Source organism: Epilithonimonas hispanica, from assembly GCF_003385395.1.
GTDB classification, from domain to species: Bacteria; Bacteroidota; Bacteroidia; order Flavobacteriales; family Weeksellaceae; genus Epilithonimonas; species Epilithonimonas hispanica.
The window spans coordinates 1-112617 of sequence record NZ_QNUG01000010.1; the positions used below are offsets into that span (position 1 = coordinate 1).

Sequence of the window (112617 nt, forward strand, 5' to 3'; positions counted from 1 at the left end):
GTCTTGATACCTTTGACACAAAATGGTTCACCCTGTTTCTTGTGAATGATTTTTAAATTATAAATCTAATCTTGTATTTTTTATTTTGCAAACTAAAGGGCACAAATTATTTACTAAAAGAAATTATATTTTCAAGGCACAAAGTTTTTAACTTCGTAAAAATGAAAATCTCCATTTTTTTTGCGACTTAACACATTTTTAATAGGATTAATTTTGCGACTTTGCGATAAAAATAATTCTGTAAAAACAAGTTTAAATATTTTGAAAGCATATAATCCTCTTTGAAATTTCAGAGAGGATTTTTTTGTGAATTACTTTTAGCACAATCTTTGAATTATTCTAAAAAATTCAAGTATATGAGTGCGGTTAATGTAAAGACAATGGTATTAAAAATATTAAAATGGATAGGAATCAGCATTGCTTCTATCCTATTTCTAATGTTCATTATTCCGATACTTTTTCCAGGAACGATTTCTCAACAAGTAAAGATTTTTGCAAATAAACATCTTGCAGGAGAATTGGATTATAAGAAAACGCATTTGACTTTTTTCCGCCATTTCCCTTCTCTCACGGTTTCTGTAGACGATTTTATACTGAAAGGTTCCAAACCCTTTGAGCAAGATACATTGCTTGCTGCAAAAGATGTTTCTGTAGGAATCAACTTGAAAAATCTGATTTTTAATCAAGAAATAAAAATTGATGAGATTTATGTAAACGACGCAACAGCCAATGTTTTCGTCAATTCTAAAGGACAAGCCAATTACAATGTTTACGTTTCCAAACCGTCAGAAAAACCAAAAGATACAACAGAAGCAGGCGCATCAATCAAATTAGATTTAATCAAATTAAAAAATTGGAATATCAAATATAATGACCACTCTGCAAACGTTTTAGTCAATGCGAAAGGTCTTAATTATACAGGAAAAGGTGGATTGAGCGAAGATATTTTTGATTTAAAAACCGACCTCGAAATTGAAAAAATAGATTTTGCACTCAATCGAATTTGGTACGCACAAAAGAAATATCTGAAAGCCGATTTGATTACGAGAATCAACACCAATGCGTTGACTTTTGTCTTAAGAAAAAATGAGCTCAGAATCAATGAACTTCCTCTGAAATTCACAGGATTTGTGAGTATTTTGAAAGATGGATATAACCTTAATATCAATGCGGCTTCGGAGAAAACGACGATTAAAGATATGTTGTCCATTCTTCCTCCTCAATATTTATCTTGGGTTAAGGACACGAAAATCGAAGGAAATAGTGATTTATTTTTCAGTCTGAAGGGACGATTCAGCGAACCTAAAAATCTGAAACCTGATTTGAAAGCAAGTCTAAAAGTTAATAATGGTTTCGTCTCCAACAGCAATGCACCAGTTCCAATGAACAATCTTAATATGGATTTAAATGTCGATTTGCCTTCGCTGGATACTGAGAAACTCCTACTCGATTTGAGAACTTTGAGTTTTGATTTAGGAAAAAACAACAATTTTCGAGCTGTTGTAAAAACGCAGGGATTGAACGAAATGAAAATCAATGCGAACATCAAAGGTGCTGTTGATTTGGCAACTTTGGATTCTGCGCTTGGTTTGAAAGATATTGAACTGAAAGGTCTTATGAATACAGATATTCAGTCGAATGGGATTTTCAGTCTGGATAAAAAATTATTTCCTAAAACGAAAGGTTCTTTCAATCTGAAAAATGGCTGGCTTAAAACTAAATATTACCCAAATCCAATCAAGAATATCAATATTTTAGCGAATATTCATAATACTGATGGAACTTTCAAAAGTCTTGGCGTGAAACTCGACCCTTTCAAATTTGATTTTGAAGGTAATCCTGTTTTTGTGAATGCAGATTTACAGAACTTCGAAGATGTTCTATATAAAGTCCGAGCAAAAGGCGTCTTGAATGTCGGCAGAATTTATCAAGTTTTTGCTAAAGAAGGATTTGATGTCAGCGGTTTGATTATGGCAGATTTATCTTTGAATGGAAGACAAAGTTATGCGACAACCGGACAATACAGCAAGCTTGATAACAGAGGAAATCTCATCTTAAAAAATATCAAAGCCACAACAGAATATCTGCCGAAATCATTCTATATCAAAGAAGGAAATTTCGAGTTTGAGAACGAAAAAATGTGGTTCAGAAAATTCTATGGTAATTATGGAAAATCCGATTATTCACTCAATGGATATTTATTGAATACCATCAATTATTTCATCGAAAGAAAAGGAACATTGCACGGCAGATTTCATTTGAAATCCAATTATATTTTGGTAGATGAATTTATGGCGCTGAAAGAAGGTGATAATACAGACAAATCCCTTGCAGTAACCTATGCGAAGGAAGAACATCCGAAAAGCAGCGGCGTTGTCATTGTTCCAAAAAATCTGGATGTTTCATTGGAAGCTAATGCTAAAAAAGTAGAATTCAAAGGACTTGGATTGAACAATCTTTTAGGGTTAGCATCGGTCAGCAAAGGCGAAGTTTATTTGAAGAATACAAGTTTTGACATCATAGGAAGTAGAATGAAAATCGATGCAAGATATCAGGACGAATCACCAATCACAGCTAATTATGACGTAGCTTTGAATGTTGCAGACTTCGATGTTCAAAAAGCTTACAAAGAAATTGATATGGTGCGTGAAATGGCGACTGCTGCGAAAGATGTGAAAGGAATTGTCTCTCTGAATTACAAACTGAAAGGTGATTTTGACGGCAATATGAAACCTATCTATCCATCATTGGAAGGTGGCGGAAACGTAAATCTGAGAGACGTGGAAGTCAAAAACCTGAAAATGCTTTCGACGATTGGAGAGAATATAGGCGCCGATGCTTTTGATAATCCGGATATGAAAGGCGTGGATATCAATACAACCATCAACAATAATCTCATTCACGTGGAGCCTTTTACCTTCAAAGTATCAGTGTTGAGACCTACGATTAGCGGAACTTCGAGTTTCAATGGTTTGCTAGATTTCCGAGTGAGAGTGGGATTACCACCGGCTGGCTGGATTGGATTCCCAGTTGTGGTTACGGGAACACACGAGAAACCAAAAATCAAAATCTTCAGCAAAACCGGACAAGGTATTGTGGAAGCCTTGTATAATACCAAATCTAACAAAGTCATCCGAGAAGAAAAACGAGCCGAAAAAAAATCTCGAGCACAACAGCGAAAAGAAAAACGCGCTCAGGAAAAGAAAGCCGAGAAAGCCGAAAAGCAGATTGATAAAGATTTGAAGAAGAAATAAAATATTTTAAGTTTTTAATATAACTGATGTAATTTTTATCAAAATACCAATAATAAAAAATCCGAAGAAAATTATTCTCCGGATTTTTATGCTTATAGATAATTTTAAAATTTAAACAAAAGGTAATTTAACCACTTTCGCAGGAATATCTTTGTTTCTGATTCTGATGAAGATTTCTGAACCTATTTTGAAGTTTGGTTTATCAACGTAAGCTAATCCCAATCCTATTTTTTTCATTGGAGACATTGTTCCGGAAGTTACTTTTCCAATGACATTGCCTTCTGCGTCCACCACTTCATAATCGTGTCTTGGGATTGCTTTTTCTTGCATTTCGAAACCTACTAATTTTTTGGAAACACCTTCAGTTTTTTGATTTTGCAAGAATGCTTTGTTCACAAAATCTTTATCGAATTTCGTAATCCAGCCTAATCCAGCTTCCAGCGGAGAAGTTGCATCATCGATATCATTTCCGTAAAGACAGAATCCTTTTTCTAATCTCAAAGTATCTCTGGAAGCCAATCCACAAGGAATCAACCCAAATTCTTTCCCAGCTTCTGTCAAAGCATCCCAAAGTTGTTCTGCAAATTTGTTATCAAAATAAATTTCGAATCCACCACTTCCTGTATAACCTGTGTTAGAAATAATCACATCAGAAAAACCGGCAACAGAACCAATTGAGAAATGATAATACGGAATTGCTGATAAATCTGTATCAGTTAATTTTTGAAGAATCTCAGTAGCTTTTGGACCTTGAATTGCGATTAATGACATCTCATCAGAAGCATTCGTCATTTTTGCTCCGAATTTCTCATTGTATTTTGCAATGTGATTCCAATCTTTATCAATATTGGAAGCGTTTACAACCACAAAATATTTTTCATCCTCGATTTTGTAAACAATTAGGTCATCTACAATTCCGCCAGTTTCGTTTGGAAGGCAAGAATATTGTGCTTTTCCGTTTTCCAAAGCATCAACATTGTTGGAAGTAACAAACTGCAACAAGTCTTTTGCAGAAGCACCTTCGATGAAAAATTGTCCCATATGAGACACATCAAAAATTCCCGCTTTTTCGCGGACAGCAAAATGTTCTTCTGTAACTCCTGAATACTGAACAGGCATTTCGAATCCTGCAAACGGAACGATTTTAGCGCCTAAAGAAACGTGTTTATCGTATAAAGCGGTTTTTTTCATTTTAAAAGGAAGATTTATTTTAGTTGCGCACAAATCTAAGAATTAGTTTTGAGTTATGGATTATGAGTTTTAATTGGTTTTTTAGTAAAATATAAGAATATGCTCATCGAAATAACTACAAACAATATGTATAATTCTTTGGTACATTTCTCATCATTCATTTTATGAATTCTACCAATTGTATAAACTTTTGATTTAGCAATCTTTTTAAGTTCAGAAATGGAATTAGAATTTTCAATCTCCATAATTTGTTCTCTTTGAAAAGCCTGATTCTTTACTGGAACAATATCAATTTGATAAGTATTAATCACAAATAACCATCCCAATAAAATCATTAAGCAAATAAAAATCAATCGTCTAAGAATTTTCATAAAGTTTTTCTTCAAAAATAAATATTTTTAAAATACAAGCTGATAAATATTGGTTGAAGTCCATTAGCAATTTGGTTATCTTTGCAGTTCAACTTTAAACCTTGAACATTAAACCTTAAATCAATTATGAGCGACACTATCCTTTGTCCAAAATGCCAATCCGAATTCACTTACGAACAAGACAATCTTCAAGTTTGTTCTCAATGTTTCCACGAATGGGATCCTGCAGAAGTTTCAACGGAAGGTAAAATTTTCGATTCTCTTGGTAAAGAATTGCAAAATGGAGATTCTGTAATTGTTATCAAAGATTTGCCTGTAAAAGGTGCTCCAAAACCTGTAAAAGCAGGAACCAAAGTTAAAAATATCAGATTAAGACCAGACAGCGACCATAATATCGATTGTAAAATTGACGGTTTCGGTTCTATGGCTTTGAAATCTGAGTTTGTGAAAAAAGCCTAATCATCAGATTCTAAAATATAAAAGTCGCGAAGATTGATTCTTTGCGACTTTTTAATTTATTTATAATTCAAATATTTAAATAAAAAAAAGGAAAGTTTTGGCAGGGTAAACTTTCAAAGACTTTGATTGCGAATGCTAATTTCGGTCTTTAGGGGCAGAAAGAGAATTAACCAAAAATTTCCTATATACTTTTGTTTAGCAAAATTAGAAAATTTTTACAATTCAACAAACTGAAAATGTAGAAGTTATCCATATTTTATCAACAATTGATTTTTTGTCTTATTTTAAATTAAATCTTAGATACAATTCAACAACGACAAAAAATAATTAAACCACAAAAGTCACAAAAGAAAATCCAAAAGAGCAAATAAGCTAGGGTTTCTAAAATAAATTTCTTTTTTGAACTTTTGAAAAACTTAATCCAAAATAATAGCTTTTGTGACTTTTGTGGTTTTCAAAACAAATTTTTAAAGGTTCTAAAATCCCAAAAAGACTTTTCCTGAAATAGAATTTGGAGTATAAATCACAATTGATTTATCATTAATTTTAAGTCTGTTTCTGTAATGTGAACCTGCAAAAAGGCTTTCCAAAACAGTCGCTTCTACTCCATTTTCTGCCACTTTTATTTGATGTGGAAAATAATGTTTCTTAGAAAGATTGAATTGAGTTTTTTCTTCGTCAGAAAAAATATTGACCTCTCCCAAAAGCTTCGCAACATAATCGTTATAAGGATTTTCGTAAGTTTCTTTCGGCGAATCATTCTGAATTAATCGTCCTTGTTGAAGAACTACAATTTTATCTGCCCAAGGTAAAACTTCTTCCAGATTATGTGTTGAAATCAAAAGACTCATTTTATTTTGTCTCACATAATTGAAAAGTTTATCTCTCAATTCAAATTTGCGAGAAAAATCCAGATTACTGAAAGGTTCATCCAACAAAAGCAGCTTTGGAAGAACAGCCAAAGCTCTGGCAATTGCTACGCGTTGTTGTTGTCCTCCACTTAAGTTTTTTGGAATTACTTTAGCATATTCTGTAAGTCCAACAACATCCAATAATTCGTCAACTTTTTCTTTTTTTGATTTTAGATTGATGTTAGAAATGTATTTTCCAACGTTATCGTAAACAGTTCCGTAAGGCATCAAATCATAATTCTGAGCCACAAATTTCATCTGCGCTTCGCCAGGAACAAGATTTCCTTTTGGTCCTAAAAGTTTTTGTCCATCAAAGATAATTTCTCCATTTTGCCAATCCATCAAACCATAAATGAGACTCAACAAAGTTGATTTTCCACAACCACTTTCACCAGCTAAAGCTATGATTTGACCTTCATCTACATTCAGATTAAGATTTTGAAATAATGTTTTATCGGTCTGATAATTGAAATACAGATTCTTAACTTCTAGCAACATTTTTAAAAATAAGATTTTAAACTCGTAATAATTTTATTACTTTAGCAAAGTACGGAAAAGTAACTAATAATTTAAAATATTTGAAGTGAAATTGCACCACGATTCCATTTCTATTCTGAAAAATCTCTTGATATGAAAAAGACAACTTTAATATCCGCAATTTTATTGATTTCTGCTTCGGTTTTCATTATTTCGTGCGGAAAAGACAAACCTGTAACCAGCGAAAGTAATGAAGTTTTGACCACAACAGACGGAAAAATCTATGCTGTTGATACATTGAACAGTAAAGCAGAATGGAAAGGTTTTAAAGTTGTAAAGTCTGACAACACGAGTCATATTGGAACTTTGAAGTTTGAAAGCGGAGAAGTAACCGTGAAAGACAACAAGCTTGAAAGCGGACAATTTGTAATTGATATGACTTCTATCAAGAACGATGATTTAACAGATTCTGAAAGCAACGGAAAACTGATTGGACACTTGAAAAGTGCAGATTTCTTTGACACAGAAAAATTCCCAACTGCTTCTTTTGAAATTACTAAGATATCAGAAGCGCCTGCTGGTGGAGATTACAACACTATTATTGACGGAAATCTAACGTTGAAAGGCATTACAAAACCAGCAACTTTCAATGCTAATGTAAAATTGAAAGATGGCGAATTGAGCATCGCAACAGAACCAAAAGACATCAACAGAGATGAGTTTGGGATTGTTTTCCAAATGCCTGCCGCTGAAGGTTTGATTAAAAATGAAATCAATGTTCAGATGAAAGTTAAAGCGATTGAGAAAAAATAATCGGTTTAAGTTTAAAAATACAAAACCCTTTCAGAAATTTTGAAAGGGTTTTGTATTTTAGAAAAGTTTCATATCTATTTCTCATAAACCAAATAACCATAAGCTGGTAAATTGATATCAGAACCTTTGATTAATTCAACCTTATTCTTTGTGAAAATGTTCTTATAACTTCCCACCGAATTGTCGTCTTCTAGTTTGAAATTAACAGCATCTTTTGAAGTATTAATTAAAACCAAAACTTCGCGGGCACCATTTTTTCTAAGATAAGCCAAGATTTTGTCATTCGAAGTGGTGTTAATCCAAAAAGTTGTAACAGCTGGGTCGCCACCTCTTAATGCTGGATTTACGGATTTCAAAGCAAATAGTGTTTTGTAGAAATCTTCCAATTCATATTTTCCGTTCCAAGGAATCGGATCTTTTTCGAAAAATTCCAGACGCTTAGCTTTCATTGGTAATTCCTGGCCATTGTAAAGTAGAGGAACACCATTCCAAGTCGCCGAGAAAACAGCTAAAGCAGGTGCAAAATCTCCATATTTCTCATATTCGGTTCCGTTCCAAGAGTTTTCGTCGTGATTGCTTGTAAACCAAGCTCTCATAGAGTTATCTCCTATTTTGGAATATTGTTCCAAAAGATTTTTCAAATCAGAAAGTGGAAGATTTTTCTTATAAAAGTCTTCGGAAAGATGCATCCATTTCCAACTGTAACTTGCATCGAAAACTTTACCATAATCCGGATTTTCTAACTCATCAAATTCTCCTAAAAAGAAAAGAGGTTTCAGTTTTTCAACTTCGGGTCTTGCTTGTTGCCAGAAATCAACTTCTACCCAGCTTGCCAAGTCGCATCGGAATCCATCTATATTGGTTTCTTTTACCCAATACTTCATAGCGTCAATCATTGCAAGACGCATTTCTTTATTAGAATAATCCAGTTCGATGATATCATCCATTCCGCTGGCTTTATGGAAACTTCCGTCAGCATCCTTCAAGTAATATTCTGGATGAGATTTTGTCCAAACATGATCCCAACCTGTATGATTCGCAACCCAGTCGATAATGACTTTGAATCCCATTTTGTGAGCTTCATTTACCAAATGTTTGAAGTTTTCCAAAGTGCCAAATTCCGGATTGATGCTTGTATAATCATAAGCAGCATATTGACTTCCCAAACTTCCCTTCTTGTTGAGTTGAGCAATTGGCGTGATTGGCATAAACCAAAGTGTTTCCACACCCATTTTCTTAAGCCTAGGAAGTTCTTTTTCGAAAGCTTCAAAAGTTCCTTCTTGTGTGTATTGTCTAACGTTAACTTCGTAGATATTGGTAGTACGCTTCCAATCTTGTGGGTTTTCCATTGTATGATTCTGGGTTTTACAGGATAATAATAATGCGGCGATTGCCGGAATAAGAATCAGCTTTTTCATTGCTAAATTTTTAAAGTCTATTCTGTAAAAGTAATGAAAATAAAAAATCTTGAAAAGTATAGGCTTGTTAATGTTTGATAAAAAAGCATTACGTCTTAAGTTCTCCCACTTTTTATTAATTAATCTTATCAAAATAAAGAAACGTTGCAATTAAAAAAGAAAAAGCCCGAAAAAAAATCGGGCTTTAATATATTTTAGAAAGAATAATATTAATCTTCATCATCTTCGTCAAAAACATCGTTGTATCCTTCGTCATCATCGTTGTAATCGTCATCTTCGTCTTCAAAACTACTTTCTTTGAATTCTGAATCAAAATCTCCAAAATCATCATCCATAAAAGGTGTAGCAGAACTTTTACTTTTACCATTGCTTGAAGAGCCCGTTTTGCTTGGTGCTTTCAATGGAACATTCCCGAATCTGTAAACTGTAAGTGGATAATTAACAGCTGTTTTTTCATCTACAATTTCCAACAATTCACAGAAAAATTCCCAAAGTTCTATAAATCCATATTGGAATCTCATTTTGCTTCCAACAGCTGGGAAACCTTCTGGCAAGTAGATATCGGACATTATTTCGCCATCGCCGTCATCGCTCATATCTTCTAGAGGAACAGCATTTCCTTCATTCCACTCATCATCAGAAAAATAAAAAGAAGACAACTCTTCACCAGGAAGGTTGAAAGCACTTTTTATGCCCAGATGAAGATTCCAAAGTGTTTGTTTTTCTTTTACCTCGATGTCTCGGAAGATTGTTTCTTTGGCGTCTAGAATTACTCTAACTTTATAAACCATTTTCGTTTTACTTTAAACTTTATATTACCTTGATTAACGTTGCAAATATAAAACAAATGAAATTTCAGAAAAGTTTCTTGGAAATTTTTTTTCAAAAAAGTTTTGTTTAAATTCAGCGCATCGGTGGGTGTCTATCGATGTATAAAAGAGGGTTTATTTTTTTTGTTTTTTCTAAGAAAGGTTTTGATAATTTGAATTTAAATTTAGTTCCTGAGAGATAGACACTTTCTACAGAAATAGATTGTTTATGAGCTTCCATGATGTGTTTTACAATAGCCAGACCAAGACCAGAGCCACCTTCTTTTCTATTTCTACTAGATTCTACACGATAAAAACGTTCAAAGATTCTTGGCAGGTTTTCAGGTTTTATTCCCATTCCGTTATCTTCCACAGAGATGTGTATGCTTTTCATCCCTTCTCTTGTCGAAACAATGATTTGAGCCTCTTCTCGATTGGCATATTTTACCGCATTGGAAATAAGATTGATCAAAACTTGAGAAATCCTTTGCTTATCTGCAAAAACCAAAAGCTGAGATTGCGTGGTCTGCAGCTGCATTGTCATAGAATGTCTTTCCGCTTCCATTTCCAGAAGGTCAAAAACTTCCTGAATTAAATAATTAATATCAAAAGTCGAATACTTCAGTTCAATCTGTCCCGCTTCAAAACGGTTAATCATATCAAGATCTTTCACTATATTAAGGAGTCTTTCAACAGATTTATCGATTCTTTCAAGATATTTGTCTCGGATATTAAGATCTTCCACACCACCATCGCGCAAGGTTTCTATATAACCTTGAATAGAAAAAAGAGGCGTTTTGAGTTCGTGGGAAACGTTTCCGATATATTCTTTTCGGTAGTCTTCCATCTCTTTCATCATATCGATTTCGGCATTTTTCTGATTCATCTCGTGAACTTTTTCACCAAGTTCTTTGAAGCCAATATCTGTATCAAAATCGTGAATAATATCTTCTGGAAGAATATTGGTGATTCTCCTAATCTGATTCTTACTATAAAAACTGAATAGAAATTCTAAAACAAAATAGTTAACAATGAAAACGAACCACAATGTAAAGATTAAGAAGTAATTGAAATCTCTGGTCTTGAAGAAACTATCGCTGGAGTAGAATTCAAAAATCATTACAACGCCTCCAACCACAGCAACCAACAGAAAGGATGCTGCAACAGATAACCAATTGACTTTTATCGAATTTCTAAATTTCATTTCAAAAAAAAGATTTTCTTTATAGAAAATCTTAAACTACTAATTTATAACCTATTCCTTTGAGGGTTTGTATCGTATTGATACCCAATTTCTCCCTTAATCTTCTGATGTGAACGTCAATCGTCCTTTCGCCAACGATAACATCATTACCCCAAACTTTTTCAAGGATTTCTTCTCTTTTGAAAACTTTCTCTGTATTAGAAGCTAAAAGATATAGCAAATCGAATTCTTTCTTTGGTAACAAAAACTCTTCTTTACCTTTAGAAACCTTGAAATTATCTTTATCAATAATCAAATCTCCAATTTCTATATAATTTGAATTTTCCTGAGAATTAGCACCCATTTGTAATAATGCGGCTACTTTGGAAACAAGAACTTTGGGTTTGATTAGTTTTACAATATAATCATTAGCACCAGCTTGATAACCTGCTAGTTGTGAGAATTCTTCACTTCTTGCAGATAAGAACACAATCAGAGTTCTTTGTAATTCTTTGATTTTGCGAAGGTCCTGACAAGTTTCGATTCCGTCTTTCTCTGGCATCATTACGTCTAACAGAATAAGGTCTGGCAAGATTTCTTTTGCCTTTTCAATTCCCTCATTTCCATTTCCAGCAGTAAAGACCTGATAACCTTCTTTTTCCAAATTATAAGAGATGATTTCCAAGATGTCCTGCTCATCATCAATTAAAAGGATTTTTTTACGATTCATTTCGATTTATTAATTATCCCAAAATTAAAAAAAATTGAACTCTATATCACTAAATGTTTAAAGTTCACACAAATTTAACATTTATAAAATAAATAATTGATGTTTTGAAATGATTTTTGACAAGAATAATTCTATGTTTTAATTAGAAGTTATAGGTTTCATTTTTGAGGAAATTAAGTTAAATTTGCACCTCACTTTTCAGAATTATGGAAGAAGAAGAAAAAAAATCACTCAATTTTATAGAACAAATCATAGAAGACGATTTGGAAAACGGCTTAGGAGCGGATAAACTTAGATTCAGATTTCCGCCGGAACCAAACGGTTATCTTCACATTGGTCACACAAAAGCAATCTGTATCAACTTTGGTTTGGGGCAAAAGTATAATGCGCCTGTTAACCTTCGTTTTGATGATACCAATCCTGCAAAAGAAGAGCAGGAATTCGTTGATTCTATCAAAGCTGATATCGATTGGTTAGGTTTCAAATATGATCAGGAATTATATACTTCAGATTATTTTGAACAATTATATATTTGGGCTGTTGAATTGATTAAGCAAGGAAAAGCTTATGTAGATGAACAATCTTCCGAAGACATTACGGCACAAAGAAAGAATCCTTTTGAGCCAGGAATCGATTCACCTTTTAGAAATCGTCCTATCGAAGAAAGTCTTGAACTTTTTGAAAAAATGAAGAACGGTGAATTCGAAGAAGGAACGATGAGCTTACGTGCGAAAATCGATATGGCTTCTCCGAATATGAATATGCGTGATCCTGTGATGTACAGGATTTTGAAAAAACCGCATCACAGAACGGGCGAAAAATGGAAAATCTATCCGATGTACGATTGGGCACACGGAGAGTCTGATTATATCGAGCAAATTTCACATTCATTATGTTCATTAGAATTCGAGAATCACCGTCCACTTTACGAATGGTATCTTGACCAAGTTTATGATAACGAAAGCGTTGCGCCAAAGCAGAGAGAATTTGCAAGGATGAACGTTTCTTATATGGTAACTTCCAAAAGAAAACTTCAAAGATTGGTTCAAGAAGGTGTTACAACAGGTTGGGATGATCCAAGAATGCCAACTATTTCTGGATTGAGAAGAAAAGGTTACACGCCAGCTTCAATCAAAAACTTCATTGAAAAAGTTGGAGTTGCGAAACGTGAAAACTTAATTGATATTCAGTTGCTTGAATTCTGTGTTAGAGAAGACCTTAATAAAGTTGCAACGCGAGTAATGGCGGTTGTAAATCCGGTTAAATTAATCATCGAAAATTATCCAGAAGATAAAGAAGAATGGTTGGAAACTGAGAATAATCCTGAGGATGAAAATGCCGGAACAAGACAAGTTCCTTTCTCAAGAGAAGTTTACATCGAAAGAGAAGATTTCAAAGAGGAAGCTGATAAGAAGTTTTTCCGTCTGAAATTGGGTGGAGAAGTGCGATTGAAAGCTGGATATATTATCAAAGCTGAAAGAGTTGAGAAAGATGCTGATGGCGAAATCACAACTATTTATGCGACTTATGACGAAGATTCTAAGTCTGGAAGCGGAACTGAGGCGAGTCTAAGAAAAGTAAAAGGAACGTTACATTGGGTTTCTGCAAAACACGCTTTACCAATCGAAATCAGGACTTACGAAAGATTGTTCACGACAGAACAACCTGATGCTGAGAAAGAAGTTGATTTTATGGAATTCGTGAATCCGGAATCTTTGAATGTTTCTTACGGTTTTGCAGAACCAAGCTTAAAAGATGCCACTTTGGATGACCATTTCCAGTTCCAGAGAATCGGTTATTACAAGAAAGATAGAGACTCTTCTGATGAGACTTTGGTATTCAACAGAACAGTTACGCTTAAGGATGGTTATAAGCCTTAAAATTGTAAAAAGTAGAATGAAAAATGTACAAAATAAATTTTGATTCTTAAATAAATATTAAATTGAAAATCAGTCGTTTGGCTGATTTTTTTGTTTAGATGTAACGAAATTTATCGAGTCATTGTCTTATCCTCAAGTAAGATAAAACTATGAAAACTAAATTTTGTATTCTTCTATTAATTCTTTTTTCGATGCAGATTTTTGCTCAGAAATCGATGGCTTCTGATAGTATTTCGAGAAAGAAATTGATGGCTGTCAAAAAAGAACAGAACAATGTCCCGATGATTAATAATTTCTCACTTAGAATTTCTTATTTCTTACTTAAGGGGTATATCTAAATGTTAAAGACTACATATATCAAAAAAAGCCTAAAAACAGGCAAAAAAAGCCAAAAATCAAAAAAGACAATTCGAAATTCACCGTTATTTAACTGATATTTACCGTTATTGAACCGATATAGAATTCGATATTAATAGAGCGAAAATAGCGGTCTGATTGGCTTAATAACGATATTCATTCTATGAACCGTTATTTTAAAAATTTCAAATTATATAAATCCAGTAAAAAACCCAACGGTAACAAAAATTAAACTTTTGGATTGTTACCATTTATGCTACTATTTATGTTACCATTTTAAACGGTAACATTTTTTTTACTTTTGGTGTGGTAACAAATTAGCCTTTGTTACTATTTCTCTCAAGCTCGAAACCTCACCTTCTAAGTCTGCTAATTTGTCATAAATATCAGCAGGGTCTGGTAGCTGAAAATTAAGATGTAGCTTAATTTCCCAAACCTCTTTTATACTTTCCGGATTGATATTTTGCGTTGGATAATTCTTTCTATTATCAGACTTGCAAATAAGATTGTTGTACTTCTTTATTTTATTTATACATCTTTTAATCAAACCATCTTCAATTTCATTTGAAATAACTGCATAAATTCTGTTATCCTTTATACCAGTTATCCAGTTCTCTACAAATTGTCCAACAACGTAACCTCCTGCCAAAGTTGGAAACATAGACGTCCCCTCAATTTCAAACATTCTGAAGAGTCCGTTATTTAATCCCGGCATTCTGAATGAAGGTAATTTTTTAATGAAATTTTCATTGTTGTAACCTTCAAGATACCCTGCTTTTAGTTTATGTGGTACAAGTACAATGTTATCCACATTGTGCGAATCTACAGTAATAATAGTTGGAGTAACGTTACTGTAATCTTTTTTTGTTTCTGCTATGGTAGTATTCATAGAAAAACTTCCGCTCACAGGAGTAATAACCTTTGCATTCTTTTGCAAGCTTCCTTGACCGGTTATGTACCAATTCAAATCTAAATCTTCAAACTTGTTTGATAAGTCCTGCAAAATATCCACAGATGGTTTTGCATTTTCCTTTTTTAACCTATACAATTTTTCAGGCGAACTGTACCCGAGAGCCTTTGCAAGCTCGGGAATACCGGAAAACCCATAAAATAAGGCTATCTCTAAAGTTCGTTCAAAGAAGTTTGAATTTTTATTCAAATTTGTTTGCATAGTTCAAACTTGTTTGTATATTTGCGTATAATTATTACGCAAAAATAAGAAAATATGACAACTAGCAATGAAAAAATTGAAATAAAAGTTAGCGAAGTCGCTGCCGTTTTGGGCTGGAAGTACACTACTGCTAAGTCTATTAAGGATAGAATGTCACCAAAAATCAAGTTTCAAACTTATTTGGATTGCGAAAAAAAGCTGAGAGAAGCTAAGGAAAAGATCAATAATGAATTATCAAACTAATATAATATGAAAAAATACATCTCCGTGATTCCTTATCACAAGCACGTGGCAAGTGTTATCAAAAATTATTATCACATCATTCTATTTAGAAAGCATATTGATTTTCACTACAGAACTGATTTTAATATAAAATAAGTATGAATCAAGCAATGATATCAAATAGAGGTTTTCAATGTCCGGTAAAAGGATGTGATAAAAAACTTAATCGAAAATTTTCAGCTCAAGGTTTAACAATGCATTTTATAGCTAAACATCCCGGAGAGTTAGAAAAGAGACTAAGGCTAAAAGTAATATAAGGCAATAGGGTGTCCTGGATAATTTTTTTGTCCCGGATGTAGGGTTCAACTCCCTGCATTGCCACAAAAATCCCAAACGGTTTAAAGCGTGGTTCGATTCCACGCTGGGAACAATACAATAACAATGAATTTCAGACAGGGCGATATTATTACACGTAACACAGGAGACAAACAAACCGTTTGGGTCTCTCAGCGTTTGATAATTGATGTATGTGGGATTTCTGATTCTCATTTCAGAAAGAACAGAACCAAATACAAAGAGTCTGTTCAGAAATGTTACCATCATCATAACATTTTGCCAGACACCGGTAAAAGCTGGCGATGGGCGAAGATGGATGCAGGTTTCTATTATGATCTTGCAAGGATATCTAACAAAGCTCCACAAAACTACAGAGGCTATTTTGGTGACAGTTCCGCACTGGTTAAAAGCTATGAGGATTTTATCAATAATACTCAGATCTCGGATTTTGAAGATATGTTTAAACGTCATTTAAACCGTGTTTTCAGAACATACTTGGAGTTTTACAATGATGCTAATGAAGTACAACGCCCGGCACTTGCAAAAGCCTGTGCGGTGATTGATTTCATACTGGAGCATAAAGACAATTATCCAGGAACCAAATCCAAAATCTACAAAGATTTAGAACCTGTTTTGAAAAAGATGGATTTGCAGTACATCCCACATCATCACCTTAGACTGAAGGAAAAAATTGATGAGTTATTTGCGACTGAATCGCTGGCAATTCCTGATATCATCAAACTGCCTAGAACTGGTAACACTAATTCAATGGTGTTTGATGACCCGGAACTTGTAAGCTGGGCGATGCAGTTGAGAAATATGCCAAAGAACTACAGCAATGACTACATCATCCGAAAAATAACAGATATGTGTGAGCTGGTTGGCAAACGTACACCATCACGCAGATGGTACGGACAAAACATCTTTGAGCAAAACGGAACAAAGTTTTTAACGGCTAAAAGATACGGCTCTAGTAGGAAATCACACATTCATAAATCTTACATTCCTTTTGCTAATGCGTTATTTGCGGGCGATTGCTGGGAAATGGATGCAACTAGAGTAAACATAGTTTCTCACGAGGTTGAAGTTGTGAATGAAGAAACAGGAAAGAAAACTAAAGCAGATAAGTTTCTGATGGTAGTCGCTATCCGTGATGTTCATTCCGGTGATGTTTTAGGCTATTCTTTCAGTCATTCAGAAAACCATTTGGTTTATGCTGATGCAATGAAAATGGCGGTTCAAAAAACAGGTTATTTGCCTTACGAAATTGTTACTGACCGTTTTCCGGGACATAACACACCACAAATGGAAGATTTGTTTGCAAGAATGGAGGCTCTTGGTGTTCATATAGAGTTTGCTCACGATGCTAATAGAAAAGCAGGTGTTGAGAGATTCTTCAGAACATTGCAGCAAATCACGATGCCGGATTCGGATTATTTCTATGGAGACGGTATTCAGTCTCGCAGTTTATCTGCTTTCCGTTCACCGGAATACATTGCGCAGATCAAAAAAGAAAGCAAAAAAGCTGGATTTGATATGTACAAAGCCGTTGAGGAAAGCACATTCATTATTGAAAGTTTCCGTGATACACTTTACAGCCGATATAGCCGTAAACATAAAAATCTACAAAAGTCGCCTAGACAAATTCATAACGATAGCGAAAAACCTCACGTGATTGAAGTTTCCGAAGCTACTGTATCAATGTTGTTTGGTCTTAAAAAGACAATCCAAATCCGAAATAAAGGTCAGATTGCAACTGAGATTCTAGGCGTAAAAATGAGCTACTTCATCAGTCGAGCTTACTATGACATCATTAAAAATTATCATACAGAATCTATTGTTATGTCTTATGATATTGAGGATTTGAGTGTTGTTTTCCTTTGGGAAAAGCACGGACAACTATTGAAGTCGCTTTGTGAAGCTGAGTATTTTGTAGAACCTCAGAAATATGGTCCGAACAAAGTAATGCAACAAGTAGGCGTAGCAAAAGCACGTGAAAAAGCAATCAACGAACTGAAAGAACTGGACTATCAAGAAACCATTGGCGAAGAAAATCTGATGCTTGGCAGATACGGTAAAAAAGACGAATTGAATACGGCTGATGATTATTACAACAATAATCAAATCCCTATGAAAAAAGTATCCGGAAGCGACATACAACCGGATAATAATAAAGGCGGTGACCTAGGAAATTACCGCTCTGAATGGTAATAAAACTTAACAAAAATTTTATAGTATGACAAATCTACAAAAAAATGAGATTATCCAACTCATTGAGATGGAAAAGCCAAAGCTTGGAAGCTACACGGCAGTAGCCACAAAATGTGGTGTTAGTAAATCAACTATTTCTAACATTATTAGCGGTAAGCACGACAACATCAAGCCCAAAATGTGGCTAAGCATCGGTTATACATTGGGATATAACTCTACAGAATGGCAAACTGCTGAGACATTTGATTTTAGAAAGATTCACAGCCTTTGCAACGATGTGAAGAATGAGCATTTGTTCAGAATACTTTCTGCAAAAGCCGGAATGGGAAAAAGTACCGCTCTTGAGTTTTATGCTGATGTAAAAAACGACAGAAAGAACAAAACGCAGGAAGAAAACAACATTTTTTACATCCGTTGTAGAGAATGGTCTGGACGAAAGTTTCTTACTGAATTGTGTATTTCTCTAGGGATTGACCCCGAAAACTCTAAAACGGACGAATTAGGCGAAAAAGTATCTAAGTTTTTCATCAACAGAAGTGCTTACAACCCTATTCTAATTGTAGATGAAGCCGATAAATTAAAAGATTCTGCAATCCGTTGGTTTATCCATTTTGAGAACGAAAACAAAAACATTACAGGTTGTCTTTTGTCGGGAACTGAATACCTAGAAAAACGCATCCGAGACGGTGTGAGATTGAAAAAGCAAGGCTATGACGAAATAGAAAGCCGTTTCCGCAGAACTTATGTAAAGTTGATTGGTTCTCGTGAAGCTGATGTCAATGCTATTTGTGAAGCTAATGGAATCTTTGAAAAAACAATCCAATCAAGAATTTTTACAGAGTGCAATCCTACTCCTGTCATCATTAACAAACAAAGTGTAAAAGTTGTAACCGATATCAGAAATATACAAGGAAAAATAGCTAGAGAACTTAGAATTAAACAATCTGCATAATTATGACAACACCAGAAAAACTAGATCAGATAGTAAAATCCTTAACAGAATTAAAAAATCCGTCAATAAGCGACTTTTTGAAAGCAACAACTGAAGCAACCAAAAAGCTTGATGGTTTTTTGAAAGAAGAATATGATAAGGGCTATAAAACAGCAAAGGAAGAAATCAAAATAATTAAACAAAATTAATATGACAAACGAATTTTTTCCACCAGACGAAAAGGAATTGGAAGAAATCATCAGAGGACTCAAAGCAAGACTGGAAGATGATGCCTACCAAGAAGAATGGATTAAAATCCACGACGAGCTGATGTTTCGTCAAAAACAATTACAAGAATTAACCATTAAAAACAACGCCCTATGAAAACAGTAACAATTTATCTCAACGCAGAAAAAACCGCATTCCAAGTCGTAAAACCATCAGAAAAATTTAGTGGCGACTGGAAAGGCTTGGTACACGGTGTAACTAACGGATTTTATCACTCATTCAAAGTATTTTAATTATGACAACTATCGACATCAATCAACTATCAACAGAACAATTGGAAGCGGCTTTGGCTCAAAAAAGAGAATCAGAACGCATCACAAGAGAAAATCAGCGCAAATCTTATGAATCTTTAAAAGTAGAAACTATCGAGGATTTAGCACCAATGGCTGATGAAATATCACTGTCTTTGATGAGATTCAGAGATAAGGCTTTTAGTCAACTTGGAACGCTTTACTCATTACTGCAAGACTACAGCAAGCGTCACGCAGACGGTAAAGGAAATTTTAAAATTGAAAATAATGATTTTAAAATCCTTTTTAAAAGACAAGGAAAGGGAACTTTTGACGAAAGGTCAGAACAAGCAGAAAAGCACATTATTGATTTCCTTAACACGAGATATGACGGCGATTTGGACACTAAAGATTTGATAATGTCTTTAATGGAAAGAAAGAAAGGAGACTTAGACATTAATATGATTCAGAAGCTCTACAATATGGAAGATAGATTCAATGATGATAATTGGAGAGAAGGAATTAAGCTGCTAAAAGAATCTTACAGTTTCAACCACAGTAAAGATTACATCTCTTTTTTCAAAAAAGGTAGAAACAATCAATGGCAGGGAATCAATCTTAACTTTTCAAACATCTAAGTTATGATAGCGGTATTACTAATATCAATCAGTTTTGTTTGCTTTCTAGGCGGTGTTTGTCTCGGAGCAATTATCAACAGCAACAATCCTTACCAAAAGGATTAATCCCAAACGGTTTACTGCGTGGTTCGATTCCACGCTGGGAACAAAGAAAATTTAACAGAATATGAAAGCAATTGGAGTAAACACCTTCATCAATAAGCGTTTCGATACATTCGCTTTTGATGATGCTTGGAAGGACAGCTTCGGAGAACCCGAAAAGAACTTCAAAATGATTGTTTACGGTAGTTCCGGCAACGGTAAAACCGAGTTCAGTGTAAAGTTTGCAAAATATCTTGCTACGTTTGGAAAAGTGGCTTATTGTAGCTACGAACAGGGTATTTCTAAAAGTTTACAAGACGCCATCGTTCGTAATAATATGGAAGAAGTTTCGGGAAAAGTAATGTTTCTTTCCGGTGGTTCTCTTCCAGACCTTATTGAATACATCAGAAAAAGCGGTTCAAAAATCGTAATAATCGACAGTTTGGACTATATGAAACTGACGACCGAACAGTTTAAAGTCCTTATCAAAACTTTTCCTAAAAAAGCCTTTATCATCGTTGCCTGGAGCAAAAACGAAGCACCAAAAAGCCAATACGGAAAAGACATTGAGTTTATGTGTGACATCAAGTCTTATGTCGAAAATTTCCGCATTAAAATGCCTCGCAGTCGCTTTGGTGGAAACAAAGAATTTGTGATTTGGAACGAAGGCAAAACTGTAAAAAAGAACGCTCAACCTTCTTTATTTGACACAGAATGAAAAAGTACAGAAAAAGAATAAGAATTGAGAATGCTACAGCTTTCAAATTGGAGTATTTCGATGGAAGTGGCGAAAAGAAATACAAAGAATTTGTGACTGAAAAATCTATGGAGCAATTTCACAAAAGACAAACAGATTTTCTGTATTTGGCAATCAATAGATATGCATTTGTAAACGAAAAATGGCACAGATTCTTAAAGCTTACATCGCCTTATGTATTTGAAAGGGAATTGGAATCTATCAACAAGTTTTTCAAAGAAAATATTGAAGCTGAAAATCTTCAAAGTTTTAAAAATGAAGAAAATTAAAATCAATAAATATTTAGAATTATGGCAGCAAAACCATTAAAAAAGAAACTATTCAGAGCGCAATTTCTGATAACAAAACCTCCCAAAAGCATCCACGAAAAGATAAAAGGGATATCCAGTATTCTTTTCATAATTGCTCACAAAGAATTGGATGTGAAAATGTACATAGAAAGTAAAGTTCTAGAAGATATCAGAGCTGAAAACAATGGAGATAATTCCATTTACATCAAAACGCTCAATATCAAAGAACAAAAAATGGACGGACTTGTAGGTCTAGTCTAATCCCAAACGGTTTACTGCGTGGTTCGATTCCACGCTGGGAACAATGAACGACTTAGAGCTTTTAATAATGATTAAGAAAGCGTTTAAAAAGCATTTAAACGCTCCAAAAAATCAGCAACCATCTCTTTTGCAGTTGCTGAGTCTTATTAAGCTCATTCGTGAAATAATCATAGAAGATTATAAACTAAAACAACAAATCAATGATGACATCAGAACAACAAAAAATGCAACTCTTGACGAGATTTAAAGCTTCTGCATTAGAAGATATCTGTTGGAGTAAAAGCAACCACAGAACCGTGGATATTAATGAGCTGAGACCTGAAGAAATAGAAAAGGTTTATCTGATGTTTTTTCCACAACCCACTATAATAGAACAAATAGTTCTTGCTGAGCATAAAGAATTACTAAGAAAACATCGTTCCACCTGTCTTACAATTGCGACTAGAATAGGATTAAAAGAGCCTGATAGTTGGGATAAATTCAATAACTGGATGCTGAAAAGCAGTGTTCTGAAGAAAAGGCTGAACGATTACACGCTGGTAGAACTGCAAAGCCTAGAACGCCAACTGCGTGGTGCTGAAAGCAATTTCGAAGCTTCCGCAACCAAGCCGGGAAACAAAGCTTGGTATCACAAACACGGCTTCTCTATGCCATCCAAAAGCTGATGTGTGACAAAATTGAGTTCAAGAATGAACGTGAAGCCAACACGATTAAAAATCTAATCAAGAAAACCAGCCGGAAAAAGAGGATTCCTATCCGGTCGTACTTCTGCAAGATTTGTAAAAAATGGCATCTCACAAGTAGAAAAAACAAGTAAAAATATATATGAATGCATTAGATCAACCGATTCAAGAAGTGGCTTTCAAAATTGATAATGAAGATTTGGGAGTCCTTCTTTTTGCTCTTAATAATTGGGGGCAAAGAAATATAGCTACAAGCGTGGAGGAAAGAATGAGCGTTTTCTCGCTAAGGAAATTGCGCCAAAAAATGGAAGTTCGCCAAAGTCAAACCAAAGGTAGTTTGAAAGAATTTAAACTAAGAATAGAACCTGTTCAAGCTTACTCAATGATAAATCTGTTAAACTGGTTTATGACCTACCAAGTATCACCAGTAAGCTACGAATATAATGTTTGCAGAAAATACAGAGACGAGTTTCACGCAAAACTGTTAACGATATGAGAAGTTTTATTACAAAACATTACGAATCGGGCTTAAAAGTCACGTTTAAATATGATTTAAACGGTGTTTTAAGGTTTTTGGAATTTGATGGCGAAAACTGGAATGCTGAAAAAGTAAAATATATAATGCAAAAAATTCCAGCGGATTTAAAAACCATTCTTGCAGATTTACAAAATCAAAATTTCAAAAAAGGAAGCTGGATTTTTAGCGAGATTACTGTTGTAAGTTTTGACGCTTTTTACAACCAATACCCTAAGAAAGTAGGCAGAAAAGAAGATACTTTGAAAGCTTGGAACAAACTAAAAGAAGTTGAAAAAATGGAAGCTATTCTCTACATCCCGGAACTGATAAAACTTAAAAGTGATGGCACAGCGTTCCCTTATCCTGCAACGTATTTGAATAAAAAACTTTGGAAGTAATGATTAGAGGGAAAATTGAAATTGAAGTTTTAAAAAGTGACTCAGGTAAAATTAGAATAATTTGCGGTGGGTGTAATAGTCTAGTTCCTGATACAGCATTTGGATTGATGGCAAATCTCGAAGTAGAATTGTTAATGAGCTTAGGAATTCTCGATAAGATGAACTTTAAAGTTGGTGATAGAGTTGTAACTGAAGATAAAATATCTGGGATTATAACAAAATCTAGTCCGAATGAGATTGATGTTGAAGTAAAAATGGATGATGATGGAAAATGCTGTTTAATTAATAGAAAATATCTTAATTATGAAAATTAACGGATACGAATACACACAGGAAGAAGTTTTGGAAGCTTTGAGAGAAAAAGGTTATCTCATTCTTCCTTTCAGAACCTACGATGAAGAGCATATACACGGTAGTGGATTTATAATGAATTGGTATAACACACAATGCGCTGTAAAAGGCGATGAAACACCAAGTGATGAGAATGTTTGGCAGAATGTCGCCATCAAAGAGTTTACAAAAAGCTTTACAAAACCGAAATTAGTTTAAAAAATATTTGCACTTTCAAATTATTTTATATCTTTGAAGTGCAAAAATTACCAAAGGAGAAATCCTTTTAAAATAAATTTACAACAATATCGAACCCTCGTCACGGTGAAGGAACGGGAAACCGTCCTTAATCTTACCTTTGGTAATTTTTGCACACCTAAAACGGGGGTTCGTGTTTTAAAATTTTCGAGATGCAAAAAGAAAATTTAAAGCAAGTCATCAACTTGCAAGTTACCGATGGTTTGACGGTAGCGGTTTTTCAAAATCAAACTCACGAATTCGTAATGCCTGTTCGTGATGTAGCGTTAGGTTATGGCGTTGCTTCTGGAACAATTCGAAATCAACTGTCAAAAAATTTTGACGAATTTACTGAGGGAAGACATTATATTAAGGGTGTCGCATTTGGCGACACCCTTCCGAATATCCAGCCTCACGCTATTTATTGGACGAAAGCAGGAATTGTTCGACTTGGTTTTTTTATTAAATCAGAAAGAGCGAAAATGTTTAGAGATTGGGCAGAGACTGTGATTCTGCAAGTTTTATCTCCACAACTCCCAAAAAACCTACCCAATCCTACCAAAAGAAATCATAACCGTCTTACACAGGATAGAATGATTTCCATCTTGGCTGATATTGCAAAGATTGATGACAAATCCTTGAGACTAAGTTTAATTTCAAAATTGGGGCTATGAAAGCTACAAAGTATTTCCAAAACAGTACAGAGATGGCAGATTTTGCACGCCAATTTCGCCAAGAGAACAAGCAAAACAAATGGTTTATCCGTACATTTTTACGTTGCGATCACGTTATTAATGAAAACAGAAAAGCTATTGTTTTGGTAGATAATGAAACCATTATCCAAAGACTTATCACTTGTAAAAAATGCTTCAACGCTCAAAATTCATCAAAATGACAAACACAGAAAAAAACATCATAGAGTTCATAACAAATAACATAGGTACTGAACAACTTGCACTTATCATCAGACGATTCAAAGAACAAACCATAAGAATCGTACTGAAATCTGATGAAGACTTATATAATAAAGAATGGATTTCAGAAGGACATTTTTGGCTCACAGAACTTGCTGAAACTCTTGACCCACAATTAGAAAAAGATTCTTAAATTTACAACCGCCTCTAATGGCGGTTTTTATTTATAATTATGAAAAAAATACTATTATTTATTACAGCTCTTATACTGTTGTCCTGTTCTAATCCAATGAACAAACCTTATAATGAAGAAACTCTTCAAACAGATTTAAAAGAAATTGTTGAAAAGAAAAAGATGTCTGAAGAAGATTCAAAAACCTTTGCGGGTTGGTTAATCTTAGCCAAATTAGGAGATAAAAATCTCAAAGGGAAAACTTATCAAGAAATTCTTGACGAAGCTAAAAATTATAAAAAAGAACAGGAAGAATTAGAATTAAAAGCGAAAGCTGAAGAGAAAGCGAAAGCTGATAAAATGCAAAAAGCCGCAACGATTTCTATTTTTGAATACAATTTTGTGCCGGCAGATTCTGATAATTATGAATATCAAGATTATCATCTTTTCAAATATGCAATAAAAAATAAATCGAACAAAGAAATTAAAGCGCTTAAATTTCACTTTAAAATTTACAATGCATTAGGAGATGAGATTGGTGATGGTTATGAAATAAGTTTAACAGATGATAGAGTATCGCCAAATGCGATCTATCGTGGATATTCTATGTTTAATTCTAATTCCTATAATAGTGATGATAATAAAATATCAAATGCAAATTTCAAAGATTTAAAATTTGACATAATTACTGATAAAATAGTCTATACTGATGGTTCTGTTTTAGAATGATACTAAAAAAAACCGCTAATTTTTAGCGGTTTTTTATGTTGCTATTTGCAGTAAAAAAAAAGCATTATATTTTCGCAATATGCTTGCGCCAAAAACTAAAAAAGACCGAACTCAACAGATGTATGAAGACATCAGAGCTAAATACAGGGAGCTTTCTGATATCAAAAGCCACGGTGTACAAAAATACTCACACGATTACATCGTTATTACTATTGCTAACAAGTTTTACAAATCTCCGAAAACGATTGAGAATATTATTTTCAATCGGGTTTAAACAATGTTAAAACGCTTATTAAACAGTGTTTTTTATGTAATTATAAAATCATCTTGTTCTTCTATTTCAAAAGCTTTGATTTCGCCTTCTTCCATTTTTGCAGCGGTTTCATCTTGAACAATACATTCAAAGGTAATGCGATACAAGTTCCCGGCGTTGCCAGTATCTTCCGGTGCAAAGGCAATCTTTCTCATAGCACTGTAATTCTCGCCATTGGTGGCGTGCATCCGGGAATTGATAAAATCTAAAATACCAATAAATCTCAAAGCATCTTCCTGATTGAATGAACCTGTAAAAGTATTTGCAAACGTTTCATAAAAAAGGTAGCAATCAATTTGCAAGGTCATTTCCTGTATCTTTTCTCCTAGGTCTTTGACCTGTCCAGAACGGAAGGATAAGAATACAGCCGGCGTTGGAAATTCCAATTCTTCTTCCAGAAAATTGACCTGGTTGTGCCAAAGGTCTAGCCACCTGATAGGCGATTTGTCTTCGTAGCCAATAATAGTATTCAGTTGGCTGTATATTTCGGCTTCCTGCTCATTGAGGTCTGCTGTTAATTTCTGAGCCAGTTCTTTGTATAGATTTTGCCAGTTATCCATTATTTAAGGTTTTTAAAGTAGTTGTAAATTTCATTGATAAACATATTGTCCAGGCTGTTCATTAGTGTTTCACTATGACCAATGAATTGCCGTTTAGGTATTTTGATAATAAATTCCTCTTTTTTAGTCAAAGCCAGGAACTTCCATTTTTCAACTTCAGTTTTCTTATACATTGCCCAGAAAAATTTCTTCATTTTTGGAGTTACTTTAACTTTGATTGTTCCGCCTTCATTGTGTATCGCTCCGTAGTTGATGCCTTCACCGGCAGTTATTTCTACAGCTTTGAAATCCGCCTGGGTGATGTTGATGCTATTTTTTAAAGCTAATGATTGCTGGAGAAGTTTGTGGCTCAGCTCATCCTTTCTTTTAACCCACGGGATGAAAGACGTGTCCGTAAAACCTTGTTTAATGAATGAACCTAGAAAGAATGCACGGGCTTTTTCAGATGTGTTTTTTGGCAAATCTTTCAACACTTTTTCAGCTAACTTTCTAAAGTCCGGAACCGGGAATTCAGCATCATTATTTTGCATATTCAAATTTGTTTGTATATTTGTGGTGTACTTAAAGTTCGCGAGTAACATCAAGAATATGTCAGTACGAAAAGAGCCTACTTGTTAGGCTCTTTTTGCATTATAGTACAATCGCCGTTTTTATCGATGATATAGACTGTTTTGATTTGAGGAAATGTTTTGAATTTCTTTTCCACTTCAGCTTTAACTTCTTCCAGCTTCAGAACTGTTTTAGATAAGTTTAAAACTAAAGATTCACATTCCTGTTTAGTTGCGGATTTATAGATGTTACGCAGGTTTTTTAATTTGTCAGTGGTCGGAGCTTTACGGTCTGCAATAGTTTCATCAATAATGTATTCCGGATTTTTATGTCCTAAAAGCAATGTACTATCAAGATGCGCTCTTATTTCCACGTTTACTTTCGCATCTTTCACAATGATTTTCGCATCATCTATATTTTCCTTCAGGTCTTTTTCGTCTGCGTATGGACTTACTTTTAAATTATTAGTTCCTGTATTGTAAACTGTATTGGCAGGTGCTGAAAGTTTCGCTAATTCAAAAGCTTTTTTCCAATCATCATTATTGGTCAATGCAAAATATGGATGTGGTTTACTACCTTTTAAATCTCCTTCACTAAAAATCTGACCACTTTCTCCTACATTAATACGGAATTCTTCTGGAAACTCTTTGTCGCTTAATTTTGGAATTTTATCTAATGGTGTTGGTGTTGCGGCTGTCTGAACACCGAAACATCTACAACGCCATCCATTAGGGAAAAAATGAATTCTCCAAAATTCAGAATACAATGGTGCTACAACTCCGTGTAATAATCTATGTGCATCCCTTTCTTTTCCATCCGCTTGCGTTCTATATTCTAAGTTTGGATATAATGTAGCATTTTCCTTGTAGTAAAGCCAGTCTTTTGCGTGTTTTGCGCTTTGGTTGGCTGTTTGCCATTCTGCCTGAAGATGGTTTTTATTATACTTTGGGTTTAGTTTAAGAACTTCAGCTTCGAATTGTTTCCAAGGTTGATTTTTTTGCAGAATCTGATTGATTTCCTGTAAAACGACTGTAGATTTTGCACCGGAAAACTTATACAGATTGCGTTGCATTTGGATAACTTCAGGCGAAATATTTCCTGTTGATTTGTTAACCTTGAACCATTCTTTCCCGTAACCTTTTCCGGCTGCTGTGTTCATTTCCCCATACATCGCAGCGATATAAGCAGGGTCGATGCTCTTTGAGTCAGTTTTACCTTCATAAACATCCTTTGCTAATTGCTCCATTACTTTCATCCAACCGGCAATGTCAATGGCTTCTATTACTTGTAAGGTAGCCTCGGTGCAAAGTTCGCAACCACAATCCTGATGCTGGTAAATTGCTTCCGTTCTTCTAAGAACCGAACGCAATTTCAGAAAAGCATTTACGTCACGGCTTTTTTTTTTGAAGCTTCGGTTGGTGTGTTTTCGTTACCGGATTTAACTCCTATGATTTTTAATCCGGTAATTTGCTCGATTTGTTCCGGGTCAAAGTCAAAGTAAATGCCTAGTTTTTCGACTATTTTAAGAAGTTTATCAATTGTCATTTCGTCTTCATCATCCCATTCGAAACGGTAATCTTTCAGGAACGAATAAACTGGAGATAACTTGATTAATAGTGGAATCAGCTTTTCATTGACAACACCGGCAACTAGCAATTTGTCAGAAACAAAACGGAACTGAGCAAACTCAAACTGTACTTCTACAGAACCGACAAAACCTTTTTCGTCTGTCAGTCCTGTTCCGCCCAGGAATCGTTTTGAAATCTCATTGTCTGCTCTTTTGATAAGTCCATCAAAAGCTTCTTGACTGTTAGTAGATGTGATATTTGGAATCTCAAACTTTTCGTTTCCTCGACCAATCATAAAGTTATTCGCTTTGAAATTGGTTGCCATTTCAAAGAGTTCTAGTAAACGGTCATCGTCTTCACGGTCTGTGGTCACAAATAAAGGCGGTACACCATACTTCTCAATGAAATCCAACCAAGAACCCAATCCAAGTTTTTTCGCCAAAATAATAGGCGCAATCAAGGCGAATGTTCCGAGGTCTTTGTAGTCTTTTCCAACTTGAATGTAATAATTGGAAATCGGTCCGTTTTTGTAATCAGTTCCGGTCGGCTGTCCCGGTTCTTTTAGGATGATACCTTTTTTTGGATTGAAATTAGCTTGAGAAATCTCTGTGATCTCAGTTAGGTTTCCTTCTTCATCGGTATTGAATAATTCAATAAGCTTTGTACCTTCAAATTTGCTTTCTAAAACTAATTTGATGAAATCTTGAAACCAAAGTGTTTTGAAAAGATTTTCTGCATCCTCGTTCCGTTCTTTGGATGTTTTATGAACTAATTTGAAAGGCGATTGCTGTGTTTTAGAGATACGTGTGTCCAGGACAGAACCCAAATGATTATCAAGCTTCATATTATCATACAAAGCTTTGAGGTTTTGTTTGTCCGGATTGTCCGGGTCTGTTGCCAGCATTATAGCTGTTTTCCAGGAACCAAGGTCTTCAGCTCGCATCATCGTTGCCTGATGATTGATTACGCTGGATGGCATATTGGTATTAGGACGTTTTCCGGCAGCAATAATTTGATTGATGTCTGTGTAGGATGCATTGCCTAGAAAGAAAGCTTCAGCAACTCTGTAGATTTTATTCGTTTTTAAACGTTGTTTAAATGGCGTTTTCATTAGATGTAAAAGTCTTCGTTTTTAAGATTTCCGTACAACATTTTAGAAGCAGAACTTCCGGGACTATTTGGATCGGCTTGTTTTGGTGGTAAATCATCAAACTTGATGATTCCACGGTGCATTTTGTCTAGTTCCTTTTCAGCCCACTCTAAATCTTTATTGACATCATCAGAAACCTTTCGGGCTGCATTTCTTTTTTTGATGTCGTAACCAACCATTTTTGTAAGAATCTTTACAAGGTGTGAATGTCGAACAGGTTCTGTTTCTGAGAATATTTTTGCGACATCATAATATTTAGAGATCATTACTTTGACTTCAGATATACGATGGCTTTCCAATTCGTCTTTTGCTTCTTGAAAGTCTGCAACACTTTCATTGATTAGGCGTTCCTGTGTGTAGGATTTCAAATCTTTTTCCTGTAGATAAATCATATTCTTTCGTTTTTAGGCTTCATCCTTCCCATCATATTTTTTCCTTTTCTGACTGGTGTATATTTTTCCAGTTCTTTTGTGCAAGCTTCGTGTCCATCCGGATAATCATCGTGACAATTGTAACCAGGTTCGATGCCTTTTAGTTGAGCCAAAGCAATCTGAGTGTCGTTGTTGGATTTGATTTTTTTATTGTAATGGATACGATTGTTTTGGTAATAAGGAACTAAAGACATTATTCGGTCTATTTTTTTACCCTTGATGTTTACCTTTACTAAGTTTAACCTGACGCCTGTTTCGGTTTCAACTTCCTCAATCGTTCTTTGAACTTCATCATTCCAAAACTGAGCTTCGTACTGCCAGCGAATTTTTACAGATGCTGGTAAGGTGCTTTGAAAATTACTCATCCAACGCAACGGAGCTTTCATTTTGGTCTGTTTGCAGAACAAATCGATTATATAAAAATTGTTTTTTTGCAGACCTTCAACCGTTACGGAATTGTAATCGCTTGTAGAATTTCCAGCGTATGCGATATCCCAATGACCAATAATAGTTTCGAAGTGATCGATCCTGGGCAAGTCTGTCCAGTTTATCATTTCATCTTTAAAGACAGTCCCTTCTACGTGTGGCGTATTGTTGTATTCTGCCATTGCGGCTAAACGTCCAATATCTTCTTCAATAAACTTGAAATACATATTGTCATACTTACCTGTCCACGTTGGTACATAAGTAACCGGGTCATAAGCATTGACCTGATGAACCTTCCATTTAGGATGTAAATCCTGTAAAATGGTTTGTATCATTATCGGGGCGAAACGGTTATTAGAGTATGTGAATCTTCTGGTAGAACCGTCCATTGTTGGAATCAAATCCCGGACAATCCAATTGGCCATTTTAATCTGACGTTTTGGATTGGCGTTGATATCCTTTGTTTCCAAATCATCACAGTTGATATGTGATGGTCTTTTGTTTTTAACTCTCAAACCTCTTACGGATTGTCCCATCCCTAAAGCTTGAGCAATGAAACCGCCTTTTGTTTGAAAAAAGCCATCCTCCCAAGAACCTAAAACTTTTTGTTCTCCAAAGTCTGCCAGGATTCTAGGATTAGCTTCAAATTCTGCACGGATATCCTCTAGTAATTGATTTGCTTTGTCATTGCTGTTACCAATCAAAACAAAATAGCATTCGCCTTCACGAAGCCACAGCCAAAACGGAATAAATATGTTATTCCAAACTGATTTTGCCAAGGCTCGTCCCCATTGTGCAAATCCTCGAAATAGTTTGTTTTTTGCCACATACCAAGCCCATTCTACTTGAAAATCCGCACAAGGAGCGTCTGCATAATGTGGAAAATAGCGTTCGACCATTTTGCGTGGGTCATTCTTGCAAGCTTCAATTGCAGCAGCTCTTTGCTCCTTGGTTTCAAAAGCGAATTTAGAACCTGCACTTCTTGCAAATTCTATTTTTTGTAGATACCGGTCTAAAGCTGATTTATCCTTTTGCTTCATATAATGAATCCAAAAAATATTTTAAAGCGGTTAAAAACGAATTTAAACGCCATTTAAACGTGTTTAAGAAAGTTGAGAGGATGTATCTAATAAGTGAGCATGTTGAAAATCGAGTGTTTGCATATAGAGCTTTTCATCTTTTATTCTCATATCTCCAAAAATCTTATCCATTATCTCAATGTATTTTGTTAGAGTGACTTTGTTTTCGGCTTGGAAACTTGCAAGTGTTTTATTCCACATTGCAATACCTTGGTCAATGTAAACGGTCTGGCGTTTTAGGTTTTTCATTTCCTCCTTTAATTCCGAAACTTCAGCTTTCATTGGGTCTGTTATTTCTTTATTAGGAATCTCTCTGATGTCTTTTTCCAATGCTCGAATCTTTTCCGGAATATCCTTAACCATTTTCATGATATCAAGTCTTTCAGTCGCCAGGTCATCTACAACCTGTTGTATGCGATCTAGGCGTTCACCGGATTGATTGATATTTGCATCCCGGATTTTTTTCCAGTTTCCTTTTTTTATCCAATCGCCGACAGTATTAGGACGTACTTTTAGTTTGGAAGCAATTTCTTTTGCTTCCATATTGTCCTTTGTGTAGTAAAAAAAAGCGAGGTTTTTCTCCTGTTCCTTTGCCATTTATAGAGTTTTACTGAAGCAAAATTGCACTCAATAAAATGTCTCATAAAATCAAAAATCCAAATCAGACCGAGATTCAAACTGATTCAGTCTGATATTCATACTGATTCGGAATACTGATTTTTTCAGGAAAAAAAACAATCGAAAATTTGCCTTGTAAATCAGTAGAATGACACACGGCAAAATAGAAGCAGCTATTAGTAATGATGTACTTAATCTTAGAATCTCAGGCAGAATTTGGCAGGGAGAAGTAGCAAGTGCATTCAAATATTATATAGATAATGCTATTTCTGAAAATGTAAAAAATGCAACATTGTACATCAATTCAGAAGGCGGTTCTGTTTTCGAGGCTCAAGAAGCAATTAATGAGCTAAAAAGACTTGATTCTGTTAAAATAACTGTGGGAGCGTTAGCTGCATCTGCTGCAACAATGTTCTTGTGCTATTTCGATGCTGAGTGTTCTACATCTTCTCAATTTATGATTCATAAGCCGTCAACATACATTTCCGGCAATGAAGATAAAGTAAAAGCTGACTTAAAAGCTTTGGAAAACCTTACCAATGTTTATCGTTCTGCCTATGCCAAGGCTTTCAACTTGACAGAGCAGGAAGTAGAAGACTTATGGAAAAATGATTACTGGATGGATTCTAACGAAGCCAAAGAGAAAGGATTGGTAAAAACAATCACTACAGAAGAAATCCAAATTGATGATTCTACCATTAAAATGATGGTTGCCTGTGGATGTCCCACGATTCCAAAACCAACTTCTGAAAAGAAAAATTCAACTAAAAATAAAATGGATATCAACCAACTGAAAGCCGCATTAGGAATGCCGGCTGATGCAACCGAGGAGCAAGTTCTGGAAAAGGTTGCGGAAAACAAAAAGAAAGCAGACAATGCTGCTGCAACGGAAGCTAGTGCCAATCAGCAAAAAGAACAAGCAGCTGAAAAGGTAATTAATCAAGCCATTTTGGATAAGAAAATCACGGCTGACATGAAGGCGACCTACGTCAGTCTTCATAAACAAGATCCTGCCGGAACAGAAGCTATCCTGGCATCTATGAAAGGTGTTACACCTGCTTCTAAAGAAATCAAGGATAAACCTGATGGCGAAATGCCGGAGGCTCTAGGTCGAGAAAACTGGACAATAGATGATTATCTGGAAAAAGACCCTGCCGCATTGGACGCTTTGATTGAAAAAGACCCTGCGGCTGTTCAAAAGTTGAACGCAGTATATGCATCTAAAAACTAATTAAAAAATGCCTAAAGAAAAAAGTTCATTAGCACTAAAGAATGAGTTGGCAGTTACCGAACTCATCAAAAAGTTTCGCCACGAGAATACTTGGTTAGAAGCTGTCCCATCAAAACCACAATGGGTTGGTAATGATGTTATCAAAATTCCTATCCAAGGAACTGCGCCAAAAGTTTTGATTGATAATACTATTTATCCAATCAATTCAAGTCAGAGAGAGGATGGTTACCTTAAAATTTCGCTTCATAAATATGAAACCGAAAACACAGAAGTTACAACGGATGAGCTGTATGCTCTGCCTTACGAAAAGGTTAACGATGTTCAAGTTCAGCACCGTGAGACATTGGAAGATGTGACCGCTGAGCACGCTTTATATTCTATCACACCGCAGGAAGATTCTGCAACAACTCCAGTGTTAACTACATCGGGTCCTGATGATGGAGAAGGCAGAAAAAGGCTAATTACTAAAGATTTAAGAAAGCTTAAGAAAAAGCTTACAAAACTTGGAGTTCCTAAAAAAGGACGAGTGTTAGTTCTTTGTGCTGACCACGTTGATGATTTACTAGATCAAGACGAAACATTTAACACTAGATATCAAAACCATACTGAAGGTACAATTGCAGAAAACTATTGTGGTTTTAAAATCTATGAAAGCACCTATGCTCCAGAGTTCACGGCTGCCGGACAAAAAATAGCTTTTGATAGCTCAACAACCGGTTACGAAGCTTCTGTATGTTTCTTTGCGCCTAGCACTGCTAAGGCTCCAGGAACTGCCGAGCGTTTTGCAATCGATAAGGCAAATAACCCAACTATGCGACGTCACGAAATTGGTTTCGAAATTCATTGGGTTTGTGTTGCTGTTAAAGACGAAGGGATTGCAGCAATCAGATCAGTAGCAGTGTAAAATTAATAACAATCAAAATTCTATTCAAAAGCCATGTCGCCACTTAATTCCTTATCATTAAAAATCGCTCAAAGCCAAAACGGCGTTCAAGAAATTCCAAAAAATAGCAATGCTGGTCCTGCTGTGGAATCATATTTAAAAAGTGTTGGGCTTGGTAAAGGTTATGCTTGGTGTATGGCTTTTGTTTATTGGTCGGTAAAAGAAGCCGCAAAACAACTTAATACAACCAGTCCTTTGGTTAAAACAGCCGGAGTTCTAAGACAGTGGAATGAAGTTAATCCAAAATTGAAAGTAACAAAAAATCCTATTGTTGGAGACATTTTCATTATGGATTACGGAAAGGGTCAAGGACATACCGGATTTGTTGTGGAGGTACTTTCAAATGGAAATCTTAAAACAATTGAAGGGAATACCAACGATGAAGGAAGCAGGGAAGGTTACGAGGTTTGCTACAGAACTCGTAAGCCGTCACAAATCAAAGGATATATCAGAATACAATAATTACCATGAAAAAAATACTTTCATATTTTCTATTTTTCTTATTCGGGGCTTTGCTCTTGACATCTTGCAAGAGCAAACCTGTCCCGGCTGAAACTAAGGAAACCATCATTCAAAAAATTGAAACGGTAAAAGATACCGTTTTAGTAGTCGAAAAAGACAGTTCTTATTACAGTGCATACATTGACTGTGTGAATGGTAAACCCGTCCTGGTTCAATCTCAACAGCAGATTGATGACTATAATAGCAAAAACCCTGGACAATCTGCGAAGGAACCTAAAAGTACTGCCGGTCGGTCTGTAAAACCTCCAGCCGTCAACCTAGAAAATGGAAAACTATCCGTCAACTGTGAGAAAGAAGCCGAAAAGCTTTTCTTCAAATGGAAAGAAACTTACATGAAGGAATGGCAAATAAGCAATACACCTATTTACAGGGATAAGCCATTAACAACTTTTCAAGAAGTAAAACTCGCAATTGGCAATCTTATTATTTGGCTTTTGGGTCTTGCGGTTTTGGTGTTTGGTATTCGATTTCTAATCTCTAAAAAATTATTCTAGTGCAAAATACATTATCACTTGCAGAACTATTAGTTCTCTCATTAGTCGTTTTTAATGACGAAAAACACTCAAAGGTCAACACCGTTTATGCCGCTGAAGATGGCAATGTCTTCATCGAAGAAAACAGGGCTAAAATCCACAAAGTAAAGTATCACACTATTACGAGAACCGAGGCTGAAGCTTCTGATGGTAAAAAGTCTGTTGTCGTAGATGACCTGGATCAAGGTTTAATTGCTGAGAAAACCAAAGAGCTTCAGGAACTGGAACTTGTAAAAGCCAATTATCAAAAGATGAAATCACTGGCTTTGTTCTTTCAAATCGAAACCGAAGACCAAAAAGCAGATACTTTGATAGCTGCTTTAACAGAATACAAATCTAAAATTTCCGAGTAATGGGAAACCTGGAAGGAACTAATATTAATAAAATTGATGGCGGAAACGGAAGACTTTCCGCTACCAATGCAAGAATCTTTCTTTTAGTAAGTGCGATGGCGTTAAGTACGTCAACGCTTATTGCTAATGAATCTGTAAAATTGATTCAAACGAAAGATATTGAAGCTTTAGGCGTTAACGAAAGTTTTGATGCTAACAACAAGGTTTTAGCTCATCACCACGTGTCTGAGTTTTTCAGATTCGCTCCTGAAGGAACTGTTCATTTTTTACCAGTTGCACAAGATTCTACACACGCAGCTGTATTGTCAACAGTTTTACAAACTTTAAAACTAAACCCGGATATCAAAGGGGTTGGTTTTATCGGTTTTGAAAATCAGACATTGACATCAGTTGCAGCACTTGTAGAACCTTTGCAGAATGATCTTGTGAAAGCTGCAAAAGCTGAAGGAATTTTAATTGATTCCGTATTTGTAGAAGCTGGTTCTGCTGGTGTGTTGACTATTAACACTTATCCAGATTTAACCACAAAGTCCGCTGAAAACATTTCAGTTATTTTAGGTCAAGACCCAGCAATTGCAGCTCTTGAACAAGAATATGCTAATTATTCTGCGATTGGTTCTGCATTGGGAATGTTAGCGGTTAGAAAGGTTTCTGAAAACCTTGGTTCTACGGATATTATTAATAGACCGGAAGATAAAAAGACTGAAAAATTCTATTCTCTTACAGACACCGCTACAGGAAAATTTGTAAAAGCAAGCTTATCTACTGGAGAAAAAATTGAAAATCTTACAGATGTTCAAATCAAAGCTCTGAAAGCTAAAGGATACATTTTCGTAGGCTCATATATTGGAGCTGCCGGAATGTACTTCTCAGGTTCTGAAACTTGCACTTCTCCAACCAGTACTTATTCCACCATTGAAAACAATTCTGTTTGGAATGCTGCTGCGAGATTAATCCGTGAAGCTCTTGCGCCTTATATCAAAGGCAAAGTGAAAAAAGAACCGGAAACAGGTTACATCCGCTCAACTACTATTTCACATTGGGAAAGAGTTGCAACAAAAGCTTGTATCGAGAGATTGGAGGGCGAAAATGAGATTTCTGGCGGTTCAATTTATATTGATCCAAAACAATCTCCGAACGCTGATACGCCTATTAAAATTAGTGTTACCATCGAAGCCGATGCAATAGCTCACACATTCGATGTTGACTTAACTGTTCAATAAAATCTGAAAAATGCCAACAACAGTAAAGAATTATTTAGGAAAACTCACTGGATGGAATCAGGTAACGATGAACTTCTTAGGAAGAGATGTTGTCGGAATTGATGAAATAGATTACGGTGATAATACTGCAAAAGAAAATGCCTACGGAGCTGGAGGAATGCCCGTTGGTTGGACTGAGGGAAATTATGAACCACGATTTGCTGTGTCTTTTTATGATGAAGAAATGCAGGCAATCCAAAGAGCTTTACCTCCCGGTAAAAGAGTTCAAGACATTGAACCTTTCGATGTTGTAGTTCAATATGCACACCCACAGACAGGGATTATCGTTACTGATATTATTCATAATGTTCAACTTCTTGGAAGGGCAAAAAATCCAAAACAAAGTGAAGGGAAAATGACTAATAAATACGATTGTATTTGCAGTCATATCACTTGGGGTAAATAACTAAAATCTGAAAAATGAAATTCAATATTCCTGCTTTTTCAAGCGAACAGGTTGAAGCTGCAAAAGCTCAATACGGTGCAAAGTGTTTAAAAATCCTAGAAGTTTTCCCTGATGAAGATTCTGAAAAACCAGTGGAATTTTTAATCAAAAAACCAAGTCCTTCACTGGTCTACCTTCTATCATCAAAAGAGATGGAAAATAACATCGAAAAATCTTCAGCAGCAATGATTTCTAATTGTGTACTTGCTGGTGATGAAGACTTACTAAACAATGATGCATCTGTATTTACAGAGATTGTAGAAAAAATCGGAAGCCTTACTAAGTCTGCTCGTAGTAGCTTAAAAAAAGTCTAGAGTCATCGGTACTTGATACCGATGACAATACAAATAGCTTTAGGAAAATCAATGCTTTGATACAGGGTAAATTAGGAATTGACCCAGAAACAATCAAGGATGTAAATGATTGGATAGAGCTATATAGTAGAGCTGATTATATGTTGAAAGTTGAAAGGAAAATTCAATACTCAGCCATTAAGCAAGCTTTGGTAGAAGTTGTAAGTAAGTTGTTTAGTAAGGACTCTGATTCTGAAGACGAAGACCTCTGACCTTATCAGCCCAATTATAACCAATAGGTTTCCAAGTAAAAAAGTAATACAAGAAAGTAATACAAAGCCATAGAGACTTAAAAATCAATTTAAGTCCGTGAAAAAGAGCAAGTATTAAATCCAATAACATTTGTCAAATATAAAAATTAATGAGCACATACGAAAGTACTTGGCGATTAAAATTTGACCCTAAGTCTGTGACGAAAGGTGTAAAGGATGTTACTGAGAATCTGGATAATGCTGTAAAAAAAGGAAATGCTCTTGGCGATTGTTTTAAAAGGTTGAAAGCGATTGATTTGATGGCGATTGATAATTCAGTACAAAACATCAAGGATCGCCTTCAGGGCATTACGGATATCGCCATAAAAAACGAAAGTTCATTGGCAGAAGTATCAGCTATTACAGGTGTTGTGGGTGCTGAACTTGATAAACTCAACGATAGAGCAAAAGGTCTTAGCCGGACTTATGGAGAAGACCTTAATGAGAACTTAGATAGTTTCAAAACCATTTTGTCCAGACTTGGACCCGACTTGGGAAAAAGCGACAAAGCGATGGGAGTTCTTGGAGAAAGCGTCAACGTACTTTCTAAGGGAATGGAAGGCGATATCAAAGGCGCAACTAATGCTATTACAACTTCAATGTTGCAATTTCAAGTTGATTTGAAAAACCCTGTAAAGGCAGCTGAAGAATCACGTAGAATGATTAATGTAATGGCAGCAGGAGCAAAAGAAGGCGCTGCCGAAATTCCACAAATTGGTGAAGCTTTGGTTCAAGCTGGGGTATCTGCGAAACTCGCCAATTTAACTTTTGAAGAGACAAACGCTGCTATTCAAGCAATGGCGGGCGGTGGTAAGTATGGAAGTGAAGCGGGTGTGGCAATTCGTAACGTGATTACCAATATGTCTGCATCTACAGCTCTTAGTAAAGAAGCTGTTACAATTCTTAATGCTTATGGTGTAAGCACTAAAAAAATGGGCGATTCTACGGTAGCGTGGGCAGATCGTTTAAGATTATTAAAACCTATGCAGAATGACATCAATGCACTTACGGCAATCTTCGGGCGTGAAAATGCTGCTTCTGCTCAGATATTAATTAGAACTGCTGATGAACAGGCTGAATTAACAAAACAGATTACCGGGACGAATGTTGCCTACGAGCAGGCGGCTGTTATAATGAATACCAAAGCTGAACAGGAGAAAAGAAGAAACCAAAGATGGAATATCTTCAAACTTCGTATTGGTAATGTAACAAAGGAGTTTCAACCATACATCAATATGACGGCTTCTGCGATAAGCATTACAGCTAATATGAAAAATGCTTATGATGGTCTTGTGATTGTTTTGAATGGATTGAAAACCGTTCTCGGTCTTGATATTTTGATGAAGCGTATCAATTCATTTGCGACTAAGCGACTTACAAAAGATCAAGTCAATTTAGCGATTACAACCAATTCTTTGAGGTTTTCGATGCTTTGGGCTTCCTTGACAACTTTCGGTTTTGCTGGTGCAATGCAGACATTGCGAGCTTCAGTTAACAGTGTTTCAATCGCGATAATGAAAATACCTGTAGTGGGTTGGATTATCGCATTGGTTGTGGCTCTAGGGGCTTTGTTTGCTTATTTCTGGAATACGTCCGGGAAATTCCGGGGATTCTTTTATGGAATTTGGGAAGTTGTAAAACTTGTTTTTGGAGGCATTTGGACAGTTATAAAAATGCATGTCAATTTTATAATATCAATATTTCAGTTTCTATGGCAGAAAATCAAAGACATTTTTAACTGGATTGTAAAAGTGGTTGGGGAGTCTTGGAACTGGGTGGCTAATAAATTTCAGTGGGCTTGGAATTTTATCAAAACAAAAGCTGAAGGAATCTGGAATACTTTAAAAAACGTGTTTGGAAACATCAAAGCATTCTTTCAGGAGACTTTCGGCGCTGCTTGGGATGTTGTTTCTGGTATTTTCGATAAAATTTGGAATAAAATCAAAGGTTTTTTAAAGTTTTTAGAACCTATGAAAAAAGCATTGGGCGGTTTTTGGGATTCCATAAAAGGAGCATTTAATAAAGGAAATGCAAAAGGACAGAAAGCTTTTGCCGATGAGAAAAATGCGGAAAATTTTGAAAAAGCTAAAAAAGAAGGTCGATTGGTTCAAGATTTTGACGGTAACTGGGTTACGCCTGCAACCAAAGAAAGACATAGAAAGCAAAGAGAAAAAAACTTAATCAATCCAACAGATTCTATCGGTGTTGATAATTATTTACCAAAAGATTTTAGCTCGACAAAAGATAAAAGTTCTAAAAATGAAAAGTCTGGAAATTCAAAAGAAGACTTAGGTATGAACGGCGAAAAAGGTGGTAATAAAACAATAAATATGACTATTAATATTACTAACCACTTCTCAGCTGCGAAACAACAAGCCGGTAAAGTTGCGGATGAAATCGCAAGTAAAATTAATGATCGTCTAAGGGATGGTATGGTAGCTATAGATTAATTATGAAGGATTTTTTACTAGACGATAATAATGATCTTAAAATTATCAACGGCGATTTTGACATCGGAGAAAGCGAAATGCAAGAAGTGGGTTTGATCCTTCAATCAACACAAGGCGAATGGAAAGAAAATCCGCTTTTGGGTCCGAATCTATTTCGATTCATAAAAGCGAAAACCAACAAAGCAGAAATAGAGCGTGAAGTCTCATTACATCTAGGAATGGATAATAAGGATTTCAAGACGCTAAAAACTAAAATTGAAACAATTGTAAACCGTGGATAGTCATTTATTAGGAGGTCTCGACAATAGAGCTGTTTTAGGACAGCTGTTTAGAACTGCATTTGGTGTTGCTCCAATTTACATTGTTGAGCCGCTAGGAAAAACAAAAGAGATTAAAATTGAAGGCTTCAATCCATCTGTAAAAGATGAGTTTATCAATGAAGATCAAGTTTTAAAAAGTGTTTACGGAACTCCGATTATTTTCCCTATTCAGTTCCGTGGCGGTGACTATACTGTTTACGATTGGTATGGAAAGCCAAAGATGAAACGCTACGATGATCTTTGGCTTCCTGCTACAACAATGGTTGATTTTAGTCGTGCAAAAAACGTGATTAAAACAAATGTTTTAGGAGCAAACGGAACAATCAAGGAGATATTTGGCTTCGATGATTGGAATATCAGAATCAGAATGCTTTGTCTCAACGATAATAGATTTAAAGCTCGTGAATATGCAGATATGTTGCAGGATTGGTTTGAGATTGCTGGCGGTGTTAATGTTTTTGGTTCTATTTTCTCGAAAAAAGAAATCTACAACATTGTAGTAGAAGATTTTGATATTAAATCGGTAACCGGTTCACCAGATGTAATTCCTATTGAGATGAGTGCTGTAAGTAACGAACCTGTTGAGATATTTTTAAATAAGCAATAAGATGGATTGGATAATGAACGCTAAAGTGGTTTTTCTAGCTACTGAAAACCGTCCAGAATTTTCAATCAGAAGAATATCTGAAGTATCAATTGAAAGCTCGTGGAAAACGATTTGTGATACTGCTGAATTAGTTCTTCCAAGGAATGTGAAGGACTTTGATAGTAAAAAAGTAAAAGATGTTTTCCGGCGTGGCGACAAAGTGGAAATCTATCTATGCTACGGAATGGATGAAGATTTAAAGTTGGAATTTACAGGATACATTACAAAAGTTTCTGCGGAATATCCAATCAGAATAGCATTAGAAGATGAGATGTGGAAATTGAAACAAACACCAATCAATTTTGCAGCAACAAATATTAAGCTGGATGTTTTTATAAAAAAGTTTGTTAAAAACTATCCTGTTGATATTGATGTAGATGTGAGTTTAGGAGCTGTAAGGTTTAGTAAGGTGACTTTTGGAGAAGTGTTGAAAAAACTACAGGATGATTTCAGTATTTATTCATTTATCAGGAACGGAACATTGACAATTGCCAAACCTTATTCTGATGTTACAGAAGATGTTCCGGCTTTTGATCTTGAGAGAGATTGTGTAAGTAATGATTTGAACTATCTCAGCAAGGATGAAAGGCTAGTTAAGATTATCGGTCAGTCGATGCAAACATTGGCAAAAGCTGTTAAGAAAAGAGAGAAAGATAAAAAATTAAAATTTGAGTTTGGAGATGCGGATGCAACCAGTACAATCAACTGGACTTTTTCAGTAACGAGTTTGAAAGATTTGGAACGAGAAGTAAAGCGGATGTATCACGATTGGAAAAAAGAAGGTTGGGACGGCAGTTTTACAACATTTGGATTTCCTTTTTTACAACACGGACAAAAGGTAAAATTAACATCGTCATTGTACGAAGATCGTTCGGGAATCTATTATATAGATGGATTGAAAAAAACTTTTAACATTGATGGGTTTCGTCAAGTTCCGGAACTCGGACCAGCATTTATAAGATGAGTTTAGATAAGTTAAAACAGACAATAAACGAACTGATAAAAGGAAATATTCCGATTCAGACAGTTTGGGTTACAGTTTCGGAAGTCGATTGGGAGGAAAGGACAATGACCGCCGTAGGCATTGATGATGAAGTTGAGTTTTTTGATGTTTTGCTTGGTCTTGGTTCGGTTGATTTGAAGCCTAAAATTGGAAGTGATTGTTTAATCGGAATAATTGAGAATCAATCTACATCATCTTTCATTTTAACAGCAAATGAGCTGGAAGAAATTGATGTTGTTGTTGAAGAATGTCAACTTAATATTAATAAAGGATTTCTTCTAAAAAAAGAAAATGAAACACTCGCAAAATTGATGTCCGATTTATTGAAAGAAATTCAAAAAATGAAATTCACAACCAATACAGGAAGCACAATTTTGCTGGTCAATAAACCACAGTTTTTGGAAATTGAAAACCGTTTTAAAGACTTTTTAAAAACCGATTAAAACTGATTAAATGCCAACATCAAAAGAAAGATTAAAAAGTAAAATCATCGAGGTAATGGACGAATGTGGACTGGAAGACAACAGTCCGGAAGATTCTAAAATAAAATTTGCCGAGGCTATTGCCGAAGCTGTGATTTTCGAAATTAAAAATATGACCATCACGGCAACCGCACCAAACGGAGCTGTAACAATAATTAAAATTGAGTAATGTTTAAAGAACTATTAGAACCGCACATCAGCTCGTTGATAGCTGGATTAATCACTGGCTTTGTCGGTTGGTTTTTCGGAAGAAAAAAAGCAACGGCAGAAGTTGAGACGAATCAAATTGAAAACGCTGAAAAGCTTTTGGACTATTATCGAAAAATGGTAGATGATTTGGGTTTGCGCTTGGAAAATTCAATCATCCGATTTAATGCGGCGGAAAATACAATTCGTGAATTGGAAGAGAAAATCGACCGATTAACACACGAGTTAGGAAAATACAAGCAATTAAACGGAAAGGTTGAGTAATGGCAACAGCAATAGTTCTACATAACCAATCACTATTAGATTTCGCCATCCAGCACACAGGAAGCGCACAGAATGCTTTCGAAATTGCAATGGCAAACAATATGAGCTTGACAGACCAGCTGACCGCTGGAGCAGAGCTTACTGTTCCCGGAACTGTGGCGATGGATTTAGATATTAAAAATTATTATTCGTCGAAAGCAATTCAGCCGGCAACGGATGTCACAGTATCATCTGATGATGAACAAGAACAGGAAGGAATCTCAATTTGGGGAATTAACAACGATTTTATAGTACAATAAAATGGCAAGAAGTGTAGACGTAATATATGCAGATTTGTTAGCAAAAAAAGAAGCTGACGAGAATCTTAATGCGCTTAGCTCAACATCTAAAGTAGCAATATGGCGACTTTGGTTGTGGATTTTTGCCTATGGTTCTTTTATTTTAGAAACAATCTTCGACACGCACAAAGCTGAGGTTTCAGAAGCTCTCACACAGCTTAAACCTCACACGTTGCGCTGGTATCGCAACAAAGTTTTGCAGTTCCAATTTTGTTTTGACCTCATTGAAGATTCTGACGTTTTTGATAACGGTTCTGCGACCGATGAAGAAATTGAAGCTTCGAAAATCATCAAATATTCAGCGGTCACAGAATCTACAACAGAAAGCCGATTGATTGTGAAGATTGCGACAGAAGATGCTAACGGTGTTTTGGCACCGATTCCCGATGAGGTTTATCCATCTTTTTCGGCATATATGGAAGAAATCAAAGATGCAGGCGTAAAGATTACGGTCATCAATTATTTGCCGGACATTCTGCGTTTGCAGATGCAAATTTATTATGATCCGCTATTGCTGACAGCTGATGGCGTTTATATCCGAACAGGTCGCAAGCCTGTTGAAGATGCTTTGAATGAGTTCATGAAAGAATTACCATTCAACGGAGAATTGATTTTAGCGTCATTGGTAGATAAGTTACAAGTTACTGAAGGTGTGAAAATTCCTCACCTTGTTAATGCGCAATCTAAGTGGATTGGCGCTGGAGGAATCTCTTACGGCAATTTCGAAAACATTGCGGTTAAGAAAATACCAACTTCTGGATATTTCCAGATTGAAAACTTTGATAATATAACCTATGTGGCATATAGTTAATTGGAAGCGATTGGCGATTATCTTAACGCCTACATTCTTGCGAGGACCATTAATGAAAGCGTGGCTGGAGTTGATAGTTTCCGGCATAGATGATATTCATTACCGATGGTTGCAGTTTAGAACTGATAATCTGTATAAACTGAATCACAACTCTCAAATCTGCTATTTGCGAAAAGCTTTGAATGATCGATTTGATTCATCACTAAGACGAATTGTAATTGCCAGCGGAAATACTTACACAAGGCAATACATCTACACGGATGCGGAACAAAAGCCAAAGTGGCTAGGTACTATCTACCTGCACGGCGATGAAGATTACAGCGATACAGGTGTTGATTTCATTGTGAAAGTGCCACAAGATTTACAATTCAGCATCTATGAGATGACGGCTTTAATTGACTACTACAAACTCGCTAGTAAGCGATATAAAATAATAAGATTCTAATGAATAAAATAGATTACAATCAGGCAGGCGGTTTTCCGTTGTCAACACAAATACTTGATGCTGGACAAACAGCTTACAGCATCTTCAATGCACACGGTGCAATGGCTGGTAATTTTGCCATTATAGATGGTTGCGAGGTCGGCGGTGGCGGTTTTGTAACTGACGGTTATGTCCGTATCAATGGCGAATTATTAGAATTAAAAGGTGGACAGATAGCTACCAATGTTACAATAGTTGAAGAACCGGATTTGCGTGGTTTTGAAGATGGTTCTCAAAAAGCCGTCATTTATAAACGTTATGCCACATTTGGCGGAGGCAATCCTTCTTATCCGTGGGCTTCATTCAGAAGACCTCTGAATCTATTTCAATTAGAAGACCGATTATTGAAAGTTGAAAAAGCCACGCCTATCGGCTTAGTTGCCATCTGGGATAGACCAGCGGATGAAATCCCCGAAGGTTGGGTAGAACATACCGATATGGCAGGTACTGTACCAGTAGGTCATCAGAATGGCGATTTGATTTTTGGTGCGCTTGGAAGTACGGTTGGAGCGAAAGAAATACAATTGACTAGTGGGCATTTGCCAAAATTAGATGGGCAATTTCCGACGCTTGCCAATAATGCCGGCAGCGGCATTGTTTCAAAAATAGGTGGTTCCAGTTCATCCGTTGGCGGTTCTTCTTCTCCTAGTTTCCAACATTCTGAGATGAAAATCAGTTTTGGAAACAATGAGAAGCATAGCAACATCCAACCGTCGAGAATTGTAAAATTTATCCGATTTGTCGGGTTTTCAGAATAAAATATAATGGCAAAAGTAGACATCAATATCATCAAAGAATGGTTTCGCAATTTGAAAAAACCAAACCAAGATCAGTTCTGGTCTTGGCTGGATAGTTTCCGACATAAAGATGAGAAAATACCGATGGCTGACGTTGAGAATCTAACTCAAACTTTGACAAAAAAAGCTGACTTAATTAATGGTATAGTTCCAGAAAGTCAATTGCCTTTTACACTCAATAGTAATGAGGTGGTCACTATTGGCGAAATCACAACAACTGCTAATCAAGTTAATATTGGCGTTCATGAGAGCGGTTCTAACAAGGTTAGAATTGGTGGACAGATTTTATCAAGAAGTTTCCCAAATAATTTGCCTTACACAGCCGTAACCGATGGAAATAAGTTCTTAAGAATTATCGCCAGAAACGAAACGGGATTGTTTTTTTTAAAAGAATCGGCTGAAAGCGACGAACCGCTTGAACCTGCATTGGACGATGGCGAAGTTCATGTAAGATTGATTCTGGTTACGCCGGAAGGTAATTATATTGACCCAGAAATTTTATCCGGGTTTAAAGAAAAACAAGAAGATAATTGGAAAAAAGTACCTGCGCCAAAGTTTGGTAATTATATCATTAATTATAACGATACTCGTACTTTTTTTTCACTCGAAAATGGAAACCTTGGCATGGGTATTAGTGTAGTTTTTCAATTTGGAGCGGAAACTGACCGTGACATTGTTTTGACGGTTCGAAATAATAATTCCACAGACCTTCTAATTCCTCAATCTGCAACCAATAGATTAACGAAAGGTTTAGCGGAAGATTTTACTTTGAAAGCAGGTTTGACCGCTTTTTTTAAGTACAATGTTGAGAAAGATATTTTGGAAGTTTTAAAAGTGTCGGATGGCTCTGGTTCTGCGAGCTTTCCAGAAAGCTCAGAAAACGGTTTGGCTTTGGTTTCTGACAACACATCAGAAGATAAAGTAAAGTGGTATAATGGTTTTTTGGATAAGTTAATTACCACGGCTCAGAGTGTTGCGTCATTTGTAACATTTTCTGGAAATTTTCGAGCTAAACGACATTATTTTTCTGTTGACGAAGCTCCAGATACAAGTCCGTTGAAGATTTGGACTGATGGGATTAAATTATTTTTTACGAATAATTCTGGAGTTAACAAGCAGTTATCAGTAGGTTCTGTATTTGTTTACACGCCAACAGGTAATTTCACTATTTCAGCTATTAAAACAGCTATGGAGGCGCAAGGAATTATTTTTAACGATAGTCACATAATAGTAAACTTAGGCACTAATAACTATACGTGCTCAATTGATATTGGAGCGTCAAATCCAAATACAATTTTCACAATAGGTAAACGAGGCACAGGAAGCGTTTCTTTCTCTTCAATTAGAACTCTAAACAGTGGATCGGAAGGCATTACTATTTTCAATGGAAACGAAGCTAGCATGGCGAAGATTGAGTTGGGAACAAGTGTGGATTTTCTAACAATTGTGAATTTGTAAAATAATGGGAGCAAACAGACGATTTTTCACAATGGAAAAAAAAATAACACCATTTATATTTACTGTCGACACGAGCTTAATAGTTGCTGGTGCCACTAATGGGAGCGAGAATCCGCTAAGTTATATTCTGCCTATTCTATCTCTTACATCTGCAATTGTTAGGGTGAATGATGGTCGTGCAGATATTAGTCTTACGTCAAGTAATCTGTCCGCTAATAGACGTTTAGTCTTTGCGAGTGCTGGGGTTTATAAAATAACAATTTTCCAAGTAAACATGACATTTCATGCGAACAATAGTACTGTTGGGATAGATAAAAATAAAATGATAAGCATAGATAATTGGGGGAATAATACAACATATAATATACAATGTTTTAGATATTGCTACAATCTAGAATTTAAAGCTACTAATACTTTGGTTTTACCATCAGTTATTAGTGCTTTTTTTGCGGAAACAAAAGGGTTTCCGAGTAAAGACATAAGCAATCTAGACACGTCAAAAGTAACAGACGCTGTAAATGTATTCGCAAATGTCCCAACAAAATTTAAAAAGCTATTAAATCCTTTCTTTTTAAATCTTACAAATGCAAATGGAATATATTCAGGTTTGGATTTATCAGAATTGGAAAAATTAGAAATTATATCAAATACTTTAACAACGGCAAATGATATATTCAGTGGTGCAACACGCCCTTTTTATGGAGAAATAATATTGCAAACACCTAATCTAACTAATATTACTGCACTATGTTACAGATTCAGCACACCGCCACCAGCTTTAGACAAGTGCGATTTTCGCTCCGTAAATAACGCATTAAATTTTTTAAGAAATCCAATGTCAACTACTAATGTTGACAAGACATTAATTGCGTGGGCTAAATTGCCAACAATGGTAAGTGGGGTTACGTGGGACTGGAAGGGTTCAAAATATAGCAACAACTCAGAGGTAATAACGGCGTACAACAAAATAACTAACGAGTGGGGAGTTATCTTCACAAATCTAACAATGGCTTAAAAATATGGCACTACTAACAATACCAATATCGCCTTTGCAATTGGCATACGGCGAAATACAAAGAGAAATGCAAATTATCGGCATCAACATAGTTGATAGCTCACAACAACTATTTTTAACGCAGAAAATAGTCTACAGCTACAATGGCGAGGATGTTTCGGTAGATTTCAAACCTACAACGCAACCTATTGAGATAAATAACAGTAAAAATGTTTATCAGCGTGATTTGGAGCCGTTGGAGATTCTCACCAATCCAGATTATATAGATGCAGAAACAACGCCTGATGTTGAGCAATATCTCACGGCTCCTGCTTATGATTATGTCGTTGGTGTGCTGTGCGAAAATCCGCAATATTTTTGGCAGATTTTGCGAGAGTGTGTTTTGGAACTAAGTTAGAATTTGCTTTGAAAATCCGTGTGTTGCCGGCTATTTGCGCTGGTGCTGCACGTTAAAATAATAGGAGGAAAAAACGCCCTCCGCTTTTAAATAAGATCTCACCCAAATTTAAAACGAACCCACCGGCTACGGAGGACGCAAAGTCTTCTTTAGTCGGTGGGTTTTTCGTTGTTTGGGTGAGAGATGCAAAGATAACTTTAATTTAAATTATATACAATGAAGATGAACTATGTTCAAGCGCCTTTGCCGTTTCAGGGTCAAAAACGGAGATTTTTAAAAACATTCAAAACGGCTTTAGAAGAATTTTCACCAACAGCAACTTATGTAGATTTGTTTGGCGGTTCTGGCTTATTAAGTCATACAGTTAAACAGATGTTTCCAGATGCAAAAGTGATTTACAATGATTTTGACAGCTATTCACACAGAATTGAGAATGTTGACAAAACAAATGCATTGCTGTCAGATATTCGGAAAATGTGCGCAAACGAACCACGCAAAGAACGAATCAGTGATGGTCTACAAAGTGAGATTATTGCTAGAATATCAAAGGAAAAAGGCTTTATTGATTGGGTGACGGTTTCTTCCAGTTTGCTATTTTCTATGAACTATGTAACATCATTTGACCATCTAAAAAAAGAAAAATTCTATAATAAGGTAAGGCTTAGCGATTATGTTGCTGAGGGATATCTTGAAGGAGTTGATAGGGTTAAAATGGATTATCGAGATTTATTCACTGAATATCGCAATCATCCGAATGTAGTATTCTTAGTCGATCCTCCTTACCTTTCAACTGATTGTAGTACCTACAGTCGTCCGGACTATTGGAAATTGTCGGATTATCTCAATGTACTGAAGACAATTGAAGATCAGTCGTATTTTTACTTTACAAGCAACAAAAGTCAGATTATTGAGCTTTGTGACTGGATGGAAACAAATAGTTATGCTAGGAATCCTTTCGCTGATTCTACAACTGTGAAAGTTGGTGCTTCTCTTACTTATAATGCGAGTTATGAAGATATAATGATTTATAGGAATTTATAATCTGTTGAATAGTTTTGCTTTATCACAAAGTAAATGTGTGAAATATGATTTTCTACCGTTCTTAGATTCTGTAAAAATTTCGCTTTCAAATTTTATTTTGAAATCCCATGTGTCCCATTTTTCCATTTTTAATTCAAATGGATTAAAAGCACAATTGACCTCAAAATGTTGTTTTCTTGAATCCTTAGTAAATTCAACAATCACAGATTTGTGATTTGGCTCAACAGTTTCTACAATTCGACCTCGTAATATCATTAGACTAAATTACAAAAAGCATCCGAAAACGGATGCTTTTTGTGTTGGTTTAAACAAAGTTTAAATAGGGTTTAAAAATGGTTTATTTTTTCAATTGAAAATTGGGTTGCATTGTTAGATTTTTTTATACTTTTGGTTTTGCCGATTAAGCTTAGATTATAATAGAATGAAGAATTTGTTTTAGTAAATAAGTTGATATAAAAAACTCCACTTCAATTTTGAAATGGAGTTTATGTATATTCATAATTTATAACTCATCATTAATAATTATAAAACGTCTCTGATTTGTTCATTCTTTTGGAAAGTCGCTTTTGCAAAAGGACAAAGCGGAATGATTTTCAGGTTTTTCTCTCTTGCAAATTCTACAGCTTTATAAACCATTGCTTTTCCTACACCTTTCCCATTGTAAGCTTGCTCAACTTCTGTATGATCTATGATTATTTTATCATCTCCGGCCAAAGAATAAGTCATTAATCCAGCTTTTTGCCCGTCAAATGTTGCGACAAATTCGCCTTTTGTCTCCCAGTTATGTTGTGTAACTTCTAGCATTTTATTTGATTTTTGTTAAGATTTCTATATCGTTTGTCAGGATTTTGTGTACAGGACAAGCGTCCGCAATTTTGAAAAGTTTATCTTTAATATCTTCACTTATGTCTGTACTTCCAAAATCTATTATTCTGCAAAACTGAGCTGTTTTTGTTTGAGGATAATTTTCCAAATCCACTTCTACATTGATTATTGGGATTTCCCAGCCTTTTCTATCGATGTACATTCTCAGAGTTGCTGCTGTACAACTTGCAAGAGAAGTGGCTAAAATCTCAAATGGATTGAATCCTTTGTTTCCGCCACCTTTATCAACAGGTTCATCTGTGATGAGTGTATTTTCTCCGGCTATTACTTCTGTGTAATATTTTTCTGTTCCCAGACTTGCTTTTACTTTTACGCCCATTGATTAAATTAGATTTTTGAATTTTTCGATTTTAGAATTGATTTCGCTCAATAATTCTGGATTGATGATACCATTTTCCTGGTCAAAATTTTCATAGAACTTGGGAAGAGAAAACGTTTCCTTAATATCCGCTCCAAAAGCTGGAAAAAATTTAGAAGCTTCCGCCATTACATTTCCTCCTCCATAACCTCCTGGAGAAGTTGTCATCAGAAACATCGGTTTATCTTGAAAAACTTTCACATTGATTCTGGAAGCCCAGTCAAATATATTCTTGAAAGCGGCACTGTACGATCTGTTGTTTTCTGCCAAAGAACAGATTATGACATCAGCTTCTTCTATATTTTTCAAAAATTGATAAGCTTCTTCAGGAAATCCATTTTGTTCTAAATCAACAGAAAAAACGGGCATCAGATAATCATTAAGGTCAATCAAATTGATGTCTTCTATAGGAAAACTTTTCAGAACAAATTTCACCAATTGTTTGTTAATTGAAGTGGATGAGTTGCTTCCAGCAAATGCAAATATTTTCATAGTTTGAAATTTTTATAAAGTTAATCATTATTTGATTTCAAAAATATACAAAGCAGATCATATAGAAATTGATATAAGATATGTTTATAAATATTTAAATTTTACAAAAAAAATCCTGTAAAAATAAATTTACAGGATCAGGAAAGGTTAAATTCCTTATGGATAAATTGATGTTCTCTTGGTTGATCTTCTGCATTTCTAAGCATCTTTTTGTGTTTTAAAATTTGGGATTGTGTTTTTGCCCTGTTTAGTATCTTGTACAATCTTTTGTAATTTAATACTAATTCATCATTTGTTTTTAAATTGAAACTATCCAAGTTTTGGCTAAGCCAATTAACCGATTGAAAATAAGACTCCAAGAACTTCTTATCATCAGTTATCAAATATTTTTGAAAGTAATCCTGAGAAGTAATTCATTCTTTTCTAGAGTCGTCTGTTAGATTCTCTAGTGATTCTAAGTCTTTTAATTGATTTTCTATAAATGTAAGATTCTTCCGATTAACAAATTTATTATAAAAAAACGCGCCTATAATTAGTTCAATCAGTAGGATACATATAAAATAAGGCAGTATTGTACAAATTCTCTCAACCGAAAACTCAATGAGTATGAAGAGGTATTTTTTGGTTTATTGATCTTATTTTAGCTTTTTTTGACTGCATGTATTATCAAATTTACATTATAAAATATAAATTTATTAAAGCTTTTTAATGTCTTTTAATAAACTTAAAGCTAACTCTATTTTAATAGTATTCCTTATAAAAATAACAAAAAATCCTGCAAAATTCAATTTACAGGATTTTATTTATTATGCGATATATAATTTATTACAACGTTTTAAATTGCTCCAACATTCTAATATCATTCTCAAAAAACATTCTGATATCGCTCATTTGATAAAGAAGCATTACGATTCTCTCGATTCCCATTCCAAAAGCATAACCGGAGAATTTATCCGAATCTATGTTAACATTTTTAAGAACCGCTGGATCAACCATTCCACAACCCATGATTTCTAACCAACCTGTTCCTTTTGTGATTCTGTAATCTGTTTCAGAATTCAGTCCCCAATAAACATCAACCTCTGCACTTGGTTCTGTAAAAGGGAAGTAAGAAGGTCTCATTCTAATTTTTGATTTTCCAAAAAGCTCCGTTGTGAAAAACTGAATCGTTTGTTTCAAATCTGCAAAACTTACATTTTCATCAATATAAAGTCCTTCAATCTGATGGAAAATACAGTGTGAACGAGAAGAAACCGCTTCGTTACGGAAAACACGTCCTGGAGACAAGATTCTCATCGGCGGTTCGTTATTTTCCATATGTCGGATTTGTACAGAAGATGTATGCGTTCTCAACAAAACATCTGGGTTTTGCTCAATGAAAAACGTGTCCTGCATATCTCTTGCTGGGTGATATTCTGGTAAATTTAATGCGGTGAAGTTATGCCAATCATCTTCAATTTCCGGTCCATCTGCAACAGCAAAACCGATAGATTTGAAGATATCGATGATTTTATTTTTAACAAGATTAATTGGATGACGAGAGCCTAACTCCAAAGGAAAAGCTGGTCTTGTAAGATCTTCTTTTTCAGTAATTATAAGACTTTCCGAAGACGATTTTACTTCTTCAAGTTTTTCGTTGACAGCATTTCTTAAAATATTGATTTTCTGTCCAAAATCTTTTTTCTGTTCATTCGGGATTTGTTTCAATGTGTCGTAGAAATCATTCATAATTCCTTTTTTTCCATTGAATTTCAATCTAAATTGTTCAATCTCATCCTTTGAGGAAGATTGGAAATTTTGTACCTCAATCAGCAGGTCATCAATTTTTTCTAGCATTATTCTTTATAAAAAATAGACTACAAAAGTACGATTTTTAAAATAAAATAAAACTGCTTTTCGGTAAAACAATTTCATTTTAAAAACAATACCCTCTCAGAGTTTGAAACTCAAAAAGGGTATTTTTTATAATTACTTCTTTACGAAAATCTTGTTGCAAGCAAAATTAAATCTGCTATATGTATGATCTACAAGATGTAAATTAATTTTAATAAGCTGCAGTAAAACGTTGTTTCACGAATTTGTTTTGTTCCAATTCGTCAACCAAAGCTACAGCCACATCTTCCACAGAAAGAATACTTCTTCCCTCTTCGTTGAAAACAGGATTTTCCAAAGCTGTTCTGTATGTTCCAACTCTCACTCCTGCTGTTCCAGGACGCATCTCAATTGCCGGAGAAAAGAAAGTCCAATCCAATGTTTCGTTCTTTTTGATTTCATTCAGGTAATCTCTTGCAGCTGTTGCGCCAGGTTTTATATCAGCTGGAAAATCCGGACCATCAACCAATTGATTTCCATCAATGAACAAACTTCCTGCTCCACCAACTGTAATGAATCTCTTAACACCTGATTTCTCAACCGCTTTCTCGATGTTTCTAGAACCGTTTAAGAAATCGTCATAAAGATTTGGATTTGTCCAACCTGCATTGAATGTGTTAATAACCGCATCACTTCCTTCAAGAACTTTTGCTAATTCGTCAACGTTGTTCACGTCTGCGCTTATTGCAGTTATGTTATCATTCGCTTCCACTTTTGAGCTGTCTCTTGCGATTGCGATTACTGAGTAACCTCTGTTTGATAACTCATTAACGACTTGTTTTCCTACGAAGCCTGTTGCTCCGATTACTGCTACTTTACTGTTCATAAATTTAATATTTATTTTTAAAGGAATTCACGAACCTTTCGGTTTCATTTTTTTTAATAATTTAAATTAATTGTAATATATTTTGTTACATTTTGTATGAAAAATTTTTAAACGAATTGATTACTAAAATCCGAAAGCTTCTTCTTTTTCAAAAACTTAAGAACCAAATCATCTGTATCATTGAATAAAAGACTTAGATTTTTGTTAATATCTTTTCCAACATTGCAAAGTGGATTCGGATTTTGATTTTTCTTTCCGAGAATTTCTGTATTTTTTACAGATTCGTAAATTTCGGAAATATTGATTTGCTCAGGATTTTTGGAAATTCTTACACCACCTTCTTTTCCTTGACGGCTTTCTACAAGTCCTGATTTTTTCAGATTAATTAATTCTTTTCGGACAATCACGGGATTTACATTTACGCTTCCGGCAATCCAATCAGACGTTAGCCATTCCTGCTCATTGTGAGCAAGAAGCGTCATAATATGAATCGCGGTTGCAAATCTTGTGTTGTTCATTCTGATGCAAATCTAAAACAAAATTTAATTGTAACAAAAATAATTACAGTTAAAATTTAAAATAAAAAAAACTCTCGAGTAGAAAGTTTTTTTTTAGTTACTATTTCTTAGAAATCGCTCTGGAAATCACAATCTTTTGAATTTCTGAAGTTCCTTCATAGATTTGAGTAATCTTCGCATCTCGCATCATTCTTTCCACGTGATATTCTTTCACATAACCATATCCTCCGTGGATTTGAACAGCTTCAATCGTTGTATCCATCGCTACTTGAGATGCGTACAATTTTGCCATTGCTCCACTTTCTGAGATATCTTTTCCTTCATCTTTTTCAGCAGCCGCTTTATAAATTAGCATTCTTGCAGCCATAATATTAACGTGCATATCGGCTAATTTGAAAGCAATTGCCTGATGATTGATGATTTCTGTCCCGAAAGATTTTCTTTCTTTAGCATATTTCAAAGACAATTCGTAAGCTCCGGAAGCAATTCCTAAAGCTTGAGAAGCAATACCGATTCTGCCGCCATTCAAAACAGCCATCGCAAAATTGAATCCAAAACCGTCTTCGCCAATTCTATTTTCTTTAGGCACTTTAACATCAGTAAACATCAAAGAATGTGTGTCACTTCCACGGATTCCCAATTTTTCCTCTTTCTTACCTACAACAAAACCTTCCCAGCCTTTTTCCACGATAAAAGCATTAATCCCTTTATGTTTTTTTTCTGGATGAGTTTGTGCAATCACGATATAATAGGTTGCATTGCCTCCGTTTGTAATCCAGTTTTTGGTTCCATTCAAAAGATAATAATCGCCTTTATCTTCTGCTGTTGTAGATTGTGAAGTTGCATCAGAGCCAGCTTCCGGCTCAGACAAAGCAAAAGCGCCAATAACTTCTCCACTTGCCAAAGGTTTAAGATATTTCATTTTTTGTTCTTCTGTACAGAATTTTTCCAAACCTGCGCAAACCAATGAATTGTTAACAGACATAATAACAGCTGCGGAAGCGTCCACTTTAGCAATTTCTTCCATTGCCAAAACATAAGACACGCTATCCAGTCCTGCTCCACCATATTTTGGATCAACCATCATCCCGAGAAATCCCATTTCTCCCATTTTTTTGACAGCTTCATAAGGAAATTTTTGTTCATTGTCTCTTTCGATAACACCTTCCAAAAGTTCTGCTTGTGCAAAATCTCTTGCGGCTTGCTGAATCATCTGTTGCTCTTCTGTAAGATTGAAATTCATATTTAAATTTTATTGTTTTTGGGTTAAATATGGAATCGTTATTGCTTTCTGATTCATAGCAATTCACATATTTTTCATTAAATTTTCTTGTCGTAAATATAAACTTTTTGGTAAAAACCAAAAGAAAAAAATTGAATTTTGTCATGTTAGAAAAAAAAATTACATTTACGAATATGTAAACTCAATATTAATCAAGTATTAATAAATTATTTTATGAACGTTAAAAGAATATTCGACTTCTCTACTCTTGCTTTCGAAAAATTCCCGAAAGAAGATTGTCTTGTCACCAAAAAAAACGGAACTTGGATTAAAACATCAACTCTTGAGTTCATCAATCAAGGGAACAAAATTTCCAGAGGTCTTTTGAAACTTGGGATAAAACCTGGCGACAAAATCGGTCTGATATCTTCTAATAACAGAACGGAATGGGCTGTGATGGATTTGGGTATTTCTCAAATCGGTGTGGTCACAGTTCCGGTTTATCCTACGATTTCCGAAGAAGATTATGTTTACATCTTCAACAATTCTGAAATCAAATACTGTTTTGTTTCCGATAAAGATCTCTATAAAAAACTGACTAATGCAAAACCTAATATTCCTTCACTAGTAGGTGTTTTTACATTTGATGATATCGATGGAGCGCCAAATTGGAATGAAATTCTTGACCTTGGTGAAAATGATGCAACTCAAATAGAAGTGGATGATTTATCAAAATCAATTAATCCTGAAGATGTTGCGACAATTATTTACACTTCTGGAACGACTGGAAAACCTAAAGGAGTTCCTTTGACTCATAATAATTTGGTTGCTAATGTAACTGCAAGTACGCCTAGAATTCCAAAAGATAAAAGTCTGGATTATAAGGATATGAAGGCTCTCAGCTTTCTTCCGATTTGCCATGTTTTCGAAAGAATGATTTTCTATCTTTATTTAAGTAACGGAATTTCTATCTACTTCGCAGAAAGTATTGAGAAAATTGGTGACAATGTAAAGGAAGTTAAACCGCAGTATATGACGGTTGTTCCAAGATTGGTAGAAAAAGTTTACGATTCTATTTATAATAAAGGAACAGCTTCTGGTGGAATAAAATCCAAAATTTTCCTTTGGTCATTAGGAATTGCTGAAAAATATGAATTGGGAGAACCAAAATCCTTTATGCACACGATCGCAGACAAATTGGTTTTCAAAAAATGGAGAGAAGGTTTGGGAGGAAATCTAATCACATTAGTTTCCGGTTCTGCTGCTTTATCAAAACGATTGAACACTATGTTTCACGCTGCCGGAATTCCTATTCTAGAAGGTTACGGATTGACAGAAACTTCGCCGGTAATTTCTGTAAATAGCTTCGGAAAAGTGAAAGTAGGCTCTGTTGGAATTCCGTTGGAAAATGTGAACGTTAGAATAGAATCCGATGGCGAAATTGTCGTGAAAGGGCCTTCTGTTTTTGAAGGTTATTATAATGATGAAGAAAAAACCAAAGAAGCTTTTACTGACGATGGTTATTTCAGAACCGGAGATATTGGGATTTTGGATGAAGATAATTTCCTTTTCATTACAGATAGAAAGAAAGAAATGTTCAAAACTTCTGGTGGAAAATTTGTCGCGCCTCAGGTTATCGAAAACTTAGCTAAAGCTTCCAAATTTATTGAACAGATTATGGTTGTCGGCGATGGCGAGAAAATGCCATGTGCATTGGTTCAGCCAGATTTTGCTTTTACTAAAAACTGGGCAGAACTTCATAATGTAAAAATATCAGATTCTCAAAAAGAGATTGCAGCCAATCCTGCTGTAAAATCAAGAATTGAACAAGAAATCGAAAAAATAAATCAACATCTTGGAAAATGGGAACAAATCAAAAAAATTGAATTAACACCCAAAGTTTGGACAATAGATGATGGACTCTTGACGCCGACGCTTAAACTGAAAAGAAAAGCTATTAAAGCAGAATTCCAAGATTTATACGACAGAATGTACAAAGAATAAACTAAAGCTATCCAATGGATAGCTTTTTTTCTGTGGGTTTTTCATATTTATTTATATTTGCGTTAAACGTTGGTTTAAAAATCGTATTAGAAAATGGAAGTAAAAAGAATCTTTGATATTCCTTATTATTCGAAAGCTAATTTCGAAAAAGATGATTTCATCTGCGACAAAAGAAATGGAAAATGGGAGAAAATCTCAACGGATGATTATATCAAAATCACGAATCAATTATCAAGAGCTTTATTAAAATATGGTCTCAAGAAAGGAGATAAAATCGCTATCACTTCTTCAAACAACAGAGTTGAATGGTGTTTTTTTGACCAAGCTGCTTTGCAAATCGGTGTTGTAACCGTTCCAATTTATCCTTCTATTTCTGGTGAAGATTGTATTTATAATCTGGAAAATTCGGATTCTAAGATTTGTCTTGTTTCGGATGCGAAATTGTTTGAGAAAATTAATTCTGTTAAAAATCAATTACCCGATTTGCAGGAGATTTTTACATTTGATAAAGTTGATAATGCTAAAAACTGGAAAGAGCTTTTTGATTTAGGAGAAGAGAATGACAATCAACAGGAAGTTGATTCGATTAAAGATTCGATTTCTGAAGATGATTTGGCTTCGATTATCTATACTTCCGGAACGACGGGAAAACCGAAAGGTGTGATGCTGACACACAAAAACATCGTTTCCGACGTGATTGGTTGTGAAGACAGAATTCCGCATAAGGATTCCAAAAACAGAGCTTTGAGCTTTCTTCCGCTTTGTCACGTTTACGAAAGGATGATTCTTTATCTTTTCACAACCAACGGGATTTCTATGTATTTTGCTGAAAGTAATGAGAAACTCAGCGAAAATCTAAAAGAAGTAAAACCGCAATATATGACGGTTGTTCCGAGAATGGTGGAAAAAGTCTATGATGCGATTTATAAAAGAGGAACAGAATCCGGTGGAATCAAAGCTAAAATCTTTCTTTGGTCTTTGAAAGTTGCTGAAAATTACAAATTAGGAAGTGCAAAATCTTTGGCTCACATCATTGCGGACAAAATCGTTTTTAGCAAATGGAGAGAAGGTTTGGGAGGAAATATAATAACATTGGTGTCTGGTTCTGCCGCCTTATCAAAACGATTGAATACAATGTTTCACGCTGCCGGAATTCCGATTCTGGAAGGTTATGGATTGACGGAAACTTCGCCTGTAATTGCAGTCAATAGTTTTGAATTTACAAAAATCGGTTCGGTTGGAAGACCAATCAAAAACATCGATGTGAAAATCCAAGAAGATGGCGAAATCACGGTTAAAGGTCCTACTGTGACTCAAGGTTATTACAAAGACGAGGAAAAAACGAAAGAAATTTTTACAGAGGACGGTTATTTCAAAACTGGAGATATTGGAATTTTGGATGAGGATAATTTTCTTTTCATTACTGATAGAAAAAAAGAAATGTTCAAAACTTCCGGTGGAAAATATGTTGCGCCTCAAGTGATTGAAAATCTTGCAAAAGCATCTCAATTCATAGAACAAATTATGGTGGTTGGTGACGGTGAAAAAATGCCGACAGCGCTTGTTCAGCCTGATTTTGAATATGCTAAAACTTGGGCTTCAAAAAATAATATCAATATTGGAACTTCACTGGAAGACATTGTCAATTCTAAAGATTTAAAATCTGAAATCGAGAAGGAAATTGAGAAAATCAATCAACATCTCGGCAAATGGGAACAAGTCAAAAAAATTGAATTAACTCCGGAAATTTGGACAGAAGACAATGGACTTCTCACTCCTACTTTAAAACTGAAAAGAAAAGCAGTGAAAGAGTATTTTATTAAGTTGTATGAAAAGCTTTATGATAGGTAAAAAATTAATGTAAAATATGATTATAACCCGATTAGAATTGATAAAAATCTGTGAAAGATTCCTCTCTGATGAAGTCAGCAAAGAAGAATTGATTCATTTTGCGACTGCTGTAATGTTTGATGAAGAGGATAAATACGAATGTGAAGACGAAGTTGTGGAAGAGATTTTATCGCAATGGGATAATAAACTAAGTCAGTCAAAAATTAATAAAACAAGTATTCAGTTTTTGAAAAATGCACTTGAAAATCTAAACTAGCACATTTTTTTAATCACCTGAACTAAAAAAAATTAATCAAATAGGTTTATACTGCAAAAACAAAAAAAGCTTCATAAACAAATTATGAAGCTTTTATGAAAATAATATATATAACCTTAGTTTCTGTGAAACTATTTTAGAGAAATCATTCTGCTGAAATTATCACCGTCTTTTTCTACATTGATGATGTAAGTTTCAGGATTTTCAGGATTTAAGTCAAAAGTCAAATCGATTAATCCATCTTTTGCAACATTATCTTTACTATAGTAAGTATTGTTTGCAGTATCGTAGATAGACACTTTTACGTCTCCAGCTACATTTGACATTTTTAATTTAACAACGTTTTTGTTAATGGTATATTCTGGTTTATTAATCGCAGAAACTGGTGTTTTATCAGCAACTACTTTACCATCTTTACCAATAGTCACTTTATATTTTTCAATTTTAATCGCCGATTCAGCAACAAGATAATAATTTCCTTCTGTCAAGTTAGAAAGGTCATAAGACTTTTCAACCACCTCTCTGTTTCCAGTATTTTCTGAATAAATCTCACCTTTTTTGTCATCATATAGATAAAGAGAAACATTCTGCGCATTAGAAACCTCAAAGTGTAAAGTCTTTGCAGTTACTTCTCCTAGAGAGATTGAGAATACGCCATCTTTAGCTGAAAAGCTTGTTGAAATCAAAAATGCTCCGATTAGTAAGCTTAGTTTCATTATATTTTTCATATCAGTATCGTTTTAATTGTTTTACATTGCAAATGTAGGATGGATAAATAGGAATTGATACAATGCTATTTTCACATATATGTTCTATATTAACATTAAATAAATATTAACAACTGCAATAAAGTTAATATTAAATATATTTTGTAATTTTGAATTATGAAACATCACAATCCTTCTTTCGAAGCTATTAATCCTAATATAGGCAGTAGTTTTACGCTTCTCAAATTCCGGAAAAATGAGAATATCAAGTCTCATGTTTGGCATTATCATCCTGAAATTGAGCTGATTTTCGTATGTGGTGGTTCAGGGAAAAGACAGATTGGAAGTAACATTTCGCACTTTTCCGATGGCGATTTGATTCTGATTGGAAGCAATCTTCCGCATTGTGGAATGACGAATGAAAATACCAATAACGATTACGAAATTGTCATCCAATTTTCTCCCGATTTTTTAGGTGAATCTTTTTGGAATGTTCCTGAGATGAGCAGAATTCTAGCTTTATTGAATACCGCAAAATCAGGAATTGTTTTCGGTGATGAAGTGAAAAAATCGATTCGTGAGAAAATGGAAATTCTATCAGAAGCTTCTTCTCTCGACAGACTTTTGAAATTAATCGACATCCTGAAAGAACTTTCTGACACCAAAGATTTTCAAATCCTGAATGCAGGAAAATACTATCTGCAAACGCAAAAAGAAGATAATGACCGAATCAATCTGATTTTCAATCACGTGAAAGATAATTTCAAAGAGCAGATTGCTTTGGAAGATGTGGCAGGATTGGCAACAATGACAGTTCCGTCTTTTTGCAGATATTTCAAAAAAATCACGAACAAGACTTTCACACAATTCGTTAATGAATATCGAATAACACACGCTTTAAAACTACTCACAGAGCAACCCTTGAGCATCAACGAAATCTGTTTTGAAAGTGGTTTCAACAATTTCAGTTACTTTAATAAAACCTTTAAAGAATACACAAAAAAAAATCCTTCACAATATAGGAAGGAGCTTAGTAATGTTTTGGATTGATTAATTTAAACTATGTTGATACTTCATTATTTCATCAACTATTTCTAATGCTCTTTTATATGTAATTCCGTTTTCTTGTTCAATTGTCAAAAGATGTCCTTCTTCAATAGACTTAATTTCAGGAATTAATCCAACATTTTGTTCAATTGCAATCGTTTTTATATTCAATGTTTCGCCATAAGTTGGAACATTTGTTTGCAACCAACCAAAATATGGTTCTTCATTTACTCTATTAGGATTTTCCCATAAATCCATACGCTTGCCGAAATTATCCTCACTAATAGAAGTCCAAACATTAAATATTAGATTCTCATTGTAATCTATAATAGGAATTGTTAATCGACCACGATGAAAAAAATGTTTTTCATCAACTACACATAAACTTTCTTTAAGTTCAATGCGAGTTTCTCTTTCATCAGAAGGAATAGAAAAGTAATAATTAGGATAATCTGAGCCAAAACAAAGAGGCAATTCATCATAAACCTTACCACAGCAAGAACACTTGTATGCTACTTTTTTTTCTTTTTTATTAAAAAATGAGAACAGTTTCATTCGATTATTATTTCATATAATTACGAAATCATCTCAAAATACTTCTGCATCTGCTCCATCGTTCCAAGACTTATTCTCGTCCACTTCCCTTTTTGCTCATAAGTTTTTCCACCAAGGATTTTAGCGTCTTTTAATTTTTTGAAGTAATCACCTTTGTAATTCTCCAAAGAAAAATAAATAAAATTCGCAGAAGACGGAATGGTTTTAATTTCTCGTTTATTAAATTCTGAAATCGTAAAATCTTTCACTTTCTGATTATTATCCAAAACTTTATTGATAAATTCTTTATCATCAATTCCTGCAATTGCACCGGCCATTGTCACCACACTGATTTCTGCACCACTCCAGCTTTGTAATTTTTTCAATTCAACAATCAATTTGGGGTTTCCGATGGCATAACCTAGTCTTGCGCCGGCAAATCCGTAAAGTTTGGAAAATGTTCGTGTAATAATCAGATTCTTGTAAACATCAACCAAATCACTAAGAGATTTCTGAGTCGTAAATTCAATGTAAGCTTCGTCCACCAAAACGATGATATTGTCTGGAATTGATTTGATAAAATTCTCAATTTCCTGTCTTGAAAGCAAATCTCCGGTTGGATTATTCGGATTACAGATATAGATAAGTTTCGTGTCCTTTTGGATAGAATTTTTCATCTTTTCAAGGTCGATTTTCTTTTTGTCGTTCAAAGGAATTACAGATTTTGACATTCCTAGAAACTCAGCAATCGGTTCAAAAATCGTGAAAGACGGGTCTGGAATAATGAAATGTCCTTTGTTAATCGAAACATATTTGGTAATCAGTTCCAACAGAAAAGATGAACCTGCAGAAACCAAAAGATTTTCTTTTTTAGTCTGATTGATTTCTGCCAATTTTTCACTCAGAATATCCGCAAACTTGAAATCATACAAAGATGAAAATCTGAGACTGTTTTGCATCGCTTCCAAAGCTTTCGGCGATGTTCCAAAAGGATTCTCGTTGAAACAAAGTCGGATGGTTTCGTTATCCTTTTTTAATAAGTTGAAATTTGGGGTTTCTTTTGCGTAAAATTCTAATGGCGAAAGCGTCAAAGCAGCACTTCCTAAAAAAGCAGTTTTCAGCCAGTCTCTTCTGTTGATAGACATAGTTATTTCAAAATTTCAATAAAATTAGAGTTTTATTTGAAATATTTAGTTTACTACTGAAAAAATTTTTTTTGAATAAGAATTGTAACAGGTTTTGGGGATAGCAATTTAATTTACCAAAACAACCTTATAACCACCCAACTTCCCAAGCTTATTCATAGACCTCACAACAATTGTCGAAAGTTTTTTCCCATTAGATTCTGAAGCTACATTTTTACTAATGATTTCCGGAGAAAGGATTTCTGTTTGCCAATTGTTTCCATATTTTAAATAAATCACATAAGACAAAGCCTCGGTTTGTTTGTTCCAATTGATTGAAATATTATTAGATTGTTTTTTCCAAGTTACATTCAATTCTGGTAATTCTTTAGAAGCCAACCAAGTAGTTTCGGGAATCAAAGCTTTTTCTTTGTAGGAATTGGTTTTTAATTCCTGTTGCATTGCATAGTTTTTTGTGATTCCGGCAATACTCCAATGGACTTCTCCTGTATTTTTTTTCAAGATTTGTCTTGTTACATCTATTTCACGAGCAATTTCTATCGCCCTGTTTGAAGATTTTATGGCAACCGTATTCAAACCTGGCCAAAGATGGCGACCTTTTATATTTTCATCGTTCCACCATTGCAACAAGAGTGGAAAGCTTTGACCTGCTGAGTCAATCGGCCAATAAAGTTGTGGCGTAAAATAATCGATCCAGCCTTGGTTCAGCCAAAGTTTGGCATCAGCATACAATTCATCGTACTGAGAAGACCCTTTGATTCCTGAAGGATACCCAGGTTTCCATATTCCAAACGGACTGATTCCGAATTTGACATCGTTTTTCTGAGCTTTGATTTCGTCATAGATTCGCTTCACGAATTTGTTGACATTTGCTCTTCTCCAATCTGCTCTGGAAAGTGTTCCGCCAGAGTTTTGGTAAGCTGACCACGTTTTGTAATCAGGAAAATCTTTCCCTCCATTATATTCGGCATAAGGATAGAAATAGTCATCCAAATGAATTCCATCAACATCATATCTGGAAACGATATCTTTCACCACTTTCGACGCTTGTTCCTGCGTTCTGTCGTCAGCCGGATCAAACCAATACATTCCGTTTTTCAATTTAACAATGTTATCTGATGATTTTTTCACCATCGATTCTGATGTGATCTGTCCACCGTTGGAATGATGTGCACGAAACGGATTGAGCCAAGCGTGAAATTCCAGACCGCGTTTATGGCATTCTTCAATCCAAAATTGCAAAGGGTCGTATTCTGGATAAGGCGCTTGGCCAATTTGTCCTGTTAAAAAATAAGACCAAGGTTCGTGTGGACTTTTGTACAAAGCATCTGCAGAAGGACGAACTTGTAGAATAACCGCATTGAAATTCAAACTTACCAATAAATCCAAAAGCTGAACAGCTTCCTGCTTTTGCTGGTCTGCGGAAAGATTGTTTCGGGAAGGCCAATTGATATTCGCCACTGAGGCAATCCAAACCGCACGGAACTCTCTTTTGATTTCAGGCAAATCGATGTTATCTAATTTGACAACAGGTTTTGGTGGAAGATTTACTTCTGTTTTTACAGCAGGTTTCTTAATACCCGATTTTGAAGGCGATTTTTTAGTTTTTGTAGCACAAGAAACCACAAAAACTGCCAGCAATAATATTTGGAAAAATGATAATCTGAAACGCATAGTTTGCAAAACTAAACGATAATATCAGAAATACAAAAAAGCATCAGGATAATTGGATGCTTTTATAATTTTTTAACTTCAAAAGCTTAAAGTTAAACACAAAGACACAAAATTAATTGTTTTGAAAACAGTTTTAAGGCACTAAAGAATCAATGATTTTTCAATTTTAACGAAGTTAAAATCTTTGTGTCTTAATCAAATATTTTATGCTTGAAAAAAAACCTTGTGTCTTTGTGTTTAACAATTTATCATTTTAATTATTCAAAAATAATGGTTTTGTTTCCATCAATAAAAACTTTGTCTTCGAATACTAATTTGAGTGCATTTGCCAAAACAATTCGTTCGACATCTTTTCCCATTTTTGCCAAATCTTTCGCTGTTTTGGAGTGGCTTACCTTGATAACATCCTGATAAATAATCGGACCTTCATCCAAATCGTTTGTTACAAAATGCGCCGTTGCGCCGATGATTTTAACGCCTCTTTCAAAAGCCTGTTTATAAGGATTCGCGCCGATAAAAGCCGGTAAAAATGAATGATGAATATTAATGATTTTCCCTTCGAAATCCTTTACAAAATCAGGAGAAAGGATTCTCATAAACTTCGCCAGAACTAGATAATCGTAATTATAATCGTGAAGAACCGTTTTGATTTTTTCTTCGTGTTCTGCTCTAGTAATATTTTCTGCAGGAATATAAATAAAAGGAATATTGAATTTCTCCGTTAATTCTCTCAGATTTTCATAATTCCCAACAACTGCAACAATATTAAAGTTAAGGTCTTTAAACTGATTTCTTATCAGCAAATCCGCCAAACAATGATGTTCTTTAGTCACCAAGACCACCACATTTTTGGATTCGTTTTGACTTAATTCTATTGAGCAATCGCCTAATTGTTTTTTGAGTTGTTCAATTACTTTTGCCGGTTCAGCGATTCCTGAAACTTCTGTTCGCATAAAAAACAACGCTTTCTCATTATCCACGAATTCGTCATTCTTGATAATATTAAGTCCATTCTCCAAAAGGATTTCGGAGATTCTATAAACCAAACCCTTCTCGTCTTTGCATGTGATTTTTATGGTAAATTGTTTCATAATGTTTTTTAATAAAAAAAAGAATTTATATTCTCCTTAATAAGTCTCTAGCTCCGTGATGAATCATTAAAATGTGAATTTCATTTTGAGAAATTATCTTATAAATGATTCTGTAGTTTCCTTCCGTTATTTCTCTAATATTTGCATCATTGGTTTCGCTTACAATTTTTCCAATGAAAATATTTGATTTTATAATTTCTGTTTTGGTTTGAATTTTTACAATTTGCAATTGAGCGTATCTCATAGAATCGTGCGAGATATAATCATAAATATCTTTAAAATCTAATTTTGCAGATTTTAGCCATTTAATGTAAACCATTGCTGAATCTCATTTTTGAGTTGGTCTTCATCTATTGTTTCATTTTTGTCAGATTCCTGCAACCTTTCTTCCAATTTTTCAATGAAAATCAATCTCTCAATAACTTCCTCAATACTGATTTCATCTGGAAAGTCATCTATATGTTTCTTCAATTTTTCTTTAGTGATTGTCATATCTTTATGAATTTACTAAGCTAAGTTAATCAATTTTCTATCAACAAAAAAGCCTTCAAAATATGAAGGCTTTTAAATTTATGAAGATTAAGCTTTAGCTTGTCTTTCCAATCTTTTTCTATCTTCTTCAGAAAGGATTTTCTTTCTCATACGGATGAAGTTAGGCGTAACCTCTATTGCTTCATCAGCTTGGATATATTCCATACATTCTTCCAGAGAGAACAAGATTTTTGGTGCAACACCAGTATCTTTATCTTTTCCTGCTGCACGCATATTGTTCAACTGTTTAGCTTCTACAATATTTACAACCAAATCTCCCGGCTTGTTTTGCTCACCGATAATCATACCAGTGTAGATTTCCTCACCCGGATCAACGAAGAACTTACCTCTATCTTGTAGTTTGTTGATAGAATATTCTGTAGCCGGACCAGTTCCTTTACTTACAAGTACGCCATTGTTTCTTCCAGGAATAGCACCTTTGAAAGGCTTATATTCTGTGAAACGGTGCGCCATAATAGCTTCACCAGCAGTTGCAGTCAACATTTGAGAACGCAATCCGATAAGACCTCTGGAAGGAATCTCGAATTCCATATGTTGCATTTCACCTTTAGTTTCCATAATGTGAAGGTCACCTTTTCTCTGAGTTGCCAAATCGATAACTCTAGAAGCAAATTCCTCAGGAACGTCAACAACCAAAGATTCATAAGGCTCCAATTTTTCACCATTTTCGCCTTCTTTCAAGATAACTTGTGGCTGACCAATTGTCATTTCATAACCTTCTCTTCTCATTGTTTCAATCAAAACTGACAAGTGAAGAATACCTCTACCAAAAACTAGGAAAGTGTTTGCATCATCAGTTTGTTGAACTCTTAATGCCAAGTTTTTCTCTAATTCTTTAGTTAATCTTTCTTTAAGGTGATTAGAAGTAACATATTTACCGTCTTTACCGAAGAAAGGAGAATTATTGATAGAGAACGTCATATTCAACGTTGGTTCATCAATCGCAGTTCTTTCCAATGGTTCAGGATTTTCTAAATCAACGAAAGAATCTCCAATCTGGAACGCATCGAAACCTACAACAGCACAGATATCTCCAGCTTGTACTTCAGTTACTTTTTTCTTTCCAAGACCTTCGAAAACGTAAAGTTCTTTTACTTTTCCTTTCACAATTTTTCCGTCTGCCTGAGCAAGACCAATCCATTGAGACTCTTTAACCTCACCTCTTGTTACTTTTCCGATTGCAATTCTTCCTAAGAAAGAAGAGAAATCTAATGAAGTAATCTGCATTTGCAAGTTACCCTCAGTTACTTTCGGTTCTGGAACGTATTGTAAAATCCCGTCTAACAATGGGAAAATGTTATCAGTTTCTTCTAATGAAGTATTGAACCAACCTTGTTTTGATGAACCGTAGAATGTTGGGAAATCCAACTGCTCTTCAGTAGCATCCAGGTTGAAGAATAAGTCAAAAACTTGGTCGTGAACTTCGTCCGGACGACAGTTTGGCTTATCAACTTTGTTGATTACAACCAAAGGTCTTAGCCCCAATTCCAAAGCCTTTTGAAGTACGAATCTCGTTTGTGGCATTGGTCCTTCGAATGCATCTACCAACAAGATTACACCATCAGCCATTTTCAAAACTCTTTCTACTTCACCACCAAAATCGGCGTGACCAGGTGTATCAATTACATTGATTTTTGTGTCTTTGTAATTTACAGAAATGTTTTTTGAAAGAATCGTAATTCCTCTTTCTCTTTCCAAATCGTTGTTATCCATAATCAACTCACCACTCTCCTGATTCTCTCTGAAGATGTTGGTTGCGTGAATAATCTTATCAACCAACGTCGTTTTTCCGTGGTCAACGTGTGCGATAATCGCTATATTTCTAATGTTTTGCATATCCATTTTTTACGCGTGCAAATGTAGTGAATTTTTATGGGATGATAAACTCTGATTCAATTATTTTTAAAAATATAGCTAAATAATTAACATCTAATTAAAGCTTTGTTAATCAATAAATTAAATTAAAGGCTTCTTAGGATTTCTTTCCCACTAATAGATTGCGTGAAAATCAGGTAATGATTTCCGCCGTCATTCAGTTTATATTTTTTCTTGATTTCTTCTGGTTTCAAGGGATAATTTTTAGAAATCAAATTATACTTCTCTCCTTTTTTCAAATCTTTTGCGTCGATTTTTTCAATTTGCAAAACGCGTCCAGGAAAGTTTTCAATTTTGTTTTCTGAAGTATAAAAATGAGTATTTGGATGAAGTTTTTTCAATCCGAATTTTTCTGAAATGATGTTAAATGCACCCGCTTTCAAAATCGAATTGTTTGGAATATAAAGGAATTTCAAAGTTTCTGAGAACTCAGATTTTGCTGATTTTTCATCATTGAATTTGAATAAAAAATCAGGTTCATCAGATTCAAGATTCGCACACCTAATCTCAACATCTTTATTCTTTATTCTTTGTTCTTTATTCTCAATAATTAATAAAAGCTCTTTCACTTCATTCCTAAATGCAATAATTTGAATTTCACTAATGTTTTTCAATTCTGAAATTAAATATGAAATATCAATCAATGGCGACAATTTCACAATAATTTTATCTGAAATCTGATGTAATTGTTCCTCGATTTCTAATAGATTTGGAGAAAGGTCTTCCAGAAGAAATTTCTTTTTGTTTTGCTGGTCTCTTCTTGCTGGGTCAAGATAAACGATATCGAAACCTTTTCCATTATCAGTCTGAGATTCTCGAAGACTTTCTAAGAATTGTTCAAGATTTTCATTAATGAAATTCGCTTTTCTATCTAAAGCTTTCCAATTATTCTCAACGATTAAAATCAATTCTGGATTTTGTTCTATTAAAGTAACTTCATCAAAATTCTTTGATAAAAAATAAGCGTCAATTCCGAAACCGCAAGTCAAATCGAGGAAAGATTTTCCTTTTAAATTTTGAGCTTTATATTCTGCAGTTGATTGTGATGAAGCTTGTTCGAGATTGAGATTTGGAGGAAAAATAATTCCTTCCTTTGTCAAGAATGGAAACTTCTTTTCTGCTGTTTTTCTACCTTTAATTTGTTGTACGATTTCTTGCATCGAAACATTATCAAATGGCGATTTTTTTAATAATAATTTAGTTAAATCAGAATTGAGATTTTGATTGATATAATTTTGAATATCAGAAGAAATTAATTTTGAAAAATCCATACGACTACTAAAAATTTAATTAAGAGCTTGTTTAAAAATTAATCAAAACCACATAGTCACATAGAAAACCTCAAGATTAAGTGCAAAAAGAAAAAAAAAGAAGTATTATATTTACTATTTTTTCTCTTATTTTTACAAAAACTATGTGTCTATGTGGTTATAAAATCATTTCTGATACAAATTTAAACAAGCTCTAAGATAAAATTTAGTTTCTTAATTTTAAATAAAAGAAGTTAAGCTATTTTAGTCTAAAAGAATTTAAGAAATCAATAAATTGATTTGATTAAGGTTATTAAACAAAATCTTAACTGTTAAAATCTGTTTCGAAAACCACAAAAGTCACAAAAGTTTTAAATTTCCTTAAGTTTATCAAAAGTTTAAATAAGGATAACGACCTTAACTTTTTGCTCTTTATAAAGATTTTTTTTATAATTTTTCTTTTGTGACTTTTGTGATTTAATGTTTAATAATCCTTTAAACCGATTTCATATTATCGCCGTCTCTAGTATTCAGTCTTCGGAAAACCAAACCAGAAAGAATCGTGAGAAAACCAACAACTAGAAACGTATAACGGAAAGCATTGTGAATCTCGTTATGAATAAACTTAGTGTCGCCTTCAAAAATCTTTAGAATAATTAATCCAAATGCAACTCCAAATCCAATCGCAAATTGTTGATTAACAGAAACCAAAGAATTACCACTGCTCGTCTGATAAGTTCTGAGGTCAGCAATCGAAATCGTATTCATTGAAGTGAATTGTATCGAATTGAAAAATCCTAGCAATAATAAAAGCGGTACATACCAATAAATTGAACTATGAATACTCGGAATTGCCAAACAACAAATCAGAAAACCGATGATAAATGTATTAACCATCAATGTGGAACGGTAACCAAATCTATCCAAAATCTTGATAACTGCAGATTTCCCAAACATCGATGTGAGTGCCATTGGAGCAACAATCCAACCTGAAGTAAACGCCGATTGTCCGTAAGCAATCTGAATCATCAACGGAACCAAAAGCGGAATAGAACTGATTCCTAATCTTGTCGCTAAATTCCCCAAAATCCCAACTCTGAATGTACGAACCTGAAAAAGATTGAGCGGAAATATGGGATTATTATCTTTTTTGGCGTGTTTATAATAAAAAAACAACATCAAGAATCCTAACAAAAACACCAACAAAACTGGCGTAATATTTTTTGCATTTCCGAATAATTCTAATGAAATAGAAAGTGATAACGAAGCCATTGCGAAAATTAGAAATCCTTTCAAGTCAAAATCGATGACGGGAGATTTGTAATTCGGCATATATTTTAAACCTAAAACAATTCCTAAAACGCCAATCGGAATATTAATCAGAAAAATCCAATGCCAAGACAAATAATCGACCAAATATCCACCAACCAAAGGTCCTAAAACGGGACCAATCAACGCAGGAATAATGGCGTAATTCATTGCTTTGAGAAGTTCGCTTTTGTCAAATGTTTTGATGAGTGCGAGTTTCCCAACCGGAGTCATCAAACTTCCGCCAACGCCCTGAATTACTCTGGAAATTACCAATTCTGTTAGATTTTGTGATAATGAGCAGAATAATGAACCGATTGAAAATAAAACCAAAGATAGAATAAACACATTCTTAGTCCCGAATTTGTCCGCCAAAAATCCGCTGACAGGCATAAATAGAGCTAATGTGAGAACATAACTTATGATTGTGTTCTGCATATTAAGTGGAGATTCGTTCAAATCTCTGGCAATTGAAGGCAAAGATGTATTCAGAATCGTAGAATCCAGCATCTGCATAAAAATCGCAGTAGCTAATATCAGTGGAAGAAATTTTTTAACGGAATCTAGAGGCAAAGTTTCGCTCATTTCACAAATTTACTAAAAAATAAAAATCCGCTTTTTCAGCGGATTGATTTTATACTAAAGGTTCTTGTTGGCTCAAACAGTGGAAGCTTCCCAATCCCCAAATAATATCGGTAGAATCTATCCCAACCACTTCTCTATCAGGAAAACATTGTTGAATAATCTCCAAAGCTACCTCATCTTTATCACATCTGTAAGTCGGAACAATCACCGATTTGTTGGCGATGTAAAAATTGGCGTAAGAAGCAGGCAATCTCTCACCTTCACAATAAACTGCGTCTGGCATTGGAAGTTTGATGATATTCAGTTTTTCGCCGTTTAGCAAAGTCATTTCTTCCAATTGCCGAAGGTTGGTTTGAAGAATTTCATAATTGTCATCTTCAGGGTTATCTTCGATTACTGTTAGAACTGTGTTTTCATTTACAAAACGGATGGTGTCGTCTACGTGACCGTCTGTGTCATCTCCTATAATTCCGTCGTCTACCCAAAGAACTTGTTTTTGTCCATAATATTTTTTCAAAAACTCTTCTACTTCTTCCTGAGAAAGATGTGGATTCCTGTTTTCATTAAGCAAGCAAGATTTGGAAGTCAAAACAGTTCCAGCTCCGTTAAATTCTACCGAACCACCTTCCATAATAATTCCAGGATAAAGAACAGGCAATCCTTTTTCTTCTGCAATTTTAGTCGGAATTACGTCATCCAATTCGAATGGCGGATATTTTCCTCCCCACGCATTGAAACCCCAATCCACAATGATTTTCTTTGGCTCTTCTCCATTTTTATTAACCAAAAATGCCGGACCGTGGTCTCTGCACCAAGCATCGTTGGTTTCGTGGAAATAGAATTCGACTTTCGAAATATCTGCTCCAGCTTTCGAAATATGTTCCATTGCAAATGCCTGCATCTCTTGGTCTTTTACATTAATGCAAACAAATTCGCCTTTCGTCAACTCAGCGATGAATTGTGCGTAAGCAGGATAAATCAAATCGATTCTTTCCGGCCAAGATTCTTCTTTGTGAGGCCAAGAGAGCCACGTTGCTTCGTGTTCTTCCCATTCTGCTGGGAAAGTGTAATCTAAAAGATTGATATTTTCAGGGATTTTATTCATTTTTAGTTTTCAATATTGATGTTTTTGTTCAGAAATTTTAAAATTTCATTACTTGAAAAATTCGTAGTTATTGGATTAATATTTATTGGCGTTCCTGTTATTTTATAGTTGGTGTTCTTTAGAAAACCTTTTCTAATATACTTTTCAGGATCTTTAACAAAAATTAAAACAAAATTATTCGGAGGTACAATATGCTCTTTTATTGAAACAATTTCATTCTTTGGAATTTTAGCTATTTCATTTTTCAGAAAACCAATTTGAATATTTAAAGTTGATTCTGTAATTTCAATTAGTATTCTTTTGGCATTAATCAATCGCTTAATAGAAACTAAAAGAATTAATCCAAAAAAAGAAACACAAATAATTCCTATAAAGAAAGCTATCTGTGGATTCATTCTTCTACCATCAAAATAAGAATTATATATAATCATAATAATTCCCATAATGACAAAGACTAAACTTCCCAAAAATGAAAAAAAAGCTTTCTGTTTGCTTTCATAAATAATTTTAGTTTTATCATCAATTAATTTTTCCGAACCAAAATTATTTTTCAAAAAGAAATAAACAATTCCACCACCTCCGAAAAAAATTAAAGTTCCTAAGTTTATAATGAATTTTCGTTCAGAATCTCCACCTCCATTCACTAACGAATAGATTGACATTGAAGTAAATAATAAAAATATGATATAAATTAATATATCTTTTTTATTGATTTTACTCTTCATCAATAAAACGTTTGGTAATCGGCGAATAAGTTTCGATTCTTCTGTCTCTTAAGAAAGGCCAGTGCTTTCTCATATAGTCGGTTTGAGCAAGGTCTACTTCTGTTACCACAACTTCCTCTTTATCGTGAGAAGCTAAATACAACAATTTTCCTTGAGCATTAGTTACAAAACTTCCGCCCCAGAATTTCATAGCACCGTCTTGCTCGAAGCCTACTCTGTTTACAGAAACTACAGGAACGCCGTTTGCAACTGCGTGAGAACGCTGAATGGTTTGCCACGCATTATATTGATCTTGATTGGTTTCCTCGTCTTGGTCTGTTGCCCAACCAATCGCTGTTGGATAAAACATAATGTCTGCTCCCATCAAAGCTGTAATTCTTGAAGCTTCCGGATACCATTGGTCCCAGCAAATCAACACGCCAATTCTTCCGAATTTAGTATTAAAATTTTTGTAACCTAAATCACCTGGCGTAAAATAGAATTTTTCATAAAAAGCAGGATCATCAGGGATGTGCATTTTACGATATTTACCTAAGTAAGTTCCATCTGCATCTATGACAGCCGTTGTGTTATGATAAAGACCTTGAGCTCTTTTCTCGAATAATGAAGCAATAATAACAACACCCAATTCTTTAGCAACTGCAGAAAGTGCATCGGTTGACGGCCCAGGAATGGCTTCTGCCAAATCAAAATTGTTATAATCTTCTACGTCACAAAAATATAATGACGTAAAAAGTTCTTGTAAACATACGATTTCGGCGCCTTTTGCTGCGACTTCTTTTATTTTTTCAATGGCTTTGTTCAAGTTTTCCTGCTTGTCTTTAACGCAAGACATCTGAACTGTACCTATTTTAACTTTTGACATTTAATCTAAATTTTTTACAAAAATACTAAGATTCTGAATAATCAAAAATCTCTCCAAAAGATTTTGTTTAATATTTCTAAAAATTAATGTCATCATGCATATTTTCTATGTTCTAGAACGCTTATTTTCCCCGGGAAACTTTACCTTTGCACCGAATTAAAATGATATAGATTTATGATGAATTATCACACTAGAAAATGGATAAAACCAGAAGACCTTAATCCCAATCATTCGCTTTTTGGAGGGAGACTTTTACAATGGATCGATGAAGAAGCTGCACTTTATGCCATTATTCAGTTAGAAAACTCAAGAACAGTTACCAAATATATTTCCGAAATCAATTTTGTAAGCTCAGCAAAACAAGGCGATATTATTGAGATCGGAATTGAAGCCGTGGGATTTGGGAAATCCTCGTTAACATTACGATGCGAAGTCAGAAACAAAATGACACATCAGATTATCATTACGATTGATAAATTGGTTTTTGTAGGATTAGATGAAAACGGAAATCCAAAACCTCATGGCAAAACAAAAATTGAATACGTTGCCGATCGACTGAGCGAGAAAAATACTCCAGAGTTTTAAAAGGCTGTCAAAAAAACGAGAGAGCTTTTTATGTAAAAAAGGAAAGCATTCGCTTTCCTTCTAGTAGAGACTATCTCAAAAGGACAGTTTCATTATATTACTACTTAAAAAACTTTCTTACAATATCTTCAACAATTCCTCCGCTACTTTTTCGGAAGAAGCTGGGTTTTGTCCAGTGATTAGTTTTCCATCTACCACAGCATAAGGATGCCAATCCTCCGTTTTACTGTACACTCCTCCATTTTCTTTTAACATATCTTCTACAAGAAACGGAACAACATCTGTCAATTGTACAGCATCTTCCTCAGTATTGGTAAAGCCGGTTACATTTTTACCTTTAACCAAATATTCGCCATCGATTTTGACGTGTCTTAAAACGCCCGGCGCGTGGCATACAAACGCCACAGGTTTATCAGCCTTATAAAAATCTGTAATCAACTGCTGAGAAACGGTATCTTCTGCCAAATCCCACAATGGTCCATGACCACCTGGATAGAACACCGCATCATAATCTGCAGGATTAACTTCTGATAATTTTTTGGTGTCGCTCAATTGCGCCAACAATTCTTTGTCTTCCGCCATTCTGCGTGTGGCATCGGTTTGCGCTGTTGGGTCTTCACTTTTTGGATCGATGGGTGGCTGTCCGCCTTTTGGTGATGCTAATGTGATTTGTGCGCCTTCATCAAGTAATGCGTAATAAGGTGCTGCTAATTCTTCTGTCCAGAATCCGGTTTTCTCACCTGTGTTTCCTAAGTCTTCGTGGCTCGTAAGCACGATTAATATTCTCTTGTTCATTTTGATAATTTTTTTAAAATTTGATAATCCAAAATTGAACCAATCGTAATTAAAAACACAAGACATAAGTCACAAAATCATAGTGACGCAGGTCACTATTTTCGGGTAATACGGCTCAATGTCTCCCTGGAAACACCGAGATAGGAAGCTATAATTGTTTTAGGAACCCGCTGGTTTAGCGTGGGATATTGCATCGAGAACTGTTCAAATTGTTCTTTAACATCGGTCATTAGTAAAGACAAAATTCTTTTCTGCAAAGCAACATAACCCAGACTATTTTTGATTCTGAAAAAATGCTCCACTTTGCGATTTTCTAAACAGATCTTTTCCAAATTATCTTTGGAAAGTATATATAACTCAACATCTTCCAGACAATGGATGCTCGTGACCGATGGCTCGCCCGAATAAAAGGCCTGAAAATCAGAAATCCACCAGTTCTCCATCGCGAATTGGATGAAATAAATTCAAAGTTATCAAAAATGCTTTCTAATAATTAGTCTTAAAAATAAATCTACACAATATCAAAACGCTAAATGCCAATTCTGATAACAGAAAAGCCATTAAAGAGAAATCGTTGGCTTTGTACGAATTTGTCATTCCAATCTATAAAAACGAATACACCAATTACGCTAAACTATGCGACAGCAAAGCAGATCCGACTAAGAAAGAGGAAGCTGTAAAATTGATAAAACAAAAATACTCATCAACATTTGAAAAGATGTACATCGATCTTATGGATGCTGGCAAAGCTTTCGCCGATGAAAACAAACTAAATGTGAATTGGGGCAACTAATCGGAATATTGACAAAGATTTAATCTAAGAACAAAACTTTACTGAGTGATTCTAGGATGTAATTCGTTTCTTTGTCTTTGAGAATTTCAAATTAATATAAAATGTCCGGAGAGAAACCATTTAAATTGATTAATCTATATCGTCATACCGCTTTGGTAGAAGCTGTTTCTTATTTGATACTTTTATTGATCGCAATGCCTTTAAAATATATTGCGGGTATACCAGAACCTGTTAAATATTTTGGATGGATCCACGGGTGGTTATTTCTTTTCTACTTTGCGGTTCTGATTGTTGCGGCTTTCAAATACCGTTGGAGTATTTTGAGAGTGATCTATTATCTCATAGCATCGGTAGTTCCGTTTCTCCCTTTCTTAATTGATAAGAAATTGAAACAGGAATCTTTAACGGTTAAATGATAAATAAAAAAACGGAATCCAAAAGGCTCCGTTTTTTTGTCAAAATTTACAAGCTAAAATATGATTGTTCGATTTGTCATAGTATTCAGCTTTCCAATAATGAGGGTCATCAATATTTCTAAATTCAATATTTTCAAATTTATATTGTTTTTTAAAAGGTTTGTCCAGAAAAATAATAATTGCATCCTCTTGAGGCCAACCCTTTGAAGTTTCAGCAATCTGATTTCCAAGTTTAATTTCTCGGTTAAGAATTTCTGTTAATTCTTTACTGAAGCTAGTAATGTGATTTTTATCAATCATCAGACCATACTCAAAAAAGCCATCGTATCTACATTATCCGCATAAGTATCTAACGAAGGATTCTGCGTTTCTCCAAAACCAATGGACTCCAATTCTAATTCCGGTTTTGCAACAATCGTTTGAATCTCATCTTTATTAGTTTCAACAAATTGTTTGGCTTCTTCCAAAGTTTCATAACGAGAAAAATTAATCACAGACAACGGACTGAATAACTTCTCATCTTCTTTCAACATTACAAAATTATTATCCCAGAACTGATCCTGATTCAGAAGGTAGACAGCTCTGTTGTAATCGTAATTATTAGCATATTTGTTATGATTAATAACGTCTTGATGATTCACAAAGTTTTCAAATAATCGGTCTAATTTGAAATCCTGAGGAATCAAAATTCTGGTAACATTTCTACATCCTAAACCAAAATATCTGAAAATATCATTGGCTAACAATTGTAATTCTTCATCAGTTTCATCACCTTTCAAAACTGCGATAGAAGTTCTGTTTTTTCTGATGATACTAAGGCTATCTTTGAAATAATATTCCAGATATCTTGCTGTATTATTACTTCCGGTTGCAATCACAGCATCGAAGTTTTCTAGTTTTTCAACAATATGATATTCTATTTCCTGATTAGAATAGTCATTCCATAATTCTAAAAGAAAAGGTAAAATCAATCTGTCTTTGGACGATAATTTAATGACCGGAATATGATTGCTCAAAACCACAGAAATAATATCGTGAAAACCAACCAAAGGAATATTGCCTGCTAATATCAATCCTACCCTTTTCGAGGTATTTTTCAATTCGTATTTAGACAACCAATTGTTGACATTATCTTTAGTGAAAAGACTACTCCATTGTTCTAAATTATATCTTTGATTCTCTTGAGTAAACCAAGGGTTTTCAATCTCGGAACGCTTCATCAGATAAGCTAATCGTTCTTCTTTTTCAGTGTAATTGTTTTCATCTTTTTTGATAAAATCATTAATGAAATCCCCCAATTTTTCGAGTCCCAAAATTTTGTTTTCGTTCAGCATAGCTGGCTTTTTTTTTGTAATTTTGCACAAAATTAAAAATAAAATAGCAATGGCTATCAAGATAACTGATGAATGTATAAACTGTGGCGCTTGTGAACCGGAATGTCCAAACACCGCCATCTATGAAGGTGCTGTAGATTGGAAAGCATCAGAAGGTACAGAACTGAAAGGAATGGTAGTTTTATCTTCCGGACTTACTGTAGATGCAGATGCTGCTCAGGAACCTGTAGCAGACGATTATTACTTCATTGTAACTGATAAATGTACAGAATGTAAAGGTTTCCACGAGGAACCTCAATGTGCTGCGGTCTGCCCTGTTGACTGCTGTGTTCCTGATGAAGACAATGTGGAAACAGAAGAACAACTTTTAGCAAAAAAAGCTTTTCTTCATAACGAGTAACAATCAAGCCATTAGCAACAGCTTTTGGCTTTTTAAAAATAATTACCTTAACACCTAACAATTTAACAATTAATGAAAAAACATAATTTTAGCGCAGGTCCTAGTATCCTTCCACAAGATGTTTTTCAAAAAGCATCAGAAGCAGTTCTAAATTTTAACGGAATGGGATTATCCATTTTGGAAATTTCACACAGAAGTAAAGAATTTGTTGCAGTGATGGACGAGGCTCGCGCTATTGTAAAAAGATTGATGAATCTTGGAGACGATTACGAAGTGCTTTATCTACAAGGTGGTGCAAGTCTTCAGTTTTTGATGGTTCCTTTCAATCTTCTTTCTGTTGATGGAAAAGCAGCTTATACCAATACCGGAACTTGGGCTTCCGGAGCAATCAAAGAAGCTAAAGCGATTGGAAATGTAGATGTTGTAGCATCATCAAAAGAAGCTAATTATAATTATATCCCGAAAGATTACACTGTAGGTTCAGAATACGATTATTTCCATTGCACATCAAACAATACAATTTTCGGAACTCAAATCAAAGAATTCCCGAAAGTTGATACATTGATGGTTTGTGATATGTCTTCTGATATTTTCAGTAGAGAGTTGGATTTTTCTCAGTTTGATTTGATATATGCTGGAGCTCAGAAAAATATGGGTCCTGCTGGAGCAACTTTGGTTGTGGTGAAAAAATCGATTCTTGGAAAATCTGGAAGAACTATTCCTACTTATTTGGATTATACTGTTCATATAGACAAAGAATCTATGTCCAATACACCTCCTGTTTTTGCGGTTTATGTTTCTTACCTGACTCTAAAACATCTTGAAGAAAACGGAGGAATCGCAGCTGCTGAAGCTAGAAATAATGCTAAAGCTAAATTGCTTTACGACGAGATTGACAACAATCCAAATTTCCAAGGTGTGGCTGCGGTAGAAGACCGTTCTTTTATGAATGTGACTTTCACTTTGACAGATGAGTCTAAGAAAGAAGCTTTTGACTCTGCTTGGAAAGCGGCTGGAATCAGCGGTCTAAATGGTCACAGAAGTGTTGGCGGTTACAGAGCGAGTATTTACAATGCAATGCCTATCGAAAGTGTGCAGGTTTTAGTAGATGTAATGAAGAGTATCTAAGTACTTTTTCTTCTTATAAATCAGAAACGTCCTTGTTAATCTAGGACGTTTTTTTGTTAATATAATGTTAATCAGAAGAAAAAATTGTATCTTAGCGAACCTTGATTTTCTAAGATATTAGGAAAACTCAATAACTAAAGGACTTTTGAATTTAAAATGATTGTATTAGCTAATGACGGACTCTCCGAAAAGGGGATTCTGCTTTTGAAAGAAGCAGGTATTACGGTTTTGGAAGCCAGAGTATCTTCGGAGCATTTGAGCAAGTTCATCAATGATAATAATGTAGATGTTCTTCTAGTAAGAAGTGCAACCCAAGTTAGACAAAAACTGATTGACGAATGCCCTAATCTTAAAATCATTGGACGAGGCGGTGTAGGAATGGATAATATTGATGTAGAATATGCTATTGACAAAGGTATCTATATCATCAATACACCAAAAGCTTCTTGCAAATCTGTTGCAGAGCTGGTTTTTGCCCATTTTTTTTCATTAGCAAGATTTCTTCACGAAAGTAACAGATTGATGCCTTTAGAAGGGGAAACTAATTTCAATACTTTGAAGAAATCATTCAATAACGCGACTGAACTTTCCGGAAAAACACTTGGTGTTATCGGAATGGGAAATATCGGAATCGAAGTGATCAAAATGGGTATTTCTCTCGGAATGAAAATCTTAGCTTACAACAGAACTCCGAAAACTGAGAAAGTTCAGCTCACTTTCTTCGATGGTCAATCCTTGGATTTTGAAATAAAATCTGTAACTTTAAATGAAGTTTTAGAGAATTCGGATTTTATCAGCCTCAATACAAATCTTACAGAAGGTTACCTAATAGACCAAAAAGAATTGGAATTGATGAAAGAAGGCGTTTTCATTGCCAACACAGCAAGAGGCGGAGTCATCAATGAAGTAGCACTTTTGGATGCGATAGAAAGCGGAAAAGTTTATGGCGCTGCATTAGATGTTTTTGAAAAAGAACCAACTCCGGAAGTATTGATTTTGATGAATCCAGCCCTATCTCTTTCTCCACACGTTGGTGGCAACACAAAGGATGCTCAAAACAGAATTGGGGAAGAATTAGCGCAACAAATTATAAAAATAAAAGCTCAACTATAATATATATGCCAGTATTTAAACCATTCAAAGGAATCAGGCCTAACCACGATTATGTAGATGTTTTCCCGACTTATTCTTTGGATAATTTCACTCAGGAAGAGATCAACAAAAAAGCGCAGTTGGACAATTCTTATATCCAGATGATAAAGCCTGCTGTTGTAAGTAAATCTAAAGATATTGACAGAAATTTCCGAAAAGTAAGATCCAATTATGAGGAATTATTAGAAGAAAAAAAATTAACCCAAGATGAGTCTGCTTATTATCTTTACGAACAGACATTGCCAGACAAAAGTACTTTCAGAGGATTATTAGGCCTTGTAAGTGTAGATGATTTCTGGGATGGCAAAATTAAAAAACACGAGTCCACCATCACAGAACGTAGAATGAAAATGGCGCATTACCTGGAGAAAGTCAACATCCAAGCCGAGCCGGTTCTTTTAACATATCATTCCAACTCCAAAGTGGAACTCTTGATGACACACGAGCAAAAAAATGTTCCAATCATCAATTTCAAAGATGACAAAGGTGTAAAACATAAAATTTGGAAAATTGATAATAGGTTGAAGCTTCAGCAATTTAAAGAAGTTCTTGACCCAATCGATTCTTTTTACATTGCAGATGGACACCATAGAATTGGTTCCGTTGCAGAATATGCAAAAAAACAAAGAGACAAATACAAAAGATCTCACGGAACAGAACATTATAACTTTGTTTACAGTTTTATTGTTTCCAATCAATCTATTAAAATAAATGATTACAATCGTCTTCTGAATGACTTAAATGGTCTATCAAACGAAGAAATACTTGAGAAGCTAAAAGAAGATTTCCAAATCCATGACAAAGGAACAGCGCCATACTTCCCTTCTCAGAAGTTCCACATCAGTATGTACCTTGGTGGTAGATTTTATAGTTTACACGTTAAGCACAACATCAGAGAAGAGCTAAAAGATGGAAACGATCTAGATCATCATTTGGTGGACAAGTATATTTTCGAAAAATTATTCGGGATAGAAAATGCCAAACATACCGACAAGATCACTTATCTCAAAGGAACATCCAACACAGATGGAATTATTGAAATCAAAGAAAAAGTAGATTCTGGAGAATACAAAGTAGGTTTTGGAATCTATCCTATCAGTTTCAATGATTTGTTAAAAATCTCTGATAAAGAAATAAAAATGCCACCTAAATGTACGTTAATCGAGCCTAAATTGATTACAGCTTTGATGATGTATGACATGAAGTAAATTACTACTGATAATTCAAAAGTGACAATATTCTGTCACTTTTTTTATTTCTTATAAATCTATTGTTTTAACTTTTTAAATTGAAATTCAAAATATTAAACAATAAATTTTTAATACAAGTATCAATATCTAAATATAATTAACATTAGTTAATTTTTATTTTTATCTTTACTTAGCAAAACACAAAAGATATATTAAATTAATAACTTATTATGTATCCAAAGGAATATATCAATTGTGACCAAGAACCTATTCATATCTGTGGAGAAGTCCAGGAATATGGATATCTAATTGGAACAAAAGATTCCAAAATTACGTTCTACAGTGAGAATATTTTGGAGTTTTTTTCTCTCGATTCCAAGTCGATTATAGGACAAAGTGTTGAAGTTTTATTTGATGAATTAAAGCTTGACATCAATTGGGATAACTTTTCTAATAATCAAGAACTTGCGATACAACATATAACTTTCGGGAAAGAAGATTATACGCTGTCAATTCATAGTAATAATGGCTTTACCTTTTACGAAATAGAGAAAGTAAAACCAAACCATAAAATCAACAAAGAGTACCAGGCTGTTCAGAATATTCTGAAAAATTCTAATGATGAGAATATCTGGAAAGTTCTTTTGAAAGAGATTCAGGAAATTATAGATTTTGATCGTGCAATGATTTATCAATTTCTGTATGATGGAAGTGGCGAAGTGATTGAAGAATCTGTAAAACCAGGTTTGGAAAGTTATCTTCATCTCCATTATCCAGAATCTGACATTCCGGCTCAGGCAAGAGCTCTTTATCTTAAAAACACTGTCAGAATTACATCTCACGTTTCTGGGAAAACCTATCCTATTTTCGGTGTTCAAAAAGAAGAAATCGATTTGACTTATAGCGTTACGAGATCATCATCACCTATTCATCGTCAGTATCTTAAGAACGCAGGTGTAGAATCTAGTTTCAGTACGTCTATCATTGTCAACGGACAATTGTGGGGATTGGTAGCTTGTCAAAATGCTGAGCCAAAACATCTCGATTTACAGTCCAGATTACTAGTGGAAACTCTTACCAGAACATCTGCAAATGCTTATGGTTCTTACAGAGCTTTGGAAACTTTGGAAGAATATCAAAGAATCAATCTTAATAATATATCGCTTCGTCAAAATCTCTTGAATGAAGATCATTTTGAAAAATCACTGAAAGATAATATCGATGATATTATGAACACTTGTTACGCCGAAGGAATGATTATCAAAATTAATAACGAGATATTAACCCACGGCAATGTTCCCAATCATTCTGACATACAGAAAATCATCCAGTGGAGCAAAGATAATGAGCAAGACTTTGAGGAGAATATTTTCATATCCAATACTTTTTGTAAAACAAGTAATCTGGAGCTGGACAATTCTGAATTAAGCTGTGGAATTATCATTAGCGTATTAGCAAGTAAGACTTCTGATATGCTGATTTGGTTAAGGAAAGAACAAAATCAAAAAATAAAATGGGCAGGAAAACCAGAAAAAGGAACTGTCTCTGAAATTAAAGATGGTGTAGAAATTATCAAATTCTCTCCAAGAACATCTTTCGAAGTTTGGAAAGAGTATGTGAAAGATACTTCTATTCCTTGGAAAATCAAGGAAATAGAATCTGCAAAATGGATCACTTCCGTAATCTTAAAAGCATCTCATACCAAGTCCTCTCAGATCCAAGATCTTAACAATCAATTAAAAGAACTGAACGCAGAATTAGATTCTTTTTCATACACGATTTCTCACGACCTCAATACACCTCTGACCGTCATAAAATTGAATGCTCAATTGATGAAACGAAGTTTTGATCCGGAGGAAAAATCTTCTCAATTTCTCAATACAATCATTACTCAGGTAGATTCTATGAGTGATATGATTAAGAATGTTTTGGAACTTAGTAAAATCAAAAAATCAGAGATAGAGCTTAAAAGCATAGAAGTCAATTCTTTAATTAATCAATTGGCAGAAGACTCCAAAATAAGCTTTGATTCACCGAATACGGAAGTCATTATTGAAAATACACCGGAAGTTTTAGGAGATCCAACGATGGTTTACCAAGTCTTTGGAAACGTGATTGGTAATGCTATTAAATATTCTTCAAAATCTCTAAAACCCAAAGTAAGAATCATTGGAGAAGTTGATGAATACGAAGTTATTTACAAGATTTCTGACAATGGGATTGGCATTGATAAACAAGATGAAGATAAAATGTTCAAAATATTCAGCCGAATGAGTAATGCCAAATCCTTCAAAGGAAACGGCGTGGGGTTGAATATCGTTCATCATCTGATGGAGAAAATGGGTGGACAGATAAGCTATGAAAGCGAGAGTGGAAAAGGAACAACGTTTATATTAAAATTTCAAAAACCTGATTATGATTTCAGTATTTCTTAAAGAACAAACCAAACAACAACACGACGACACAGAAGCGAAATTACAATCTCAGAAGATTTTTGACAAGTCTTATACGTTGGAAGACTATAAAACTTTATTAATTCACAATTATCAATTAATCAGCAGATACGAACCTCAAATCCAAGAGCAATTAAAAAACTACACTGAATTGAAATTAGATCTTAGAAGTAAAATCAATGCACTTAAAATTGATTTGAATAATCTTAATATCGAAACAGAATCAGAAGCACCAACACAAAATCTAGAAAATGAAGCAGAAGCTTTTGGCGCCTTGTACGTAATGGAAGGCTCTACTTTGGGTGGAAATGTTATCGCAAAACAACTAAAAAGAAACCCTGAATTCGAGAATGTAGAATTCAATTATTTTGGAGTTTATGGAGAGAAAACTGGTCCGTTTTGGCAGGAATTCAAATCTATTATTGATGAAAAAATCACAGAAGAACATTACGAAGCTTGCGTAACTGGAGCTAAAAAAGCTTATCAATTATTAGCATAAATTTTTAGTATAAAAAAGGAGTGAAAAATTAATTTCACTCCTTTTTTATGCTTAAGTCAAATATTGGAATTAACCTCCAATCTTAACCAATTCTACATCGAAAACTAACCACGCATTTGGTGGAATAACACCTCCAGCTCCTCTTTCTCCGTAACCTAAAGCTGGTGGGATTAACAAAGTTGCAGTTTCACCTTCTTTAAGAAGCATGATTCCTTCGTCCCAACCTTTAATAACCTGTCCAACTCCAATTGGAATATCGATAGGTTGTCCTCTCTTGAAAGAGTTGTCAAACTCATCTCCATTTACCAATTTACCAGCGTAATGAACCGCTACGGTTTGTCCTGCAGTTGGAGCTGCTCCAGTAGATGCTTTTGTTATTTTATAGAATAATCCAGAAGGCGTAGATTGCATTCCTGCTTTCATATCATCAACCAATTTTTGTTGGTTAGCTTTGAATTCTTCTTCCTTTCTTTTCTTTTCTTCTTCAGCTTTTGCTAAATAAGCTTTGTTTTTTTCTTCGATTTTATCTTTTCCTTCTGCAAAGATTTTAGCAGCATCGTAATGTTTGTAAGCATCACCTTTACCGAAAACAGCTACCTTAGTTAAAACAACATCCGTTTTAGGCTTGTCCTGAGCTCCTTTTTCTACAGCAGCAATAGAGTCAATCGTCGCTGTACTACCCACTACTTTTCCGAAGATCGTATGTCTACCATCCAACCAAGGCGTTGCAACCTCTGTGATGAAGAACTGAGAACCGTTGGTATTAGGTCCAGAGTTAGCCATAGACAAGATTCCTTTACCTGTATGTTGAAGGTCATTTTTCTCGTCAGCAAATTTGTATCCTGGATCTCCCATTCCTGTTCCTTGAGGATCTCCACCTTGGATCATAAAATCCTTAATCACTCTGTGAAAAATAGTTCCATCATAAAATGGTTCTCCTTTTTTCTTTGCTTTGTTTTCGATTTTACCTTCTGCTAAGCCTACGAAGTTAGCTACAGTTACCGGAGATTTCTCATCCTCGAATTTAACTAAAATCTCTCCTTTGCTTGTTACAAAATTTCCATAAAGCCCGTCTGGCAGACTTTTATAAACTTCTTTGTCTATTTCCAATGTTTTACAATTTAATAATGTTAATAATGTTATAGAAAGTGCTATAATTTTCTTCATAGTTTATAATATCGTTGGTTATAATACTTTTACTTTAATAATGAGAGGCATATCATTCGTGATTTTTTTATTATCACCATAAGTTCCGTAAGCCAAAACAGAAGGAACTAATATTTCTGCTTCTTCTCCTTTTTTAAGGTATCTGATGACATCTTCCACAGCATCTATCTCCTTGAAATGTCCAAACTCTACATTATTATTTTCTATTGGAGTATCATATAGTTTGGTTCTATCAAAATCGTAGATATCGTATTGGTAAGATACTTTTTCTCCATTGTTTTTACGTGAGAGCTTCTCCAAACCTTCGATATTAACCCAATAGTTTATTCCCATTGGATAATATTTCACTTCCTGAGAATTGATCCAATCTTGAATCTGAGTTCTCTCCAAATTATTAAGCTCCTTGGTTCTATTTTTAGAAACTTCCATTTCATTCTCAGACATATATTGCTCGTCCGAGTAATGCACTGGAGTTTGTTTAGCACAAGAAATGATTAGCATAAAAGATAGTAAACCAAATATTTTTTTCATAATTTTAATTAAGGTTTAAAAAAATCAAAATAGATTTCAAAAAACTTTTGCGAAATTAAGGATTTTCAAAGACTTAATTGTTATCAAAAACAAAAACCGGAAGATTAATTTCCGGTTTTCATTTTTCAATTTACTTTTTATTTAATCCTATATGCTATAGACATTTTCTTCAACCAACACTCTCCATCCAAAAGGATCTTCAGCTTGATTGGTTTGGATGTTAACAAGGTCATTTTTCAGTTGTACTGCAAAGCTCTCCTCATCAGAAAGTTTTGGTAACTCAAGACGCTCTCCTTGATATCCTAACGCTTCAAAAATACTAGTTACTACGGCAGTTCCCACGCCCCAAACTTCTTTCAAAGTTCCATTCTTTTGAGCTTCTATAACATCAGAAACTTTCACATCTCCGATTACTAAATTAATCCCTCTTTTTTCGGCTAATTTTATAAAACTATCTCTTGTAACACCGTCTAGAATTTTATCCGAAGTACTAGGAGTATAGATAGTATCATTGATTCTTACAAAAACATTCATCGTTCCACTCTCTTCAAAATATTCGTGAGAGCAATCATCTGTCCAGATAATCTGATCATAACCTTCTTCTATGGCTAATTGTGTAGGATAGAAAGACGCAGCGTAATTTCCTGCAGCTTTTGCAGCACCAACGCCTCCACTTGCAGCTCTGGAATAATGATCAGAAATCTTTACAGAAACTGGAGCCGTATAATAACTCTTGGCTGGAGTAGCTACAATCGCAAACATATATTTTTCAGAAATCCTTGCTTTAAGCGCTTCTTCTGTTGCAAAAAGCAATGGTCTTAGATATAAAGAAGTTCCTTCTCCATAAGGAATCCAATCTCTATCTATATCCACCAAAGCTTTCAAGCCTTCTAAGAATATCTCTTCGGAAATCTCAGGAATTGCTAATCTTTTTGCGGATTTGTTAATACGTTCAAAGTTCTTTTCTGGACGAAAAAGGAAGACTTGACCGTCTTTATCCTTATAAGCTTTCATTCCTTCAAAACACGCTTGTCCGTAATTAACCCCCATCATTGCAGGGGTAAATCCTATTGGACCATAAGGAACAAGTTGCACCTCCCCCCATTTTCCATTCTCATATTCGCAAATTATCATATGATCTATGAATACGTTTCCGAATGAAAAATTATTAGGATCGAAGTTTGAAATTCTTGGGTTGGTAGATTTTTGAATTATCATTTTTTAATTTTTTGTTGAGGTATTACAAATATATAATAATTTTTTATAAATCAAAATTTATGTTAAATTTGAAAAAAAAATACTTTGAAAAGACAATTAATCAAAACACAAGATGGAAGCAAAACACTTTTAATCAATGATTTAGAAGAAACTTACCATTCAAAACATGGTGCTTTACAAGAAGCAATACACGTATTTATCAAAAACGGACTTAATTTAATAAATTATTGCGAAATTAATATTTTAGAGTTGGGTTTCGGAACAGGTCTTAACGTTTTGGTAACATTTGATGAATATTTGAAAAATAACAAAAATCGTAAAATCAACTATTTTGGGATAGAAAAATATCCGATTTTTTTTGAAGAAGCATCAGAATTGTCTTATTCTGAATTATTTCCGAACCAAATTATCAAAGATTTGTCTCTAGAAATCCACAAAATAGAATGGGAAAAATTAGTTGAACTAGATGTTAATTTTCATCTTAAAAAGATAAAAGATGACTTTTTCAATATAAAAAACATGGATTTACCTCCTATCGATTTGGTTTATTTCGATTGTTTTGGAGCTAGAGTTCAGCCAGATCTTTGGGAAAAGGAAATATTTGAAATCGTGGCATCCAAAATGAAAACCGGAGGATTACTGACAACTTATTCATCCAAAGGAAGCATGAGACGAGCCTTGATAGAATTAGGCTTCGAAGTTGAGAAAAGACAAGGCCCACCCGGAAAAAGAGAAATGCTAATTGCTTGGAAAAAATAATTTACTTAAATTGAACATTCAAATCACATCTATGATAGACAAAATCAACATTCGTGTGTATGCGCTTTGCATAAAAGACAACAAAGTACTCGCACTTCACGAAGAATATGCCGGAGACCATCTTTTAAAATTACCCGGAGGCGGATTGGAATTTGGAGAAAGCACCTTAGAATGTCTCAAAAGAGAGTTTCAAGAAGAACTGAATCTTGAGATTGAAATCAAGGAACACTTTTATACTCAAGATGATTTTTTGGTTTCCAGATTCCGAGATAATGAACAATTAATTACGATTTATTATTTGGCGGAAATCCTAAATGAAGAAGATTTACTAATCTTAGACCCTTGTATAGAAAAGACAGAATGGATTCCGTTGGAAGGAGAAAATCCTTTTCCACTGCCCATTGACAAACGCGTTTTCGACATAGCAAAACAAAAATTTCTGAATTAATATTCAGGAATTTTTAATATAAAAAAGAAATTAGAAGTTTTTCAATCTCTTTATTTGTTGAACTTTCAAAAATTTTATTTTTTTCTAAACCATTTACCATTTCTACTTCAACATAGAATTGATTCTGTTCTTTCTGAAAACTTGATATGTAAATTAATTTATCTTTAAAATTATTTGTAAAACCAATCGCACAAAGATCAGCTTCCCAAAAATCAACTACTTGAATCTTTTCAAAATCAAGTTTTAGATGCAAGTAAGAAAGTAGGATATTAATTGTAATATCTTTCATATCATAAATCCCAAAGAAGGTCTTCGTATTTCTGGAGAATAATATCTTTGGAAAACCTGTTTTTGATAGATTCTTTGATATTCTCTTTGTTACTGTTTTTATGAACAGCGTGTTTTATTTTTTCAGCAAACGCATCATAATCCTCAATATTTGCTATTTCACCATTGATTTGATCGAGGATGATTTCATCAATTCCGCCAGGACAATTGTTTGCTAAAGAATAGATTCCGCAAGCTCCTGCTTCCAGAAGAACATTGGGAAAACCTTCGTAGCGCGAGGATAGAATAAACAAATCGGCATATTTGAGATATTGATAAGGATTACTTTTCTTGCCGTGGAAAACGACATGTTCCAATCCAAGCATTTCTTTCATCTGCAAAAGCATTTCCTTGTCTTTTCCGTCACCAAGAATGTGGAGCAAAATATTTTGATTTTTAAGTCTTGAAAAAACTTTCAAAAGATTATCAAATCCTTTTCTTGCAGACAGATTCCCAATTGCAACTACATTTTTGTGTTGATGAGAAAATTCGATTGGACGTTCTGATTCGTTCAGTTTTTCTTCGATGAAACTGATATCAACAGGATTATTGATTTTCACCAGTTTCTTTTTCTTGATTCCAAAATTTTTGCCAAGGTCGTGTTGCATATCATCACTCTGAGCAATGATTCTGTCATAACCATTATAAAATTTGTAGAAAAAACGAATTTCCTTTCTGGTAACGTGTTGCGAAACAACATTAGTTTCTCTTGCAATAAATTTGGTTTTCGGAAATAATCTTATAAATAATGACAAATAAGCATTCACTTCTCCAAAACCAGAAAACACAATATCTGGTTTTCTTCGTTTGATTTCCAGAAGAATTGGTTTAAGAGAATTTCTGATTCTAGGCGTTTGAATGTCAATAATCTCAACATCGGATTTCAAAAAATCAAGATAAGCACCTTCTTTTCTCAATAAAAGAATTGACGGAGAAAATCGGTCTCTTGGAAGATGGTTTGCAATGGTTGTCACAATGCGTTCTGCTCCTCCAGTTTCCAAATCGGGCAATATGAAAATGATTGATTTTTTCATAAGTTAAAATTACAAAACCAAAATGGGAAATCCTATAAATAAAAATGTTGGAAATTTTTCCAACATTTTTATATTTTAATTAGCAACGTCACTAATGAATTTAATCCTAAGAATTCTAACTTCTTCATCAGTTAAATCATCACCATATTCTGCAAGAAGCGTTTTCATACTATCACTTTCGGAGTTTTTCATAAAATCCATAAACTCATCAACGATGTCTTCATCAAAGTTTTCCTCAATATAATAATTGATATTCAATTTTGTACCCTGATAGATAATACTTTCCATTTCTGAAAGAAGCTCTATCATGGATAGATTTTTCGCTTTTGCAATATCTTCAAGATCTATTTTTTTATCTGTATTTTGAATAATAAAAACCTTGTGGCTAGATTTATTCGCCACTTGTTTTATTACCATATCCTGAGTCCTTTCTATATTGTTTTCTTCAACATATTTTTTGATGAAATCGGCAAACTCTTTACCATATTTTTTAGCCTTCCCTTCACCTACACCATAAATCTTCGCCACTTCCTCCACAGAAATAGGATACTGAACAGTCATATCCTCAAGACTTGGATCCATAAAAACAGTGTAAGGCGGTATACCGTGTTTTTTTGCCACAGTTTTACGAAGCTCTTTTAACTGATTGAATAATTCTTGATCCAAACCACCGCCAGCTTGCACCTGAGCTTGATCGCTATCAGATTTTGATTTGATTTGTGAAAGATCATATTCTCTGTCTTCGGCTATTTGGAAAGGTTCTTTAGATTTACCATTAATTACGGCTTGTCCCTTCTCTGAAATTTTTAAAACCCCATAAGTTTCTATATCTTTTTTCAAATAATCCTGAACAGTCGCCTGTCTGATAATAGATTTCCAATAATTGTCACTTTCAGATTTTCCAAATCCAAAATACTCTGTTTGTTCTAATTTATAAGACTTAGTAACAGCAGATTCTTTTCCTGCAATTACAGAAATCAAATCTTTGGTTTTGAATTTTTCACCTAAAACTTTTATCATTTCCAAAACCTTTTTAAGGTCTGCAGTAGCATCTTTCAAAGTTGGAGGATTCTGAGAGTTGTCGCACATTTTTGCACCCTCTCCGTTGATTGGATCAAAGATTTCTCCAAAGTAATAAAGTAGATATTGTCTTCTACTCATCGATGTTTCTGCATAACCAACAACTTCATTCAGAAGTTGAAGCCCAATTTCTCTTTCAGAAACAGGTTTTTGAGCCAAGAATTTTTCTAACTTTTCAATATCTTTTGGATCATAGAAAGCTAAACAATAACCTTCTCCTCCATCTCTACCTGCACGACCAGTTTCCTGATAATAACTTTCCAAAGATTTTGGAATATCGTAATGAATTACAAATCTTACATCTGGTTTGTCAATTCCCATCCCAAAGGCAATCGTTGCAACAATCACATCTGCCTCCTCCATTAGAAATTTGTCCTGATGAGAAACTCTTGTTTTCTGATCCAAACCAGCGTGATAAGGCAACGCATTAACACCATTAACCTGCAACAGCTGAGCAAACTCCTCTACTTTTCTTCGACTAAGACAGTAAACAATTCCGGATTCTCCTTTATGTTGATTGATGAATTTGACTATTTCTTTATCAACGTTAACTTTTGGTCTGATTTCATAAAACAAATTAGATCTATTGAAACTTTCCTTGAAAACCAAAGCATTATTCATTCCCAAAGTTTTCTGAATATCATCCTGAACTTTTGGTGTAGCAGTCGCAGTCAACGCAATCACGGGAACATCTGCAATTTTATCTATAATCCCTTTTAAGTTTCTATACTCTGGGCGAAAATCATGTCCCCATTCCGAGATACAGTGTGCTTCATCTATTGCAACAAAGGAAATTTTAACTGCTTTTAAAAATTCGAGATATTCTTCTTTGATGAGAGATTCCGGAGCAACATATAGCAATTTTGTTTTTCCAGCAGTAATGTCATCCATCACCTGTTTGGTCTGAGACTTATTGAGAGAGGAATTAAGAACGTGAGCAACACCTTCATCGGAAGACAAACCATTTACAGCATCAACCTGATTTTTCATCAAAGCAATTAATGGAGAAACAACAATTGCTGTTCCTTCCGAAATAAGTGCCGGCAATTGGTAACACAAGGATTTACCTCCACCAGTAGGCATCAAAACAAATATATCTTTTCCTTCTAATAGTTCTGTTATGATCTGTTCCTGTTGCCCTTTGAATTTAGAAAATCCAAAATATTTTTTGAGTTCGGCAGATAAGTTGATGTCTTTTGTATCCATCCTTTGATATTGTTTGCTAAATTTGCGCTTTAATAAAGTTGTGCAAATTTAGAGAATAAATTTTTTAACTATTTTAGATAAAAAAATGAAGCCTAAAACTTCATTTCTGTGATTTCAAATTATTGAAGTGAAGATACAAAATTAATACTATTAAAAAAAATAATTAAACATTTTAAAGTTTTGGATTCAAAAGACATTCTGTTTAATGCGCACCAAGCGCTAGATATAGAAATAAACGAACTAAAAAACCTACGTAACAGACTAAGTGACAGCTTTATAAAATCCGTCCTTACAATTAATGAAGTCAAGGGAAAATTAATAGTTGTTGGTATTGGAAAGTCTGCTCACGTTGCAAATAAAATAGTCGCTACTCTCAATTCCACAGGCACTCCATCTCAGTTTCTTCATGCAGCAGAAGCTATCCACGGCGATTTGGGAGTCATCCAAAAACAAGATGTTGTTCTATGCATTTCCTACTCTGGAAACTCACCAGAAATTGTAAATCTTTTACCATTTTTGAAGGAATATTCTACCGCCTTGATTGCTATGACTGGAAATCCTGAAAGTAAACTAGGGAAAGCCGCAGATATTATTTTGAATACCCATGTTGAAAAAGAAGCATGCCCTAATAAACTAGCTCCAACTAGCTCTACAACAGTCCAAATGGCTCTTGGCGATGCTTTAGCAGTTTGCTTGATGGAGCTTAAAGATTTTAAAGATATTGATTTTGCTAAGTTTCACCCAGGCGGAAGTCTTGGTAAAAACCTAACTGCAAAAGTGGAACAATTCGTTTCTACAAACAAGCCAGAAATCAGTACCGAAAGCTCAATTAGAGATGTCATCATTTCTGTGAGCGGTTCAAAACATGGTATTACTGTTGTTGTGGAAAATGAAAAAATCCTTGGTGTAATTACCGATGGAGATATCAGAAGAATGCTTCTTAATCAAGATGATATCTCCAAAGTCAAAGCTTCAGACATCATTAGTAAAAATCCTAAAACTATTGATAAAAATAAACTCGCAAAAGAAGCAATGCAAATTTTAAAAGATTATAATATCGGACAATTGGTTGTTACAGATGAAAATCAGTATTATGGTATTATAGATATCCACAAATTGCTAGATGAGGGGATTAATTAGAAGAACAAGACACTTCTAATTAATCCTTCTAATTCTTATAAGCTTTGTAATATCATTAGTAGCTTTAGAAACTACGCCAGAATTAGAACCATAATTTGGTGTTGAAGTTCCGCCTGGTTTATTCATCACAATTCGAATCAAATCATTAACAGCAAAATTTAAAATTACTCTTGGCATAATAACGGTTTGTACTTCATTGGTTATCCCATTATCGAATGGTAGTACTGTCCCAAAGACCGCTGTCCAAGTAGTTCCGTTATTTTGAGATTTACAAACCTGAAATATTGATCCTGAAGTCTTTCCCAGATTTCGTTGCAATAGAACCTGTATTATAAACAATGTCTGGATCTGCAAAACTTACCGCTATACCTCCATTAGCACCACTAGTTGTATTGATACCATTATAAGTAAAGGTTTGCGTAGATGTAGAATTCAAACTCAAAATTCTATTTGCAAGATAACCTTCTAATGAAGAAGTTAAACTTAAATCCAACCAATTTTTACCATTCCAAAAGTAATACCTATTAGCTAAAACATTATTAGGAAAAGTTCCTGCATGTGCAGTATTGTAAACAAACAAACCAGTCGCAGGAGAAGGTATTGTTGCGACATCTGTATTACTTAAGAGAGCTACTCTAGGTGGTAAAAAACCTTTTTTGCTTCCAACAGCTAAATCTGAAGTATTAATTTCTAATATAGCAGATGGTGAAACTTGAGAAGTTTGAATTCCCACCTGAGCAGAAAAATACCCAAAGAAGAAAATAAAAGAATACTTTATAAAATATCTATTCATCATATAACATAAAAATCCCTATCCACATAACTAAACAATTACGTAAAATCGAATAAACTTTCAATTTTGACAATGATTAACTGTGAAAATAGTTTTCGAAAATTAAAAAAACAACTCAATTTTTGAAAGACCTGAAAGTCTATATCGTTGATAAAATCTTATTATTAACAATAATAACTTTCGGGTCGCAAGAAACAAAATTATTCCAGAACACATTGTCAGAATAAAAAAAAACATCAATTTGAGACAATATTTAATATTAAGTAAATAAATACTTAAAACACATCAATCATGACATAAAATAATTGATTTTTTTAAGTACTTCTAAGGCAAAAAAATTGCTTAAATTTGTGCCATTGATTTTTTTCTATAATCTAAATATGAGTGAAGAAAAAGAAATGTCCTTTCTTGGGCATATTGGAGAACTAAGATCCCATCTTGTACGATCTATTTTAGCAATTGTAATTTTAGCAGTAATTGTAGGTTTCAATATCAATTGGGTGATGGATCATATTTTTTTTGGTCCTACAAGAAATGATTTTTTAACTTTCAGAATTGTCAACCATTATTCTAGAGCACTTACAGGTAATGACAGCTTCGTTTTACCTGCACAGTTCAGCGTACAACAGAAGCAGTTGTTCCAACAATTCAATGTAATGATGGCCGTTTCTATTTTCTCTGGATTGGTTCTAGCTTTTCCTTATATTGTTTGGGAAATTTGGAAATTCATCAGTCCAGCATTGATGCCTAATGAAAAGAAGAATTCTATTTTCTACATCAACGCCATTTGGATACTTTTTATGACTGGAGTTTTGACCGGTTATTTTCTGATTCTCCCTTTCGCTATTAATTTTGGATTGTTATTCAAAGTTTCAGATAATATCGTTCAGCTATTTGATTTATCGGATTACACTACTCTTTTCCTGCAAGTCACAATGGGGATGGGTGTTGTATTTCTTTTTCCTATTGCAGTTTACATCTTGACATCGATTGGGATTTTAACACCTCAATTCTTACGTACTTATAGACGACACGCCATTGTTTTGATTATGGTGGTTGCTGCAATCATCACGCCTGCAGATGTTCTAAGTATGATGGCTGCGGCATTGCCATTAGTCCTTTTATATGAAATAAGCGTGATAATGTCGAACGTTATCTATAAAAAGATGCAGAAAAAGAATCAGAGTAAAGATATTACGAAAATATAATTAGTTTTTGATGGTTTACGATACAAACAGAAATATTAACAAAAAACTCTACTTTTGAGTGTTACTAAGAACGGGAAGATTATATATGCAGTATAATAATCTAAATTTTTAAAACAAAGTAATATTACAATTATAAAACCAGTAATTTTCAAATAACGTAAATGTTATTTCTTAGAAATATAATAGCTAAAAACTGGATAAAATCAACTTAAAAGAATTCTTTATTTTTGTATTTAAGTAATTAGACGTTTCATGTTCCTATGAATAACTTTTCTGACAACACCCAAATCAAAATAGTTTCTACTTTCCCTGAACTTATAAACAATAATTTTAAAGGGTCAACCAATGCCATTTGTTGGGATAGAAATTTGGAAGGAGATTTTAAAGAGATTGTTTACAAACTGCACTTAAAAGATAATATTACAGAAGTTAGTATTGAAGATCTTCTGTCTCTTCAATTATCTAAAAATGGTCAAATTGCTAGAGAAATTATTCTAAATGATTTAAAATTATTATCCGATTCTGGAGCTTCACCTTCGCTCAATTTGCTTAAAAGCTATGATCGGGATGAAGAACTCGATTTCATTTCAACAGATGTTTATTCTTATCACGTCGATCGTTCGCCTATTCCGACAAGTACATTTTTATGTACTTATTATGGAGCTGCAAGTGATATTTTACCAAACGAACAGGCAATTCAACAAATTTTGATTCCCGAGATTCGAGAAAAGCTTCAAGAATTGCATAATGGACCGGAAGAGGAATTTGAAACTTTTTTGGAGGAATATTATTTTGATTTACATTATCAACCAATGCCAGATGCAAAGCCTATTAATCTAGGTTTAGGTCATCTTTGGAGATTAGCCGTTGACAATCCGCAACAAGAAGTCTTACCGTGTATCCATCGAGCGCCTAAAGAAAATGAGGGAGAATATAGACTTCTTTTAATTTGTTAAAAACTACAATAAATCTTCCGGAACAGAAATATTATTTTTCTTCATAAAGTCAAGTAACTCATTATATTTAGTCTCATAATGACCTCCTCCACATTGGTCTGAGATACTGCAGATATCTGAAGGTTTTATATCTAATATAGCTGAAACTTTAGTCAAAATATCAAGATTGATTTTGACTTTAGAATTCTCAATATCCGAATAGGCTTTCTGTGAAATTCCCATTTCAAAAGCCATATATTCCTGAGTAAAGTCCTTATCTCTTCTTATTTTTCTGATATTTTTTCCACACAATTCCATCGCTTTGATTTTTAGTAGTTTTCGGTATAGTTTAGAAGTAAATCTATTAGCAGTACACAAAGCTACAAAATACCTTTGTCAAAATATAAAACGGGACTATGATATTTATTTCCATCAATAGAGCATCCTAAAAAGCTCATCGAAATAAAATTATTATCGACCTCAAAACGTATATATGGAGACACAAAAGTTTAATTATGACAATAATATTGTCAGAGCATTTCTCTATGCGACCGTAGCATTTGGAATTATTGGTTTTATCTTGGGGCTTACAGCAGCTCTGATGTTGTTTTATCCGGAATTGCCGGAGTTTTTCTTTGGAACAGATGATACAACGATTCAAAGTTTGAGAAGTGGTAATATCCAAGGATTGATTAATTCTCAAGGTGCAATGGGATTCGGTAGAATCAGAATGTTGCACACAAGTGCTGTGATTTTCGCTTTTGTATGTAATTCTTTTTTCTGCGGTGCTTATTACAGTATGCAAAGACTTTTGAAAACTAGAATGTACAGCGATACATTATCTTGGATTCATTTCTGGAGTTGGCAATTGATGATTATTGCTGTAGTCATCACATTTTTAATGGGAATCAATACATCAAAAGAATATGCGGAACACGAGTGGCCAATAGATATTCTGATTACAATCTCTTGGGTAATTTTCGGAATCAATATGTTTGGAACAATTCTGAAACGAAGAGTTAGACATTTATATGTGGCTATTTGGTTTTACATTGGAACTTGGATTGCTGTTGCAATGCTTCATATTTTCAATAATTTAGAAGTTCCTTTATCATTCACAAGTTGGAAATCCTATTCAGCTTACGCAGGCGTAAAAGATGCTTTGGTACAATGGTGGTACGGTCATAATGCGGTTGCATTTGTTTTGACGACACCAGTTTTAGGATTGATGTATTATTTCTTACCTAAGGCAGCAGATCGTCCTGTATTTTCTTATAAATTATCAATTATCCACTTTTGGTCATTGATTTTTGTTTATCTCTGGGCAGGACCACACCACTTACAATATACAGCTTTGCCAGCTTGGGCTCAAGCAGTTGGAACGGGATTCTCAATTATGCTGATTGCACCTTCTTGGGGAGGAATGCTCAACGGACTTTTAACATTAAGAGGCGCTTGGGATAAAGTAAGAGAAGAACCTATCCTCAAATTCTTTGTTGTCGCTGTAACTTGTTATGGTATGGCAACATTCGAAGGGCCACTTTTGGCAACAAAATCATTAAACAAGATAGGTCATTATACAGATTGGGTAATTGGACACGTTCATTTGGGCGCATTGGGTTGGAACGGATTTATGGCATTTGGAGTTATTTATTACTTGGTTCCTGTAATGTGGAAAACTGAGATTTGGTCAAAAAAACTCGCTAATTGGCATTTTTGGTTGGGAACTTTAGGAATTATTTTCTACGCTGTTCCAATGTATTTAGCAGGATTTACTCAAGGTTTGATGTGGAAACAATTCAATCCGGATGGAACTTTAGTTTACAAAAACTGGTTGGATACTGTTACTGCTATTCTACCCTATTTCAAAATGAGATTTTTAGGCGGATTATTTTATCTAGGTGGAGCAATATTGATGGTTGTCAATGTTTATAAGACAATTAAAGCTGGTTCATTTCAAAAAAATGTTCCCGCAGAAGCTCCAGCTTTGGCTAATGTCAATACATCTAGAAAACAAGGAGAAGGCTTCCATCTTTGGTTGGAAAGAACACCACATCTTTTATCTGTTCTAGCATTTGTTGCCATTGCGATTGGCGGAATCGTAGAAATTGTTCCAACTCTTACTCTACAAAGTAATGTACCACAAATATCAGCCGTAAAACCATATTCGCCTCTTGAACTGGAAGGTCGGGATCTTTATGTGCGCGAGGGCTGCAACTCCTGCCACTCTCAGATGATCAGACCTTTCCGTGATGAGGTGATGCGGTTTGACGGTAAAAACGGACAATATTCTAAAGCAGGAGAATTTGTCTATGACAGACCTTTTTTATGGGGATCAAAAAGAACAGGTCCAGATCTTCATCGTGAAGGTCAAAGAAATCCTGATTCTTGGCATTTCAAACATATGTACAATCCAAGAATAACTTCGGCAGGTTCTATTATGCCACGCTTTCCTTGGTTAATTACTAACAAATTGGATCGCTCCCAAATGGTAAATAAATTATTATTAATGAAAAATAGTTTTGACATTCCGTACAAAAAAGCTGAAATCGATTCTGCAAATCATTGGGCAGACAATCAAGCCAAAGGAATTGTTAAAAGAATCTTTTCTGAAGCTGCAGATTTAAAAGACCAAATGGAGCAAGAAAAGCAAGCAAAAGGAAATGATTTTGTACCGCTTGAACAAAGAGAAATCATTGCTATGATTGCTTATCTACAAAGACTAGGAACCGACATCAAAACTACTGAAATCAAAACTGCAAGCGTAGAATAATCTGAAAATTAATCGAAATGAAAACTAGAACTCCAATTTCTATATACATCGTTGCTGCTGTAATTTCTATATTCATTGTTTTTGAAATGTCCGATGACTCCAATTATCTACTGACTCCATTATTTTGGGGACTAATTGTAGTTGTAATCCTTCTTTTATTCATTATGAACTCTATAGGAGATCTTGTGGAAAATGCTAATTTCAAACTTTTATCCGACGAAGAAAAACAAGAATATCTAAAAGAGAAATCAATTCCTTATTTTAAAAAACTTTGGGATTCGGCTTTCAAAAAACAGTCAGCTAAAGAAGAAAAAGAAATCCTAATCGATCACGGTTTTGATGGCATTACAGAGCTTGACAATCAGCTTCCAAAATGGTGGTTAGGATTATTTTATTTTACCATTGCATCTTGTGTTGTTTACTTATTTGCTTTTGCCTTTACAGATTATGCACATCCTGATGTTGAATATCAAGACGAAGCCAAATTCCAATTGGCCTCAATTAAAGAATATGAAAAAACGGCACCTGCAATAGATCTAGAAACAGCGACTTACAATGCAGAAAATATCGCAGAAGGTGAGCAAATATTTAAAACGAATTGTGTTTCCTGTCATTCAGATGCAGGAAAAGGTGGAATTGGTCCAAATCTTACAGACAAAAAGTGGATTAATATCAAACAGAAAAGTCTTTTCAAAAATGTTTTCTGGATGTTAGAAAACGGGTCACCTAACAATCCTACGATGCGACCTTTCATCAAAGATGGCGTTATTACAGGAAGAGATGCAGAAAAAGTTGCCGCTTACATCTATCACATCAATCAAGAAAAATCTCCAATTACAGAAGCTCAAGGCGGTGCAGCACCACAAGGAGAGGAAGCACATTGGCAGGAATAATTACGATAATATAAAGCCTTATTTTACTCGTTTGAACTCATATTAAATTGAAATTTGATATGGGTTCATTTTTTAAAATTATTTGGATAATCTTATCCTCTTTTACAATTCACAAATATCTTACTGACTAATCTATTAGTTCAAAATTAATTTCTTTTCTAAAAAAATGTTCAACAAACCACTACACAGCTTTCATATTCCTGTAATGGGTCTAGCTTACACTATCGACAGCCCGATTCGCGTTGCCCAATTTGGTATATCTTCAGTAATTTCTATCATAGATGACGAGATTACAGAAAAGATGCGCAGTTTCTACAGTCAAAAATTCAACCTCGATTATTCAAATATCTCTATCAAATCCGAAGATCATCGTGCTAAAAGAATTACTGCGTATCTCAACATGGTAGATGATATTGTTAATGAAAAATTCAAAACTTTCAAAGAAGATTTAATTCATAAAAAAGAAGCCCTGAAAAATTTTATTGATATTCTGCCCAATACATCGATAATTAAATCAAACCTTCAAAGCTTTTTAAGTCAAACCAATCTCAATTCAACTTTAAAAAACTTCATTGATACGCATCTTAAACCAGGTTCTATAGATGTCAATATTATGACAAAAGTGGATAAAGATAATTTTAAAAATAAAGAACAGTTGCCTGTTATTTATAATGATGCACACGCTTCTTTACGCGGATTCGCTCACAGCAAACTATCTTCTTCCGTAGTACTTTCCGCAGGCCTTAATCCGAGATTGTACAGTTATATCGAAGAGTTTGAAGATTTTTATCCAGATATTAATAATCAAATTAAGAAAAAAATTATTCTAAAGGTAAGTGATTTTCGCTCAGCGATGATTCAGGGTAATTTTTTAGCAAAAAAAGGACTTTGGGTCTCCGAATACAGAATAGAATCCGGCTTGAATTGTGGCGGTCACGCTTTTGCTACTGAAGGTTTGTTATTAGGACCAATTTTGGAAGAATTCAAACAAAGAAAAAATGAGTTAACCGAATCTGCCCATTCATTAATGACAAACGCTCTGAAAACCAAATCCAGAAACATTCCATCTGAAATATTGGAAACAAAAATCACAGTTCAAGGCGGTGTAGGAACATCGGAAGAACATCAATTTCTTTTGTCTAATTATAGTTTGGACAGCGTGGGTTGGGGTTCACCATTTTTGCTTGTTCCAGAAGCTACTTCGGTAGACCAAGAAACCCGGAATCTCCTAGCGAATGCTGAGGAAAATGACTTTTACCTAAGTAATCTCTCACCTTTGGGAGTTCTTTTCAACACGGTTAAAGGAACTTCTAATGAATTGGCGAGGAAATCAAAAGAAATTAAAAATAATCTGGGAAGCTCTTGCCCAAAAAAGTTCTTGGCTCTAAGTAAAGAATATACTCCTGAAGGCATTTGCACTGCTTCAAAAAAATATCAAACTTTGAAACTTGAAGCATTGGAAAAAGAAAAATCGACAGCCAGTGTAGAGCAATTCTCTATTCGAAAAAATAAAATTACCGAGAAAGCCTGCTTATGTGTTGGTCTTGCCAATTCGCTTATTTAGAAAATGACATAGAAATCAAAGGTGAAAAGCAAGGCGTTGTTATTTGCCCAGGACCCAATCTTGCCTATTTTGACAAAGAAGTGTCTCTTTCTGAAATGACAAAACATATCTATGGAAATACTAATATCCTTTCTGATTTGTATCGTCCTAATATTTTTATCAATGAACTTAAAATGTATGTTGACCATCTAAAAAAAGGTATGCAGGAATCACTCAAAGATTCTAATGCTATTAATCAGAAAAAATGGAAAACATTCAAACAAAATCTGTTAAATGGAATTGCTTACTACGAAGATTTGCTAGAAAATACATCTTTTTTTCAACCAGAAAGGGAAACGATAAAAAAGGAACTTCAAGAATTTAAGTTAACATTATTAGGTTAAGACTTAAAATAAATCCTCTATTGAATTGACACTGCAATTGTTTAGGTTATCTATCATGAATCTATGAGTACAAATGACAACTGTTATTTTATAAAATATTTCATGATAAAATAACATCAATCGATTAAACAAATAATTCGTTAATGATTAAAAATTTTCATTTCAAAAATTCTGAAGTTCAGATAAAATCCAAAACTTTCCGCTTAATCTTTAAATCCCGAATCATAAATAAATTTGTCCCAGTTTTTCTCTTAAAGAAATATCATCAGGAAATTCATTAATCAGATTTCTCAACTTATCACAGGCTTTTTTCTTTCTTCCTGCTTTCAGGTCTTCGTTTATTCTGTAGATAGTTCCTATATTTTTTTTAATTAAAACTAAGTAAACATCGGTTATTTTTTTCCATTCTAAATAATTTTGACCTTAAAAACACAAAAAACGCCCCGATTATCGAGGCGTTTCTGTAGTATTTTGATTAAATTTTTACATGTTTACAGTAAATAATTTTCAAAGCAAGCACATTTCGCCTCATTCCATATCATCCATTCACATCCTAATAGTCCCTTTGATGAAGGGCTATCGCATAGATTTACATTGATATGTGCTATTTGTATTGTCATAATTTTTCGAAAATGACTTTAATAATTGTCGCTAAAAGCTAAGTAGGCAAGTAAGTGGCAAATAGAAAATCAAAAATAAATTAATAAAGTTTTACATCGTCTTTTGAAAACTATTTTCCTTCAAAAACTCCAAGCTTCTTATAGCCAATTCCTCCGCATCATAAGGAGATTTCTGCCAAAGAGAAACCATCTGCTGCATTCCGGGAATGGATGATGAAAAGTTTTCCAAGACCAGATTTCCTTCAAAATTGATTTCTTTTAAAGCTTTGAAAAGTTCATTCCAATTAACTGTTCCTTCGCCAAGCATTCCGCGGTGAGATTCTGTGATGTGGACGTGTTTTAGTTTTTTGCCCGCAAGAATAATTGGGTCGTAGAAATTGTCCTCTTCAATATTCATATGGAAAGTATCGAGATGAAGAAACAGATTGTCTTTCTTTGTTTTTTCAATTAAATCCAACACATTTTTTGCCGTATTACAAACATAAGATTCGTAACGGTTGATTGGTTCAATTCCAATATTAACGCCTTTTTCTTTGGCATAATCGGCAACTTTGTTCCAGACTTCAACAATGACTTCAGATTCATTATTGGTTAAAGGATTTCCTGAAAAAACGCCGATTCCGCCGTGAAGAACACCTCCTAAAAAATCAGTTTCCAATTCTGAAGTTTTATCAATGGCTTGTTTTATCATTTTTTCTGCAACCTCCGGATAAAAAGCAATATGGGCTTCTTTGGGAAGATTCAAAGAGCAAACGACGTCCAGATTGTTATCTTTTAATTGTTGTTTCACTTCTTTAGAATTGAATTCCATTGAAGTTGGAAGTAAGATTTCTATCAAATCAAAACCCGCTTTTGCTGTTTTTTCTATCGCATATTTTCCTGCTTCTGGTGTCCAAACCGGAGTAATCCAAGATAGCAGTGAAGCACCAAATTTTACGTTCATTGTATTTAATTTTAAATTTAATTAGAAAATCCACCATTCTGTCCTCACTCCAAAATAAGTCCCAAATCTTTTGGAACCAGATTGTTGTAAAAATGGCGAATAAAGAGTGTTCATTGCCTGATTATTATATCTTGAAACTTCTGCAATGAAACGAATATGAGGTCTTGCCCAAACACTTCTCTCCGCAGTAGGAACAATAGTTGGAGCCAGAACTAATTTTGTCATCGAAGCTGTATTTTGATTGCCATCTTTCCTTGTAGCAAAATGCAATTCGGAGAGAATGTGAAACCAATTATTAAAATAATAAGTAGCTCTAAGACCTGAATTAAATTCAGATTTCTTGTTAAAAATCTCTCTTTGATAATAATCAATTGCTTTATTATTACTGTTTGAACCACCTTTGCTTTGGGTATAAACTGCATAAGCGTTGACTGACCATCTGTTGGAAAGATTAAGCAAAATATGTTCAACCGCCGTTAAAGAATAGGCGCCCTTATAAGTTTTATTAATTTCATCAGGCGCACCGTAAGTACGCCAAGTTTGGGTATTTCCGCTATCTCCTCCGTTGGCAATTCCGTTTCCGTATCTTATTGATATTTGGTTGAAAGAACCTGTAATTTTTGTTTTTAAATTTGTATTCAGTTTTGCACCTAAAACCCATCCGTTATCCGATGGATACTGCTCCATAGAATTGTCACCAGATTTTTCCACGTTATGGAATTCGGCAAGAAGTTTAAGCTTATGAATATCATTTTTAAAAGGAATAATCTGTTCCAAAATAAAAACTTCTCTCTGTCTGTAAATCAGATTTTTTGTTCCGCTGATAACGTTAGTATAAGAATATGGTGTGGAATTAGTTGAAGCTGTATCTATCACCGCAGGAAAAAACATTGAAAATCTAGTGTTTTTATGCCTAGCGCCCCAACCTGTCGCCGAGTGGTCATCAAAATAAAAATAATCAGCAATGTGGATATCGTCATATCTCAGCCATCTGGAACCTGCCCAAACATCCCAATCACTTCCCATAATATTTCTGGCTTCCACAAAAGCTTCAGGCAAAGCGATAATCATCCCCTGATTTGATTTTGAATCTACATTTCCCAAAAAAGTTCCGCCGGAATAGAAACTCAATCTCGCTTGCATATCAATTTTAGTGCTTTTTGTACTGTCTCCATCCACAACTGGTGTGAAATGAAAAGCCGGTAAAAAATCGACATAATCGCCCTGATCCATTCTTCCGCCTAAAGAACCTTGGTTATTGAGATTCAGTTGTCGTCCTGTTTTTCCATCAGCGTTCGGAGAATATCCGGCTCCAATTCTTCCTGTTGTTCCGAAAGAAAAATCCTTGTTTTTGATTACAATTTGAGCGTGGAAAATCTGACTAATGATTAATAATAACCAAAAGCAACATTTAAAAACTTTAGTTTTCATAGCCTATTTAAGAGTCTTTGGCTTGTAGAACGTCAAAGCAAATAATAGAATAATCACATAACAAATAATCGGTAAAAGATAAGCGTGCGCAATATCTTTCTCTGCAATTTTACCCATCAAAGGAGGAAATACCGCTCCACCAAACATTGCCATAACCAAGAATGAAGAAGCCTGTGGAACTTTGCTTCCCAATCTCTTTAATCCAAGACTAAAAATAGTCGGATACATTACACTTAAAAATAGATTTAATAATATCAAACTAATGAAAGATACCCAGCCAAAACTTTGAGAAATCACTAAACATAGAACAATATTACAAACTGTAAAAATTGCTAAAAGTTTATTCGGAGCGATGAATTTCATTAGGAATGTTCCTATAAAACGTCCGATCATCATCATAGCCATACTTAATGAAAAATAATAGGAAGCTTGTAATTCCGGAAGATGCATTTTTTCTACACCATAATTGATAAAATAAGCCCAAGTTCCGCCTTGTGCAGCGATATTGAAAAACTGCGCGATAACAGCAAAAATAAAATGTCTCTGTTTATAAAGCGGTGCATGAGGATCTGAAATAGATGAAGAATCATCTTCTGAAATTTGAATATCTTCTTCGTGAGGATCTTTCAAACTTGGAACTTTAATAAAACAAAAAATTATAGTAATCGTTAAAATAACAACGCCAATCCAAGTATAAAGATTTTTGACAGAATCCAAAGAATTGTCATCCAATCCTGACTTTCCGAAAATAAAATAGCCTCCCAAAAGTGGACCGATAATCGCTCCCAATCCATTGAAAGACTGCGCGAAATTCACCCTTTGATCGCTCGTTTTTTCATTTCCTAATGCTGCGACAAAAGGATGCGCTACAGTTTCCAAAGTCGCCATTCCCATTGCCAAAACGAAAAGTGCAATTCGGAAAAAGTTAAATGACATTTCGTTGGCTGCCGGAATGAAAAGAAATGATCCTAAAGTAAAAAGTGACAATCCTAAAATCACACCCATTTTATACCCGAATTTTTTCATAAATAATCCGGCCGGAATTCCCATCAACGCATAAGCTCCGAAGATTGAAAGCTGTACCAGTCCAGATTTTGATTTTGAGATATTCAGAACATTCTGGAAATGCTTATTCAGAACATCGCCCATCGTCAAAGCAATTGCCCAAAAGAAAAATAATGAAATAACGAATGCCAATACAACAACGTATTTCTTTTCTGTAAATTTTGCATTATTCATACTCTTAATTTTAAATAGTTTGACTGTAATGTTCTTCTCGGAAAGATTTGAATTCTTCGTAAGAATAATCTGGACAAGCCCCAGATTTTGAAGTGATAAATGCGCCCAAAGAAACCGCTTGTTTCATAATTTCTTGAGGATTTTTTCCTTGAATTCTTTTAGATAGAAAACCTGCTAAAAAAGAATCTCCGCTTCCAACTGTATCCTGAACGTCTATTGAAACTGCAGAAAAAGTATAATTTTCGTTTCCTACAAAATATCTTGCGCCTTTGCTTCCTTTTGTAAGAACGATTTCATTTAAGTCAAAATAATTTTGAATATGCTTGATACTTGTGTCTTCATCTAGGTATTCTTCACCAAGAAACTCGATTATAGTTCTTAATTCGGCTTTGTTCATTTTTACCAAATTGGCTTTGTGAAGCAATGTTTTGATTAATTCAAAATCGATGAAAGGCGGACGGAAATTAACATCAAAAACTCGGAATTTTGACAATTCTATCAGTTCCAAAAGTGTATTTTTCGATTCTTTGTTTCTGGCAATCAAACTCCCGAAGACAAACGCCTCAGAATTCTGAATCAATTCTTTTTGCTCCGGCGTAATCTGGATATTATCCCAAGCCACATTCTTTACAATATCATAATGCGCTTCGCCGTGTTCGTCAAAATTGGCGATAACAGTTCCAGTCGGTTTTTCATTGTCAATTTGGATATGATTTGTAGAAATTTCCCAACTATCAATTTGTTCTAAGAGATTTTTCCCAAGTTCGTCATTTCCAACTTTGCTGATCATTTGAACCTCAACTCCCATTTTGTCGAGATTGTAAGCTACATTGAAAGGAGCGCCACCAGCTCTACTTCCAGTTGGAAAAATATCCCAGAGAACTTCTCCAAAACAAACAGCGTAAGATTTTTTATTGTTCATATTCAGATTAAACGTTTAAGTTAATAAATAAAAAAATTATTTTATTGATTTTTTGATGATTAAATCACCTGATAATATTATTTTTTTTGAGGTATTAGAATATTCATTAATTTGAAGATCAAGCAGTTTAATCGCTTCATCTGTCATTTGTTCCAATGGCTGCTTAACATAACTAATCTCTGTTGGAAATAATTTGTAAGCTTCTGTCTCATCAAAAGCTAAGACTGAAACATCCTGAGGAACTTTGATATTATTTTTGATTAGATAAGACAAACCGGCAACAGCAAGCTTGTTACTAGAAAGATACAATGCCGTATTTTTAGGATTTTGACCTAAAGCATTCGCAAGTTGATTGTGAATCTCTTCTGTAATATTATCTAAACCCACTTTAATTCTCTCAACAGCGATATTTTTGTTAGATTCTGAAATACTTGCGTCAAAACCTTGCTGGCGGTCTAAAAGATGCTGCAACTTAGTATCATAACCAACATAAATGATTTTGTCAAAATCTTTTTCTAAAAGTATAGACGTTGTACGTTCCGCAATTTCTCTATTATTTACAATAATTCCAGGAACGTTAACTCCTTTTAAGTATCGGTCAATTGTAACTACCGGATAATTTTTGTTGAGCAACTTTAAAAGTGAATCTTCAGATCCTGCAACAGGAGCTACAATCATCCCATCAACTTGCTGCTGGGAGAAAAGTTCAATCAGTTTTTCAAACTTTTCAGCATTTTCATCAGAACTTCCAATAATCAAAGTATAACCAAGTTTGAGCGCATTGTCTTCTAGATTTCTTGCAATAGTTGAATAGAACTCATTGGAGATATCCGCTACAATAAGCCCTAACAATTTAGTTCTGTTATTCTTAAGACTTCTGGCCATTCGGTTTGGCGTGTAGTTAATCGTTTCAGCTACTTCAAAAATTTTTTTCTTGGTTTCTACACTGATTCTCTGCCCTTCTTTCTTATTCAGAACATATGAAACCGTTGCAACGGAAACCCCTGCAATTCTAGCAATATCTTTGATGGATGCTTTCTTCATTGTTCTTTTTTGACTATGCAAATTATTTAATAAAAATTTAAAAAAACAATAGCTTATTTTTTTTCTCAATTTCAGAAAAAAGTATAAATTGCACGTTTTTTATTTCAACAATAAATACAACTTAATAGATTAATAATCAAACAATTAAATAGTTAGAAGTAATTAAAAATCTAATATTTCATTACTAATATTGTGAATCAAGTTAACTTTTAGTTAACCGTTTAAGTTAATAAATTTTAAAATTATATTAATTAAATATGTCTAAAAGTTTTTATTTACATCAATTTTCATTCTCTTAAAGACCATTCAAAAAAATTATTCAAATAAAAAAGAAGCCTATCTCACGACAGACTTCTTTCCAAGAAAAAATTTAACAATGATAATTATTTTTTTGTGATATCAGGAGAAATCAAAGGGTTTTGATCCCAACCTCCTCCAAGCGCTCTGTAAACAGCAACACTTGCTTTAAGCTGATTCACTTTCTTTTCCACAAGCTCAAATTTGGATTCCAAAGCGTCGCGTTGTGTTAATAAAACTTCCATATAATCTGCGCGGGCATATTTAAACAAATCATTCGAAATATCTATTGATTTTGTTAATGCATCAACTTCTTTCGATTTGATATCCAGACTGTTTTCTAAATTATGAATTTTAGACAACTGATTGGCAACTTCGATATAAGCACCTAAAATCGTCTGCTCATAATGATAAACCGCCTGAACCTGCTTTGCATTGGCATTATAATACGCCGCTTTAATTGCAGCTCTGTTAATCAACGGAGCTGTCAGTTCACCTGCTAAAGAAAATAAGAAAGATTCTGGTTTGATGATATAAGTTGGATTAAAAGCTTGTAATCCAACTCCAGCACCAATGTCCAGAGAAGGATAAAATCTTGCTTTTGCCGATTTAATATCTAATTTTGAAGCAGCCAGCTCATATTCTGCCTGTTTGATATCCGGACGATTTTCCAACAATTCTGAAGGAATTCCTGCATAAACCGTCTGCGGAATAATAGAATCGAATGCATTCTGGCTTCTTTCCACAGGTTGAGGAAATCTTCCGACAAGATAATTGATCTTGTTTTCCGTTTCCACGATTTTCTGCTGAATGTCATACTGCATTCCCTGCGTTTTCAGTACCTGAGCCTGAAATCTCTTCACGGCTAATTCATTGGAACGGGCGTTCTTTTTTAAATCTTTAATGATATTCAACGCATCATTCTGAATTTTAATATTCTGATTTAAAATAACCAATTCGTTATCTAGAGCCAATAACTCGTAATAAGATTCTGCAATTTCTGAAATCAGATTCGTGATCATGAAGTTTTTTCCTTCAACACTTGCTAAATATCTCTGAACCTGAGCTCTTTTAGCATTATGAAGTTTGCCCCAGATATCTGTTTCCCATTTCGCCTGAGCACCTACTCCGAAATCAAATAAAGGATCCGGCATTTCTCTTCCCGGCTCCATTTCTGTATTGGCTTCCATAGCTCCGATATTGGTGTAACGGCTTACTTTGTCGACACCCGCACCTGCTTTCAAACCAACAGAAGGCAAATATTCTCCTTTTTTAGCTCTGATTTCATTTTTAGAAATCTCAATTTCCTGAAGAACAATATTCAATTCCTGATTGTTCTGCAAAGCCTGGTTAATTAACCCTTGAAGATTCGGATCGCTGAAATATTCGTTCCATTTCAGTTTTCCTGTATTGACGGTGTCATTTTCTGCGCCTGCAAATTTTTCGGGAACCGTTTTATTTTCTGCCCTTTGTTCAATTTCTATAGGTTTGCAGGCAGCAAGGCTTAATAGTAAAAAAGCAACACCTGCATATTGATATATTTTATTCTTATTCATAATGGATCATGTCTTCGCTAAATGGTGATTCTTCTTCTTCTTTAATCATTTTTTTACCATCTGCCCATTTTGCAAATATGTAATAGAGTCCAGGAATGATAACAACTCCGAAAACAGTTCCGAATATCATTCCTCCCATTGCCGATGCTCCGATTGTATGATTTCCAATCGCTCCTGCTCCGTGAGCCAATACCAAAGGAATCATCCCTGCAATAAATGCAAACGATGTCATTAAGATCGGACGGAAACGAACTTTTGCACCTTCTATAGCAGCATCTGCAATCGACATCCCTTCTAAGCGTTTCTGAACGGCAAATTCAACAATCAAAACGGCGTTTTTACCTAATAAACCTACAAGCATGATAAGACCAACCTGCGCATAAATATCATTCTGTAATCCCATTGCCTTCAACAAAAAGAAAGATCCGAAAAGACCGACAGGTAAAGAAGTAATCACAGCCAACGGTAAGATTAAACTTTCGTATTGCGCTGCTAAAACCAGATAAACGAAAATTAAAACAACCAGAAATACATAAATGGCTTCGTTACCACGATTTGCTTCGTCATACGATAAACCTTCCCAAGCCACTTTATAACCATGAGGTAAAGTTGTAGCAGCAGTTTCGTTGATCGCCTTAATTGCATCTGCAGTAGTAAATCCTGGAGCCGGAAGTCCTCTGATTGCCGCAGAATTGTACATATTATAACGTGTAATTTCATTTGGCCCCTGCGTTTTCTTCATGGTCATAAATGCAGAATAAGGAACCATTTCGTCTTTATCATTTTTAACATACAGACTTAAAATATCTGTCGGCAATCTTCTGAATTCTGGACCGGACTGAACATATACTTTAAAGAATTGTCCGAATCGAATGAAGCCCTGCTCATAGGTACTACCAATTAGAATATTTAAATTATCCATTGCTTTACCAATAGAAACACCTTTTTGCATGGCTGCATTATTATCAAATACCAATTCGTACTGCGGATAGTTGGCAGCGAAAAATGTAAATACGCCTGTAAGTTCTTTACGCTTCTTTAATTCTGCCATGAAATCTTTATTCACTTTATCAAATTCCTGATAATTTGTATCTCTGTTGATGTCTAATAATCTCATTGAGAAACCTCCTGAAGAACCAAATCCCGGAACCGCCGGCGGTTCGAAAAACTCGATGGTAGCTCCTAAATCTTTTGATTTTTCCTCTAATTCTTCCATTACTTCTTTTACAGAATGTTCTCTGTCTGACCAAGGTTTAAGGTTAATTAAACAAGTACCTGCATTTGAACCTCTACCTTCGGTCATGATTTCGTAACCTGCTAAAGAAGAAACAGATTCTACACCATCCACTTTTTCTGCAATACCTTGTAATTCTCTGGAAATTTTATTCGTTTGCTCCAATGTTGATCCTGGTGGCGTCTGAATAATTGCGTAGATTGTCCCCTGATCTTCCGTTGGAATGAAACCTCCCGGTAAGTTTTTATTAACAAAGAAAATTCCGGCGCTGAAAACAGCTAATACTCCCCAAGTTAAAGTTCTTCTTGTGACAATTCTTTTTAATAATGCTGAATATCTGCCTGTCAATTTATCAAATAAGCTATTAAAAGCATCAATAAACTTTGTAAATAGATTTACTTTCTTAGGTTTTCCATGATTATTTTTCAGCAACATTGCACACAAAACCGGTGTTAAGGTAAGAGCAATTAACGCTGAAATCACAATAGAACTTGCCATTGTAATGGAGAACTGTCTAAAAAAAGTTCCCACAGGACCTGACATAAATGAGATTGGCAAGAATACAGAAACCATGACAGCAGTAATCGCAATAATAGCTCCTGAAATCTCTCCCATTACCTCCTGAACAGCTTTAAACGGACTTTGATTTTTTTCTTCCATTTTAGCGTGAACAGCTTCCACAACAACAATGGCATCATCGACCACAATACCAATTGCCAGTACCAATGCGAATAACGTTACAAGGTTTATGGTTAATCCAAACAACTGCATAACGAAGAATGCTCCAATAAGTGAAACAGGTACAGCAATAATCGGAATTAATGTTGAGCG

128 protein-coding genes and 1 pseudogene (1 of these 129 only partly in view) are annotated in these 112617 nt (G+C 34.5%); 72 read left to right on the plus strand and 57 right to left on the minus strand.

Features of this window, described 5'->3' with window-relative positions; translation table 11 throughout:
* The first annotated feature begins 356 nt into the window (after positions 1-356).
* Positions 357-3254 (plus strand): AsmA-like C-terminal region-containing protein, encoded by a 2898-nt coding sequence (locus tag DRF58_RS05815; protein WP_116033998.1) that lies wholly within the window; start codon positions 357-359, stop codon positions 3252-3254.
* Positions 3255-3365: 111 nt separating this feature from the next.
* Here the strand turns inward: DRF58_RS05815 and gcvT are convergent, their stop codons facing one another.
* Both gcvT and DRF58_RS05825 read right to left on the minus strand, forming a co-directional pair.
* Entirely contained in the window at positions 3366-4445 is a 1080-nt protein-coding gene (gene gcvT, locus DRF58_RS05820) for a glycine cleavage system aminomethyltransferase GcvT (RefSeq protein WP_116033796.1), read from the minus strand.
* Positions 4446-4498: 53 nt separating this feature from the next.
* The gene (locus DRF58_RS05825) at positions 4499-4816 is read right to left on the minus strand and encodes a hypothetical protein (RefSeq protein ID WP_123902367.1); all 318 of its coding nucleotides are present in this window, start codon (positions 4814-4816) and stop codon (positions 4499-4501) included.
* A 126-nt stretch (positions 4817-4942) separates the two neighbouring features.
* Here DRF58_RS05825 and DRF58_RS05830 point away from each other — a divergent pair, with 126 nt between their 5' ends.
* Positions 4943-5275: a zinc ribbon domain-containing protein YjdM gene (locus DRF58_RS05830; RefSeq protein WP_116033799.1), complete on the plus strand. Its 333-nt coding sequence runs from the start codon at positions 4943-4945 to the stop codon at positions 5273-5275.
* Positions 5276-5751: 476 nt separating this feature from the next.
* Here DRF58_RS05830 and DRF58_RS05835 read toward each other — a convergent pair whose 3' ends face one another.
* Positions 5752-6684 (minus strand): sulfate/molybdate ABC transporter ATP-binding protein, encoded by a 933-nt coding sequence (locus DRF58_RS05835; protein ID WP_116033801.1) that lies wholly within the window; start codon positions 6682-6684, stop codon positions 5752-5754.
* A gap of 132 nt (positions 6685-6816) precedes the next feature.
* Between DRF58_RS05835 and DRF58_RS05840 the strand changes: the two genes are divergently transcribed.
* Positions 6817-7476 carry a YceI family protein gene (locus DRF58_RS05840; protein ID WP_116033803.1) on the plus strand — a complete coding sequence of 220 codons (660 nt, stop codon included), beginning with the start codon at positions 6817-6819 and terminating at the stop codon, positions 7474-7476.
* Positions 7477-7550: 74 nt separating this feature from the next.
* Here the strand turns inward: DRF58_RS05840 and DRF58_RS05845 are convergent, their stop codons facing one another.
* From DRF58_RS05845 to DRF58_RS05860, 4 genes are all read right to left on the minus strand, one after another.
* The gene (locus DRF58_RS05845) at positions 7551-8894 is read right to left on the minus strand and encodes an alpha-amylase family glycosyl hydrolase (RefSeq protein ID WP_116033804.1); all 1344 of its coding nucleotides are present in this window, start codon (positions 8892-8894) and stop codon (positions 7551-7553) included.
* 209 nt (positions 8895-9103) lie between these two features.
* Positions 9104-9685 (minus strand): IS1096 element passenger TnpR family protein, encoded by a 582-nt coding sequence (locus DRF58_RS05850; protein WP_116033806.1) that lies wholly within the window; start codon positions 9683-9685, stop codon positions 9104-9106.
* A gap of 112 nt (positions 9686-9797) precedes the next feature.
* Complete coding sequence (locus DRF58_RS05855) at positions 9798-10907, minus strand: sensor histidine kinase (RefSeq protein WP_379883767.1); 1110 nt, start codon at positions 10905-10907, stop codon at positions 9798-9800.
* Positions 10908-10938: 31 nt separating this feature from the next.
* Positions 10939-11616: a response regulator transcription factor gene (locus tag DRF58_RS05860; protein ID WP_116033808.1), complete on the minus strand. Its 678-nt coding sequence runs from the start codon at positions 11614-11616 to the stop codon at positions 10939-10941.
* A gap of 206 nt (positions 11617-11822) precedes the next feature.
* Here DRF58_RS05860 and DRF58_RS05865 point away from each other — a divergent pair, with 206 nt between their 5' ends.
* Both DRF58_RS05865 and DRF58_RS18290 read left to right on the plus strand, forming a co-directional pair.
* Complete coding sequence (locus DRF58_RS05865) at positions 11823-13496, plus strand: glutamine--tRNA ligase/YqeY domain fusion protein (RefSeq protein WP_116033809.1); 1674 nt, start codon at positions 11823-11825, stop codon at positions 13494-13496.
* A gap of 149 nt (positions 13497-13645) precedes the next feature.
* Positions 13646-13834: a hypothetical protein gene (locus tag DRF58_RS18290; RefSeq protein ID WP_123902368.1), complete on the plus strand. Its 189-nt coding sequence runs from the start codon at positions 13646-13648 to the stop codon at positions 13832-13834.
* A gap of 314 nt (positions 13835-14148) precedes the next feature.
* Here DRF58_RS18290 and DRF58_RS05870 read toward each other — a convergent pair whose 3' ends face one another.
* Positions 14149-15024, minus strand: a complete 876-nt coding sequence (locus DRF58_RS05870) for a S24 family peptidase (RefSeq protein WP_116033811.1) — start codon at positions 15022-15024, stop codon at positions 14149-14151.
* A gap of 54 nt (positions 15025-15078) precedes the next feature.
* Between DRF58_RS05870 and DRF58_RS05875 the strand changes: the two genes are divergently transcribed.
* The 22 genes from DRF58_RS05875 (at position 15079) to DRF58_RS05965 (ending at position 25523) form a co-directional block, all read left to right on the plus strand.
* Entirely contained in the window at positions 15079-15267 is a 189-nt protein-coding gene (locus DRF58_RS05875; RefSeq protein WP_116033813.1) for a hypothetical protein, read from the plus strand.
* Between the two features lie 6 nt (positions 15268-15273).
* Entirely contained in the window at positions 15274-15402 is a 129-nt protein-coding gene (locus DRF58_RS18910) for a hypothetical protein (RefSeq protein WP_262510757.1), read from the plus strand.
* Positions 15403-15687: 285 nt separating this feature from the next.
* Positions 15688-17793 carry a DDE-type integrase/transposase/recombinase gene (locus DRF58_RS05880; protein ID WP_116033814.1) on the plus strand — a complete coding sequence of 702 codons (2106 nt, stop codon included), beginning with the start codon at positions 15688-15690 and terminating at the stop codon, positions 17791-17793.
* 25 nt (positions 17794-17818) lie between these two features.
* Positions 17819-18745, plus strand: coding sequence for an ATP-binding protein (locus tag DRF58_RS05885; RefSeq protein WP_116033816.1), 927 nt, complete (start codon positions 17819-17821; stop codon positions 18743-18745).
* A gap of 2 nt (positions 18746-18747) precedes the next feature.
* Entirely contained in the window at positions 18748-18933 is a 186-nt protein-coding gene (locus DRF58_RS05890) for a hypothetical protein (RefSeq protein ID WP_116033818.1), read from the plus strand.
* Position 18934: 1 nt separating this feature from the next.
* A complete protein-coding gene (locus DRF58_RS18495) occupies positions 18935-19108 on the plus strand; it encodes a hypothetical protein (RefSeq protein WP_168926410.1) in 174 nt (57 codons plus the stop codon).
* On the plus strand, positions 19105-19245 hold the full coding sequence (locus DRF58_RS18365; RefSeq protein WP_157966709.1) for a hypothetical protein: 141 nt from the start codon (positions 19105-19107) through the stop codon (positions 19243-19245). Before DRF58_RS18495 ends, DRF58_RS18365 begins: the two co-directional genes overlap by 4 nt.
* Positions 19246-19247: 2 nt before the next feature.
* Entirely contained in the window at positions 19248-19880 is a 633-nt protein-coding gene (locus tag DRF58_RS05895; protein ID WP_116033819.1) for a DUF3164 family protein, read from the plus strand.
* Between the two features lie 166 nt (positions 19881-20046).
* The gene (locus DRF58_RS05900) at positions 20047-20679 is read left to right on the plus strand and encodes a P-loop NTPase family protein (protein ID WP_116033821.1); all 633 of its coding nucleotides are present in this window, start codon (positions 20047-20049) and stop codon (positions 20677-20679) included.
* Positions 20676-20987 (plus strand): hypothetical protein, encoded by a 312-nt coding sequence (locus DRF58_RS05905; protein WP_116033823.1) that lies wholly within the window; start codon positions 20676-20678, stop codon positions 20985-20987. Before DRF58_RS05900 ends, DRF58_RS05905 begins: the two co-directional genes overlap by 4 nt.
* A 21-nt stretch (positions 20988-21008) precedes the next feature.
* The gene (locus DRF58_RS05910; RefSeq protein ID WP_116033824.1) at positions 21009-21269 is read left to right on the plus strand and encodes a hypothetical protein; all 261 of its coding nucleotides are present in this window, start codon (positions 21009-21011) and stop codon (positions 21267-21269) included.
* Between the two features lie 43 nt (positions 21270-21312).
* Positions 21313-21516, plus strand: coding sequence for a hypothetical protein (locus DRF58_RS05915; RefSeq protein ID WP_116033826.1), 204 nt, complete (start codon positions 21313-21315; stop codon positions 21514-21516).
* On the plus strand, positions 21470-21934 hold the full coding sequence (locus tag DRF58_RS05920; protein ID WP_123902369.1) for a hypothetical protein: 465 nt from the start codon (positions 21470-21472) through the stop codon (positions 21932-21934). The genes DRF58_RS05915 and DRF58_RS05920 overlap by 47 nt, the downstream gene beginning before the upstream one ends.
* A gap of 160 nt (positions 21935-22094) precedes the next feature.
* Positions 22095-22448, plus strand: coding sequence for a hypothetical protein (locus DRF58_RS05925; protein ID WP_116033829.1), 354 nt, complete (start codon positions 22095-22097; stop codon positions 22446-22448).
* Complete coding sequence (locus DRF58_RS05930) at positions 22445-22867, plus strand: hypothetical protein (RefSeq protein ID WP_116033831.1); 423 nt, start codon at positions 22445-22447, stop codon at positions 22865-22867. Before DRF58_RS05925 ends, DRF58_RS05930 begins: the two co-directional genes overlap by 4 nt.
* Positions 22867-23181, plus strand: a complete 315-nt coding sequence (locus DRF58_RS05935; RefSeq protein WP_116033833.1) for a hypothetical protein — start codon at positions 22867-22869, stop codon at positions 23179-23181. The genes DRF58_RS05930 and DRF58_RS05935 overlap by 1 nt, the downstream gene beginning before the upstream one ends.
* Positions 23171-23416, plus strand: a complete 246-nt coding sequence (locus tag DRF58_RS05940; RefSeq protein ID WP_116033834.1) for a hypothetical protein — start codon at positions 23171-23173, stop codon at positions 23414-23416. Before DRF58_RS05935 ends, DRF58_RS05940 begins: the two co-directional genes overlap by 11 nt.
* A gap of 191 nt (positions 23417-23607) precedes the next feature.
* Positions 23608-24108 carry a BRO-N domain-containing protein gene (locus DRF58_RS18545; RefSeq protein ID WP_185144533.1) on the plus strand — a complete coding sequence of 167 codons (501 nt, stop codon included), beginning with the start codon at positions 23608-23610 and terminating at the stop codon, positions 24106-24108.
* Positions 24105-24329 carry a hypothetical protein gene (locus DRF58_RS05950; RefSeq protein ID WP_116033836.1) on the plus strand — a complete coding sequence of 75 codons (225 nt, stop codon included), beginning with the start codon at positions 24105-24107 and terminating at the stop codon, positions 24327-24329. The genes DRF58_RS18545 and DRF58_RS05950 overlap by 4 nt, the downstream gene beginning before the upstream one ends.
* The gene (locus DRF58_RS05955) at positions 24326-24541 is read left to right on the plus strand and encodes a hypothetical protein (protein ID WP_116033838.1); all 216 of its coding nucleotides are present in this window, start codon (positions 24326-24328) and stop codon (positions 24539-24541) included. The genes DRF58_RS05950 and DRF58_RS05955 overlap by 4 nt, the downstream gene beginning before the upstream one ends.
* A gap of 39 nt (positions 24542-24580) precedes the next feature.
* Entirely contained in the window at positions 24581-25249 is a 669-nt protein-coding gene (locus DRF58_RS05960) for a hypothetical protein (RefSeq protein ID WP_123902371.1), read from the plus strand.
* Between the two features lie 79 nt (positions 25250-25328).
* Positions 25329-25523: a hypothetical protein gene (locus DRF58_RS05965; protein ID WP_116033841.1), complete on the plus strand. Its 195-nt coding sequence runs from the start codon at positions 25329-25331 to the stop codon at positions 25521-25523.
* A 32-nt stretch (positions 25524-25555) separates the two neighbouring features.
* Here the strand turns inward: DRF58_RS05965 and DRF58_RS05970 are convergent, their stop codons facing one another.
* From DRF58_RS05970 to DRF58_RS06000, 7 genes are all read right to left on the minus strand, one after another.
* Positions 25556-26122, minus strand: a complete 567-nt coding sequence (locus DRF58_RS05970; protein ID WP_116033843.1) for a hypothetical protein — start codon at positions 26120-26122, stop codon at positions 25556-25558.
* Positions 26122-26652 (minus strand): phage virion morphogenesis protein, encoded by a 531-nt coding sequence (locus tag DRF58_RS05975; protein WP_116033845.1) that lies wholly within the window; start codon positions 26650-26652, stop codon positions 26122-26124. Before DRF58_RS05975 ends, DRF58_RS05970 begins: the two co-directional genes overlap by 1 nt.
* A 77-nt stretch (positions 26653-26729) precedes the next feature.
* Positions 26730-28040 carry a CdiA C-terminal domain-containing protein gene (locus DRF58_RS05980; protein WP_116033847.1) on the minus strand — a complete coding sequence of 437 codons (1311 nt, stop codon included), beginning with the start codon at positions 28038-28040 and terminating at the stop codon, positions 26730-26732.
* A gap of 14 nt (positions 28041-28054) precedes the next feature.
* A complete protein-coding gene (locus tag DRF58_RS05985; RefSeq protein WP_116033848.1) occupies positions 28055-29350 on the minus strand; it encodes a phage portal protein family protein in 1296 nt (431 codons plus the stop codon).
* A complete protein-coding gene (locus DRF58_RS05990; RefSeq protein ID WP_116033850.1) occupies positions 29350-29781 on the minus strand; it encodes a hypothetical protein in 432 nt (143 codons plus the stop codon). Before DRF58_RS05990 ends, DRF58_RS05985 begins: the two co-directional genes overlap by 1 nt.
* On the minus strand, positions 29778-31286 hold the full coding sequence (locus tag DRF58_RS05995) for a hypothetical protein (protein WP_116033852.1): 1509 nt from the start codon (positions 31284-31286) through the stop codon (positions 29778-29780). The genes DRF58_RS05990 and DRF58_RS05995 overlap by 4 nt, the downstream gene beginning before the upstream one ends.
* Before the next feature lie 63 nt (positions 31287-31349).
* Positions 31350-31922 carry a hypothetical protein gene (locus tag DRF58_RS06000; protein ID WP_116033853.1) on the minus strand — a complete coding sequence of 191 codons (573 nt, stop codon included), beginning with the start codon at positions 31920-31922 and terminating at the stop codon, positions 31350-31352.
* Between the two features lie 169 nt (positions 31923-32091).
* On the opposite strand from DRF58_RS06000, the gene DRF58_RS06005 reads away from it, so the two are divergent.
* The 24 genes from DRF58_RS06005 to DRF58_RS06120 all read left to right on the plus strand — a co-directional run bounded on the left by DRF58_RS06005 (position 32092) and on the right by DRF58_RS06120 (position 49549).
* The gene (locus tag DRF58_RS06005) at positions 32092-33174 is read left to right on the plus strand and encodes an ATP-dependent Clp protease proteolytic subunit (protein ID WP_116033855.1); all 1083 of its coding nucleotides are present in this window, start codon (positions 32092-32094) and stop codon (positions 33172-33174) included.
* A gap of 7 nt (positions 33175-33181) precedes the next feature.
* Entirely contained in the window at positions 33182-34078 is an 897-nt protein-coding gene (locus DRF58_RS06010) for a hypothetical protein (RefSeq protein WP_116033856.1), read from the plus strand.
* A gap of 33 nt (positions 34079-34111) precedes the next feature.
* Entirely contained in the window at positions 34112-34579 is a 468-nt protein-coding gene (locus tag DRF58_RS06015) for a CHAP domain-containing protein (RefSeq protein ID WP_116033858.1), read from the plus strand.
* Between the two features lie 5 nt (positions 34580-34584).
* Positions 34585-35133, plus strand: coding sequence for a hypothetical protein (locus tag DRF58_RS06020; RefSeq protein ID WP_116033859.1), 549 nt, complete (start codon positions 34585-34587; stop codon positions 35131-35133).
* Entirely contained in the window at positions 35133-35525 is a 393-nt protein-coding gene (locus tag DRF58_RS06025) for a hypothetical protein (protein WP_116033861.1), read from the plus strand. Before DRF58_RS06020 ends, DRF58_RS06025 begins: the two co-directional genes overlap by 1 nt.
* Positions 35525-36748 carry a DUF2586 family protein gene (locus DRF58_RS06030; RefSeq protein WP_116033862.1) on the plus strand — a complete coding sequence of 408 codons (1224 nt, stop codon included), beginning with the start codon at positions 35525-35527 and terminating at the stop codon, positions 36746-36748. The genes DRF58_RS06025 and DRF58_RS06030 overlap by 1 nt, the downstream gene beginning before the upstream one ends.
* A 10-nt stretch (positions 36749-36758) precedes the next feature.
* Positions 36759-37193, plus strand: a complete 435-nt coding sequence (locus DRF58_RS06035; RefSeq protein WP_116033864.1) for a hypothetical protein — start codon at positions 36759-36761, stop codon at positions 37191-37193.
* Positions 37194-37207: 14 nt separating this feature from the next.
* Positions 37208-37546, plus strand: a complete 339-nt coding sequence (locus tag DRF58_RS06040) for a hypothetical protein (RefSeq protein WP_116033865.1) — start codon at positions 37208-37210, stop codon at positions 37544-37546.
* A gap of 56 nt (positions 37547-37602) precedes the next feature.
* Entirely contained in the window at positions 37603-37797 is a 195-nt protein-coding gene (locus DRF58_RS06045; protein ID WP_116033867.1) for a hypothetical protein, read from the plus strand.
* Positions 37798-37946: 149 nt separating this feature from the next.
* Positions 37947-40286, plus strand: coding sequence for a phage tail tape measure protein (locus DRF58_RS06050; protein ID WP_116033868.1), 2340 nt, complete (start codon positions 37947-37949; stop codon positions 40284-40286).
* Positions 40287-40288: 2 nt separating this feature from the next.
* The gene (locus DRF58_RS06055; protein ID WP_116033870.1) at positions 40289-40567 is read left to right on the plus strand and encodes a hypothetical protein; all 279 of its coding nucleotides are present in this window, start codon (positions 40289-40291) and stop codon (positions 40565-40567) included.
* The gene (locus tag DRF58_RS06060) at positions 40560-41213 is read left to right on the plus strand and encodes a DUF6046 domain-containing protein (protein ID WP_116033871.1); all 654 of its coding nucleotides are present in this window, start codon (positions 40560-40562) and stop codon (positions 41211-41213) included. The genes DRF58_RS06055 and DRF58_RS06060 overlap by 8 nt, the downstream gene beginning before the upstream one ends.
* Before the next feature lies 1 nt (position 41214).
* Positions 41215-42216 carry a hypothetical protein gene (locus DRF58_RS06065; RefSeq protein ID WP_116033873.1) on the plus strand — a complete coding sequence of 334 codons (1002 nt, stop codon included), beginning with the start codon at positions 41215-41217 and terminating at the stop codon, positions 42214-42216.
* Entirely contained in the window at positions 42213-42698 is a 486-nt protein-coding gene (locus DRF58_RS06070) for a hypothetical protein (protein WP_116033875.1), read from the plus strand. Before DRF58_RS06065 ends, DRF58_RS06070 begins: the two co-directional genes overlap by 4 nt.
* Before the next feature lie 10 nt (positions 42699-42708).
* Entirely contained in the window at positions 42709-42906 is a 198-nt protein-coding gene (locus DRF58_RS06075; protein ID WP_116033876.1) for a hypothetical protein, read from the plus strand.
* Positions 42906-43208: a cell wall anchor protein gene (locus DRF58_RS06080; RefSeq protein WP_116033878.1), complete on the plus strand. Its 303-nt coding sequence runs from the start codon at positions 42906-42908 to the stop codon at positions 43206-43208. The genes DRF58_RS06075 and DRF58_RS06080 overlap by 1 nt, the downstream gene beginning before the upstream one ends.
* Positions 43208-43507 (plus strand): hypothetical protein, encoded by a 300-nt coding sequence (locus DRF58_RS06085; RefSeq protein ID WP_116033879.1) that lies wholly within the window; start codon positions 43208-43210, stop codon positions 43505-43507. Before DRF58_RS06080 ends, DRF58_RS06085 begins: the two co-directional genes overlap by 1 nt.
* Before the next feature lies 1 nt (position 43508).
* The gene (locus DRF58_RS06090) at positions 43509-44357 is read left to right on the plus strand and encodes a nucleotidyltransferase (RefSeq protein WP_116033881.1); all 849 of its coding nucleotides are present in this window, start codon (positions 43509-43511) and stop codon (positions 44355-44357) included.
* Positions 44341-44802: a hypothetical protein gene (locus tag DRF58_RS06095; protein WP_116033883.1), complete on the plus strand. Its 462-nt coding sequence runs from the start codon at positions 44341-44343 to the stop codon at positions 44800-44802. The genes DRF58_RS06090 and DRF58_RS06095 overlap by 17 nt, the downstream gene beginning before the upstream one ends.
* Positions 44802-45599: a hypothetical protein gene (locus tag DRF58_RS06100; protein WP_116033884.1), complete on the plus strand. Its 798-nt coding sequence runs from the start codon at positions 44802-44804 to the stop codon at positions 45597-45599. The genes DRF58_RS06095 and DRF58_RS06100 overlap by 1 nt, the downstream gene beginning before the upstream one ends.
* Positions 45600-45605: 6 nt before the next feature.
* Complete coding sequence (locus DRF58_RS06105; RefSeq protein ID WP_116033886.1) at positions 45606-47096, plus strand: hypothetical protein; 1491 nt, start codon at positions 45606-45608, stop codon at positions 47094-47096.
* A 31-nt stretch (positions 47097-47127) separates the two neighbouring features.
* Positions 47128-48111: a BspA family leucine-rich repeat surface protein gene (locus DRF58_RS06110; protein ID WP_157966710.1), complete on the plus strand. Its 984-nt coding sequence runs from the start codon at positions 47128-47130 to the stop codon at positions 48109-48111.
* A gap of 4 nt (positions 48112-48115) precedes the next feature.
* The gene (locus DRF58_RS06115; protein WP_123902372.1) at positions 48116-48508 is read left to right on the plus strand and encodes a hypothetical protein; all 393 of its coding nucleotides are present in this window, start codon (positions 48116-48118) and stop codon (positions 48506-48508) included.
* 216 nt (positions 48509-48724) lie between these two features.
* Positions 48725-49549, plus strand: a complete 825-nt coding sequence (locus tag DRF58_RS06120) for a DNA adenine methylase (protein ID WP_116033891.1) — start codon at positions 48725-48727, stop codon at positions 49547-49549.
* Here DRF58_RS06120 and DRF58_RS06125 read toward each other — a convergent pair.
* The 8 genes from DRF58_RS06125 to DRF58_RS06165 form a co-directional block, all read right to left on the minus strand.
* Positions 49544-49804 (minus strand): hypothetical protein, encoded by a 261-nt coding sequence (locus tag DRF58_RS06125; protein WP_116033893.1) that lies wholly within the window; start codon positions 49802-49804, stop codon positions 49544-49546. The two genes, DRF58_RS06120 and DRF58_RS06125, sit on opposite strands and share 6 nt — an antisense overlap.
* 267 nt (positions 49805-50071) lie before the next feature.
* Positions 50072-50353, minus strand: coding sequence for a GNAT family N-acetyltransferase (locus DRF58_RS06130; RefSeq protein WP_116033895.1), 282 nt, complete (start codon positions 50351-50353; stop codon positions 50072-50074).
* A 1-nt stretch (position 50354) separates the two neighbouring features.
* A complete protein-coding gene (locus DRF58_RS06135; RefSeq protein WP_116033896.1) occupies positions 50355-50753 on the minus strand; it encodes an OsmC family protein in 399 nt (132 codons plus the stop codon).
* Between the two features lie 3 nt (positions 50754-50756).
* Positions 50757-51284, minus strand: a complete 528-nt coding sequence (locus tag DRF58_RS06140) for an NADPH-dependent FMN reductase (protein WP_116033898.1) — start codon at positions 51282-51284, stop codon at positions 50757-50759.
* Between the two features lie 825 nt (positions 51285-52109).
* Positions 52110-53120: a phenylalanine--tRNA ligase subunit alpha gene (gene pheS, locus DRF58_RS06150; RefSeq protein WP_116033901.1), complete on the minus strand. Its 1011-nt coding sequence runs from the start codon at positions 53118-53120 to the stop codon at positions 52110-52112.
* A gap of 208 nt (positions 53121-53328) precedes the next feature.
* Positions 53329-53982: an NAD(P)-dependent oxidoreductase gene (locus DRF58_RS06155; protein ID WP_116033902.1), complete on the minus strand. Its 654-nt coding sequence runs from the start codon at positions 53980-53982 to the stop codon at positions 53329-53331.
* A 107-nt stretch (positions 53983-54089) separates the two neighbouring features.
* Positions 54090-54500, minus strand: coding sequence for an Rrf2 family transcriptional regulator (locus DRF58_RS06160; RefSeq protein ID WP_116033904.1), 411 nt, complete (start codon positions 54498-54500; stop codon positions 54090-54092).
* A 100-nt stretch (positions 54501-54600) separates the two neighbouring features.
* The gene (locus tag DRF58_RS06165) at positions 54601-55743 is read right to left on the minus strand and encodes an acyl-CoA dehydrogenase family protein (protein WP_116033906.1); all 1143 of its coding nucleotides are present in this window, start codon (positions 55741-55743) and stop codon (positions 54601-54603) included.
* 213 nt (positions 55744-55956) lie between these two features.
* Between DRF58_RS06165 and DRF58_RS06170 the strand changes: the two genes are divergently transcribed.
* The 3 genes from DRF58_RS06170 (at position 55957) to DRF58_RS06180 (ending at position 59833) form a co-directional block, all read left to right on the plus strand.
* Positions 55957-57726, plus strand: a complete 1770-nt coding sequence (locus DRF58_RS06170) for an AMP-dependent synthetase/ligase (RefSeq protein ID WP_116033907.1) — start codon at positions 55957-55959, stop codon at positions 57724-57726.
* A gap of 93 nt (positions 57727-57819) precedes the next feature.
* Positions 57820-59577, plus strand: coding sequence for an AMP-dependent synthetase/ligase (locus DRF58_RS06175; protein ID WP_116033909.1), 1758 nt, complete (start codon positions 57820-57822; stop codon positions 59575-59577).
* 16 nt (positions 59578-59593) lie between these two features.
* Positions 59594-59833, plus strand: coding sequence for a hypothetical protein (locus tag DRF58_RS06180; protein ID WP_116033910.1), 240 nt, complete (start codon positions 59594-59596; stop codon positions 59831-59833).
* Between the two features lie 131 nt (positions 59834-59964).
* On the opposite strand, the gene DRF58_RS06185 is transcribed toward DRF58_RS06180, so the two are convergent.
* Complete coding sequence (locus tag DRF58_RS06185) at positions 59965-60561, minus strand: DUF3244 domain-containing protein (protein ID WP_116033912.1); 597 nt, start codon at positions 60559-60561, stop codon at positions 59965-59967.
* Positions 60562-60717: 156 nt separating this feature from the next.
* On the opposite strand from DRF58_RS06185, the gene DRF58_RS06190 reads away from it, so the two are divergent.
* Positions 60718-61590, plus strand: coding sequence for an AraC family transcriptional regulator (locus DRF58_RS06190; protein WP_116033914.1), 873 nt, complete (start codon positions 60718-60720; stop codon positions 61588-61590).
* Here DRF58_RS06190 and DRF58_RS06195 read toward each other — a convergent pair whose 3' ends face one another.
* The 12 genes from DRF58_RS06195 to DRF58_RS06250 all read right to left on the minus strand — a co-directional run bounded on the left by DRF58_RS06195 (position 61591) and on the right by DRF58_RS06250 (position 74296).
* Entirely contained in the window at positions 61591-62142 is a 552-nt protein-coding gene (locus DRF58_RS06195) for a DUF2199 domain-containing protein (protein ID WP_116033915.1), read from the minus strand.
* A gap of 20 nt (positions 62143-62162) precedes the next feature.
* Positions 62163-63266 carry a pyridoxal phosphate-dependent aminotransferase gene (locus DRF58_RS06200; RefSeq protein ID WP_116033917.1) on the minus strand — a complete coding sequence of 368 codons (1104 nt, stop codon included), beginning with the start codon at positions 63264-63266 and terminating at the stop codon, positions 62163-62165.
* Positions 63267-63374: 108 nt separating this feature from the next.
* Positions 63375-64940, minus strand: a complete 1566-nt coding sequence (locus DRF58_RS06205) for a glycoside hydrolase family 10 protein (RefSeq protein WP_116033918.1) — start codon at positions 64938-64940, stop codon at positions 63375-63377.
* 257 nt (positions 64941-65197) lie between these two features.
* Positions 65198-66031 carry a formyltetrahydrofolate deformylase gene (gene purU / locus DRF58_RS06210; RefSeq protein ID WP_116033920.1) on the minus strand — a complete coding sequence of 278 codons (834 nt, stop codon included), beginning with the start codon at positions 66029-66031 and terminating at the stop codon, positions 65198-65200.
* 25 nt (positions 66032-66056) lie between these two features.
* On the minus strand, positions 66057-66350 hold the full coding sequence (locus DRF58_RS06215) for a type II toxin-antitoxin system RelE/ParE family toxin (protein ID WP_116033922.1): 294 nt from the start codon (positions 66348-66350) through the stop codon (positions 66057-66059).
* Positions 66329-66523, minus strand: coding sequence for a hypothetical protein (locus tag DRF58_RS06220; RefSeq protein ID WP_116033923.1), 195 nt, complete (start codon positions 66521-66523; stop codon positions 66329-66331). Before DRF58_RS06220 ends, DRF58_RS06215 begins: the two co-directional genes overlap by 22 nt.
* Positions 66524-66610: 87 nt before the next feature.
* Complete coding sequence (typA, locus tag DRF58_RS06225) at positions 66611-68419, minus strand: translational GTPase TypA (protein WP_116033925.1); 1809 nt, start codon at positions 68417-68419, stop codon at positions 66611-66613.
* 125 nt (positions 68420-68544) lie between these two features.
* On the minus strand, positions 68545-69729 hold the full coding sequence (locus tag DRF58_RS06230; protein WP_116033926.1) for a class I SAM-dependent methyltransferase: 1185 nt from the start codon (positions 69727-69729) through the stop codon (positions 68545-68547).
* 474 nt (positions 69730-70203) lie between these two features.
* Positions 70204-71601: an MFS transporter gene (locus tag DRF58_RS06235; protein ID WP_116033928.1), complete on the minus strand. Its 1398-nt coding sequence runs from the start codon at positions 71599-71601 to the stop codon at positions 70204-70206.
* A 49-nt stretch (positions 71602-71650) separates the two neighbouring features.
* Complete coding sequence (locus tag DRF58_RS06240) at positions 71651-72706, minus strand: agmatine deiminase family protein (protein WP_116033929.1); 1056 nt, start codon at positions 72704-72706, stop codon at positions 71651-71653.
* Between the two features lie 2 nt (positions 72707-72708).
* A complete protein-coding gene (locus tag DRF58_RS06245) occupies positions 72709-73431 on the minus strand; it encodes an STM3941 family protein (protein ID WP_116033931.1) in 723 nt (240 codons plus the stop codon).
* The gene (locus DRF58_RS06250; RefSeq protein WP_116033933.1) at positions 73421-74296 is read right to left on the minus strand and encodes a carbon-nitrogen hydrolase; all 876 of its coding nucleotides are present in this window, start codon (positions 74294-74296) and stop codon (positions 73421-73423) included. The genes DRF58_RS06245 and DRF58_RS06250 overlap by 11 nt, the downstream gene beginning before the upstream one ends.
* A gap of 177 nt (positions 74297-74473) precedes the next feature.
* Between DRF58_RS06250 and DRF58_RS06255 the strand changes: the two genes are divergently transcribed.
* Entirely contained in the window at positions 74474-74881 is a 408-nt protein-coding gene (locus DRF58_RS06255) for an acyl-CoA thioesterase (RefSeq protein ID WP_116034001.1), read from the plus strand.
* 117 nt (positions 74882-74998) lie between these two features.
* Here DRF58_RS06255 and DRF58_RS06260 read toward each other — a convergent pair whose 3' ends face one another.
* Positions 74999-75676 (minus strand): type 1 glutamine amidotransferase domain-containing protein, encoded by a 678-nt coding sequence (locus tag DRF58_RS06260; RefSeq protein WP_116034003.1) that lies wholly within the window; start codon positions 75674-75676, stop codon positions 74999-75001.
* 95 nt (positions 75677-75771) lie between these two features.
* Entirely contained in the window at positions 75772-76119 is a 348-nt protein-coding gene (locus DRF58_RS06265) for a Crp/Fnr family transcriptional regulator (protein ID WP_116033934.1), read from the minus strand.
* 137 nt (positions 76120-76256) lie between these two features.
* Between DRF58_RS06265 and DRF58_RS06270 the strand changes: the two genes are divergently transcribed.
* Positions 76257-76469: a hypothetical protein gene (locus DRF58_RS06270; RefSeq protein WP_123902373.1), complete on the plus strand. Its 213-nt coding sequence runs from the start codon at positions 76257-76259 to the stop codon at positions 76467-76469.
* Positions 76470-76570: 101 nt separating this feature from the next.
* The gene (locus DRF58_RS06275; RefSeq protein ID WP_116033938.1) at positions 76571-76885 is read left to right on the plus strand and encodes a DUF3817 domain-containing protein; all 315 of its coding nucleotides are present in this window, start codon (positions 76571-76573) and stop codon (positions 76883-76885) included.
* A gap of 39 nt (positions 76886-76924) precedes the next feature.
* Here DRF58_RS06275 and DRF58_RS06280 read toward each other — a convergent pair whose 3' ends face one another.
* Positions 76925-77185 (minus strand): hypothetical protein, encoded by a 261-nt coding sequence (locus tag DRF58_RS06280; RefSeq protein WP_116033939.1) that lies wholly within the window; start codon positions 77183-77185, stop codon positions 76925-76927.
* Positions 77185-78219, minus strand: a complete 1035-nt coding sequence (locus tag DRF58_RS06285) for an acyl-CoA reductase (protein WP_116034004.1) — start codon at positions 78217-78219, stop codon at positions 77185-77187. The genes DRF58_RS06280 and DRF58_RS06285 overlap by 1 nt, the downstream gene beginning before the upstream one ends.
* Positions 78220-78268: 49 nt before the next feature.
* Between DRF58_RS06285 and DRF58_RS06290 the strand changes: the two genes are divergently transcribed.
* The 6 genes from DRF58_RS06290 to DRF58_RS06315 all read left to right on the plus strand — a co-directional run bounded on the left by DRF58_RS06290 (position 78269) and on the right by DRF58_RS06315 (position 85041).
* On the plus strand, positions 78269-78619 hold the full coding sequence (locus tag DRF58_RS06290) for a 4Fe-4S binding protein (protein ID WP_116033941.1): 351 nt from the start codon (positions 78269-78271) through the stop codon (positions 78617-78619).
* 72 nt (positions 78620-78691) lie between these two features.
* Positions 78692-79747 (plus strand): 3-phosphoserine/phosphohydroxythreonine transaminase, encoded by a 1056-nt coding sequence (serC, locus tag DRF58_RS06295; protein WP_116033943.1) that lies wholly within the window; start codon positions 78692-78694, stop codon positions 79745-79747.
* 156 nt (positions 79748-79903) lie between these two features.
* Positions 79904-80860 (plus strand): D-2-hydroxyacid dehydrogenase, encoded by a 957-nt coding sequence (locus DRF58_RS06300; RefSeq protein ID WP_116033945.1) that lies wholly within the window; start codon positions 79904-79906, stop codon positions 80858-80860.
* 5 nt (positions 80861-80865) lie between these two features.
* Complete coding sequence (locus DRF58_RS06305; RefSeq protein ID WP_116033947.1) at positions 80866-82107, plus strand: DUF1015 domain-containing protein; 1242 nt, start codon at positions 80866-80868, stop codon at positions 82105-82107.
* A gap of 212 nt (positions 82108-82319) precedes the next feature.
* Positions 82320-84524, plus strand: a complete 2205-nt coding sequence (locus DRF58_RS06310) for an ATP-binding protein (RefSeq protein WP_116033949.1) — start codon at positions 82320-82322, stop codon at positions 84522-84524.
* Complete coding sequence (locus DRF58_RS06315) at positions 84505-85041, plus strand: biliverdin-producing heme oxygenase (protein WP_116033950.1); 537 nt, start codon at positions 84505-84507, stop codon at positions 85039-85041. Before DRF58_RS06310 ends, DRF58_RS06315 begins: the two co-directional genes overlap by 20 nt.
* A 69-nt stretch (positions 85042-85110) precedes the next feature.
* Here DRF58_RS06315 and DRF58_RS06320 read toward each other — a convergent pair whose 3' ends face one another.
* The 3 genes from DRF58_RS06320 to DRF58_RS06330 all read right to left on the minus strand — a co-directional run bounded on the left by DRF58_RS06320 (position 85111) and on the right by DRF58_RS06330 (position 87957).
* Positions 85111-86208 (minus strand): peptidylprolyl isomerase, encoded by a 1098-nt coding sequence (locus DRF58_RS06320; RefSeq protein ID WP_116033952.1) that lies wholly within the window; start codon positions 86206-86208, stop codon positions 85111-85113.
* Positions 86209-86226: 18 nt separating this feature from the next.
* Positions 86227-86739, minus strand: coding sequence for an FKBP-type peptidyl-prolyl cis-trans isomerase (locus DRF58_RS06325; protein ID WP_116033954.1), 513 nt, complete (start codon positions 86737-86739; stop codon positions 86227-86229).
* A gap of 147 nt (positions 86740-86886) precedes the next feature.
* The gene (locus DRF58_RS06330) at positions 86887-87957 is read right to left on the minus strand and encodes a branched-chain amino acid aminotransferase (protein ID WP_116033956.1); all 1071 of its coding nucleotides are present in this window, start codon (positions 87955-87957) and stop codon (positions 86887-86889) included.
* An 84-nt stretch (positions 87958-88041) separates the two neighbouring features.
* Here DRF58_RS06330 and mnmD point away from each other — a divergent pair, with 84 nt between their 5' ends.
* Positions 88042-88716, plus strand: coding sequence for a tRNA (5-methylaminomethyl-2-thiouridine)(34)-methyltransferase MnmD (mnmD, locus tag DRF58_RS06335; RefSeq protein ID WP_116033958.1), 675 nt, complete (start codon positions 88042-88044; stop codon positions 88714-88716).
* 31 nt (positions 88717-88747) lie between these two features.
* The gene (locus tag DRF58_RS06340) at positions 88748-89164 is read left to right on the plus strand and encodes an NUDIX domain-containing protein (RefSeq protein WP_116033960.1); all 417 of its coding nucleotides are present in this window, start codon (positions 88748-88750) and stop codon (positions 89162-89164) included.
* Positions 89165-89177: 13 nt separating this feature from the next.
* Here the strand turns inward: DRF58_RS06340 and DRF58_RS06345 are convergent, their stop codons facing one another.
* The 3 genes from DRF58_RS06345 to recQ form a co-directional block, all read right to left on the minus strand.
* On the minus strand, positions 89178-89453 hold the full coding sequence (locus DRF58_RS06345; RefSeq protein WP_116033962.1) for a hypothetical protein: 276 nt from the start codon (positions 89451-89453) through the stop codon (positions 89178-89180).
* A 1-nt stretch (position 89454) separates the two neighbouring features.
* Complete coding sequence (locus DRF58_RS06350; RefSeq protein WP_116033963.1) at positions 89455-90525, minus strand: glycosyltransferase; 1071 nt, start codon at positions 90523-90525, stop codon at positions 89455-89457.
* Between the two features lie 75 nt (positions 90526-90600).
* The gene (recQ, locus tag DRF58_RS06355; RefSeq protein WP_116033965.1) at positions 90601-92811 is read right to left on the minus strand and encodes a DNA helicase RecQ; all 2211 of its coding nucleotides are present in this window, start codon (positions 92809-92811) and stop codon (positions 90601-90603) included.
* A 180-nt stretch (positions 92812-92991) separates the two neighbouring features.
* Between recQ and DRF58_RS06360 the strand changes: the two genes are divergently transcribed.
* Positions 92992-93951: a KpsF/GutQ family sugar-phosphate isomerase gene (locus DRF58_RS06360; protein WP_116033966.1), complete on the plus strand. Its 960-nt coding sequence runs from the start codon at positions 92992-92994 to the stop codon at positions 93949-93951.
* Between the two features lie 15 nt (positions 93952-93966).
* Here the strand turns inward: DRF58_RS06360 and DRF58_RS06365 are convergent, their stop codons facing one another.
* Entirely contained in the window at positions 93967-94269 is a 303-nt protein-coding gene (locus DRF58_RS06365; protein WP_116033968.1) for a hypothetical protein, read from the minus strand.
* The gene (locus DRF58_RS06370) at positions 94220-94747 is read right to left on the minus strand and encodes a hypothetical protein (RefSeq protein WP_116033970.1); all 528 of its coding nucleotides are present in this window, start codon (positions 94745-94747) and stop codon (positions 94220-94222) included. The genes DRF58_RS06365 and DRF58_RS06370 overlap by 50 nt, the downstream gene beginning before the upstream one ends.
* A gap of 377 nt (positions 94748-95124) precedes the next feature.
* Between DRF58_RS06370 and tatC the strand changes: the two genes are divergently transcribed.
* Both tatC and DRF58_RS06380 read left to right on the plus strand, forming a co-directional pair.
* On the plus strand, positions 95125-95952 hold the full coding sequence (gene tatC, locus DRF58_RS06375; protein WP_116033971.1) for a twin-arginine translocase subunit TatC: 828 nt from the start codon (positions 95125-95127) through the stop codon (positions 95950-95952).
* 260 nt (positions 95953-96212) lie between these two features.
* Entirely contained in the window at positions 96213-96908 is a 696-nt protein-coding gene (locus DRF58_RS06380) for a DUF1826 domain-containing protein (protein WP_116033973.1), read from the plus strand.
* A gap of 3 nt (positions 96909-96911) precedes the next feature.
* Here DRF58_RS06380 and DRF58_RS06385 read toward each other — a convergent pair whose 3' ends face one another.
* Positions 96912-97205 carry a helix-turn-helix domain-containing protein gene (locus DRF58_RS06385; protein WP_116033975.1) on the minus strand — a complete coding sequence of 98 codons (294 nt, stop codon included), beginning with the start codon at positions 97203-97205 and terminating at the stop codon, positions 96912-96914.
* Positions 97206-97380: 175 nt separating this feature from the next.
* On the opposite strand from DRF58_RS06385, the gene ccoN reads away from it, so the two are divergent.
* From ccoN to DRF58_RS06400, 3 genes and pseudogenes are all read left to right on the plus strand, one after another.
* Positions 97381-99660: a cytochrome-c oxidase, cbb3-type subunit I gene (gene ccoN / locus DRF58_RS06390; RefSeq protein ID WP_116033976.1), complete on the plus strand. Its 2280-nt coding sequence runs from the start codon at positions 97381-97383 to the stop codon at positions 99658-99660.
* A gap of 17 nt (positions 99661-99677) precedes the next feature.
* Entirely contained in the window at positions 99678-100553 is an 876-nt protein-coding gene (locus DRF58_RS06395) for a cytochrome c (protein WP_116033978.1), read from the plus strand.
* Between the two features lie 166 nt (positions 100554-100719).
* Positions 100720-102500, plus strand: a pseudogene (locus DRF58_RS06400) (hypothetical protein).
* A gap of 222 nt (positions 102501-102722) precedes the next feature.
* Here the strand turns inward: DRF58_RS06400 and DRF58_RS19110 are convergent.
* The 8 genes from DRF58_RS19110 to DRF58_RS06440 form a co-directional block, all read right to left on the minus strand.
* Positions 102723-102896 (minus strand): DUF6584 family protein, encoded by a 174-nt coding sequence (locus DRF58_RS19110; protein ID WP_379883769.1) that lies wholly within the window; start codon positions 102894-102896, stop codon positions 102723-102725.
* A gap of 315 nt (positions 102897-103211) precedes the next feature.
* Entirely contained in the window at positions 103212-104063 is an 852-nt protein-coding gene (locus DRF58_RS06410) for a sugar phosphate isomerase/epimerase family protein (RefSeq protein WP_116033981.1), read from the minus strand.
* A 21-nt stretch (positions 104064-104084) separates the two neighbouring features.
* Positions 104085-105494: a carbohydrate porin gene (locus DRF58_RS06415; protein WP_116033983.1), complete on the minus strand. Its 1410-nt coding sequence runs from the start codon at positions 105492-105494 to the stop codon at positions 104085-104087.
* Between the two features lie 3 nt (positions 105495-105497).
* Positions 105498-106733 (minus strand): L-fucose:H+ symporter permease, encoded by a 1236-nt coding sequence (gene fucP, locus DRF58_RS06420; RefSeq protein ID WP_116033985.1) that lies wholly within the window; start codon positions 106731-106733, stop codon positions 105498-105500.
* Between the two features lie 10 nt (positions 106734-106743).
* On the minus strand, positions 106744-107655 hold the full coding sequence (locus tag DRF58_RS06425; protein ID WP_116033987.1) for a carbohydrate kinase family protein: 912 nt from the start codon (positions 107653-107655) through the stop codon (positions 106744-106746).
* 36 nt (positions 107656-107691) lie between these two features.
* On the minus strand, positions 107692-108699 hold the full coding sequence (locus DRF58_RS06430) for a LacI family DNA-binding transcriptional regulator (protein ID WP_116033988.1): 1008 nt from the start codon (positions 108697-108699) through the stop codon (positions 107692-107694).
* 383 nt (positions 108700-109082) lie between these two features.
* Positions 109083-110552, minus strand: a complete 1470-nt coding sequence (locus DRF58_RS06435; protein ID WP_116033990.1) for a TolC family protein — start codon at positions 110550-110552, stop codon at positions 109083-109085.
* On the minus strand, positions 110545-112617 hold the 3' portion of the coding sequence (locus DRF58_RS06440) for an efflux RND transporter permease subunit (protein ID WP_116033992.1). Its footprint extends 1089 nt past the window's final position; only the last 2073 of its 3162 coding nucleotides appear in the window; its start codon lies off the right edge, out of view; its stop codon occupies positions 110545-110547. Before DRF58_RS06440 ends, DRF58_RS06435 begins: the two co-directional genes overlap by 8 nt.

What these genes read in the sequence shown, in the direction of transcription:
- DRF58_RS05815 (WP_116033998.1), top strand. Translation starts at nt 357, where the DNA reads ATGAGTGCGGTTAATGTAAAGACAATGGTATTAAAAATATTAAAATGG.
- gcvT (WP_116033796.1), bottom strand. Translation starts at nt 4,445, where the DNA reads ATGAAAAAAACCGCTTTATACGATAAACACGTTTCTTTAGGCGCTAAA.
- DRF58_RS05825 (WP_123902367.1), bottom strand. Translation starts at nt 4,816, where the DNA reads ATGAAAATTCTTAGACGATTGATTTTTATTTGCTTAATGATTTTATTG.
- DRF58_RS05830 (WP_116033799.1), top strand. Translation starts at nt 4,943, where the DNA reads ATGAGCGACACTATCCTTTGTCCAAAATGCCAATCCGAATTCACTTAC.
- DRF58_RS05835 (WP_116033801.1), bottom strand. Translation starts at nt 6,684, where the DNA reads ATGTTGCTAGAAGTTAAGAATCTGTATTTCAATTATCAGACCGATAAA.
- DRF58_RS05840 (WP_116033803.1), top strand. Translation starts at nt 6,817, where the DNA reads ATGAAAAAGACAACTTTAATATCCGCAATTTTATTGATTTCTGCTTCG.
- DRF58_RS05845 (WP_116033804.1), bottom strand. Translation starts at nt 8,894, where the DNA reads ATGAAAAAGCTGATTCTTATTCCGGCAATCGCCGCATTATTATTATCC.
- DRF58_RS05850 (WP_116033806.1), bottom strand. Translation starts at nt 9,685, where the DNA reads ATGGTTTATAAAGTTAGAGTAATTCTAGACGCCAAAGAAACAATCTTC.
- DRF58_RS05855 (WP_379883767.1), bottom strand. Translation starts at nt 10,907, where the DNA reads ATGAAATTTAGAAATTCGATAAAAGTCAATTGGTTATCTGTTGCAGCA.
- DRF58_RS05860 (WP_116033808.1), bottom strand. Translation starts at nt 11,616, where the DNA reads ATGAATCGTAAAAAAATCCTTTTAATTGATGATGAGCAGGACATCTTG.
- DRF58_RS05865 (WP_116033809.1), top strand. Translation starts at nt 11,823, where the DNA reads ATGGAAGAAGAAGAAAAAAAATCACTCAATTTTATAGAACAAATCATA.
- DRF58_RS18290 (WP_123902368.1), top strand. Translation starts at nt 13,646, where the DNA reads ATGAAAACTAAATTTTGTATTCTTCTATTAATTCTTTTTTCGATGCAG.
- DRF58_RS05870 (WP_116033811.1), bottom strand. Translation starts at nt 15,024, where the DNA reads ATGCAAACAAATTTGAATAAAAATTCAAACTTCTTTGAACGAACTTTA.
- DRF58_RS05875 (WP_116033813.1), top strand. Translation starts at nt 15,079, where the DNA reads ATGACAACTAGCAATGAAAAAATTGAAATAAAAGTTAGCGAAGTCGCT.
- DRF58_RS18910 (WP_262510757.1), top strand. Translation starts at nt 15,274, where the DNA reads ATGAAAAAATACATCTCCGTGATTCCTTATCACAAGCACGTGGCAAGT.
- DRF58_RS05880 (WP_116033814.1), top strand. Translation starts at nt 15,688, where the DNA reads ATGAATTTCAGACAGGGCGATATTATTACACGTAACACAGGAGACAAA.
- DRF58_RS05885 (WP_116033816.1), top strand. Translation starts at nt 17,819, where the DNA reads ATGACAAATCTACAAAAAAATGAGATTATCCAACTCATTGAGATGGAA.
- DRF58_RS05890 (WP_116033818.1), top strand. Translation starts at nt 18,748, where the DNA reads ATGACAACACCAGAAAAACTAGATCAGATAGTAAAATCCTTAACAGAA.
- DRF58_RS18495 (WP_168926410.1), top strand. Translation starts at nt 18,935, where the DNA reads ATGACAAACGAATTTTTTCCACCAGACGAAAAGGAATTGGAAGAAATC.
- DRF58_RS18365 (WP_157966709.1), top strand. Translation starts at nt 19,105, where the DNA reads ATGAAAACAGTAACAATTTATCTCAACGCAGAAAAAACCGCATTCCAA.
- DRF58_RS05895 (WP_116033819.1), top strand. Translation starts at nt 19,248, where the DNA reads ATGACAACTATCGACATCAATCAACTATCAACAGAACAATTGGAAGCG.
- DRF58_RS05900 (WP_116033821.1), top strand. Translation starts at nt 20,047, where the DNA reads ATGAAAGCAATTGGAGTAAACACCTTCATCAATAAGCGTTTCGATACA.
- DRF58_RS05905 (WP_116033823.1), top strand. Translation starts at nt 20,676, where the DNA reads ATGAAAAAGTACAGAAAAAGAATAAGAATTGAGAATGCTACAGCTTTC.
- DRF58_RS05910 (WP_116033824.1), top strand. Translation starts at nt 21,009, where the DNA reads ATGGCAGCAAAACCATTAAAAAAGAAACTATTCAGAGCGCAATTTCTG.
- DRF58_RS05915 (WP_116033826.1), top strand. Translation starts at nt 21,313, where the DNA reads ATGAACGACTTAGAGCTTTTAATAATGATTAAGAAAGCGTTTAAAAAG.
- DRF58_RS05920 (WP_123902369.1), top strand. Translation starts at nt 21,470, where the DNA reads ATGATGACATCAGAACAACAAAAAATGCAACTCTTGACGAGATTTAAA.
- DRF58_RS05925 (WP_116033829.1), top strand. Translation starts at nt 22,095, where the DNA reads ATGAATGCATTAGATCAACCGATTCAAGAAGTGGCTTTCAAAATTGAT.
- DRF58_RS05930 (WP_116033831.1), top strand. Translation starts at nt 22,445, where the DNA reads ATGAGAAGTTTTATTACAAAACATTACGAATCGGGCTTAAAAGTCACG.
- DRF58_RS05935 (WP_116033833.1), top strand. Translation starts at nt 22,867, where the DNA reads ATGATTAGAGGGAAAATTGAAATTGAAGTTTTAAAAAGTGACTCAGGT.
- DRF58_RS05940 (WP_116033834.1), top strand. Translation starts at nt 23,171, where the DNA reads ATGAAAATTAACGGATACGAATACACACAGGAAGAAGTTTTGGAAGCT.
- DRF58_RS18545 (WP_185144533.1), top strand. Translation starts at nt 23,608, where the DNA reads ATGCAAAAAGAAAATTTAAAGCAAGTCATCAACTTGCAAGTTACCGAT.
- DRF58_RS05950 (WP_116033836.1), top strand. Translation starts at nt 24,105, where the DNA reads ATGAAAGCTACAAAGTATTTCCAAAACAGTACAGAGATGGCAGATTTT.
- DRF58_RS05955 (WP_116033838.1), top strand. Translation starts at nt 24,326, where the DNA reads ATGACAAACACAGAAAAAAACATCATAGAGTTCATAACAAATAACATA.
- DRF58_RS05960 (WP_123902371.1), top strand. Translation starts at nt 24,581, where the DNA reads ATGAAAAAAATACTATTATTTATTACAGCTCTTATACTGTTGTCCTGT.
- DRF58_RS05965 (WP_116033841.1), top strand. Translation starts at nt 25,329, where the DNA reads ATGCTTGCGCCAAAAACTAAAAAAGACCGAACTCAACAGATGTATGAA.
- DRF58_RS05970 (WP_116033843.1), bottom strand. Translation starts at nt 26,122, where the DNA reads ATGGATAACTGGCAAAATCTATACAAAGAACTGGCTCAGAAATTAACA.
- DRF58_RS05975 (WP_116033845.1), bottom strand. Translation starts at nt 26,652, where the DNA reads ATGCAAAATAATGATGCTGAATTCCCGGTTCCGGACTTTAGAAAGTTA.
- DRF58_RS05985 (WP_116033848.1), bottom strand. Translation starts at nt 29,350, where the DNA reads ATGAAAACGCCATTTAAACAACGTTTAAAAACGAATAAAATCTACAGA.
- DRF58_RS05990 (WP_116033850.1), bottom strand. Translation starts at nt 29,781, where the DNA reads ATGATTTATCTACAGGAAAAAGATTTGAAATCCTACACACAGGAACGC.
- DRF58_RS05995 (WP_116033852.1), bottom strand. Translation starts at nt 31,286, where the DNA reads ATGAAGCAAAAGGATAAATCAGCTTTAGACCGGTATCTACAAAAAATA.
- DRF58_RS06000 (WP_116033853.1), bottom strand. Translation starts at nt 31,922, where the DNA reads ATGGCAAAGGAACAGGAGAAAAACCTCGCTTTTTTTTACTACACAAAG.
- DRF58_RS06005 (WP_116033855.1), top strand. Translation starts at nt 32,092, where the DNA reads ATGACACACGGCAAAATAGAAGCAGCTATTAGTAATGATGTACTTAAT.
- DRF58_RS06010 (WP_116033856.1), top strand. Translation starts at nt 33,182, where the DNA reads ATGCCTAAAGAAAAAAGTTCATTAGCACTAAAGAATGAGTTGGCAGTT.
- DRF58_RS06015 (WP_116033858.1), top strand. Translation starts at nt 34,112, where the DNA reads ATGTCGCCACTTAATTCCTTATCATTAAAAATCGCTCAAAGCCAAAAC.
- DRF58_RS06020 (WP_116033859.1), top strand. Translation starts at nt 34,585, where the DNA reads ATGAAAAAAATACTTTCATATTTTCTATTTTTCTTATTCGGGGCTTTG.
- DRF58_RS06030 (WP_116033862.1), top strand. Translation starts at nt 35,525, where the DNA reads ATGGGAAACCTGGAAGGAACTAATATTAATAAAATTGATGGCGGAAAC.
- DRF58_RS06035 (WP_116033864.1), top strand. Translation starts at nt 36,759, where the DNA reads ATGCCAACAACAGTAAAGAATTATTTAGGAAAACTCACTGGATGGAAT.
- DRF58_RS06040 (WP_116033865.1), top strand. Translation starts at nt 37,208, where the DNA reads ATGAAATTCAATATTCCTGCTTTTTCAAGCGAACAGGTTGAAGCTGCA.
- DRF58_RS06050 (WP_116033868.1), top strand. Translation starts at nt 37,947, where the DNA reads ATGAGCACATACGAAAGTACTTGGCGATTAAAATTTGACCCTAAGTCT.
- DRF58_RS06055 (WP_116033870.1), top strand. Translation starts at nt 40,289, where the DNA reads ATGAAGGATTTTTTACTAGACGATAATAATGATCTTAAAATTATCAAC.
- DRF58_RS06065 (WP_116033873.1), top strand. Translation starts at nt 41,215, where the DNA reads ATGGATTGGATAATGAACGCTAAAGTGGTTTTTCTAGCTACTGAAAAC.
- DRF58_RS06070 (WP_116033875.1), top strand. Translation starts at nt 42,213, where the DNA reads ATGAGTTTAGATAAGTTAAAACAGACAATAAACGAACTGATAAAAGGA.
- DRF58_RS06075 (WP_116033876.1), top strand. Translation starts at nt 42,709, where the DNA reads ATGCCAACATCAAAAGAAAGATTAAAAAGTAAAATCATCGAGGTAATG.
- DRF58_RS06080 (WP_116033878.1), top strand. Translation starts at nt 42,906, where the DNA reads ATGTTTAAAGAACTATTAGAACCGCACATCAGCTCGTTGATAGCTGGA.
- DRF58_RS06085 (WP_116033879.1), top strand. Translation starts at nt 43,208, where the DNA reads ATGGCAACAGCAATAGTTCTACATAACCAATCACTATTAGATTTCGCC.
- DRF58_RS06090 (WP_116033881.1), top strand. Translation starts at nt 43,509, where the DNA reads ATGGCAAGAAGTGTAGACGTAATATATGCAGATTTGTTAGCAAAAAAA.
- DRF58_RS06095 (WP_116033883.1), top strand. Translation starts at nt 44,341, where the DNA reads ATGTGGCATATAGTTAATTGGAAGCGATTGGCGATTATCTTAACGCCT.
- DRF58_RS06100 (WP_116033884.1), top strand. Translation starts at nt 44,802, where the DNA reads ATGAATAAAATAGATTACAATCAGGCAGGCGGTTTTCCGTTGTCAACA.
- DRF58_RS06105 (WP_116033886.1), top strand. Translation starts at nt 45,606, where the DNA reads ATGGCAAAAGTAGACATCAATATCATCAAAGAATGGTTTCGCAATTTG.
- DRF58_RS06110 (WP_157966710.1), top strand. Translation starts at nt 47,128, where the DNA reads ATGGAAAAAAAAATAACACCATTTATATTTACTGTCGACACGAGCTTA.
- DRF58_RS06115 (WP_123902372.1), top strand. Translation starts at nt 48,116, where the DNA reads ATGGCACTACTAACAATACCAATATCGCCTTTGCAATTGGCATACGGC.
- DRF58_RS06120 (WP_116033891.1), top strand. Translation starts at nt 48,725, where the DNA reads ATGAAGATGAACTATGTTCAAGCGCCTTTGCCGTTTCAGGGTCAAAAA.
- DRF58_RS06125 (WP_116033893.1), bottom strand. Translation starts at nt 49,804, where the DNA reads ATGATATTACGAGGTCGAATTGTAGAAACTGTTGAGCCAAATCACAAA.
- DRF58_RS06130 (WP_116033895.1), bottom strand. Translation starts at nt 50,353, where the DNA reads ATGCTAGAAGTTACACAACATAACTGGGAGACAAAAGGCGAATTTGTC.
- DRF58_RS06135 (WP_116033896.1), bottom strand. Translation starts at nt 50,753, where the DNA reads ATGGGCGTAAAAGTAAAAGCAAGTCTGGGAACAGAAAAATATTACACA.
- DRF58_RS06140 (WP_116033898.1), bottom strand. Translation starts at nt 51,284, where the DNA reads ATGAAAATATTTGCATTTGCTGGAAGCAACTCATCCACTTCAATTAAC.
- pheS (WP_116033901.1), bottom strand. Translation starts at nt 53,120, where the DNA reads ATGCTAGAAAAAATTGATGACCTGCTGATTGAGGTACAAAATTTCCAA.
- DRF58_RS06155 (WP_116033902.1), bottom strand. Translation starts at nt 53,982, where the DNA reads ATGAACAGTAAAGTAGCAGTAATCGGAGCAACAGGCTTCGTAGGAAAA.
- DRF58_RS06160 (WP_116033904.1), bottom strand. Translation starts at nt 54,500, where the DNA reads ATGAACAACACAAGATTTGCAACCGCGATTCATATTATGACGCTTCTT.
- DRF58_RS06165 (WP_116033906.1), bottom strand. Translation starts at nt 55,743, where the DNA reads ATGAATTTCAATCTTACAGAAGAGCAACAGATGATTCAGCAAGCCGCA.
- DRF58_RS06170 (WP_116033907.1), top strand. Translation starts at nt 55,957, where the DNA reads ATGAACGTTAAAAGAATATTCGACTTCTCTACTCTTGCTTTCGAAAAA.
- DRF58_RS06175 (WP_116033909.1), top strand. Translation starts at nt 57,820, where the DNA reads ATGGAAGTAAAAAGAATCTTTGATATTCCTTATTATTCGAAAGCTAAT.
- DRF58_RS06180 (WP_116033910.1), top strand. Translation starts at nt 59,594, where the DNA reads ATGATTATAACCCGATTAGAATTGATAAAAATCTGTGAAAGATTCCTC.
- DRF58_RS06185 (WP_116033912.1), bottom strand. Translation starts at nt 60,561, where the DNA reads ATGAAAAATATAATGAAACTAAGCTTACTAATCGGAGCATTTTTGATT.
- DRF58_RS06190 (WP_116033914.1), top strand. Translation starts at nt 60,718, where the DNA reads ATGAAACATCACAATCCTTCTTTCGAAGCTATTAATCCTAATATAGGC.
- DRF58_RS06195 (WP_116033915.1), bottom strand. Translation starts at nt 62,142, where the DNA reads ATGAAACTGTTCTCATTTTTTAATAAAAAAGAAAAAAAAGTAGCATAC.
- DRF58_RS06200 (WP_116033917.1), bottom strand. Translation starts at nt 63,266, where the DNA reads ATGTCTATCAACAGAAGAGACTGGCTGAAAACTGCTTTTTTAGGAAGT.
- DRF58_RS06205 (WP_116033918.1), bottom strand. Translation starts at nt 64,940, where the DNA reads ATGCGTTTCAGATTATCATTTTTCCAAATATTATTGCTGGCAGTTTTT.
- purU (WP_116033920.1), bottom strand. Translation starts at nt 66,031, where the DNA reads ATGAAACAATTTACCATAAAAATCACATGCAAAGACGAGAAGGGTTTG.
- DRF58_RS06215 (WP_116033922.1), bottom strand. Translation starts at nt 66,350, where the DNA reads ATGGTTTACATTAAATGGCTAAAATCTGCAAAATTAGATTTTAAAGAT.
- DRF58_RS06220 (WP_116033923.1), bottom strand. Translation starts at nt 66,523, where the DNA reads ATGACAATCACTAAAGAAAAATTGAAGAAACATATAGATGACTTTCCA.
- typA (WP_116033925.1), bottom strand. Translation starts at nt 68,419, where the DNA reads ATGCAAAACATTAGAAATATAGCGATTATCGCACACGTTGACCACGGA.
- DRF58_RS06230 (WP_116033926.1), bottom strand. Translation starts at nt 69,729, where the DNA reads ATGGATTTTTCAAAATTAATTTCTTCTGATATTCAAAATTATATCAAT.
- DRF58_RS06235 (WP_116033928.1), bottom strand. Translation starts at nt 71,601, where the DNA reads ATGAGCGAAACTTTGCCTCTAGATTCCGTTAAAAAATTTCTTCCACTG.
- DRF58_RS06240 (WP_116033929.1), bottom strand. Translation starts at nt 72,706, where the DNA reads ATGAATAAAATCCCTGAAAATATCAATCTTTTAGATTACACTTTCCCA.
- DRF58_RS06245 (WP_116033931.1), bottom strand. Translation starts at nt 73,431, where the DNA reads ATGAAGAGTAAAATCAATAAAAAAGATATATTAATTTATATCATATTT.
- DRF58_RS06250 (WP_116033933.1), bottom strand. Translation starts at nt 74,296, where the DNA reads ATGTCAAAAGTTAAAATAGGTACAGTTCAGATGTCTTGCGTTAAAGAC.
- DRF58_RS06255 (WP_116034001.1), top strand. Translation starts at nt 74,474, where the DNA reads ATGAATTATCACACTAGAAAATGGATAAAACCAGAAGACCTTAATCCC.
- DRF58_RS06260 (WP_116034003.1), bottom strand. Translation starts at nt 75,676, where the DNA reads ATGAACAAGAGAATATTAATCGTGCTTACGAGCCACGAAGACTTAGGA.
- DRF58_RS06265 (WP_116033934.1), bottom strand. Translation starts at nt 76,119, where the DNA reads ATGGAGAACTGGTGGATTTCTGATTTTCAGGCCTTTTATTCGGGCGAG.
- DRF58_RS06275 (WP_116033938.1), top strand. Translation starts at nt 76,571, where the DNA reads ATGTCCGGAGAGAAACCATTTAAATTGATTAATCTATATCGTCATACC.
- DRF58_RS06280 (WP_116033939.1), bottom strand. Translation starts at nt 77,185, where the DNA reads ATGATTGATAAAAATCACATTACTAGCTTCAGTAAAGAATTAACAGAA.
- DRF58_RS06285 (WP_116034004.1), bottom strand. Translation starts at nt 78,219, where the DNA reads ATGCTGAACGAAAACAAAATTTTGGGACTCGAAAAATTGGGGGATTTC.
- DRF58_RS06290 (WP_116033941.1), top strand. Translation starts at nt 78,269, where the DNA reads ATGGCTATCAAGATAACTGATGAATGTATAAACTGTGGCGCTTGTGAA.
- serC (WP_116033943.1), top strand. Translation starts at nt 78,692, where the DNA reads ATGAAAAAACATAATTTTAGCGCAGGTCCTAGTATCCTTCCACAAGAT.
- DRF58_RS06300 (WP_116033945.1), top strand. Translation starts at nt 79,904, where the DNA reads ATGATTGTATTAGCTAATGACGGACTCTCCGAAAAGGGGATTCTGCTT.
- DRF58_RS06305 (WP_116033947.1), top strand. Translation starts at nt 80,866, where the DNA reads ATGCCAGTATTTAAACCATTCAAAGGAATCAGGCCTAACCACGATTAT.
- DRF58_RS06310 (WP_116033949.1), top strand. Translation starts at nt 82,320, where the DNA reads ATGTATCCAAAGGAATATATCAATTGTGACCAAGAACCTATTCATATC.
- DRF58_RS06315 (WP_116033950.1), top strand. Translation starts at nt 84,505, where the DNA reads ATGATTTCAGTATTTCTTAAAGAACAAACCAAACAACAACACGACGAC.
- DRF58_RS06320 (WP_116033952.1), bottom strand. Translation starts at nt 86,208, where the DNA reads ATGAAGAAAATTATAGCACTTTCTATAACATTATTAACATTATTAAAT.
- DRF58_RS06325 (WP_116033954.1), bottom strand. Translation starts at nt 86,739, where the DNA reads ATGAAAAAAATATTTGGTTTACTATCTTTTATGCTAATCATTTCTTGT.
- DRF58_RS06330 (WP_116033956.1), bottom strand. Translation starts at nt 87,957, where the DNA reads ATGATAATTCAAAAATCTACCAACCCAAGAATTTCAAACTTCGATCCT.
- DRF58_RS06340 (WP_116033960.1), top strand. Translation starts at nt 88,748, where the DNA reads ATGATAGACAAAATCAACATTCGTGTGTATGCGCTTTGCATAAAAGAC.
- DRF58_RS06345 (WP_116033962.1), bottom strand. Translation starts at nt 89,453, where the DNA reads ATGAAAGATATTACAATTAATATCCTACTTTCTTACTTGCATCTAAAA.
- DRF58_RS06350 (WP_116033963.1), bottom strand. Translation starts at nt 90,525, where the DNA reads ATGAAAAAATCAATCATTTTCATATTGCCCGATTTGGAAACTGGAGGA.
- recQ (WP_116033965.1), bottom strand. Translation starts at nt 92,811, where the DNA reads ATGGATACAAAAGACATCAACTTATCTGCCGAACTCAAAAAATATTTT.
- DRF58_RS06370 (WP_116033970.1), bottom strand. Translation starts at nt 94,747, where the DNA reads ATGATGAATAGATATTTTATAAAGTATTCTTTTATTTTCTTCTTTGGG.
- tatC (WP_116033971.1), top strand. Translation starts at nt 95,125, where the DNA reads ATGAGTGAAGAAAAAGAAATGTCCTTTCTTGGGCATATTGGAGAACTA.
- DRF58_RS06380 (WP_116033973.1), top strand. Translation starts at nt 96,213, where the DNA reads ATGAATAACTTTTCTGACAACACCCAAATCAAAATAGTTTCTACTTTC.
- DRF58_RS06385 (WP_116033975.1), bottom strand. Translation starts at nt 97,205, where the DNA reads ATGGAATTGTGTGGAAAAAATATCAGAAAAATAAGAAGAGATAAGGAC.
- ccoN (WP_116033976.1), top strand. Translation starts at nt 97,381, where the DNA reads ATGGAGACACAAAAGTTTAATTATGACAATAATATTGTCAGAGCATTT.
- DRF58_RS06395 (WP_116033978.1), top strand. Translation starts at nt 99,678, where the DNA reads ATGAAAACTAGAACTCCAATTTCTATATACATCGTTGCTGCTGTAATT.
- DRF58_RS06410 (WP_116033981.1), bottom strand. Translation starts at nt 104,063, where the DNA reads ATGAACGTAAAATTTGGTGCTTCACTGCTATCTTGGATTACTCCGGTT.
- DRF58_RS06415 (WP_116033983.1), bottom strand. Translation starts at nt 105,494, where the DNA reads ATGAAAACTAAAGTTTTTAAATGTTGCTTTTGGTTATTATTAATCATT.
- fucP (WP_116033985.1), bottom strand. Translation starts at nt 106,733, where the DNA reads ATGAATAATGCAAAATTTACAGAAAAGAAATACGTTGTTGTATTGGCA.
- DRF58_RS06425 (WP_116033987.1), bottom strand. Translation starts at nt 107,655, where the DNA reads ATGAACAATAAAAAATCTTACGCTGTTTGTTTTGGAGAAGTTCTCTGG.
- DRF58_RS06430 (WP_116033988.1), bottom strand. Translation starts at nt 108,699, where the DNA reads ATGAAGAAAGCATCCATCAAAGATATTGCTAGAATTGCAGGGGTTTCC.
- DRF58_RS06435 (WP_116033990.1), bottom strand. Translation starts at nt 110,552, where the DNA reads ATGAATAAGAATAAAATATATCAATATGCAGGTGTTGCTTTTTTACTA.